The following is a 113,683-nucleotide window of genomic DNA, read 5'->3' as shown; positions in this document are numbered from 1 at the left end:
CCAGTTCCCGTCCAAGGGCACCGACGTCGACCCCGACGACATGCCGGTCATCGAGCTCAACGTCTCGACGGGCAACCCGCCGTCCTGACGCCCCGGACATGGGGAAGGGCCCGGCGGCTTCGGCCGCTGGGCCCTTTTCGTTCGGGCGGGTAGGTACCGGTCCTAGAGGTACGGCCCGCCCGAACGGGCGCCCGGCTGCTGCTCGTCGAGGCCGTCACCGACACCCGGCGGGAGGGCGCGGCGCATCTGCTCCAGCTGGGCGCGGGCGGCCATCTGCTGGGCGAACAGCGTCGTCTGGATCCCGTGGAAGAGCCCTTCGAGCCAGCCGACCAGCTGGGCCTGCGCGATGCGCAGTTCCGCGTCGCTGGGGGTCGCCTCGTCGGTGAAGGGCAGCGAGAGCCGCTCCAGCTCCTCGACCAGCTCGGGCGCCAGACCGTCCTCCAGCTCCTTCACCGAGCTGGCGTGGATGTCCTTGAGCCGGGCCCGGCTGGCCTCGTCCAGGGGCGCCACGCGCACTTCCTCCAGCAGCTGCTTGATCATGCTGCCGATCCGCATGACCTTGGCGGGCTGCTCCACCTGTTCCGTGACCGGGATCTCGCGGGAGTCCTCGTCTCCGCTGCCGCCACCGAGTGCCATACCGTCCTGGCCCACGACCAGGATCTGCGGGCTCTCCGGCGACCGTTCGTTTCTCGGCATCTCCATGTCGCCATTCTCTCGCACGCCTGCACCTCACCTCCGTGGTGCCCCCACAAGAAGCTGATCCACCCTGTTTCGACAGACGTATCGGGCAGTGCCCGGGTTGCTCACCCAAGGGCGGTTCCGCCTCACGGGTGAGACGCGGCAGACGGGTTTCGCAGTGGTCCGGCCTCCGGGCGCCAAGAGGCCGTGACGTATCGGCATATCCGGATGGTGCAGCGATTCCGTCCGTCGGCCGAACCCGGCATGCCGGATGTGTAGGGGAATGTGAGGCTGATTGCCTGTAAATGACCGAACTTGCCGGGATTGCCCTACCGGGCACGGCGGGAGGGGGTCACCAACGTGACTCCATGGCTACGCGCACTGCGGGCGACCGTACTGGTGGTCGCCCTGGGGGCGGGTGCGGTCGTCTCACCCTGCGGATCTGTTCAGGCCCACGGTTCTGTCCTCGCGTCTGTCCTGGCGTACGACGGTGAGGCCCGGGCCGTTCCGGCCCCCTCCGCTCCCTCGGCCCCGTCCCCGTCCGGCGAGACCTCGCGGGCCGGGACCCGGGCCGGTGAGGGGCGGGAGCGGCCGGGGCGGCCGGAGGAGGCCGAGGAGGAGCGGGAGGCTCGTGAAGCCGGTGAGGCTCGTGAGGCCACCGCCGTGCCCGAGGCGTCCCGGGAGCAGGCTGTCCCCGAGCCCCCCGCACCGACGGCCCCGCCCGTACGTGAGGCCCCAGCCCAGGCCGAACGACCTGTCGGGCCTGTCCTGCGGATCCTGCCCCTGGGCAGCGGGCTGGTGCTCATCGGACTCGGGCTGGGCCTGGCGTTCGTCGGCCTCAGGCTGCGGCGCGTCTAGGGGGCCTGGACCGGACCGTTCTCAGGCCCCCTGCGGGGCGATCAGCAGCACCTTGCCGATGTGGCCGCTGTCCTCCAGGACCTGGTGGGCGGCGGCGGCGTCGCGCATGGGGAGTTCGCGGTCGATGACGGGGCGCAGGTGGCCGCCGGAGAAGAGGGGCCAGACGTGTTCGCGTACGGCCGCGACGATGGCCGCCTTCTCCTCCAGCGGACGGGCCCGCAGGGACGTCGCACTGATCGCGGCGCGCTTGGCGAGCAGCGCGCCGATGTTCAGCTCGCCCTTGACGCCGCCCTGCATGCCGATGATCGCGAGCCGGCCGTTGACGGCGAGGGCCTTGACGTTGCGCTCCAGGTACTTGGCGCCCATGTTGTCGAGGATGACGTCCGCACCGGCGCCGTCCGTGGCCTTCCTGACCTCATCGACGAAGTCCTGCTCCCGGTAGTTGACCAGGATGTCGGCACCCAGTTCGGCGCACCGGTCCAGCTTCTCCTTGGTGCCCGCCGTGACGGCGACCCTGGCACCGACGGCCTTGGCCAGCTGGATCGCCATCGTGCCGATGCCGCTGGAGCCGCCGTGCACGAGGAGCGTCTCGCCGGGGCGCAGGTGGGCGATCATGAAGACGTTCGACCAGACCGTGCAGGTCACCTCGGGCAGTGCCGCGGCCTGCCGCAGCCCGACGCCTTCGGGCACGGGCAGCAGTTGTCCGGCCGGGACCACCACCTTCTCGGCGTAACCGCCGCCGGAGAGCAGCGCGCACACCTCGTCGCCCACGTTCCAGCCGGAGACACCGGTGCCGATCCCGGCGATCCGCCCGGAGCACTCCAGGCCGGGGTAGGGGGGCGTGCCGGGCGGCGGGTCGTAGAAGCCCTGCCGCTGCAGGATGTCGGCCCGGTTGACGGCACCGGCCGTCACCTCGACCAGGACCTCGCCCTCGCCGGGCACGGGATCCGGGACCTCGTCCCAGACCAGCGCCTCGGGCCCACCGGGTTCGGGAATCGTGATCGCATACATGACTGGGACGGTACTCCTCGGTCGCCGGACGGAGTCCTCTCCTCCTCTGGTCGGCTCCTTCTACGTCATTGATCCGGTTCTGGCGAAAATCCATATGCGGGACCGATGAGTTTGCGCGACCGTAAAGGTCTCCCCATGCGTAGCCCACGTACTCGGAAGGACCCGAAGCATGAGCACGCAGACGTCCGGCCTGGCGATCGAGACCGCGGGCCTGGTGAAGACGTTCGGCGAGACCAGGGCCGTCGACGGAGTCGACCTGTCCGTGCCCGCGGGCACGGTCTACGGCGTCCTCGGCCCCAACGGCGCCGGCAAGACCACCACCGTGAAGATGCTCGCCACACTCCTGCGACCGGACGGCGGCGAAGCGCATGTCTTCGGCCACGACATCGTCCGCGAGGCGGACGAGGTGCGCGCCCGGGTGAGCCTCACCGGCCAGTACGCCTCAGTGGACGAGGACCTCACCGGCACCGAGAACCTGGTCCTGCTGGGCCGGCTGCTCGGACACCACAAGAAGGCCGCCCGGGACCGCGCCGCCCAGCTCCTGGAGGCCTTCGGGCTCACGGAGGCCGCCGCGAAGCAGGTCAAGCACTATTCGGGCGGCATGCGGCGCCGGATCGACATCGCCGCGTCCATCCTCAGCACCCCCGACCTGCTGTTCCTCGACGAGCCGACGACGGGCCTCGATCCGCGCAGCCGCAACCAGGTGTGGGACATCGTGCGCGCCGTGGTCGCCCAGGGCACCACCGTGCTGCTGACCACGCAGTATCTGGACGAGGCCGACCAGCTGGCGTCCCGGATCGCCGTCATCGACCGCGGCCGGGTGATCGCCGAGGGCACCAAGGGCGAGCTGAAGTCGTCCGTCGGCGCCGGATCCGTCCATCTACGGCTGAGAGATCCGGATCGGCGGGTCCTCGCGGCCGAGCTGCTGCGCCGGACCCTCGACGCGAAGGTGCAGCTGGAACCCGACCCCGTGGCCCTGACCGCGCGCCTCGGTACGGCGGCGAGCGAGGACACCGCGGCCCAGCAGGCGTCCCGCGCGCTGAGCGAGCTGTCCACGGCCGGGATCACCGTCGACAACTTCTCACTGGGCCAGCCCAGCCTGGACGAGGTGTTCCTCGCCCTCACCGGCCACGACACGCACGCCCCGGACCGCCCGGCCGGCTCCGGTGCCTCCCACGACCCGAAGGACGAGGTGGCGGCATGAGCACCACGACGACCACCGAGGCCAAGGAACTCGCCCCGGTCAGCACCGAGTCCCTCGCGGCCCTGCTCATCGCCAAGGAGCGGCCCTCGCGGCCCAGCGCCTGGTCGGCATCGATGACCTTCGGCTGGCGGGCCATCCTCAAGATCAAGCACGTGCCGGAGCAGCTCTTCGACGTCACGGCCTTCCCGATCATGATGGTGCTGATGTACACGTACCTGTTCGGCGGGGCACTGGCCGGCTCGCCGAAGGAGTACATCCAGTTCCTGCTGCCGGGCATCCTCGTGATGTCGGTCGTGATGATCACGATGTACACGGGTGTCTCGGTCAACACGGACATCGAGAAGGGCGTCTTCGACCGGTTCCGCACCCTGCCGATCTGGCGGCCGTCGACCATGGTCGGCTATCTGCTCGGCGACGCCCTGCGGTACACGATCGCCTCGGTCGTGATGCTCACCGTCGGCATGATCCTGGGCTACCGGCCGGACGGCGGGATCGGCGGTGTGCTCGCCGGGATCGCCCTGCTGGTGCTCTTCTCGTTCGCCTTCTCGTGGATCTGGACGATGTTCGGACTGATGCTGCGCACCGAGAAGTCGGTGATGGGCGTCAGCATGATGGTGATCTTCCCGCTCACCTTCCTGTCCAACGTGTTCGTCGACCCGACGACCATGCCGGGCTGGCTCCAGGCGTTCGTGAACAACAGCCCCATCACCCATCTGGCGTCGGCGGTGCGCGGCCTGATGGGCGGCGACTGGCCGGCCGACGAGGTCGCCTGGTCGCTGGGCTGGGCCGCTCTGTTCGTCCTCGTCTTCGGGCCGATCACGATGCGGCTGTACAACCGGAAGTAACGCTCGTTCAGTTGCGGGGCATCGGCGGCATCGGACGGATGTCGGGGGCGACCTGGGTCGCCGGTGTCTTCCGCACGATCGTGATGAGCCGGTCGGTCAACTCCAGTCTCCCCACGGACGGATCGTCGTAGCCGAGTACCCGGTGGCCGCGTATGACGCTGACCACCAGGTCGGCGATCTCGCGCGGGGTCTTGCCCACCTCGGCCTTGACGACCGGCCGTTCGACGATGTCGAGCCCGCTGCCCTGCTGGATGAGGTCCTCCATCACCATGCCGGCGGAGGGGCTGAGCACGGAGAGGCCCAGCAGGCGTCCGGCGGCGCTGGCGCTGGTGATGACCGCGTCGGCGCCGGACTGCTTGAGCAGCGGCGCGTTCTCCTCCTCCCGCACCGTGGCCACGATCTTCGCCCCGCGGTTGAGCTGCCGGGCCGTCAGCGCCACCAGGACCGCGGTGTCGTCGCGCTGGGTCGCGATGATGATCTGGCGTGCCTTGTGCACCTCGGCCCGCTTCAGCACCTCGCTGCGGGTGGCGTCCCCGACGATGCCCGCGTAGCCCTCCGCAGTCGCGGCGTCGACGACCTTGGAACTGGGGTCGACCACGACGACCTGTTCCTTCTTCAGGCCCGTCGCGCAGACGGTCCGGATCGCCGACCTGCCCTTCGTGCCGAAGCCGATGACGACGGTGTGATCGCGCAACGTGGACCTCCAGCGGGTCAGGCGCCACTCGTCCCGGGTCCGTTCGGTGAGGGCTTCGAGGGTGGTGCCGACCAGGATGATCAGGAACAGCACGCGCAGGGGCGTGATGACGAGGATGTTCGTGAGCCGGGCGGCGTCACCGGCGGGGGTGATGTCACCGTAGCCCGTGGTGGAGAGGGTCACGGTCGCGTAGTAGAAGGCGTCGAGGAGGGTGATGCCGCCGCCCGCGTTGTCGTTGTAGCCGTCGCGGTCGGCGTAGACGATCAGCGCGGTCGCGACAAGGACCACCAGCGCCATGGAGAGGCGCTTGAGGACCTGGCGGATCGGGTGTTCCACCACTTTCTTCGGGAGTTTCACCCGATGGGTCACCAGATGCTCGTCCGCCTGGCGGGCGATCGCGTCCTGGCCCGGAAGTTTCACGTGAAACACACCCCGATTCCAGCGGACGCCCAGGGCAGATCCAGCAGTTCCGCCTCCTGCCCCGGACGGGCACCGCCCGGGGGCACGATGGCGAGCGCGTCGGCCGCAGCGATGCCGCGCAGCATGGCGGGGCCGTTGTAGTGCAGCGGCACGGCCTGGTCACCGCGCAGAACGACGGGCACGAGCCGGGTGTCGTGCGGGTGCCCGTGCACGGCGTCCCGGAGCGGCAGCGTGTACGGCTCCGGGGCCGGGCGGGCCGCGAGGGTCCGCAGCAGCGGCTCGGCGAGCGTCAGCAGTCCGGAGACTGCGGCGAGCGGGTTGCCCGGCAGTCCGACGAGGTGCTGGGTCTCCGTGATGCGGGCCAGCAGCATGGGGTGGCCGGGGCGCACCTTGACGCCGTCCACGAGGAGTTCGGCCCCGATACGGCGCAGGGTCGGGTGGACATGGTCGACGGGGCCCGCGGCGGTGCCGCCGGTGGTGACGATGATGTCGGCGTCGGACGCGGTCACCGCTTTGCGCAGGGCGTAGGCGTCGTCGCGGACGCGTCGTACGACAGTGACCTCGGCGCCGAGCGCGCGCAGCCAGGGCGGCAGCATCGGGCCGAGCGCGTCCCGGATCAGACCGTCGTGCGGCAGCCCTTCGGTGAGCAACTCGTCGCCGAGGACGAGGACTTCGGCACGGGCGCGGGGTACGGCGGAGACCGTGTCGTATCCGGCTGCCGCGGCGAGCCCGAGGACGGCCGGGGTGACGAGGGTGCCGACGGGCAGGAGCTGGTCGCCGGTGCGGCACTCCTGGCCCCGGGGCCGGATGTCCTGGCCGGGGGCGACGCTCCTGGTCGCGTGCAGACGGCCCTTGTCGTCGGCACGGCCGTGCTCGCTGCGCAGAACGGCCGTGGTGTCCGCGGGGATACGGGCGCCGGTGGCGATCCGGACGGCCTCGCCGTCCGTCAGGGGCGCCTGAGCGGTGTGCCCGGCCAGGACGCCCTCGTCCCGTACGTCCCAGGGGGCGGGCCCGCAGACCGCCCAGCCGTCCATCGCTGAGGTGTCGAAGGAGGGGAGATCGGTGAGGGCGTCGAGGGGCGTGGCCAGGGTGAGGCCGAGGGCGGCGTCGAGCGGAACGGAGACAGGCTCGCGGCGGGCGGCCCGGGTGGCGCTCCGGGCGGCGCGCTCGGCGATGTCCCGGGCCTGTGGCCAGGGGGTGGCCCGGTGTCGGGTGTCCGGCTTCCGGGGTGTGCCGGTGCCGTCGTTCTCACCTCGTGCGGCCGGGTCGGGCAGGTGGGTGCCGTTGCTGTTGTTCACGAGGGCGAGCACCTCCTCGACGTCGAGGTCTTCGGCGTCCTCACCGGTGCGGGTGGAGCGGGGGGTCATCCGGCGTCCGGGCGGGTGTCGGGCGTCGCGTCGGGGGCGACGTCGGGCCGGTCCCCCGGGGCTCCCGGGGCTTCAGAGGTGCTCTCCTCCGCCCAGCGGGCGGCGAGGGCCACAGCCTTGCGGGCGGCTTCGGAGACCGCCTCGGGGCCTCCGCCGGCCCGCGCGGCCGCATAGCCGACGAGGAAGGTGGTCAGTGGCGCGGCGGGCCTGGCCACACCGTGGGCGGCGTCGCGGGCGAGGTCGAGCAGCTCTTTCCTATCGACGTCGAGGTCGATACCCAGCTCGTCCTTGACCGCGGAAATCCATTCATCCAACACGTGCCCATGCTCCCTGATGCGTGCCCTGGCGGAGGCGATGTCGTCCCAGGTGTCGCAGTCGAAGGACGCGACGGGGTCGGAGACGCGGGTGAGGTCGAGCTCGGCGGTGAGGCGCCGCAGGGGAAGTCCGTGCGGACCGCCGTGCCGCTCGGCGAGAAGGGCGAGCGTCTCGCGCAGCCGCCGCGTGCGGTACGCGGCGACGAGCGGCTGGTCGCGGCCGTCGGGGTCGGTCAACAGCACGCCGTCGGCGGCGCTCTCCCATAGCGTGCCCAGCAGCCGGCCGACGGTCCGCTCCTGAAGGAACGGCAGGTCGGCGGAGAGCACCACGACATGCTCCGCCGTGGTGTGCCGGAGTCCGGCGTCGAGCGCGGCGAGCGGTCCGCCGCCGGGCGGGTCCTCGCGGGCCCAGGTCACGGGCCGTGCCGTCGGCCGGGGCGCGGCCACGACGACGGTGGTACGGGCGTCGCCGCACGCGGCGAGCACACGGTCGAGCAGGGCCCGCCCGCCGACGCGCACCCCGGGTTTGTCCGCGCCCCCGAGCCGCCGGGCGGCACCGCCGGCGAGCACGACGGCGTCGTAGGCGGCGGGAGGCTCGTACGCGGTCACCCTCCGAGTATGCGTGCCCCCGCGATCACATGGAACGCGGGGGAACGGAAGTGATCACAGGCAGCAGTTCACGTGCCGAACAGGAATCACAGCGTCCGCAGCAGCACCGCCGGCTGTTCCACGCAGTCCGCCACATAACGGAGGAAGCCGCCCGCCGTGCCGCCGTCGCACACCCGGTGGTCGAAGGTGAGCGAGAGCTGGACGACCTGCCGCACGGCCAGCTCGCCCTCGTGCACCCATGGCTTGGGGACGATGCGGCCGACGCCGAGCATGGCGGCCTCGGGGTGGTTGATGATCGGAGTGGATCCGTCGACGCCGAAGACTCCGTAGTTGTTCAACGTGAAGGTGCCGCCGGTGAGTTCGCCGGGCGTCAGCTTCCCGGCCCGGCCCGCCTCCGTCAGCCGGGCGAACTCCGCGGTCAGCGACTCGGCGTCCCGCGCGTGCGCGTCCCTGACCACCGGGACCACGAGCCCCCGGTCGGTCTGCGCCGCGAAGCCCAGGTGCACGTGGTCGAACTGGACGACCTCCCTGGCCTGCGCGTCCACGGTGGAGTTGAGCTCGGGGAAGCGGGCGAGGGCCGCGGTGCAGATCCGGGCCAGCAGGGCCAGGAGGGAGATCTTCGGCCCGCCTGCCGCGTTCATGGCCGTCCGGGCCCGCATGAGCTCCGTGGCGTCGGCGTCGACCCAGCAGGTCGCGTCCGGGATCTCGCGGCGGCTGCGGGACAGCTTGTCGGCGACGGCGCCGCGCATGCCCTTGAGGGGCGTACGGATCTCGCCCGGGGCGGCTGCCGTGGTGGAGCGGGGCGCGGGGGCCGCCGTCTCGGCGGGGCGGGGCGCGGCACGCAGGGCGTACTCCACGTCCGCCCGCAGGATCAGCCCGTCGGGCCCGGAGCCGGTCAGCTCCCGCAGGTCGAGGCCGTTCTGCCGGGCCAGCCTGCGCACCAGGGGCGAGATCACGGGGAGGGGTCCGTCCTCGGCCTCGGGGACACCTGCCCGCCCGTTCACCGCCGTGGTGAGGGCGGCACCGGCTCCCCGCTCCTGCCGCACCCTGCGCCGCCGCGCGGGTGCCTCGGAGGTGCCGTACCCGACGAGGACGTTGCCCGAGCCCTCGGCGGCGGAGCCCTCGGTGCCTGAGCCCTCGGTGCCTGAGCCCTCGGTGCCGGACAGCGGCCGTTCCCCCACCGCCACCGTGATCAGGGGCGCCCCGACGGGCAGTTCCGTGCCCTCCTCGCCGAAGCGGGCCGTGACCACACCGCCGTAGGGGCAGGGCACCTCGACCATCGCCTTGGCCGTCTCGACCTCGACGACCGGCTGGTCGATGGCGACCACGTCGCCGATCTCCACCAGCCAGCGCACGATCTCCGCCTCGGTGAGCCCCTCCCCGAGGTCGGGCAGCCTGAACTCCAACACCTGTGCCATCAGCTCTCGGCCTCCCACTGCAGACGCCCCACGGCGTCCAGGATCCGGTCCACACCGGGCAGGTGGTGGCGCTCCAGCATCGGCGGCGGATACGGGACGTCGAACCCGGCGACGCGCAGCACCGGCGCCTCCAGGTGGTGGAAGCAGCGCTCCGTGACCCGGGCCGCGATCTCCCCGCCCGGGCCCCCGAAGGAACCCGACTCGTGGACGACGACCGCACGTCCCGTCCGCCGCACCGAGGCGCACACCGTCTCGTCGTCGAACGGCACCAGAGAGCGCAGGTCGACGACTTCGAGGTCCCAGCCCTCGGCCCGGGCCGCCTCGGCCGCCTCCATGCAGACGGGTACGGACGGCCCGTACGTGATGAGTGTGGCGCTCCGGCCCGGGCGCCGCACCACCGCGCGGCCTATCGGTTCAACGGGCGCCGGCTCCTCGGGGTTCCAGGAGTCCTTCGACCAGTACAGCCGCTTCGGTTCCAGGACGACGACCGGGTCGTCGGAGGCGATGGCGGCGCGCAGCAGGCCGTAGGCGTCGGCGACGGTGGCGGGCGTGACCACATGGAGCCCCGGAGTCGCCATGTAGTACGCCTCGGAGGAGTCGCTGTGGTGCTCCACCCCGCCGATGCCGCCGCCGTAGGGGACGCGGATGGTGATCGGCAGGGGCATCTTGCCGCGGGTGCGGTTGCGCATGCGGGCCACGTGCGAGATGAGCTGCTCGAACGCCGGGTAGGCGAAGGCGTCGAACTGCATCTCGACGACCGGCCTGAGGCCGTACATCGCCATGCCGACGGCCGTGCCGAGGATGCCCGCCTCGGCGAGCGGGGTGTCCGTGCAGCGGTCCTCGCCGAACTCCTTCGCGAGTCCGTCGGTGACGCGGAAGACACCGCCGAGGGTGCCGACGTCCTCGCCCATGACGTGCACGGCGGGGTCGGCGGCCATGGCGTCGCGCAGCGCGCGCGTGAGGGCCTGCGCCATGGTGGCCGGCTTGACGGCGACGGTGGTCATCGGTGCGTGCCCCCGTCCGGCTCGGTCTCGGCCTCGGCCGCCAGTTCGGCCCGCAGCTGGTCCCGCTGCTCGCGCAGCTGGGGGGTGGGCTCGGCGTATACGTGGGTGAACAGGTCCATCGGGTCGAGCGCCGGGTCCTGGTTCATGTGGGCGCGCAGCTCGGCGGCCATCGCCTCGGCGGCGTCCCGTGCGGCCTGCTTGCCGGCCTCGTCGAGCAGGCCGCGGCCGGTCAGCTCCCGCTCCAGCAGCTGGATCGGGTCGTGCTCGCGCCAGGTCTCGACCTCGGCGTCACCGCGGTAGCGCGTCGCGTCGTCGGCGTTGGTGTGGGCGTCGACGCGGTAGGTGATCGCCTCGACCAGGGTGGGACCGCCGCCGGCGCGCGCGTGCCGTACGGCGTCGGAGAGCACCTCGTGCACGGCCGCGGCGTCGTTGCCGTCGACCAGGCGGCCGGGCATGCCGTAGCCGACGGCCTTGTGGGCCAGCGACGGGGCCGCGGTCTGCTTGGCGAGCGGGACGGAGATCGCGAAGCCGTTGTTCTGCACCAGGAAGACGACCGGGGCCTGCCAGACGGCGGCGAAGTTCAGCGCCTCGTGGAAGTCGCCCTCGCTCGTGCCGCCGTCGCCGACCATGGCCAGCGCGACCACGTCGTCGCCCTTGAGGCGGGCGGCGTGCGCGAGGCCCACGGCGTGCGGCAGTTGCGTGGCGAGCGGGGTGCACAGGGGGGCGACCCGGTGCTCGTACGGGTCGTAGCCCGTGTGCCAGTCGCCGCGCAGCAGCGTGAGGGCCTCGACGGGGTCCACGCCACGGGCCACCACGGCGAGCGTGTCGCGGTAGCTCGGGAAGAGCCAGTCCCGCTCCTCCAGCACGAGCGCGGCGGCGACCTCACAGGCCTCCTGGCCGGTGGTCGAGGGGTAGACGGCGAGGCGGCCCTGCTTGGTGAGAGCGGTGGCCTGCGCGTTGTAGCGGCGGCCTCGGACCAGCTGCGCGTACAGCGTCCGCAGCAGTTCGGGGTCGGCTTTCGCGGCGGCCTCGGTGCCGAGGACGCGGTACGGCTCGGCGTCGGGCAGCAGCGGCACGGGGTCCATGCGGGGCTGCCAGGCGGGCGGCGGGGTAGGCCGGTACGCGCCCCGCTGCTCCATGACCGTCATGACGGCACCTCCTCGTGGGAGTGGCTACGGGAGGCGTGTCGGCTGTGACCCGCCTCACCTACCGATTGTTCGGTCGACGGCGCAATTTGGCTATGGGTGGCCTCAGGCTGTGGACAAACGGTTCTCCACAGCCTGTGATGGACGCAGTACGTCCATGGTAGGGAGGTCGGCGCAGGTGGCATCTGAACAAATGGCCGAGAACATGAACGGGAGCCAGGACGACAGCGGTGCGCTGCCGCCCCCGCGCCCACTGGACGCCATAGATCAGGACATCCTGCGCATGCTCCAGGCGGACGGCCGCGCCTCGATACGGTCGGTCGCCGAACGCGTCCATGTCTCGCGCGCCAACGCCTACGCCCGCATCAACCGGCTCGTCGAGGACGGTGTCATCCGCGGCTTCGGCGCCCGCGTCAACCACCAGCGGGCCGGTCAGGGGACGTCCGCGTACATCACGCTGAAGATCGTGCAGAACTCCTGGCGCACGGTGCGCGAGGAGCTCAGACAGCTGCCCGGCGCTTCCCACATCGCCCTGATGGGCGGGGACTTCGACGTGCTGCTGCTGGTGCACGTCTCCGACAACCGGTCCCTGCGCGAACTGGTACTGACCCGCCTCCAGGCGATCCCGCAGGTGCTCAGCACCCGCACGCTGCTGGTGTTCGAGGAGGAGGACCTGGAGCCGCGGAGCTGAGGCTCAGGCGCCCTTCCGGAGCCCCCGAACGCCAGCCGCACCACCGCGTCGGCCACCTCGCGCTCGTTCATCCCCCGCCCGTCCGGCCGGTACCACTCCACGAGCGAGTTGATCATTCCGAAGACCAGCCTGGTCACCAGGCGGACCTCTATGTCGCCGCGCACGTCCCCGTCCGCCGCAGCCGCCTTGATCAGGTCGGCCACCCGGTGGTCGAAGTCGCGGCGCCGCTCCAGGGCCCACCGCTCGGTGTCCGTGTTGCCGCGCACGCGCAGCAGCAGGGTCACGTAGGGCAGCTCGGCTATGAGCACCTCGACCATGCGCCGCACGACGTACTCCAGGCGCTCGGCGGACCGCCCCACGCGCGCGTGCTCCTCGTCGAGGATCCCGAAGAGGCCGTCCAGGGCCCGGCTCACGGCGCGGCGCAGCAGCTCCTCCTTGCCGGCGACGTGGTGGTATATCGACGACTTGGAGATGCCCGCCGCCTTGGAGAGGTGCTCCATGGAGGTGCCGTCGTAGCCGCGCTCGTTGAACACCTGGACGGCGACGGACAGCAGGGTGTCCGGGGTGTACGTGTCGCGTTTGGCGGTGGTCATGAGGCTGTGCCCTCCCGCTTGTCGGAGGCGTGGGCGTGGCGGTACAGCGCGAGGGACGGCGTGTAGCGCCCCGAGGGGTCGCGCATGTGGAGGTCGTCCAGGAGCGCGTAGGCCCAGTAGCGGCCGAGTTTCCGGCTCCACTCGAAGGGCCCCAGGGGGTAGTTGACACCGAGGCGCATCGCGGTGTCGATGTCCTCCTCGGTGGCCACGCCCTTGGCGACCGCGTCGTGCGCCAGGTCGATGATCCGCGCGACGGTGCGGGCGACGATCATGCCGGGCATGTCGCCGATGAGGCTGACCCGCTTGCCCAGCGCCTGGAAGAGGCCGATGGCCTCGGCGAGGGTCTGGGGGGAGGTGTCCTGGGAGGCGGACAGGGCGATCCGGGTGGCCTTGCGGTAGTCGAGGGCGAGGTCGAAGTAGACGACGTCCCGGAACTCCACGGAGGTCTGCCCGTCGGCGAGGGCGAGCTGTCCGCCGCTCGGCAGCACCATGCGGGTGCCGTTGTCGTCGTCCTCCTCGCGGACCGGGATGCCCGCCTCGCGGATCAGCGCGAGCAGGTCGGACGCCGGGCCCAGGTCGCCCTCGGCGACGACGTACGCGGGCTGCTGCCGCCGCTCCGCCGTGTCCGGATCCGGGCGCTCGGCGCCGTCCTCGTGGTCGTACCAGCCCTGGCCGGTCTTGCGGCCCAGCCGGCCGGACTCGACCAGGCGCCGCTGGGCGAGGGACGGCGTGAAGCGCACGTCCTGGAAGAAGGACTCCCAGACCGACCGGGTGACCGACTCGTTGACGTCCTGGCCGATCAGGTCGGTCAGCTCGAACGCGCCCATCCGGAAGCCGCCCGACTCGCGCAGCACGGCGTCGATGGTGGCCGGGTCGGCGCCCTGCGCCTCGTACACCGCGAAGGCCTCGGCGTAGAAGGGCCGGGCGATGCGGTTGACGATGAAGCCGGGGGTGTCCGCGCAGGCGACCGGCGTCTTGCCCCAGGCGCGGGCGGTCTCGTACGCGCGCGTGGCAGACGAGACGTCGGTGGCGAACCCGGAGACGACCTCGACCAGCGGCAGCAGCGGCGCCGGGTTGAAGAAGTGCAGACCGACGAAGCGGCCGGGGGAGCGCAGGGCGCCGCCGATCGCCGTGACGGACAGGGACGAGGTGTTGGTGGCGAGCAGGCAGTCGTCGGCGACGACGCCCTCCAGCTCGCGGAACAGGTCCTGCTTGACGTCCAGCCGCTCCAGGACCGCCTCGACGACCAGGGCGCAGTCCGCGAGCTCGGCGAGGGCATCGGCGGGCAGCAGCCGGGCGCGGGCGGCGTCCCGGTCGGCGCCGGTGAGCCGCTCCTTCTCGACGAGCCGGTCCAGGCGCGCGCCGATCTCGTCGGCGGCCTCCCGGGCCCGCCCGGGAACGGTGTCGTACAGCCTTACGGGATGGCCCGCGACCAGCGCGACCTGGGCGATTCCCTGGCCCATGGTGCCGGTGCCGACGACGGCCACGGGGCTGCTGAGGTCGAGTGCTGTCATGTGCGCGATCCTCCCGCACGGGGTTTTCCACAGATGCGGCGGACCCCCTTGAGCCGACCGATCGTTCGGTTACTCTAGCTGTGTCCGAGTGTTCCTGCCCAGGTTTCTGCCCAGGTCATGAACTCGACGAAGAGTTCTTGAGACGAGGAGTTGGTCACCCATGACCGCCGCACTCTCGGCGCACGAGCTGATCGCCCGGCACCGGTCCACCCTCGACCAGGCGCTGGAAGCGATCCGCACGCGCGCGTACTGGTCCCCGCACCCCGAGCACCCCAAGGCCTACGGGGAGCACGGCAGCCTGGACGCGGCGGCGGGCAAGGCCGCCTTCGACGCCCTGCTCGGCTCCCGCCTCGACCTGGGCCAGCCCGGCACCGACGACTGGGTGGGCGGCGAGACGTCCCCCTACGGCGTCGACCTGGGCGTGACGTACCCGCACGCGGACCTCGACGTGCTGCTGCCCGCCATGAAGGCCGGTCAGCGGGCCTGGCGGGACGCGGGCGCCGAGCAGCGCGCCGTGGTCTGCCTGGAGATCCTCAAGCGCGTCAGCGACCGCACCCACGAGTTCGCGCACGCGGTCATGCACACCTCCGGCCAGGCCTTCATGATGGCGTTCCAGGCGGGCGGGCCGCACGCCCAGGACCGCGGCATGGAGGCCGTGGCGTACGCGTATGTGGAGCAGGTGCGCACCCCCGACAACGCCGAGTGGACCAAGCCGCAGGGCAAGCGCGACCCGCTGGCCATGACCAAGCAGTTCACGCCGGTCCCGCGCGGCATCGCCCTGATGATCGGCTGCAACACCTTCCCGACGTGGAACGGCTACCCGGGCCTGTTCGCCTCCCTCGCCACGGGCAACGCGGTCCTGGTCAAGCCCCACCCGCGCGCGGTGCTGCCGCTCGCGCTGACGGTTCAGGTCGCGCGCCAGGTGCTCGCCGAGGCGGGCTTCGACCCGAACCTGGTCGCGCTGGCCGCCGAGCGCCCCGGCGAGGGCATCGCCAAGACCCTGGCGACGCGCCCCGAGATCCGGATCATCGACTACACGGGCTCGACCGAGTTCGGCGACTGGCTGGAGGCCAACGCCCGCCAGGCCCAGGTCTACACGGAGAAGGCCGGCGTCAACACCGTCGTCGTCCACTCCACGGCCGACTACAAGGGCATGCTCTCCAACCTGGCGTTCTCGCTGTCCCTGTACAGCGGCCAGATGTGCACGACCCCGCAGAACCTCCTCGTCCCCCGCGAGGGCATCTCCACGGACCAGGGCCCCAAGTCCTACGACGAGGTGGTCGCCGACCTCGCCCAGTCGGTCGACGGCCTGCTCGGCGACGACGCCCGGGCGAACGCGCTGCTCGGGGCGATCGTCACCCCGGACGTGAAGGCCCGCCTGGAGGCCGCGACAGGTCTCGGCGAGGTCGCCCTGGCCTCCCGGGAGATCACCAACCCCGACTTCCCGGGGGCGGTCGTCCGCACGCCGGTGATCGTGAAGCTGGACGGGGCCAAGCCGGACGACGAGGCCGCGTACATGAGCGAGTGCTTCGGGCCGGTGTCCTTCGCCGTCGCCGTCGACTCGGCCTCGGACGCGGTGGAGTTGCTGCGGCGGACCGTCCGCGAGAAGGGCGCCATGACCGTCGGGGCGTACACGACCGACCCGGAGGTCGAGCAGGACGTGCGGGAGGCCTGTCTGGAGGAGGCGGCGCAGTTGTCGCTGAACCTGACGGGTGGGGTGTATGTGAACCAGACGGCCGCGTTCTCCGACTTCCACGGGTCCGGGGTAACCCTGCGGCCAGTGCGGCGCTGTGTGACGGGGCGTTTGTGGCCAACCGGTTCAGGGTGGTCGAGGTGCGGCGGGAGGCCTAAGAGCTCGGGGGCGCGGTGATTGTGCGAGTGCGGGTTGTTCGTGGTTGTTCGCGCAGTTCCCCGCGCCCCTAGAGGGACGCTCCCGTACCCGCGCTCCAGTGGTACAGCGTCATCGCCACACTCGTCGCCAAGTTGTAGCTGCTGACCTGCGGACGCATCGGCAGGGACAGCAAATGGTCGGCCCGCGCGCGCAGTTCCGTCGACAGGCCCGTGCGTTCCGAGCCGAACGCGAGGACGGCGTCGTCCGGGAGCTTGACGCCCCGGATGTCGTCGCCCTCGGGGTCGAGGGCGAACAGCGGGCCGGGTGGCAGGTCGGGGACCTCCAGCCGTTCCACCACCGTCGCGAAGTGCAGGCCCGCCCCGCCGCGCACGACGGTCGGATGCCAGGGGTCGACCGTCCCGGTCGTCACCACGCCGGTCGCGCCGAAGCCGGCGGCCAGACGGATCACCGCCCCCGCGTTGCCCAGGTTGCGCGGATTGTCGAGGACCACGACCGGTGTGGTGCGGGGCGTGTGCGCCAGCCGCTCGAGGTTGGACTCGCGGGAGGGGCGCACGGCGAGCGCGGCCACGGCTGTGGGGTGCGGGCGCGGCACGAACGACGCGTACGTCTCGTACGGCACCTCCGTGAGCAGCGCGCCCAGCGCGTCCCGTACGTCCGGGGCCAGCTCGTCGGCGAGGGCGAGTGCGGCCGCCCGGTCGGCGGTGACCGCCACCGGCACCTCGGCGCCGAACCGCACGGCGTGCTTGAGGGCGTGGAAGCCGTCGAGCAGGACGGTGCTCCCGGCGAGCCGGTGCCAGACGGTCAGGGGGTCGGTCATGCCCCGAAGCCTACGTTCGTGGCCCGGGAACTCTCGGGGGCGTGCTGCCCGGGCACCGGCACGCGCCCGCCGCGCCGGCGCGGCAGCCGGTCACGCGCGCGTGCCGACCAGTCTCCCAGGCGGCGCAGGAAGGACGTCGGCAGGAACACCGCGTCGGCCGCGATCATCGCCAGCGAGAAGAACGGCAGGCCCAGGACGACGGCGATCACGGCGTGCTCGGTGATCATGAGCGCCAGCAGGACGTTCTTAACCCGCCGGTTGAACAGCGTGAACGGGAAGGCGACCTGCACGAGGACCGTCCCGTAGGTCACGAGCATCACCATCGTGCCGCTGGAGGACAGCAGGTCGGCCAGGGAAGGCCAGGGCGAGAAGTACTCCAGGTGGAGCGGGTAGTAGACGGCGGTGCCGTCCTGCCAGCGGGAACCCTGGATCTTGTACCAGCCGGCCGTCGCGTAGATCAGGCACGCCTCCGCCATGATCACGAGCAGGGCGCCGTTGTGCACGATGTTGGCGACGACGTCGAGCAGGATCCTCGGTTCGCCGGTCTTCGCGCGGCGCCCGGCCAGCCACCACAAGGCCTGCGCCGCCCACACGGTCCACAGCAGCACGGGTATCAGCAGTTCGTCGCCGTCCATCCGCCCGGCCAGGGTCGCCGCGAGGAGCACGACCCCGAGTACACCCCACAGGGCCGGGCCGGTCCGGTCCCCGACCCGCTCGCCCCGCGTGCGGGCCTCCCGGGCGCGCGCGGCCCGCCGGGCGTCCAGCGACCACACCTGGGCACAGCGCGTGAAGACCAGGTAGATCGACATCAGGTGCAGCACGTTGTCGCCGCCGTCGCCCATGAAGACGCTGCGGTTCTGCAGCGACAGCACGCCGACCATGAACAGCACCGACATGGTGCGGGTGCGCCAGCCCAGCAGCAGCAGGGCGCTGGACAGGATCGCGAGCGCGTAGACGAACTCGAACCAGAGCCGGCCGTCCGACCACATCAGGGGGGTGAAGGCCTTGTTGGTCCCGATCAGCTGCTCTGCGAGACCCCAGCTCCAGGGCCCGTCGGGACCGTAGAGCTCATGGCGGTGGGGCAGCTCGCGCAGCAGGAACAGCAGCCAGGTCGCGCTGAAGCCGATACGGATCACGGCCGTCTGGTACGGGCCGAGGGCGGCCTCGGTGACCCGGGCGATGCCACGCGAGACGGCCAGCGAGAAGCGGTTCACCGCACGCCTCCCCTGGCCTCTTCCCGCGGCACCGGCCACCAGGGCAGCTCCCGGTAGGACGGCGTCGTGGCCACCTTCTCCCGGCTCCACTTCGGCGGGGGCACGTTGGTGGTGCGGGAGCGGACCTGGACGCGTTCGATCACACCGCCGTCCCCGGCCGTCGCGCCCGCCGCGTCGTCGCGGTCGAGGCGCAGCACCACGATCCGGCGCAGATACGACTCGGAGAGCGAGCCGCGCAGGCCCACCGGGCGGCTCTCGCTGTCGTGCGTCGCGGTGAAGAAGTCCCAGGCGCGGCGCAGCTCGTTCTGCTGGGTGTGGCTGGGCAGCAGATTGCCGTCGATGGCCCGGCCGTCCTCGGCGGACAGGTCGTACCAGCCGGTGCTCAGCTTCTCGCCGTCCTTGCCCCGGACCTCGGCGCGGGCCTGGATCGAGATGTCCTGCTGGAGCGGGTTCGGGGCGAAGAGCTTCCAGTTCTGCTCGAACTCCGGATAGATCCAGTCGTCCACGGCACTGCCGTGCTCCTTGGTGACCGTGTTCGCCGGCGCGACATGCAGGAACGTCATCGCGATGTGCACACAGACCCCGATCGCGACGACCGCGAGCGCCACCGCGACACCGATCTGGTACGGGAGGGAGAGCGCGGCGATGCCGGAGCGGGGCGGGTCGGGCGGACCCGGCTCGGCGAGCCCGGACGGGCCGTCCGGCCCGTGCCGGGCGTTCGAGCCCTCGTCGTACGCGTCCAATTCCGCCCCGTTCCAGATCCCGGTCCGTCGTACCGCCCGCACACCACCGCGCGGCGTCGGCACGGGCACGGTACTCAGGCCACCCGCCCCGGCACAGCCCCTGACCGCCGGTCCCGGCCGTGGCCGTCGCCACACCGCGAGACCGACCGTACGGCGCCACGACCGCCCGGGGGGACACCTCCGTACGGCGCCACGACCGCCCGGGGGGACACCTCCGTACGGCGCCAGCGACCGCCCGGAGGGACACCATACGGCGCCCGCCCGTACGCCCATTCCCTTCTGCTAGAACCTGTTCTATCTTGACGCCCCGTCAGCTCAACGGGATCGGCCCGGAAGGACAGGCACCGTGGACTTCACCTTCACCGAGGAGCAGCAGGCGGCGGCCGAGGCGGCGAAGGGCGTGTTCGCCGGGGTCGCCCCGGACGCCGTGCCCAGCCCCGCGCTCACCCCCGGCGCCGTCGCCGAGACCCACGACCACGCCCTGTGGGCCCGGCTCGCCGACGCGGACCTGCTGAGCCTGCTGCTCGACGAGCGGTACGGCGGGGCCGGCCTGGACGCCATCGCGCTCTGCCTGGTGCTGCGGGAGTCGGCGCGGGTGCTGGCCAGGGTGCCGCTGCTGGAGAGCGGCGCGGCGGCGGCGGCCGTCCAGGCCTTCGGCAGCGACGAGGCGAAGTCCGCCCTGCTCGCCCGGGCCGGCCGCGGCGAGATCGTGCTGACCGTCGCCGCGCACGGCCGCACCGGCCACGACCCGGCCGAGCTCGCCGTGACCGCACGGCAGGACGGCGGGGCCTGGGTGCTGGACGGGGTGCAGACGGCCGTGCCGTGGGCCTACGACGCGGACGTCACGGTCGTACCCGCCCACACCGCGACCGGCCGGACCGTCCTGGCCCTGGTGCCCCGTGATCACCCCGGAGCCGTCCTCGCCGAGCAGTTCTCCACCAGCGGTGAGCGCCTCGGCGAGCTGCGGCTGGAGTCGGCCCGGCTCACCGCGCGGGACGTCATCGACGCCGACGGGGCGTGGGAGTGGCTGCGGAACCTGCTGTCCACCGGGACGTGCGCGCTGGCGCTCGGGCTCGGAGAGCGCGTGCTGCGGATGACCGGGGAGTACACGAGCGAACGGGAGCAGTTCGGATTCCCGATCGCCACCTTCCAGGCCGTCGCCGTGCAGGCCGCCGACCGCTACATCGACCTGCGCGCGATGGAGGCCACGCTGTGGCAGGCCGCGTGGCGGATCGCCTCGGGGGCACCCGGCGCGCTGCCCGCCGCCGGTGACGTCGCCGTCGCCAAGATCTGGGCGGCGGAGGGCGTACGCCGGGTCGTGCAGACCGCACAGCATCTGCACGGCGGGTTCGGCGCCGACGTCGACTACCCCCTGCACCGGTACCACGCCTGGGCCAAGCACCTGGAGCTGTCGCTCGGCCCGGCCGCGGCACACGAGGAAACCCTGGGCGACCTGCTGGCGGCACACCCACTGGCCTGAAGGCCCTCGACGAGAGGCGCTAGAGGACGAACCCCTGCTGCCCGTCGTCCGTCACCACGGGACGCCCCGCCGCCTCCCACACCTGCATGCCGCCGTCGACGTTCACGGCGTCGACGCCCTGCTGGGCCAGGTACATCGTGACCTGGGCGGACCGGCCGCCGGAGCGGCAGATCACATGGACGCGGCCGTCCTGCGGGGCGGCCTCGGTCAGCTCGCCGTACCGGGCGACGAACTCGCTGATGGGGATGTGCAACGCCCCTTCGGCGTGACCGGCCTTCCACTCGTCGTCCTCCCGGACGTCCAGCAGGAAGTCGCCGTCCTTGAGGTCAACGACCCCGACCGTGGGCACACCAGCTCCAAAACTCATGCGTCCGACGCTACCCGACCCACCCTGTGGGCGACGCGGCTCAGCCCTCGCCGAGCAGCGTGGCCAGCTCCGTCTCCCGCTCGGTGACCTGGCTGCGCAGCTGCTGCCCGATCTCGTCCAGGAGCCGGTCCGGGTCGTCCGGGGCCAGCTGGAGCATGTGGCCGATGGCGCTCTCCTCCAGCTCCTTGGCGAGCAGGGCGAGCAGTTCCTTGCGCTGGGCGAGCCATTCGAGGCGGTTGTAGAGCTCCTCGGCGCGGCTCGGGCCGCGCTTCAGCTCCGGCCCCTTGGCCCACTCCTCGGCGAGTTCGCGCAGCTCCGCCGCGTCGCCACGGGCGTAGGCGGCGTTGACGCGGGTGATGAACTCCTCGCGCCGCTCGCGCTCCGTCTCCTCCTGGGCCAGGTCCGGGTGCGCCTTGCGGGCCAGGTCACGGTAGAGCTTGCGGGCCTCCTCGCTGGGGCGGACCCGCTGCGGGGGCCGGACCGCCTGGTCCGTGAGCATCGCCACGGCCTCCGGGAAGAGGCCGCTGTCGTCCATCCAGCCGTTCAGCAGCTCCTCGACACCGGGGATCGGCGCCAGCCGGGACCTGGCCTCCTCCGCGCGCCGCAGGTCGTCGGGGTCGCCGCTGCGGGCGGCCCTGGCCTCCAGGATCCGGGCGTCCAGGTCCTCGAGCCGGGCGTACAGCGGACCGAGCTTCTGTTCGTGCAGCCGGGAGAAGTTCTCGACCTCCACGCGGAAGGTCTCCACCGCGATCTCGTACTCGATCAACGCCTGCTCGGCGGCCCGCACGGCCCGCTCGAGCCGCTCCTCGGGCCGGGCCGCGTCACCTTCGGCGCGGGCCGCGTCGCCCTCGGGCGTCACCCGTTCCTCATCGGCGCCGCCACCGCCCTGCTCAGCTTCCGGGGTCGTCACCCGACCAGCCTAGGCCACGCCGCACCCTCCGCCGTGCCCCGGACGGCCACCCGCCGAAGCACCTCAGGGGTCACAGGAGTCACAGAAGTCACAAGGGTCACACCCCCATCTCCGCGGCGACCTTCCCCGCCCGCACTCCCTCCACCAGCTCCGCGTGATCCGCCTCCGTCCGGTCCGCGTAGGCCACGGCGAACCCCGCCATCGCCTCGTCCAGCTCCTCACTCTTGCCGCAGTACCCGGCGATCAGGCGGGGATCGGCGCTGTGGGCGTGCGCCCGGGCCAGGAGCGCGCCGGTCATCCGGCCGTAGTCGTCTATCTGGTCGGCGGCCAGGGCGGCCGGATCGACGCTGCCCTTGCGGTTGCGGAACTGGCGGACCTGGAAGGGGAACCCGTCGACCGTCGTCCAGCCCAGCAGGTTGTCGCTGACGACCTGCATCCGCTTCTGTCCCAGCACGACCCGCCTGCCCTCGTGCACGGCCTCCGGCGCCTCGAAACCGGCCGTCACCAGATGCGGCACCAGCGCCGAGGCCCGTGCCTCCTTGACCTGGAGCACCAACGGCTCGCCCCGGTGGTCCAGGAGCAGCACGACGTAGGAACGGGTGCCGACGCTGCCGGTGCCGACGACGCGGAACGCCACGTCGTGCACCGAGTGCCGGGCGAGGAGCGGCAGGCGGTCCTCAGGCAGGGTGCCGACGTACTCCTCCAGGGATGCGGCGACCGCCGCGGCCTCCGCGTCCGGGACGCGCCGCAGCACCGGCGGGGCGTCGACGAACCGGCGCCCCCCGCCCGGCGTGGCCTGGGTCGACTTGGCCGCGAAACGCCCGCTCGTGTTGTGGCGGGCCTTCTCGGAGACCCGCTCCAGGGTGCCGAGCAGGTCATGGGCGTCCGCGTGGGAGACGAGCTTCTCGTCCGCGATGGCGTTCCACGCGTCCAGCACCGGGAGTTTGGCCAGCAGTCGCATGGTGCGGCGGTAGGCGCCCACCGCGTCGTACGCCGACTTGCGGCACCGGTCCTCGTCCGCTCCGGCCTCCCGGCCCGCGAGCACCAGGGAGGCCGCGAGACGCTTGAGGTCCCATTCCCAGGGGCCGTGCACCGTTTCGTCGAAGTCGTTCAGATCCATCACGAGGCCGCCGCGCGCGTCGGCGTACAGGCCGAAATTCGCCGCGTGGGCGTCGCCGCAGATCTGGGCCCGGATCCGGGTCATGGGGGTGCGCGCCAGGTCGTAGGCCATCAGGCCGGCCGAGCCGCGCAGGAACGCGAACGGCGTGGCGGCCATGCGGCCGACCCGGATCGGGGTGAGCTCGAGGAGCCTGCCACGGCCCGACTCCTCGACCGCGCTCACCGCGTCGGGCCGGGACGCGTCCAGGTCGAGCAGGGAGTGCGCACTGCGCGGGATCCGCTTGCGCAGGGCCTTGCCCTCGTCCTTGGGCGACCCCTCGGCCGGCCGGTCGGCGAACCCGCGCACCCGCGGAAGCCGACGGTCCGCCCCGTTCGCTGCCATGCCCTCGGCCCCCACGCCAGCCCTGGTCATCCCAACCGCCTCCCCCGCACGCGCACGAACATCAACTCGTGCCGACCGTACATCCGGGCGGCTGAAACGCGTCAGACCCTGTGGACAACTCCCGGCTGTGGACAACTCACGCGGGAGCGGGCAGCACCTGCCCTTCCGCCACCTCGGCGAGCACCTGCTCCACCCGCCCCACCGAGACATCGATCCGGGCCAGGACCGCGGGCACGCAGATACTCGGCAGGAAGTGCTCGAACATCACGACGACCCGGCGTTCCAGATCCCGCCGCTGGCAGCGCAGCTGGGACAGCAGCTGCACCCCGGAGAAGCTGCCGACCAGCAGTTCGGCCGTCTCCGCCACGTCGACGTGCTGCAGCAGTTCGCCCTGTGCCTTGGCCTCGGCCAGCCGCTGCACGTTCTGGTCGAACCACATCCCGAAGGCCTGTGCGCGGTCGAGGTCCATGGCGCCCTGGTCGAGGGCGAGCCCCACACTGGCCCGCACCAGCGGCTCGGACCGCAGCCGGCGGGCCAGCACCAGACCGGAGTCGACGAGTTCCTGGAGCTTGCTGGACTGCGGGGGCAGGGTGATCGCGAGCTGTTCCTCGAACACCCCGGTCGCGAGCTCCTCCTTGGAGCCGAAATGGAAGTACAGCGCGCCTTTGGTGACGCCCGCCCGGTCCAGGATCTCTCCGATGGTCGCCGAGGTGTAGCCGCGTTCGTCGAAGACGGCCGCCGCCGCCTCCAGGATGGTCCGCCGGGTGCGGATCGCGCGCTCCTGTCGCGCCATCGGGTGCCTCCTGATCTCCGTCGATCCCTGTGAAGTCACTGTGCAGCGGGGGCTCGAGGGCCTGTCCCGGCGGCTTGGCTCACCCTTTGAAAAAAACCGGCTCGTCCGTATCTTAGTCAAACGTCCAAGTCGAACAGATCGCAGCCAGGCAGCCGATCCTGGGGGTTCTCATGCCGCAGACAGGGCCTTTAAGCGCACCCACGGACGATCAGACCGGACGCGAGGCCCGCCCGGCAAACGCAACCGTTGCGGCCGTCGAGAACGCGCCACAAACCGAGCGCGGGCCCCACACCGCCGTCACCACCGACCTCGCCCACCGCACCACCGACACCGACGTCTTCCCCACCCGGTGGCGCCGAATCTCCGACGGCCGCTTCCGCTTCACCGCGCACTGGCCGGCCGCCCACCCCTTCTTCGGCCCCGTCGACGACCGCCATCAGGACCCGATGATCGTGGGCGAGACGTTGCGGCAGGCCTCGATGGTGCTCGCCCACGCCGAGTACGGCGCCCCGGCCGACACCCACTTCGTCATGTGGGACCTGACGGTCTTCGCCGACCCGTCCGCGCTCCCGCTGTCGGAGGCGGCCGAACCGGTCGACATCGACGTCGTGTGCTCCGAGGTGCGCCGCCGCGGCCGCGGCCTGAGCAGCATGCGGACCACGATGGAGTTCCGCCGCGCCGGACGCTTCGTCGCCCGCGGCACCGGCAGCACCGGCTGCACCTCGCCGCTCGCCTACCGCCGCCTGCGCGAGCGGCAGTTGGCTGCCCTGGAGACTCCGGTGCCGCTGCTGGATGGCATAGCGCCCGCGCTCGCCGGCCGCTCCCGCGCCGAGGACGTCGTCCTCGCCCCCGCCGAACGCCCCGGGGTCTGGCTGCTGCGCGTGGACACCCGGCACCCGGTCCTCTTCCCCCGCCCCAACGACCATGTGCCGGGCATGGCCCTGTTCGAAGCGGCCCGCCAGGCCGCGACGGCCGTGACGGGTCAGCGCCCCTTCCTGCCCCGCTCGATGACGGCCACCTTCGCCCGGTACGCCGAGCTGCACAGCCCCTGCCGGCTGGAGACCGAGGTGCTCGGCACGGACCCGGAGGAGGTGACCGTACGGGTCTCGGGGCGGCAGGACGGCGAGTCCGTCTTCACCGCCACCCTGACCTCCGCACGGCCCGCCCGGGTACGGTCGCTGTCGTGACGGCCAACCTTCTGATCACGGGCGCGAGCGGCTTCGTCGGCAGCCATGTGGCCGCCGCCGCGCACCGACACCCCGGTGTACGTGTACGGCAGTTGTCCCGGCGGACACCGCCCGGCCCCGCGTCCGTCCACGGCGACCTCGACGACCCGGCCTCCCTGCGCGGCGTCTGCGCGGACACCGACGTCCTGGTGCACTGCGCCACCCGGATCAGCGGCGACGCCGAGACCCTCGAAGCGGTCAACGACGTGGGCACGAGGGCCCTGGTCGAGGAGGCCGTGCGTTCCGGAGTGGGCCGGATCGTGTACGTGAGCACGGCAGCCGTGTACGGCCGGGGCCCCTTCCGCGGCGTACGCCCCGGGGAGGTGCCGATCGCGCCCGCGTCGGCCACCAGCCGCACCCGGGCCGCCGCCGAACGGCACGTCCTGGACGCGGGCGGCCTGGTGCTGCGGCCGCACCTGGTCCACGGCGAGGGCGACCGCTGGGTCGTCCCCGGACTGGTGTGGCTGCTGGGCGAGTTGTCGGCGACCCTGACCGGCTGCCACGCGCTCCAGTCGATGATCGACGTCACCACCCTGGGCCGTGCGGTGGTGGCGGCGGCGCTGTCCCCGGCGCACGGCGGCGGTGTGCACCACGTCAACCACCCCGAGCCGGTCGGGGTTCCGGACCTGCTCGGGGCGGTGAGCGCGCAGTTGGAGGTGCCCGGCGGCGGTGCGGCGGTGGACGTCGCCACGGCCCTGGAACGGTCCGCCGGGACACCGCTCGCCCTCCATCACCTCGGCATGCTCACAGTCGACCACTGGTTCGTGGACGACGCCTTCTGGAAGGACCTCGACTGCTCGCCCGGCGAGGGCTTCGCGGCGGCCTTCACACGGGCGGCACCCTGGTACCGCTCGTTCCTCAGGGACCGGACGGTGTCCTGACCGTCTCCTCCTCCTCGAGTCGGGGGCCGTGCAGAAGCACGGGCAGCTCCTCGTGCCCCGTCGAGATGATGGAGCGCAGCCGCTTCGGCGGACGGGACGGGTCGGCCAGGGCCAGTCGCGGGAAGCGGTCGAACAGCGAGGTCAGGGCCGCCGTCGCCTCGGCCATGGCCAGCGGCCGGCCCAGGCAGTGGTGTACGCCGTGGCCGAAGGAGACATGGTCGCGGCTGGTGGCGCGGGTGAGGTCGAACCGTTCGGCGTCCGGGCCGTGCCGCTCGGGGTCGCGTCCGGCACCGGCGAAGGAGACCACGAGCGGGTCGCCCTTCGGGATCGTCAGACCCGGCTCGATCTCGATGTCCTCGACGGCGTAGCGCAGGCCTGACATGGCGCCCGGCGCTTCGAGGCGCAGCGACTCCTCCAGGGCGTCCTCCCAGGTCGCCCGCCCGGAGCGGACCAGTTCGAGCTGGTCGGGGTGGGCGAGCAGGCTGTGCACGGTGTTGTCGATGAGGTTGACGGTCGTCTCGAAGCCCGCGGTGAGCAGCAGGATCAGGTTGTCCATCAACTCCTGTTCGCTGAAGCTGCCTTCGTCGCGGGCGGCGATGAGGGCCGTCGTCAGGTCGTCGGCCGGGTGCTCGCGTTTGTCCTGGAGGAACGCGGTGAGCGTGCCGTACAGCTCGACCCCGTTGGCCTGGGCTTCCTCCAGGGAGATCGCCGTGTCGAAGAACCGGTTGATGATCCGGTACAGGGCATCGCGCGGACCGTCCTCGCCGGGCGGTACGCCGAAGAGTTCGCACACCACCTCGTGCGGCACCGACGCCGCGAACGACGCCCGCAGGTCGACGACTTCGCCCTCCGGGATCCGCTCCAGGTCGTCCAGCGCCCGGTCGACGATCTCCTGCACGCGCGGGAGCAGCGCGTCGACGCGCCGCTTGGTGAAGGCGGCGGCCATCGGCTTGCGCAGCCGGCTGTGGTCGGTGCCGTAGGCGGTGACCATGTTGCGTACCGAGACCCAGATCGCGAGGGGCCAGGTGCGGGAGATGTCCCCGTTGATCCAGGCCGGCCAGTGCTGGAAGGCGTCCTTGCTCGTCTCGGGCCCGGCCAGGAGCCGCTTGTTCAGCTCCAGGCCGTTGATCCACCACGCCCGTACGCCGCCGGGCAGTTCCACTTCCACGGCCGGGCCCTGGGTCCGGATCCGGGCTATCTCGCCATAGAGGTCCTGGCCTGACGGGTCGATCGTCAGGAAGGGACAGGCCTGCTGTGCCATGACACTTCGCTCCTCGGTCCAGAGGCTGGGGAACCATGGTGCGATCCGGCCACCGAAAAAACTTGTCATCCGGTTTGTTTTGGCCACTGCTTCACAGAGTGTTGGCCAGGGACAGAGCAGAGCTGTCCCGGCATCCCCACGCCCGCAGAAACGCCAGCACCCGGCGGTGGGTCTCGTCCGCGGGCGGCAGGTCGAGCTTCATGAGGATGCCGGAGATGTGTTTGCCCACGGCCGCTTCGGAGACGACCAGTTCACGGGCGATCCCGCCGTTGGACCTGCCCTGGGCGATCAGCGCCAGCACCTCACGCTCGCGCGGGGTGAGCCGCTCCAGCGGGTCGCGGCGGCGGCGCAGCAGCCGCCGTACGACCTCCGGGTCGACGACCGTGCCGCCGTCGGCCACCTCACCGAGCGCCTCGACGACGAACTCCTCGACCCGCCCCGGGCGCCACGCCCGACCGCGTCGACGTGGCCCTGGCCGACGGCACGGACCCGGGCGCCGTCGCCACCGCCCTGCACCAGACGCTCGGGCCAACACCACGGTCATGGCCACCTCCGACCGGATACGCGACCTGGCCGTACTGCGGCTGACCGGCGCCACCCGGTGGCAGGTCCTGCGCCTGACGGCCGCCGAGGCCCTGACGGTCGTCGCCGCCCGGCACGCTCCTCGGCCTCCTGGCCGTGGTCTCCGCGACGCTCCCCACGGCACTCGCCCTGCGCCGCCGCCCGGTGGAACTGGCCGGCGTACGGGAATGACCCCCCGAGGACGGCTGAATCTCATCATGAGACCAATAAAGTGGAGCCATGCGACGGACCTCGTTCGACACCTGGCCCTGCTCCATCGCCCGCACCGCCGACATCCTGGGCGACGCCTGGACCCTGCTGGTGCTGCGCGAGGTCTTCTACGGCGAGTCCCGCTTCGACGGCTTCATCGGCTCGCTCGGCATCGCCCGCAACACCCTCACCGACCGGCTGCGCCGCCTGGAGTCCGAGGGCCTCCTGGAGCGGCGCGTCTACCAGAGCGACCCGGTGCGCCACGAGTACCTGCTGACGGACAAGGGCCGCGACTTCTTCGGTGTCCTCGCCGCGATCAACGCCTGGGGCGACCGCTGGCTCTCCGGCGACGAGGGCGCCCCGGTGGTCCTGCGCCACACGTCCTGCGACCACGACACCCAGGCCCGGGTCGTCTGCTCCTCCTGCGGCGAGCCCCTGCACCACCGGGACCTGACCGCCCGCACCGGCCCCGGCTACCCGCCCCGTCTCCTGGACGACCCCGCCGTACGGGAGCGTTTCGCCCCGGGACGGACCCTGGGGGAGGCCGGGTCTAGGACTTCGCCCTGACCAGCCCGGCGTCGTAGGCGGTGATCACGGCCTGGATCCGGTCGCGTGCCCCGATCTTGGCGAGGACCCGTCCGACGTGCTTCTTCACGGTGGACCCGCTGAGCACGAGCCGTTCGGCGATCTCCGCGTTCGTCCAGCCCTGCCCGATGGCGACCAGTACCTCGCGTTCGCGGTCGCTGAGGGCCCCGAGCCGCGGGTCCGGCACGGGCGGGCCGGCCGGTGCCAGGACCTGATGGGCGTAGGCGTCCAGCAGGCGCCGGGTCAGTTGGGGAGCCACCACGGCGTCGCCGGTCGCGACCGCGTGGATGCCGGCGACGAGTTCCTCGGGCCGGGCGTCCTTGAGCAGGAAGCCGCTGGCACCGGCGCGCAGCCCCTCGTAGGCGTACTCGTCCAGGTCGAAGGTGGTCACGATGAGGACGCGGGTGCGCCCGCCGGACGCGACGATGCGGCGGGTGGCCTCGATGCCGTCCATGCCGGGCATCCGGACGTCCATGAGGACGACGTCGGGACGCAGTTCGGCGGCCATGCGGACGGCCGCGGCGCCGTGCTCGGCCTCACCCACGGGTTCCAGGCCCGGCGTGCCCTGCAGCAGCATGCGGACCCCCATGCGCTGCAGGGGCTGGTCGTCGGCGACGAGGACGGTGGTCATGGCAGTCGTTCTCCCGGTGGTACGTCGAGCACGACGTCCACGAGCCAGCCGTGGCCGCTGTCGCGCGGTCCGATGATGACGGTCCCGCCGTACATGGCGGCCCGCTGGCGGATGCCGACCAGTCCGTGGCCGGGACCGTCGTCCCCCGTCGCCGCCTTCGCCCGCGGGGGTGCCCCCGGTGGCGCGCCGGCGTCGGCGACCCGGACCCGTACCTCGCCCGCCTCGACGGCGAGGGTGACCTCGGCGGACGTGCCGGTCCCGGCGTGCTTGAGGGTGTTGGTCAGCGATTCCTGGACGACGCGGTACACGGTGAGCTGCACTCCGCCGCCCAGCCCGTCGAGATCGCCCACGGTCCGGTACGTCACCGGCACCCCGGCCGCGCGGACCCGGGCCAGCAGGGCGTCGAGATCCCGGATGCCGGGCTGCGGGCCGAGCGGCCGCTCGTCCTCCTGGTCCTCGCGCAGCACGCCCAGCACGCGGCGCAGCTCGCTCATGGCCTGGCGGCCGGTGTCACCGAGGATCCGCAGGGCCTGCGCGGACTGCTCGCCGCGATGGGAGGCGAGGGTGGCCGCGCCATCGGCCACACTGACCATGACCGAGAGATTGTGGCCGACGATGTCATGCATCTCGCGGGCGACCCGGGAGCGCTCGGCGGCGGCGGTGAGCCGCACCCGCTGGTCCCGCTCGACCTCCAGGCGCCGGGCCCGGTCCTCCAGCGCCGCCAGATACATCCGGCGGATCCGCAGCGTCAGGCCCACGGCCATGGCCGCCGTCGCCGTACCCAGCAGGAAGAACAGGCCGCGCAGCGGATTGCCGACATCCACCAGGACACAGACCGCCACCGTCGTCTCGACGACCGTCACCGCGGCGGCCCAGCCCAGCGCCCGCAGCGAACCGTGCAGAGCCAGGGAGTACAGGGCGACGAGCGTGCTGACGCCCGCCTGCTGCCACACCCCGAACGACCACTGCGCGAGGGACACGCCCGCGATCACGAAGAAAGTGACGGCCGGGGCCCTGCGCCGCCACCACAGCGGCACGACGAGGGCGGCGGCGAAGAGAGACAGAACCCCGGACGGCACCTGTCCTCGGCGCACCGCCTCCCCGAGGGGACCGTGGCTGTCGTCGGAGAGCAGGTCGGGCACGCTGATCAGCGCGACGAACAGCACCACCGCCGTGTCGAGCAGCCACGGATGACGGCGGTCCAGCCGCTGCCGGTCCCGCCGGCCGCGCCACATCCGCCCCAGGACCGGGTGGCCCCAGTCCGCGTCGAACCCGGAGGGCGGGAGCGCCGCCCCCGGGCGGTGTCCGCGGCGGCCGCCGCGCGTTCCCCGCTCATGGACACCATTGTCCCCGTGCCCTGGTCAGGCGTCGGTCCCGCGGAGCCGGAACGCGGCCCCGGCGAGGCTGAGCGCCACCCAGCCGGCGAAGACCGCGACCCCCGCGCCGGGGGAGAGCGCGCCGGAGGACTCGTGCAGGGCGTACATGGCCGATCCCGCGTTGCTGGGCAAGTAGGGGTTGATCGTGTCGTACAGCGAGTCGGGCAGCAGCGAGGCCAGGCCGGGCAGGATGAGCAGGACGCCGACCAGGACCGCGATCGCGCCGGCGGAGGAGCGCAGCAGCACCCCCAGCGCCACACCGGCCACGGCGACCAGGCCGAGGTAGAGACCGGCTCCGGCGAGGCTGCGCAGCACACCGTCGTCGCTCAGGGACAGGGCGATCTTCTCGCCGTCGAGACCGAGGGTGCCCAGCTGGAAGGCGGCCAGCGCGCCGATCGTGGTGAGCACGAGGGCGATGGGGCCGATCACGGCGGCCTTGGACCACAGGACCGGCAGCCGGCGCGGCACGGCGGTGAGGGTGGAGCGGATCATGCCGGTGGTGTACTCACCGGCGGACAGCAACACCCCGAGGACGCCCACGGCCAGGGAGGCGAACGTGACGCCGAGCAGCGCCAGGCTCACCGCGTCCTGAGTGCCGGAGCCCTGGCCGCCCGGAGGGCCGCCACCGGCGGCGACGCCGGGGCTGTAGGTGGCGGAGGCGATCGCGCCCAGCGCGATCAGCAGCACGACGGCGACGCCCAGCGTGATCCAACTGGAGCGCAGTGACCAGAACTTGGCCCATTCCGAGCGCAGTACCCGCAGGCCGGTCACCCGGTACTTCGCCGTACGGGCCGGGGCGGGTGCGAGGCTGGTGACAGTCATCAGGCGGCCTTCCGATCCGATGCGGCGGAGTCGGCCGGAGCGCTCTGGTACTCCACGACATCCCGGGTGAGTTCCATGAACGCCGCCTCCAGCGAGACGGCCTGCGGGGTGAGTTCGTACAGCGTCACCCCGTGCCGCGCCGCGATCACGCCGATCTCCCGGGCGTCCCGTCCGGCGACCATCAGCTCCTCGGCGGAGGAGGAACTGATCGTGACGTCCGGTCCGGCCAGCAGCGAGCGCAGCCGCACGGCCTCGGCGGTGCAGACCTTCACGCCTCCCCCGCCGGCCTCCCGGGTGAAGCCGTCGACGGTCGTGTCCGCGAGCAGCCGTCCCCGTCCGATGATCACCAGGTGGTCGGCGATCAGCGCGGTCTCGCTCATCAGGTGCGAGGACAGCATCACCGCCCGACCCTCGTCGGCCAGGGAACGCAGCAGATTGCGCACCCACAGCACGCCCTCGGGGTCGAGGCCGTTGACCGGTTCGTCGAGCATGACGATCGCCGGGTCGCCCAGCAGGGCGGAGGCGATGCCGAGCCGCTGGCCCATGCCGAGCGAGAAGGCACCGACGCGCTTCCCGGCCACACTGGTCAGCCCGGCCAGCTCGATGACCTCGTCCACCCGGCGGCGCGGAATGCCGTGAGTGTGAGCGAGCGCCATCAGATGGCTGCGCGCACTGCGCCCGGGGTGTACGGACCTGGCCTCCAGCAGCGTGCCGACCTCCTGCAGGGGCGCGGCATGCCTGGCGTACGCCCTGCCGCCCACGGTCACCGAGCCCCCGGTCGGGGCGTCGAGGCCGACGATCATGCGCATCGTCGTCGACTTGCCCGCACCGTTGGGGCCGAGGAACCCGGTCACCTCACCGGGCTTGACGGTGAAACTCAGCCGGTCGACGACCGTCTTGTCGCCGTAACGCTTCGTCAGCTCACGCGCTTCGATCATGGGAGTGGGCCTCTCCTGCCTCGTCCTCGGACCGGCCCGCGGAAGCGCCGCGGTGTCCGACTTCGAAGCTAGGAGCGCGACCCGCCCGGCCCCTGGGACCGGAGGCGACTCTTCGCCGCCCGGGTGGTACCGCGGTACCAATCGGCCCACCGGACGCGGTGGCTCACAGCGACCCCTCAGCAGCCGTGAGATAGCTCACGCGCGAGAGCGGGTCGTAGGGCGCCTGACCAGGCTGTGTGATGCCTCACAGGGATCACAGAAACGAGAAACGGGCCCCTGCCGTGACTTCCGTCACCGGCAGAGACCCGTTTCATCGGTTCTCACTGTGCGCGAGGGGGGAGTTGAACCCCCACGCCCTTGCGGGCACTGGAACCTGAATCCAGCGCGTCTGCCTATTCCGCCACCCGCGCATTTGGGTGTGTCCTGGGCTCCTGCTCCTTGCGGGCCGGCGCCTTCCGACACCCAGAACATTAGCACGCAGGAGGGGGTGGGTTCACATCCCTTGTCCCCGCAGGCAGACCCGCCCCCGAACCTTCGATGCCCTGGCCACGTATCAACACGCACTGCTTCACGTATCAACCTCGTACCGGTACCCCTTGTCTCCCCAGGAGGCGGTCCGGGTCCACAGCCCGGTGCGGGACACTGGTGTACGGCCGCCTCTACGATCCTCGGCAGAGGTACGCGAGGCGGTGACGCGCAGCAGTACCACCGGAGGAGTTCGAAGACGAGCTCCACAGGGAACTTCGTCATGCGTCGACACCCGTCGGCCTGCCGACAGGGGGAACCAGCCGATCGAGCGGCGCGTGGATACGATCAGTAAGCAGTACCAGCAGTACCCGGCAAACGGCCCGCAGGGCAGTGCACAGGACGGCAGCCACGGAGGAGGTGCCCCATGGGAGTCCTGAAGAAGTTCGAGCAGCGTCTCGAAGGTCTGGTCAACGGCACCTTTGCCAAGGTGTTCAAGTCCGAGGTCCAGCCCGTGGAGATCGCGGGAGCGCTCCAGCGCGAGTGCGACAACAACGCCACCATCTGGAACCGCGACCGGACGGTCGTGCCCAACGACTTCATCGTCGAGCTGAGCACGCCGGACTTCGAGCGGCTCAGCCCCTACTCCGGCCAGCTCGGCGACGAGCTCGCCGGCATGGTGCGCGACTACGCCAAGCAGCAGCGCTACACCTTCATGGGCCCGATCAAGGTCCATCTGGAGAAGGCGGACGACCTCGACACCGGCCTGTACCGGGTGCGCAGCCGTACGCTCGCCTCCTCCAGCAGCCAGCAGGACGCCCCGGGAGGCGGCGGCGCGCCCGCCGCCCCGCAGGGCGGACGCGGCGGCGGTGGCTACGGCTACCCGCCGGCCGCCGGCGCGCCCTCGGGCGCCCCGCCCATGCCGTCCGCGCCGCCGCCAGGCGGCCGCCCCGGCGGCTACGGCCAGCCCGCGAGCGGTCAGCGGCCCCCGGCCGCCCCGGCCGCCGGCGGACGCACCCGCCACTGGATCGAGATCAACGGCACACGCCATCAGATCTCCCGCGCGACGCTGGTACTCGGCCGCAGCACCGAGGCCGACGTGCGGATCGACGACCCCGGCGTCTCCCGCCGGCACTGCGAGATCCGGACCGGCACGCCCTCGACGATCCAGGATCTCGGATCCACCAACGGCATCGTGGTGGACGGGCAGCACACCACCCGCGCTACGCTCCGCGACGGCTCGCGGATCGTCGTGGGCAGCAGCACCATCATTTACCGGCAAGCCGAAGGGTGAAGCGGGGGCAATGTCAGAGCTGACCCTCACGGTCATGCGGCTGGGTTTCCTGGCCGTACTGTGGCTGTTCGTGATCGTGGCCGTGCAGGTCATCCGCAGCGACCTGTTCGGTACGCGTGTCACGCAGCGCGGATCGCGCCGCGAGGCCGGCCGACAGCAGCAGGCCGCCGCACGCCAGGCGCCGCCGCAGCAGCGCCAGCAGTCCGCCGGCGGACGGCGCGGCCGTAACGCCCCCACCAAGCTCGTCGTGACCGAGGGCACCCTCACCGGCACGACGGTCGCGCTCCAGGGCCAGACCATCACCCTGGGCCGGGCGCACGACTCGACGATCGTGCTGGACGACGACTACGCGTCCAGCCGTCATGCCAGGATCTACCCGGACCGCGACGGCCAGTGGATCGTCGAGGACCTCGGCTCCACCAACGGCACGTACCTGGACCGGAACCGGCTGACGACTCCCACACCGATTGCGCTGGGCGCGCCGATCCGCATCGGCAAGACCGTCATCGAGCTGCGGAAGTAGTGCTACACCAATGAATGAGCGCGAGCGGAGCGAGCACGCGGTGGCGGGCCTCCCGGGCCCCCGCGCGCTCCCGACCGGAGGGTGGGCAGTGTGGCTCGACACGACCGGCTGTACCCGGAGCCGACGGGCGAGGTGCGCATGAGTCTGTCACTGCGCTTCGCCGCCGGATCGCACAAGGGCATGATCCGGGAGGGCAACGAGGACTCCGGTTACGCCGGCCCGCGCCTGCTCGCCATCGCCGACGGCATGGGCGGCGCCGCGGCCGGTGAGGTCGCCTCCTCCGAGGCGATCTCCACCATCGTCGCGCTCGACGACGACGTCCCCGGCTCCGACGTCCTCACCTCGCTCGGCACAGCCGTACAGCGCGCCAACGACCAACTGCGCTCCATGGTCGAGGAGGACCCCCAGCTGGAGGGCATGGGGACCACCCTGACCGCCCTGCTCTGGACGGGCCAGCGCCTCGGCCTCGTCCACGTCGGCGACTCCCGCGCCTACCTCCTGCGCGACGGCGTCCTGACGCAGATCACACAGGACCACACCTGGGTGCAGCGCCTGGTCGACGAGGGCCGCATCACCGAGGAAGAGGCGACGACCCACCCGCAGCGCTCGCTGCTGATGCGGGCGCTCGGCTCCGGCGACCACGTCGAGCCGGACCTCTCCATCCGCGAGGTCCGCGCCGGCGACCGCTACCTGATCTGCTCCGACGGCCTGTCCGGCGTGGTGTCCCACCAGACCCTGGAGGACACCCTCGCCAGCTACCAGGGCCCCAGGAGACCGTCCAGAACCTGATCGAGCTGGCGCTGCGCGGCGGCGGCCCGGACAACATCACCGTGATCGTCGCCGACGTCCTCGACCTGGACACCGGCGACACCCTCGCGGGCCAGCTCTCCGACACCCCGGTCGTGGTCGGCGCCGTCGCCGAGAACCAGCACCAGCTGCACGACAACGGCATCATGCAGACCCCCGCCGGCCGCGCCTCCGGCCTCGGCCGCCAGGGGCACGGGCACGGCGGCGGAGGCGAGTTCGGCCCGCCCGGCTCCGGCGACACCACCGGCTACATCCCGGCGACCGGCCTGGACTACGGCGACGACGACTTCGTCAAGCCGCGCCGCAAGGGCCGCTGGCTGAAGAGATCCTTCTACGGCGCCCTCGCGCTGGCCGTCATCGGCGGCGGCCTCTACGGCGGCTGGCGCTGGACGCAGACGCAGTACTACGTCGGCGCCGAGGACGAGCACGTCGCGCTGTACCGGGGCATCAGCCAGGATCTGGCCTGGGTGTCGCTGTCGGAGGTCGAGAAGGACCACCCCGAGATCGAACTCAAGTACCTGCCGCCCTACCAGCAGAAGCTGGTCAAGGCGACCATCGCCGAGGGCGGGCTGAAGAACGCCCAGGCGAAGATCCAGGAACTGTCGGTGCAGGCCTCCGCGTGCGAGAAGGAAGCGCAGCGGCGCGACACCGAGAGCCGGAACAACTCCAAGACCGGCGAGGGCGAGGCCGGGGGCACCACGGGAACCACTCCCGCCTCCTTCACGTCCAAGGCCACACCGACGCCGAACCCGTCGAACCCGTCGGGCTCGCCGTCGGCGCCTGAGAAGTCCACGCCCCCGTCCACGACCGCACCTACTCCCAGCCCCGGCCCCAGCCTCTCGGAGGAAGAGCAGAAGGTCGTCTCGCTGTGCGGTAAGCAGTAGGCAAGCCGTGAGAGGCCCTGTCACACGATGAGCAGTACGAATACGTCGAACTCGCCGACGCACCACACGTCCACGATCGGCGCGATCGGTGCGCCCAGCCGGCGCAACACCGAACTCGCGCTGCTGGTGTTCGCCGTCGTCATCCCGGTCTTCGCCTACCTCAACGTCGGGCTGGCCATCAACGACGAGGTACCCGCCGGCCTGCTGAGCTACGGGCTGGGGCTCGGCCTGCTGGCCGGTGTCGGGCATCTCGTCGTACGGAAGTTCGCGCCGTACGCGGACCCGCTGATGCTGCCGCTGGCCACGCTGCTGAACGGCATCGGGCTGGTCGTCATCTGGCGGCTGGACCAGTCGAAGAAACTGCAGGCGAGCCCCAGTTACGTCGAGGCGGCACCGCGCCAGCTGCTGTACTCCGCGATGGGCGTCGCCCTGCTGGTGGCCGTGCTGATCTTCCTCAAGGACCACCGCGTCCTGCAGCGCTACACCTACATCTCCATGGCCGGAGCGCTGTTCCTGCTGGTCCTGCCGCTCGTGCCCGGCCTCGGCGCGGACGTCTACGGCGCCAAGATCTGGATCAAGATCCCCGGCCTCGGCACGCTCCAGCCCGGTGAGTTCGCGAAGATCGCCCTCGCGGTCTTCTTCGCCGGCTACCTCATGGTCAAGCGGGACGCCCTGGCCCTGGCCAGCCGCCGCTTCATGGGCCTGTACCTGCCGCGTGGCCGCGACCTGGGTCCGATCCTGGTCGTCTGGGTGATGTCGATCCTCATCCTGGTCTTCGAGACCGACCTCGGTACATCCCTGCTGTTCTTCGGGATGTTCGTCATCATGCTGTACGTCGCCACCGAGCGGACCAGCTGGATCGTCTTCGGTCTGCTGATGTCCGCGGTCGGCGCCGTCGGCGTGGCGAGCTTCGAACCGCACATCCAGACGCGAGTGCAGGCCTGGCTCGACCCGATGCGCGAGTTCGAGCTCAGCCGGGCCGGCGTCCAGGACGGCATCGTCCACTCCGAGCAGGCCATGCAGGCCCTGTGGGCCTTCGGCTCGGGCGGCACCCTCGGCACCGGCCTCGGGCAGGGCAACTCCGACCTCATCGGCTTCGCCGCCAACTCCGACTTCATCCTCGCCACCTTCGGCGAGGAGCTGGGGCTGGCGGGCGTCATGGCGATCCTGCTGATCTACGGCCTGATCATCGAGCGGGGCGTGCGCACCTCACTCGCGGCCCGCGACCCGTTCGGAAAGCTGCTGGCCATCGGCCTGTCCGGCGCCTTCGGCCTCCAGGTCTTCGTCGTGGCCGGCGGTGTGATGGGCCTCATCCCGCTCACCGGTATGACGCTGCCGTTCGTCGCCTACGGCGGATCCTCCGTGATCGCCAACTGGGCCCTGATCGGCATTCTGCTGCGCATCAGCGACACCGCACGCCGCCCGGCCCCCGCCCCGGCAAGCAACCCCGACGCCGAGATGACCCAGGTGGTCCGCCCGTCATGAACAAGCCCCTGCGCCGGATCGCGATCTTCTGCGGCCTGCTCGTCCTGGCCCTGCTCATCCGTGACAACTGGATCCAGTACGTCCAGGCCGACGAGCTGCGGACCAACAAGAACAACCGCCGCGTCACCATCGAGCGCTACGCCTCCCCCCGCGGCGACATCATCGTCGACGGCCAGCCGATCACCGGCTCCAAGGAAACATCGGGCAGCGACTTCAAGTTCAAGCGCACCTACAAGGACGGCGCGATGTGGGCGCCGGTCACCGGCTACGCCTCGCAGGCCTTCGGTGCCACGCAGCTGGAGAACCTCGAGGACGGCATCCTCACCGGCAACGACGACCGGCTCTTCTTCCGCAACACCCTCGACATGCTCACGGGCAAGAAGCAAGAGGGCGGCAACGTCGTCACCACGCTGAACGGCGCCGCGCAGAAGGCCGCGTACAACGGTCTGAAGAAGCAGGGCGCCAAGGGAGCGGTCGTGGCGCTGGAGCCGTCCACCGGCAAGATCCTGGCGCTGTCCTCCTACCCGTCGTACGACCCGTCGACCTTCGCCGGGAACTCCACGACCACGGACACCAAGGCCTGGCAGAAGCTGGAGAAGAAGAACAACCCCGACGACCCGACGCTCAACCGGGCGCTGCGCGAGACCTACCCGCCGGGTTCCACCTTCAAGGTGCTCACCGCGGCCGCCGCGCTGGAGGACGGACTGTACTCGGAGGCGGACCAGAAGACGGAGACGCCGCTGCCGTGGACCATGCCGGGGACCACGACCCCGCTGAAGAACGAGGGGAACATCCCCTGCAAGAACGCGACCCTGCGGGTGGCGCTCCAGTACTCCTGCAACACCGTGTTCGGCAAGATCGGCTCCGACCTCGGCAACGAGAAGATGCTGGCGATGGCCAAGAAGTTCGGCTTCACCGAGGAGCAGTTCACCCCGGTCCGCGCCAACGCCTCGGTCTTCTCCGACGGAATGAACCCGTCGGAGACCGCGCTGTCGTCGATCGGCCAGTTCAACACGGCCTCGACCCCGCTGCAGATGGCCATGGTGGCCTCGGCCGTCGCCAACGACGGCAAGCTGATGAAGCCGTACATGGTCGACGAGCTGCAGGCCCGCAGCGTCGACACCATCGAGAAGACCGAGCCGGAAGAGCTCAGCCAGCCGATGTCCTCGGAGAACGCCCAGATCCTCCAGTCGATGATGGAGACGGTCGTCGACAAGGGCACCGGCGCCAACGCCAAGATCGACGGCGTCAAGGTGGGCGGCAAGACCGGTACCGCACAGCACGGTGTCGACAACAGCGAGAACCCCTACGCGTGGTTCATCTCCTACGCCAAGGACAGCGACGGCGGCGCACCGGTGGCCGTGGCGGTCGTGATCGAGGACGACAACGCCGTCCGTGACGACATCTCCGGCGGCGGCCTCGCGGCGCCGATCGCGAGGAACGTGATGGAGGCGGTCATCAACAGCAAGAAGTGACCCCACTCACGTCTGCTTCACATCGGTGCACGTTGCGATACCGGTCCTGTATCGGCTGACGAGCTTGGCCAGGTCACACAAAGCGAGCCGGGTACGGTAGGCCCGGACGGCAGCCTCCGACCGTACAAGATTTCCGGTCGGGACCGACGGAGAGGGCTGGTAGGTAGCTATGGAAGAGCCGCGTCGCCTCGGCGGCCGGTACGAACTGGGCCAGGTGCTCGGGCGTGGTGGCATGGCGGAGGTCTACCTCGCGCATGACACCCGCCTCGGCCGCACCGTGGCGGTGAAGACGCTGCGCGCTGATCTCGCGCGCGACCCTTCCTTCCAGGCCCGGTTCCGCCGGGAGGCCCAGTCGGCCGCCTCGCTCAACCATCCCGCGATCGTCGCGGTCTACGACACGGGCGAGGACTACATCGACAACGTGTCGATCCCGTACATCGTCATGGAGTACGTGGACGGCTCGACGCTCCGTGAGCTTCTGCACTCCGGCCGCAAGCTGCTGCCGGAGCGGACGCTGGAGATGACCATCGGCATCCTCCAGGCCCTGGAGTACTCGCACAGAGCCGGCATCGTCCACCGCGACATCAAGCCGGCCAACGTCATGCTGACGCGCAACGGCCAGGTCAAGGTCATGGACTTCGGCATCGCCCGCGCCATGGGCGACTCCGGCATGACGATGACCCAGACCTCGGCCGTCATCGGCACCGCCCAGTACCTCTCCCCGGAGCAGGCGAAGGGCGAGCAGGTCGACGCGAGGTCGGACCTCTACTCGACCGGCTGTCTGCTCTACGAGCTGCTGACGGTCCGTCCGCCGTTCGTGGGCGACTCCCCGGTCGCCGTCGCGTACCAGCACGTACGGGAAGAGCCCCAGTCCCCGTCGGTCTTCGATCCCGAGATCACGCCCGAGATGGACGCGATCGTGCTGAAGGCCCTCGTCAAGGACCCCGACTACCGGTACCAGTCGGCCGACGAGATGCGCGCCGACATCGAGGCCTGCCTCGACGGCCAGCCGGTCGCGGCCACGGCCGCGATGGGCTCGGTGGGCTACGGCGGCTACCCCGACGACCAGCCGACGACGGCCCTGCGCGCGGACTCCGGCGCGGGCGCCACGTCGATGCTGCCCCCCATGAACCCGGACGACGGCGGCTACGGCTACGACGACCGCCCCGACCGGCGCCGCGGGCAGCAGCGCAAGTCCAGCACCTCCACGATCCTGCTGGTGGCGGCGGGCATCCTGGTGCTGGTGGGCGCGATCCTGATCGGGCGCTGGGCGTTCAGCGGCAACGGGGTCGGCAACGACGCGGTTCCCACTCCGAACTTCGTCGGCGAAACGGTCAACGACGCCAAGAGACTGGCGAACAACAGCGATCTCAAGCTGACCACCACCAAGAAGCCCTGCGAGAACCAGAGCAAGGGCAAGGTCTGCGACCAGGACCCGAAGGCCGGGGTGGACGTCAAGAAGGGCGACACCATCAACCTCGTGGTGTCGACCGGGGCGCCGAAGGTGGCCGTGCCGAGCGTCGTCGGCAAGATCATCGACGACGCCAGGGCGACGCTGGAGGGCGACAAGTACAAGTTCGAGGTCGAGACGAAGCCGCAGGAGTCCCCGGAGGACCCCGGCACCGTCCTCGAGCAGAACCCGCGCCTGGGCGAGGAGGTGGAGAAGGGATCCAAGATCACCCTCACCATCGCCAAGGCGGAGGCGAAGTCCACCGTCCCGGACGTCCTCGGCCAGAGCTGTGACCAGGCCAAGGCGCAGATGACCGCCAACAACCTGGTGGGCAACTGCACCGAGGTGGACACCCAGGACGACAACCAGGTCGGCAAGGTCATCCAGACCACGCCGCAGTCCGGCTCCTCCGTCGACAAGAACTCGTCGGTCAACATCCAGATCGGCAAGAAGGAACAGCAGAAGGCGCGCGTGCCCCAGGTCGTCAACCAGACGGTCGGCCAGGCCAAGCAGGCGCTCGCGGCGGCCGGCTTCACGAACATCCAGTTCGCGAACGGCAGCGACCAGAGCGACACCGCCCTCGTCGTCGGCCAGGACCCGCAGCCCAACCAGGAGGTCGACGACCCGGCGGCCACGACGGTCACCCTCCAGACCGTCGGCGTCGGAGGCGGCAACAACAACGGCGGCAACGGCAACGGCGGCATCTTCGGAGGCCTCGACGGCCGCAACGAGGACGACTGACCGCCGGAACGCACTCACGCACGGCAGGGCCCCGGCCCCCTCTCTCGAGGGGCACCGGGGCCCTGCCGCATGTCAGCCGGCCGGCAAGAGCGACGGCTTACACGGCCTCCGTCATGACCTGACTCGCACGCCCGCTCACCCTTCGATCGTGTCTTCACATTTCATGCCTCGTTCACCGGGTGGGGTGAGGAATCGGAACAGCGCCCCGGCCATACGAGTCGAAGGGCAAGACGTGATCAACGAAATGGCTCTGCTGGAATCGCGGACTCTGCGCGGCAGTGTGCTCGACCGCACGGACGTGCTCGACAGGGTCAAGACACTGTCGCTGCTGCCGGACGGGATGCATGTGACGACGGCGATGGTGGCGGCGTACTTCGAGGTCGGCCTCGAAGCCGTCAAGTCACTCGTCAAGGACCACCGTACCGAGCTCGAGGCCAGCGGCTACCGTCTGCTGACCGGCGAAGAACTGAGGTCCTTCAAGAACCTCAGTGGAATCCAGTCCCGCACCCGCTCCCTCGCCCTCTTCTCCCGACGCGCCGTCCTCAACACCGCCATGCTGCTCCGAGACAGCGAAGTCGCACGTCAAGTGCGTGTCTACCTACTCGACATGGAGTACCTGGCACGCACACAGCCTGTGGAAAACCCTGCCCCGGCCGACGCCACATCTCTCGACGCCCGCATCGACCAGCGCATCACCCACATCCTGGGCAAAACCGTCGTCCCCATGTTCAACGCCCTGATCGAAACATCGGGCGAGCACCGGCGGGAGCTCATCTCCCTGCGGGCAGGCGTCCAGCGCATCGAGAAGCGCCTGCACCAGCACCACACGAGGCTGCAGCGACTGGAAGGCCCACGAGAAGACCGACCCCTCGCCGGAGTCATGGCCTCCATGGACGCCATGAACGGGCGCGAGTTCGAAGAACGCGTCGCCGAACTGCTGCGCCGCGACGGCTGCACCGACGTCGTCGTCCGCGGCGGCGGAAGGGACCGGGGCATCGACATCACCGCACTCACGCCCGACGGGCGGTGCCTCGTCGTCCAGTGCAAGAGGTTCGCGCCCCACCTCTCCATCACCAGCCCCGACATCCAGAAGTTCGCCGGCGCCGCCAAGGTCCTGCACGACTCCGAAGCCGCCCTGTACGTCGCGACCTGCCCCTTCACCCGCGACGCGCTGAACATCGCGGCCGAGAGCGGCATCACCGCCGTACACCGCGGACTGCTGGAGGAATGGAGCGCCGGGGCGCCCCTCAGCGTCCTCGAGGTGTAGCAACCGGACCGCGGCACGAAGGCCCGAATCCGCAAGAGGAAGTTGCGGATTCGGGCCTTCATGGTGCCGGCGGCTGATCTCCCACGAGAAACGCGGTCAGCCCAGTTCCTTCGGCGGCGTCCGGTCCGCGTCGACCTTCTCGACCCGTTCCAGCTCACCCCACACGATGTACCGGTACGTGCTCGTGTAGACCGGCGTGCAGGTCGTCAGGGTGATGTAGTGGCCCGGCTTGGCCTTCCCCGATTCCTTCGGGACCTTGGACAGGACCTTGACGTTGTACTTCGAGGTCTCGGGAAGGATGTCGTAGACCTTGTAGACGTACCACTTGTCCTTCGTCTCGAAGACGACCGGGTCGCCCTTCTTGATCTTGTCGATGTTGTGGAAGCGCGCGCCGTGGCCGTCGCGATGGGCGGCGAGGGAGAAGTTGCCGTTCTTGCCCGACATCGGCAGGGCCGACTTGACGGGATCGGTGTAGTAGCCGGCGACACCATCGTTGAGGATCTTGTTAGACGTGCCCTTCTCGACCAGGACCTCGCCGTTCTTCATCGCGGGCACATGCAGGAAGCCGATGCCGTTCTTGGTGTCCAGCACGCCGGGGCCGCCCCGGCCGTGGGCCCAGTCGTCACGGACCTGGTCGGCCTGCTTGCCGGCCGCGCGGTCGGCGACGACGTTCGTCCACCACAGGGAGTAGACGACGAACAGACCGAGCACCAGGCCCGCGGTGATGAGGAGTTCGCCGAAGACACCGACCGCTATGGCGATCGGCCCGGGCCGGCGGCGTGCCGGGGCCGGCCGTGACGCGGGCGCGCCGATGTGCTCTTCGTGGTCCGTGTCGGTGGTCGCTGCCACTGGTCATCTGCCCTTAACTGACGAGCGCATCCGGCTTGCCCTTGCTGCGCGGCCGTTCCTCGACCATCTTGCCCCAGACGATCATCCGGTACTTGCTGGTGAACTCCGGCGTGCACGTGGTCAGCGTGATGTAACGGCCGGGCCCGGTGAAGCCCGACCCGGTGGGGACGGGCTTCAGGACACTCGTGTTGCTCGGCGGGGTCACCGGCAGGATCGACGCCATCTTGTAGACGAAGTACTCGTCCTGCGTCTCCACGACAATCGGATCACCCGGCGTGAGCCTGTTGATGTACCGGAACGGTTCTCCATGGGTGTTGCGGTGACCCGCGAGCCCGAAGTTGCCGCTCTTGTCGCCCGGCATCGCGGTCTTCAGCGCGCCGTCCGCGTAGTGCCCGACCATGCCCCGGTCCAGGACGCCCTTGTTGCTGGTGCCCTCGGCGATCGGCACGACCACGTCCAGCTTCGGGATGTGCAGGATGGCGAAGCCCTGCCCCGGCTCGAACGTCCCCGGATTGCGTTTGCCGCTCGCCCAGTCGTCCTGGAGGCTGCTCGCCTCGCTGCCCGCCTGCGCGTGCGCCCGCACATTCGTCCACCACAGCTGGTACGTGACGAACAGCAGCATCAGCACGCCGGTCGTGATGAACACCTCACCGATCGCCCGGCTGGCGACGACCGCCGCGCCCGGCTTGCGCGCCTTCGCCTGCCGCCGCGCCTCGACCCGTGACAGCGGCGCCCGCCGCCCATCCCGAGCCGGGCCCTCCTGGGCCGGACGAGTGTCCGCAGCGCCGCCATGGCGACCGTGACGGCCTTTGGCGGCCTTTCTGCGGGCCGCACGGCCACCGTGGGCCGGTCCGTCCTGCCGCGGGGCGGAGGAGCCCGGAGAGGCCGCCAGGGAGTCACCGGCCGCGGGCGGCGGATCCGGTATCCGCAGCGCCACCGTCTCGTCGTCGACGGGAGGCAGATACGGCTCCTCGGGGAGAGGCTCGTACGACGCCGAGTACGGATCGGGCTCCGGCTCTGACATATAAGGCTCTGACATGTACGGCTCTGACATGTACGGCTCTGACTGCGGATTCTGCTGCGGTTCCGGTCGCGGCTGAGGGGAAGCGCCGTACGCCCCTGAACCCGACCAGTCCTCGAACGCACCCCGCGCCCCGTACGACTGCTGCCCGTACGAGGTGTCGGACTCGCGCTCGGGGCGCAGCGCGGTCACGCCGTGGCCCTGCCCACCACCGGGGCGAGCCCGGCCGACCTCGCCACCGCACCTTGGTCGCCGCACTCCACCAGCCAGTTGGCCAGCATCCGGTGCCCGTGCTCGGTCAGCACCGACTCGGGGTGGAACTGCACACCCTCGACCGGCAGTTCCCGGTGCCTCAGGCCCATGACTATGCCGTCCTGGGTCCGGGCCGTGACCTCCAGCTCGGCCGGGACCGTGGCGGGCTCGGCGGCCAGCGAGTGGTAGCGCGTCGCCGTGAAGGGCGACGGCAGACCCTCGAAGACACCCCTGCCCGCATGCTCCACCGGCGAGGTCTTGCCGTGCAGCAACTCGGGCGCGCGATCCACCACACCGCCGTACGCCACCTGCATCGACTGCATGCCCAGGCAGACGCCGAAGACCGGGACACCCGTGGCGGCGCAATGCCGGACCATGTCCACACAGACGCCCGCCTGCTCCGGAGTGCCGGGGCCCGGGGAGAGCAGGACACCGTCGAAGCCGTCCTGGGCGTGCGCCGTCGAGACCTCGTCGTTGCGCAGAACCTCGCACTCGGCGCCCAGCTGGTACAGGTACTGGACCAGGTTGAAGACGAAGCTGTCGTAGTTGTCGACGACGAGAATGCGCGCGCTCACTGGTTGTCCACCGTCACATCGTTGAAGGGCAGCAGCGGTTCCGCCCACGGGAAGACGTACTGGAAGAGGACATAGACCACGGCCACGACCAGGGCGAGTGAGATCAGCGCCTTCACCCACGTGTTCCCCGGCAGATGCCGCCAGACCCAGCCGTACATGCCGTCCCTTCCGTCGTACCACGGCACCAGACCCACGCCGTACAGCCACCAGACTAACGGCGCAACGCCTCGGGTTTCCCGGCCTCCACAGGCTGGGTGGAGTCCAGGTGCGCCCAGACGATCAGACGATGACTGTGCCCCCATTCCGGTTCGCACGTGGTCAGCGTCAGATACCGGCCCGGACGCGTGTACCCGGAAGTACGTGGAACAGGGTCGATCACCTCGATGTCCGAGGGCACTGTTTTGTACGGGCCTTTGTCGATCCGATACGTGAACCATGTCGTGCCGTCCGTCAGCACCACCGCATCGCCGCGCCGCAGCCTGGGAAAGTCCTTGAAGGGATCACCGTAGGTGCGGCGATGGCCGGCGACCGCGAAGTTCCCCCTCTGCCCCAGCTGAGCGGTGTCCGCATAGTGCCCGAGGCCCTTCTTCAGGGTGCCCGTCACGGTGCCCTCGAGCACCGGCTTGTTCCACGTGAAACCAAGACGCGGGATGTACATGATCGCGAAGGGCTTGCCCTTGGCGTAGGGCGCGGGCCGCCCCGTGCCCTCAGGGGAGCCGCCGACCGGCGGACCGGGCTTCGACCACTCCTTCTCGAGCAACTCGATCTGGTCGTCCATGACATGGTCGGCCTTCACGCCGGTCCAGAACAACACATAAACGACAAACAGCACGATCACGCTGCCGACGGTGACGCACAGTTCGCTGACGGTCCTGACGATCACGCGCACCGGCAGCTCCCCCGGCCTGGCTACTCCTCCACGGGCTTCGCGTAGTGCAGATCCACTGTGCCCGAGTAGCCGGGAAGAGTCACCGGCCCGTTCTCCTCGACTTTCCAGCCGAGCCCGTAGACATTGACGTAGACCATGTAGTTCTGGATCGCCGGGGACGCCGCGAGCACCCTCTGCAGCTTGCCCGGGTCACCCACCGCCGTGATCTTGTACGGCGGTGAGTAGACGCGCCCCTGAAGAATCAGGGTGTTGCCCACGCAGCGCACCGCGCTGGTCGAGATCAGCCGCTGATCCATGACCTTGATGCCCTTGGCCCCGCCCTGCCACATCGCGTTCACCACGGCCTGGAGGTCCTGCTGGTGGATGACCAGGAAGTCGGGCTGCGGCTCGGGATAGCCGGGCAGCTTGGCGGTGGCGTCCGGCGGGGCGTCATTGAGCGTGACCGTCAGCGAGTCGCCCTTGAGCTTCTGGGTGCCCGCGCGCTGCTCCAAGGCGGAGAGCTTGAGGTCCTCCGCCCTGGTACTGCCGTCGTCCCGCTCGGCGAGCCCCTCTATGTCCTGGCGCAGGGTCCCATTGGTCTCGTCCAGCTCGCCGTTCTCACGGCTGCGCTCATGGATGAGGTCGGACAGCTTCAGCAGGGAGCTGTCCGTGCGGATGTTGGTGCCCTTGGCGGTGTTGAAGCTGGTGAAGAAGATCAGACCCGCGAGAGCGAAGACGGCCGCCGTGAGGATTCGCACGGGCCGGAAGCGGCGCGCGCGCTCAGGGGTGGATCCCGTCCCGGGGGAGTCGGCAGAATTGCTCAACGTACCCTTATCTCCTTCGGCGCCACGGAAGCACTACGCTAGCGGACGACCGGGGGAGCACTCAGAGTCCCCTTACGCTGCCCCGAGCCAGACCCAGATCCCTGCGCGGCCACGCAGCGCATCGACAGGAGAGACCCTCGTGCCGAAGTCACGTATCCGCAAGAAGGCCGACTACACGCCGCCGCCGGCGAAGCAGGCAACGGCCATCAAGCTGACCAACCGTTCCTGGGTCGCGCCCGTCATGCTGGCCATGTTCCTTATCGGCCTGGCCTGGATCGTCGTCTTCTACGTCACCGACGGCTCGCTGCCCATCGACTCCCTGGGCAACTGGAACATCGTGGTCGGCTTCGGCTTCATCGCCGCCGGATTCGGTGTCTCCACCCAGTGGAAGTAACGGTCGCCGGACGCTGACCGCAGCTCTGCCCAGGGCTGTTCGCTGAGTTATCCACAGCAGTTATCCACAGGTGGAAAAGAAAGACGATCTGTGGATAACTCGTTGAGTGTTGACGCCGGTACGACGGAAGTACCGCAGCTCGAAAACCTGTTCGCCCCCTGCCTGACCTGCGGAAACGCAGGTCGGTGACAGGGGGCACATGTGTTCCCGCACCGTGTGCACAAGATTAGCCACCCGCTGTGGACAACATCCGCTCAGCTGAGCTGGGCTGTCCTCAGGAGGGTCAGCAGGACTACCACACCGAGGACCAGCGCACAGGTGCCGTACTGGACCAGAGCGCGGTGCGCGCGGGGGGCGTGGACCATGGCGTAGCCGACGACGACGCCGGCGACGAGACCGCCGATGTGGGCCTGCCAGGAGATGTTGAAGCCCGGGCTGAAGGTGAAGATCAGGTTGATCACCAGCAGCGCGATGATCGGCCGCATGTCGTAGTTGAGCCGGCGCATCAGCACCGCCGTCGCGCCGAAGAGGCCGAAGATCGCGCCGGAGGCACCCAGCGTGGCCGTGTTCGGGGAGGCCAGCAGATAGGCCAGGGTACTGCCCGCGAGACCCGAGACCAGGTAGAGCGCGAGGTAGCGGACACGGCCGAGGGCCGCTTCGAGCGGGCCGCCGAGCCACCACAGGCTGAGCATGTTGAACGCGATGTGCCAGATCTCCTGGTGCGTGAACATCGAGGTCACCATGCGGTACCACTCGCCTCCCGCCACGCCCTGGGTGGGTGTGAAGGGCGCCGGCGGCCAGGCGCCGAGCAGGACGATGTCGGTGAGGATCGACTCGCGGACCTGGACGGCGATGAACACCGCCAGGTTGATACCGATGAGGATCTTGGTCAGCAGGCGGGGGTCGGAGGTGATCGTGCCGCCTGCGAGCGTCCGGGGCATGGCGGCGGTGGGCGAGTGACCTGTGCCGGAGCCGGTGCGGACGCACTCGGGGCAATGGAATCCGACGGAGGCGTTGACCATGCACTCGGGGCAGATCGGGCGCTCGCAGCGGGTGCAGCGGATGCCGGTCTCGCGGTCCGGGTGGCGGTAGCACATGGGGACGCTGTGGGCGTTCTGCGGGCTGCCCGCAGCCTGGTCGTCCATGAGATCCCCTATGTCGTGGAAGCCGTGGGTCTGTGGTGGAGGCCGTGGGTTGTGAAAGCCGTGGCCGTGGGTCGTGAAAGCCGTGGTGGGAAAAGCCCCGCCCCGCTCATCCTTACGGATGAGCGGGGCGTTTGGTTCCCCTGTGGGGGCCTTCGTGCTCAGCGCGTCTCGATGACGACCGACTCGATGACCACGTCGTTGACCGGGCGGTCGGTGCGTGGGTTCGTCTGGATCGCGGCGATGGTGTCCACGACCTTCTGGCTGGCCGCGTCGGTGACCTCGCCGAAGATGGTGTGCTTGCGGTTCAGCCATGCCGTCGGGGAGACGGTGACGAAGAACTGCGAGCCGTTGGTGCCCGGGCCGGCGTTGGCCATCGCCAGCAGGTAGGGCTTGTCGAAGCGCAGGTCCGGGTGGAACTCGTCCTCGAACTCGTAGCCGGGACCGCCGGTGCCGTTGCCCAGCGGGTCACCGCCCTGGATCATGAAGCCACTGATCACCCGGTGGAAGACCGTACCGTCGTAGAGCCTGTCCGTGGACTTCTTCCCGGTCCCGGGGTGAGTCCACTCCCGCTCGCCCTGGGCGAGCTCGACGAAGTTCTTGACCGTCTTGGGGGCGTGGTTCGGCAGAAGCCGGACTTCGATGTCGCCGTGATTGGTCTTCAGGGTGGCGTAGAGCTGCTCAGCCACGATCCTGCCTTCCGTTGTCTTTCTGTGACTCCCTGATCCTCGCATGGACGGCGCTCCACGTCGCCTGGCCTCCGTTCGCCGGGGGAAACCGGGCCGATCGGTTGCGGAAAACCAGTCGAGTAGCCCCGGGGCGGGGGCGCTCGGCGGCGATCCGTGGCATTGTCGACGACAAGCTCCTGTTGCCCCCGATTCATCCGCTATTGCACGTGATCGGCTTTCGGCCCGAGAGGGTCCGGAGCCGTTTCCCGTGACCCGGATGCCCGTCCGCGCATGCCTGGCGGCGCTCCCGGAGGCATGATCCGTAAAAGGGTGGAAAGTCGAAATACCGTACGCCACCGAGGAGGAGGAACCCGTGACCCGCATCGACAGCGTGCGCGCCGCGACCGGTTCGGCGAAGGACAGCGTGCTGCACGCCGCGGAAGCGGTGGCGCCCTACGCCGACACGGCCAAGGACAGGGCAACGCACTACGCACACGAGGCACGCGTACGGCTGGCGCCCAAGGTGACCCAGGCCGCCGGACAGGCACGCGTTCAGTACGGCGCCCATGTGCAGCCGTATCTGGAGCAGGCCCGTACGCATGTGCCGCCGAAGGTCGACCAGGCCGCCCACGAAGCCGCCGTCCGTACGCGCAAGGCCGCGAGGCAGGCGGCGGACTACTCCCGCCCGAGGCTTGAGCAGGCGATGGCCGCGGCCGGGCCCGTGACGACCGAGGCTGCCGCGCGGAGTGTGGCCGCGATGGCCGCGCTGCGCGGTCAGGTCTCGTCGAAGGAGATCCAGAAGCTGGTCCGCAAGCAGGAACGGCGGGCGAGGGCCGGCCGTGCCGTGAAGACGCTGGCGATCCTGGGCGCTCTCGCCGGTGGTGCCTTCGCCGCCTGGAAGTGGTGGGACAAGCAGGCCAACCCTGACTGGCTGGTGGAGCCGCCCGCGGCGACCGAGGTTCCCGAGTCGGGCCGGTTGTCCTCAGTGGACGGCAGCGGCCAGTCGGTCCTGGACCCGGAGGTCGAGGCCAAGCAGGCAGAGGAAGAGGCCGCTCAGCGCGACGACCGTTCCTGACGGCCGCTGGGCAACAGCACGGCGGGCGGGAGACTCGGGGTCCGGCTTTGAGAGCGGGCCGTGAGGGTCTCCCGCCCTGCCGTGCTGTTTCACGTGAAACAGGCTCGAGTTCAGACCTTGCGCACCTTCCACACCACTTCCGCCGGCCACTTCTCCGCCCAGTTCCGGTCGGGGGCTTCCTTGAAGTAGGTGGCGCCTCCGGCCGGGGCGAGGGGTTCCACGAGTCGTTCGATGGAGAATCCGCAGTCCCGGAACAGGTCGATCCACTGGGCGTAGGTGGAGTGGAAGACGACGACATCGCCGCCGTACTTCATGCGGGCATCGCCGTAGGGGTTCGTGAGGCGCTCGCCGACCGTGCCGCTCTGGTTGTCGAAGCACATCTGCAGGAGCGGGGAGTAGGTGCACAGGCCGAGTACTCCGCCGGGCCGGAGTACTCGGTGGGCTTCCTGGAGCAGGCGCTGGGGTGGGGAGAAGTCGAAAGCGCCGTGGTCGCAGAAGGCCGCGTCGAAGACCCCTGAACGGAACGGCAGGCGCTCTGCCGCGGCTTGGACGAAGCCCGCGGCCCCTTCGTCGAGGGTGCGCGAGAGCTGTCCGGAGGAGAGTTCGACTCCGTAGGCCTTGTATCCGGCGCGGGCGAATCCTGCGGTGTCGTGCCCGATGCCGCAGCCGAGGTCGATGATCCGGGAGCCGGCCGGGAGGTCATCGCTGAAGATCTTGAGGTCGCTCTCGGGGAGGTGCCAGATGCCCCAGGACGGGTGCCGGCCGGCGTCGAGGTGTTCGGGGTGGGCATCGTGGTAGAGCTCGCTGTTGGAGTCCCAGTACCGCTCGTTGACCTTGAGGTAATTGATCTTTGTCATCGTCTGTCCTCAGTCTTGCGGGGGTTCGCACCCCGACAGGTCGGCCCAGCCGGACGGTGGGCTGATGTAGTTCCTCACGCGCAGCCGGGCGGCCGACCTGAGCCGTCCGAACAGGCAGATTTCGCCGGTCGTGCTCAGGAGTTGTTCGGCCTGGGCGCAGTGGTCGAGCCGGTCCTGGAGGTCGTCCGCGGCGAGGGCGCGGTGCACGGTGTCCTTGAACGCGGACGTGGGTCCGCCGGGGAGCAGGTCCGCTGGGCGGCGGGTGAAGGGGAGGAGGAGGGCGACCGGGTCGGGCCAGGGCGAGGCCATCAGCACGAGGCGGAAGTCTTCGTGGTGTGTGGTGTGGAGCTCGGTGAGGTAGGCCCGGTAGTCGATGGCCTCGGGCCGGAGGGTGAGTCCGGTGTTGTCGCCGATCTGGTCGGCGAGTACGTGTGCCGTCTCCCGGTTCGGTGAGAAGTCCGGGAAGACCAGGCGGGCGGGGCCGCGTCGCCCTCCTGCGGATCAACCCCGGATACCACCACAGCGTGTGCGGGATCCGCTCGCACTCCTGGGTGCGCTACTCCATCGCCGTACACTTCGGCACGGCCAGGTAGCGGCCGCTCACGGACGACGGCCCGCCCCAACGAGCCTCCGGCGGCCGGTTGTTGATCCCCGCACGGCTCTGGCCGCCACCGGCAGGGCCGTGCGGTGACGTCCGCCACCGTTCTCATCAGACCTACCGGCGTGCCGCCTGGAGTCCGACGTGCTCAAAGACCGCAGTTTCAGAAACCTGTGGACCGCCCAGACCGTGTCCCTGTTCGGTACCCAGGCCAGCGTGGTCATCATCCCGCTGCTCGCCCTGGAAACCCTCGACGCCTCCGCGTTCGAGATGGGCCTGCTCGGCAGCGCCGAATCGCTGGCCGTACTGCTCCTCGGGCTGTGGGTGGGCATGACCGCCGACCGCTACCCGCGCAGGTCGGTCATGGTGACGGCGAACATCCTGCGCCTGCTGCTGATCGGGATGGTCCCGGTGGCCTACGCGCTCGACCTGCTGAGCATCCCCCTGCTCTTCATGACCGTCTTCCTGGTCGGCGCCCTCACCCTCCTGTACGACTCCGCGCTGTCCTCGCACATGGTGCTCACGTTCGACCGCCGTCAACTCCCCAAGATCAACTCGTATATGGAGGGCAGCACCGCGGTCAGCGAGGTCGCGGGCCCCGGCCTGGGAGGCCTCCTGGTCCAGGCGCTCGGCGCACCCATGGCTCTGGTCGCCGACGTCTGCAGCTACGTCGCGAGCACGGTACTGCTGCTCGGGTCCGCAGGCGGCACGAAGAACGGCGAGGAGACCACAGGGCTCGAGGACGCCGAGCAGGAGAACGCGGAGGAGCAGGAGACGGAACAGGAGACGGTCAAGGGCGCCCTGACCGGCTTCACCTGGGCCTTCTCCCACCCTGTGCTGCGACCGGTGATCGTCTCCGCGGCCCACTTCAACTTCTTCACGGCGATGTTCTTCGCCGTCTACACCTTCTACGTGGTCAAGGAGTTGGGCTTCAGCCCCCTCCTCGTGGGCCTCGCGAGCGCGGCCGGAGGGCTCGGCGGCGTGCTGTCCGCGACAGCAGCCTCCTCGTTCATGAGCAAGGTGCGGACCCGGCTGCTCTACGTCCTGTCCCTGGTCGTGCCCACCGTGGGCGCCTTCCTCGTCCCCGGCTCCGGACTGCTGGACTCCTCCCTCCTGCGGTTCCTCGCCGTGGCCGCGGGGATGTTCCTGTGGAGCTTCGCCATCGTCGTGAACCTCATCATGAGCGAGACGATCAAGCAGATGGTGACGCCGACGCACATGATCGGCCAGGTCACCTCCGCGATGCGCTTCACGACGCTGGGCTTCGAGCCCGTCGGCGCGATCGTGGGCGGCACCGTCTCCCAGTTCCTCAGCCCCACCACGGCCCTGGTCATCGCGTCCTGCGGCCTCGCGACCTCCATCGCCTGGGTCGTCCTCAACCGCCACCTCGGCGCGTACGACGTGAACGAGGCCGACCCCGTGAGCACCGCCTGACCCGATGCGCCGACCGGAACGAAAAGACCCCCCTGACTGCGTTTCCGCAGATCAGAGGGGTCCGATCAAGTGGAGCCTAGGGGAGTCGAACCCCTGACATCTGCCATGCAAAGACAGCGCTCTACCAACTGAGCTAAGGCCCCGGAAGGGGACATCCGCCCGGACGAAGCATGTCCCGGCGGGCGTCGGAGACCAGAGTACCGGGTCACCCCCGTGATTCCGCAAAAGGATTGGGGCTCCCCGTCGCCGACCACTCTCCGTAAGATGCTCGGCGTGGTTCGCTACCGCGAACCGCCGTACATGGGGAAGCGATGGGGAGACGCAATGGACGCCGCACAGCAGGAAGCCACCGCAAGAGCGCGGGAACTGCAGCGGAACTGGTACGGGGAGCCGTTGGGGGCGCTCTTCCGTAGGCTCATCGACGATCTTGGTCTCAACCAGGCTCGTCTCGCGGGGGTTCTGGGACTGTCCGCACCGATGCTGTCGCAGCTGATGAGCGGACAGCGGGCGAAGATCGGCAACCCGGCCGTCGTGCAGCGCGTGCAGCTGCTGCAGGACCTGGCCGGGCAGGTCGCGGACGGCAGCGTGAGCGCGGCCGAGGCCACTGAACGCATGGAGGAGATCAAGAAGTCACAGGGGGGCTCGGTGCTGAGCAACACCACACAGACGACGACCAGTTCGGGAGCGCCCACCGTCAAGCGCGTGGTCCGCGAGATCCAGTCCCTGCTGCGCTCGGTCGCGGCGGCGGGCGACATCATCGATGCCGCTCAGACCCTCGCCCCGACCCACCCGGAACTGGCAGAGTTCCTCCGGGTGTACGGCGCCGGCCGTACCTCGGACGCGGTGGCGCACTACCAGTCCCACCAGAGCTGATCGCACCGCCCGGCAGCCGAAGGGGGTTCGGCAGCCGGACGGAGTGATCTGACGGGGGACGCCGACCGGCGTGACGGGGGACAGCGCACAGCACGGGCGGACACGCGGGGGCGTGTCACGCACGGGGGACCGGCCGGCGCGAGCGGGTTCTCCCGCGCAACGGGGGAGTCGTAGCGCAATGGGGGAGTCGCATCACTCATCGAGGAGTCGTAGCGCTCGTCGAGGGGGAAGCAAGGGGGGTAGCCGCAGGGGGAGGAGCGACGTACAGCCATGGGTGAGGTCTTCGCCGGCCGGTACGAACTGGTCGACCCGATCGGGCGCGGAGGAGTCGGTGCCGTCTGGCGCGCCTGGGACCACCGCCGCCGTCGCTACGTGGCCGCCAAGGTCCTGCTCCAGAGCGACGCGCACTCGCTGCTGCGCTTCGTGCGCGAACAGGCCCTGCGGATCGACCACCCCCATGTCCTCGCCCCCTCCAGCTGGGCCGCGGACGACGACAAGGTCCTGTTCACCATGGACCTGGTGGCCGGCGGTTCCCTGGCCCACCTCGTCGGGGACTACGGCCCACTGCCACCGGCCTTCGTCTGCACCCTGCTCGACCAGCTGCTCGCGGGGCTGGCCGCGGTGCACGCGGAGGACGTCGTGCACCGTGACGTCAAACCCGCCAACGTGCTGCTGGAGGCCACCGGCACGGGCCGGCCTCGGCTGCGGCTGTCCGACTTCGGCATCGCGATGCGGCTGGGCGAGCCCCGTCTGACGGAGACCAACCTCGTCGTGGGAACGCCCGGCTATCTCGCGCCAGAGCAGCTGATGGGCGCCGAACCCGACTTCCCCGCCGACCTGTTCGCCGCAGGACTGGTCGCGCTGTATCTGCTGGAGGGGGCCAAGCCGGACAGCAAGGCGCTCATCCAGTACTTCGCCGAGCACGGGACGCCCGGTGCGCCGAAGGGCATTCCGGAACCGCTGTGGCAGGTGGTGGCCACGCTGCTCCAGCCGGACCCGCAGGCGCGGTTCCGTACGGCCACGGGGGCGCGCAAGGCGCTGGCCGCCGCCGCGGAGCTCCTCCCGGAGCCCGGCCCGGACGACGAGCTGATCGAGATCTTCGACCAACTCGGCCCGCTTCCCCGGGGTTCGCCCCCGAGGGACCGCTGGAGAGAGCGCGGGGGCTGGGCCCGAGGGCAGAGCCGTCCGGTTCGAGAACGGACGAGGCACCGTCAGGCGACAGCAGCAATGCCTGGTCGCCCCCCGAGGCCGTACAGCCCGACCCACGCCAGGAAACCGACCCGTCAGCCGCCCCGCCCACTCCTGCCAAGCCGCCCTCCATGTCGGACACCGGCAGCTTCCATCTGCCGCCTCCGCAGGCCACCGGCGCCTCCTCCCCCGCGCCCGAAGGCCGGCCCCAGGACGCACCGGCGCAAGCCCCGCACCAGCCGGAGCCCCCCGTCTCCCCCTACGACACCACCCACCGGCTACACACCTCCCAGCCGCTGCCACCGGCGTACTCGGGACACGCGGGCCATCCCGGCCGGCCCCTGCCCCCGCGGCGCACTACTCCACCGGCACCTCCACGGCCTCGTACACCGCCCAGACCCCACAAGCACCGCCTGGCCCGCCTGCCCCACAGGCCCCACAGGGGTCACAGGCCCCTCCGCCCGCCAGGGCCGCTTCCCGGCATCGCGCGGAACGGCCGCGCCGCCGCCCCGGCCCACCGGCCAAGGTGGCGGTCCCGCTCCTGCTTCTCGCCCTGGCCTGCTACGCCGTCGGATTCTGGGCCCTGACCCGCATCTGAGCCCTCACCGAGCCCGCGCGGGCATCAGCCCGGCGCGACACGAGCGCTACTGGGCAGCGCTCCGCCGACGGGCCATCACGGTCCACACCCCGAGCCCCACCAGCAGCGCGCTCCCTGTGCCGATCCCGCCCACGGCGACCGCCCGCATCGCGGTGTCGCCACCCCCGGCCACACCCACAGCCGCGGCCTCACGCTCCTGTTCCGAGACCTCGAAGACACCGGCGGGCTCGGACTCCCCCACGTACCCGGGCCCGCGCTTCGCCGCTCCGCTCACCCGGACGCGCAGCGTCATCGCGAACGGCCCGTCCCCGAAGCTGTCGGCGACACTCTTGGCGAGATGCGCGACGAGGTAGTAGGAACCCGCGAAGCGCATGGCGCCGACCTGGCCGACGGCGGCATTGCGGTTGGCGTGGTCGACCGGCGGCAGAGGAGGCAGGCTGCCGGACTTCTGGCCGCCGTCGTAGCCGACACTCACATCGGCGACGTGCCCGCGGGCGGGGTTGTAGAGGGCCAGGTCCAGGGCGCCGGACGTGTAGCCGGTGCCGCCGGAGTCCGTGCTGCCCAGTTCGGCGGTGGCGTGGAGTTGCCGGCCCCAGTCGACCGGCACCTCGTAGAAGACCGTCTGGCCGGGCCGGAGGTAGTCCCGCCAGACGCCCTGGCCGAGGGGGGTCGCCCCGGCGAACCCCGCACCGCCCCGGCGGCGCTCGGCCTTCCCCTGGAGCGGCTGTGGCGAGGCGGAGTTCCACGCCCCGGGCGCGCCGGTCGGCCCGGCCTTCGCCGTCCGCGGCTCCGTCATGGCGAGAAGTTCCAGGTCCCAGGCGTCCGGCGAGGAGCCCTCGCCCTTGGGGTCGACCCGCTCGACGGACACGTAATAGGTGCCGGCCTTCCGGCACAGGGCCTTGGTGGGCGAGATCTCGCGCATGCCCCAGGCCGCGATCGGGTGCGGGCTACGGGCGGCGCCGAAGCTCGCGGTGTCGACGGAGCAGGAATTGCCCTCGGCGTCCTGCACGGACACCCTCAGCCCGTCGATGACGGAGACGGTGCTGTCGGGGGAGGGGGCGGCGGTGACGGACACGTACGCGTCCGACGCGGCGTCGAGTTCGACGCTGTAGCTGACCTCGCCGCTGCTCGGGAGCGAGCTCTTGTAGGCGGTGCCGGGCTTCAAAATCCCGGCGTCCGCGGTACTCCTCGCTCCCTCGATGCTCCGGGCACCGTCGGCGAAGGCGTACGGGCTCGGCGTCACGGCAGCCCCGGAGCCAGCCCGGGAGGTCCCGGCAGCGGCCAGGGCGGCCGGGACCGGCGTCACAGCAGCCATCGCGCCCAGCACCACCCCCGCGACGCCCAGGCGCACGGCCACCGCCGGACGCCGGCGCCACGCGCCCGCACGCCCCCACGCCGTACGACACCGTCCCCTCACGCGCCACCCCTCACGTCACCGGAACTCACATCACGGACTTGGAACCATGAACCCGCGAGCCGTGGCCCATCCTGCCCGTACGGCCGGCCCCAGGACACACAAAACCCCGACCGCGAGGCGGCCGGGGTGTGCTCGGTCTGGGATGTCGTGACTCACGAACCCGTGGGCACGGAGTCGGTCGCCTCCGTCCACAGGTCCTGCTCTGCGCGATCCGCCTGGATCTGGCGGTACACAAGGAGCCCGCCGATGGCGGCCAGTGCGACCAGGAGAAGCTTCTTCACCGCGCGACCTCGTCTTTCGTTGACGTAGGGGACCTCTGGCGCCCGACTATACACACCGACCGATACCGATCGGTGACCTGAGTCGGACCTCAACTCCCTTCCCGGGAACCGGGATAGAAGCGGAGTTCACCGCTCCGATCGGAGGGTGATCACACCCCGACGGACGGTTACTTTGGGACCTTTTCTCCTCTCTCCTTACATTTTCACCCCTCTTGCGTCCATCCGAGTGGTGTTCATCGGAACATCGCCGCGCCACGGGCGTCGGTCCCCCACTTCTCGACCCCCATACACATCATGAGGAAAGTACGCAAATCGCCCGACCCGAAAGTGAGGGGCCATGGCCCGGAACAAGGTCATGAAGCTGTGGACCGCCATCGTCACCGCCTTCCTGGCGCTGTGCACGAAGCTCGGATTCGCCACCACGACCGCCACCCCGGCGGTAGCGCAGACCGAGCCGGAGCGCAACAGCGAGCGCATCCCGCGCCAGCGAACGGCATCAGCGACGTCTCCCACGTCCTCAGCGAAAGCCCTGCCCCCCACGATGAAACAGCGCATCCGGGCCGAGGCCCACGGCAAAACCCCCCGCTGCCGCCACCGCCCGCTCGCGGACGCCGACGCGGAATCGGAACCCGCGGCGGACTATCTGGCCCCCCTGCAGCGCTGATCCCCCGCCCCATCCGAACGGCGACCCTGCGTACAGGCCCGGCAGCTCGACAGAGCAGCCGGGCTTCTTCTTGCCCCGCCCACACCCCCCGGGATGCAGAAAACCCCCAACCGCTACCGGTTGGGGGTTCATCATGCTGGTGGGGCTAACAGGATTTGAACCTGTGGCCTCATCCTTATCAGGGATGCGCTCTAACCAACTGAGCTATAGCCCCGCCGCGCTGTGCGGGGTGTGTCCCGCGCGCTGACTCCTGAAGATTAGCGCACGACATGGGCAGTCCCAAAATCGGTTGTCGGGACTGTGTCAATCACGGTCAAAAGGGTCGTGTCACTCGTCCTCGGCGAGCGTCAGCTCCACACCGCCGACGAAGCCCGCGGACAGGTTGTAGATGAACGCGCCGAGGGTGGCGAGGGCCGTCGCCAGGACGACGTCGATGACCGCGATGACCGACGTGAACATCAGGACGTTGGGCAGCGACAGGAAGGCCTGCAGGTCGAAGCCGTTGGACTCGTTCGAGCCGGTCGCCTCGGAGATCGTGCCGCCGACCGTCGAGAAGACGCCCATCGCGTCCATGACCATCCACAGCACGGCGGCCGCGACGATCGTGCAGATGCCCAGCGCGATGGAGAGCAGGAAGCTGACCTTCATCACCGACCAGGGGTCGGCCTTGGACACCCGCAGCCGCGCCTTGCGGACGCGCGGCACCGTGCGCGTTCCCGTACGGGGGCGCCGGGCTGCTCCGGCGGAAGCACCCGTACCACCCGCGCCGCCACCGGCACCGGCCGCCGCCTGCTGCGCCGGATAGGCCTGCGGCGGGTGGTACGGCCCGGCCTGCTGCTGTGCCTGTCGTTCCCCCGGCAGAGGAGAAGCCGTCTCGGCCCCCTTGGGCTGCGGCTGCGGTTGCGGCTGGGCGCCGGATGCGGCCGGGCCCGCTCCAGCATGGTGCTGCTGGGTCTGCGGACCTCGGGTGTCCGTCACCGTTCCCCCTGGGATCCATGTGTGTCAGGCGAGGGCGAGTCGTCCTTGTCGGACGGCTTGACCGCCTTCAGGTTGGTCGTGTGCGGGTCCGCCGCACGCGCGGCGGAGCCACGGCCGCCGTCGTCCGTGTCCGTACCCGTCGAGGTACCGCTCGGTCCGGCGCCCGTGGCTCCGCTCACGCTGACTCACTCCTCGTGCTACTCAGACGAGGGCGCCTCACCCTCGTCCGTGCCGGTGGTCGCGGCGCCTTCGGCGGTCTCGTCGACGACGATGTCGCCGTCGACCTCTTCCGCCTCGCGTCCCGCCTCGGCGTTGCGAGCGATGCCGACCACGGCATCGCGCTTGCCCAGATTGATCAGTTGGACGCCCATGGTGTCACGGCCGGTTTCCCTGATCTCGTTGACTCGCGTACGAATCACACCGCCCGACAGCGTGATGGCGAGGATCTCGTCGGTCTCCTCGACCACCAGCGCGCCGACGAGTGAGCCACGGTCCTCGACGATCTTGGCGGCCTTGATGCCGAGGCCGCCGCGACCCTGGACGCGGTACTCGTCGACGTTGGTCCGCTTCGCGTACCCGCCGTCTGTGGCAGTGAACACGAACGTACCGGGTCGAACAACATTCATCGAGAGCAGCTCGTCGCTCTCGCGGAAGCTCATGCCCTTGACACCCGAGGTGGCACGGCCCATGGGGCGCAGAGTTTCGTCCGACGCGGTGAACCTGATCGATTGGGCCTTCTTGCTGATCAGAAGCAGATCGTCGTCCGACGAGACCAGCTCGGCTCCGATCAGTTCATCATCCGAACCGTCCTCCTGCTCACGGAGGTTGATGGCGATCACACCGCCGGAACGGGGCGAATCGTAATCCTTCAGAGGCGTCTTCTTCACCAGTCCGGCCTTGGTGGCGAGGACGAGGTAGGGAACCGCCTCATAGTTGCGGATCGCCAGGATCTCGGCGATCGCCTCGTCCGGCTGGAAGGCGAGCAGGTTCGCGACATGCTGACCCCGCGCGTCCCGGCCGGCGTCGGGCAGCTCGTAGCCCTTGACGCGGTAGACGCGGCCCTTGTTGGTGAAGAACAGCAGCCAGTGGTGCGTGGTGGACACGAAGAAGTGGTCGACGATGTCGTCTTCCTTGAGCTTCGTGCCGCGCACGCCCTTGCCGCCGCGCTTCTGGGCGCGGTAGTCGTCGGTCTTGGTGCGCTTGATGTAGCCGCCCCGGGTGACCGTGACGACGATGTCCTCCTCGGCGATCAGGTCCTCGATGGACATGTCGCCTTCGTAGGGGATCAGCTTCGTCTGGCGGTCGTCGCCGAACTTCTCGACGATCGCGGCCAGCTCCTCGCTGACGATCCCGCGCTGGCGGACCGGGCTGGCGAGGATCTGGTTGTACTCGTTGATCTTCGCCTGGAGCTCGTCGTGCTCCTGGACGATCTTCTGGCGCTCCAGGGCGGCGAGCCGGCGCAGCTGCATCTCGAGGATGGCGTTGGCCTGGATCTCGTCGATCTCCAGGAGGTCCATCAGGCCGTGGCGCGCGATCTCGACGGTGTCACTGCGCCGGATCAGCGCGATGACCTCGTCGATGGCGTCCAGGGCCTTCAGCAGACCGCGCAGGATGTGCGCCCGCTCCTCGGCCTTGCGCAGCCGGAAGCGCGTACGGCGGACGATGACCTCGATCTGGTGCGTCACCCAGTGGCGGATGAACGCGTCGAGCGAGAGCGTGCGCGGCACGCCGTCGACCAGCGCCAGCATGTTGGCGCCGAAGTTCGTCTGCAGGTCGGTGTGCTTGTACAGGTTGTTCAGGACGACCTTGGCGACCGCGTCCCGCTTCAGCACGATGACCAGGCGCTGGCCCGTGCGCGACGACGTCTCGTCACGGACGTCGGCGATGCCGCCGATCTTGCCGTCCTTCACCAGGTCGGCGATCTTCTGCGCGAGGTTGTCCGGGTTGACCTGGTACGGAAGCTCCGTCACCACCAGGCACTGGCGGTTCTGGATCTCCTCGACCTCGATGACCGCGCGCATGGTGATGGAGCCGCGGCCGGTGCGGTACGCCTCCTCGATGCCCTTGCGGCCGACGACCAGCGCGCCGGTCGGGAAGTCGGGGCCCTTGATGCGCTCCAGGAGCGCGTCCAGGAGCTCCTCGTGCGAGGCCTCGGGGTTCTCCAGGTACCACTGGGCGCCGGCCGCGACCTCGCGGAGGTTGTGCGGCGGGATGTTGGTCGCCATGCCGACCGCGATACCGGCCGAGCCGTTGATCAGCAGGTTCGGGAAGCGGGCCGGCAGGACGGTCGGCTCCTGGGAGCGGCCGTCGTAGTTGTCCGTGAAGTCGACGGTCTCCTCGTCGATGTCACGGACCATCTCCATCGACAGCGGCGCCATCTTGCACTCGGTGTAGCGCATGGCCGCCGCCGGGTCGTTGCCCGGAGAGCCGAAGTTGCCGTTGGAGTCGACGAGCGGCATGCGCATCGACCAGGACTGGGCGAGGCGCACGAGCGCGTCGTAGATCGAGGAGTCGCCGTGCGGGTGGTAGTTGCCCATGACGTCGCCGACGACGCGGGCGCACTTGTAGAAGCCGCGCTCAGGGCGGTAGCCGCCGTCGTACATGGCGTACAGCACACGGCGGTGGACGGGCTTGAGGCCGTCGCGGACGTCCGGCAGCGCTCGCGAGACGATGACGGACATCGCGTAGTCGAGGTACGAGCGCTGCATCTCCGTCTCGAGCCCGACGGGCTCGACGCGCATGGCCAGGGCGTCACCCTCGGGCGTCGTCACGGGAGTGTTCTCGTCGGTCATTGCTGGTGAAGGTCCTTCCTGGTGCGGTCAGCTGAGACCGACTCAGATGTCGAGGAAGCGGACGTCCTTGGCGTTGCGCTGGATGAACGCGCGGCGGGCCTCGACGTCCTCGCCCATGAGGACCGAGAACAGGTCATCGGCCTGGGCGGCGTCGTCGAGGGTGACCTGGCCGAGGACGCGGTGCTCCTGGTCCATGGTCGTGATGCGCAGCTCCTCGGCGTTCATCTCACCGAGACCCTTGAAGCGCTGCACCGAGTCGTCCTTGATGCGCTTGCCCGCGTTGCGGCCCATCTCGATGAGGGCATCGCGCTCGCGGTCGGAGTACGCGTACTCGAAGTCGTCCTTGCCCCACTTGATCTTGTAGAGCGGCGGACGGGAGAGGTACACGTGCCCGGCCTCGACCAGCGGCCGCATGAAGCGGAACAGGAAGGTCAGCAGCAGGGTGTTGATGTGCTGGCCGTCGACGTCGGCGTCCGCCATCAGGATGATCTTGTGATAGCGGAGCTTCTCGATGTCGAAGTCCTCGTGGACCCCGGTGCCGAAGGCGGAGATCAGCGCCTGGATCTCCTGGTTCTGCAGGATCTTGTCGATCCGCGCCTTCTCGACGTTGAGGATCTTGCCTCGGATCGGGAGGATCGCCTGGTACTCGGGGTTCCGGCCGGACTTGGCCGAGCCGCCGGCGGAGTCACCCTCGACGATGAAGATCTCGCACTTGGTGGGGTCGTTCGACTGGCAGTCGCTCAGCTTGCCCGGGAGGGAGGCCGTCTCCAGCAGGCCCTTGCGGCGCGTCAGGTCCCGGGCCTTGCGGGCCGCCACGCGCGCGTAGGCCGCCTGGATGCCCTTGCGGATGATGTCCGCAGCCTCGTTCGGGTTGCGGTCCAGCCAGTCGGCCAGGTGCTCGTAGACGACCTTCTGGACGAAGGTCTTCACCTCGGTGTTGCCCAGCTTCGTCTTCGTCTGACCCTCGAACTGGGGCTCGCTCAGCTTGACCGAGATGATCGCGGTCAGGCCCTCGCGGATGTCGTCACCGGTGAGGTTGTCGTCTTTCTCCCGCAGCAGCCGCTTGTCGCGCGCGTACTTGTTGATCAACGAGGTCAGCGCGGACCGGAAGCCCTCTTCGTGCGTACCACCCTCGTGCGTGTGGATGATGTTGGCGAAGGAGTACACACCCTCGGTGTAGCCGCCGTTCCACTGCATGGCGACCTCGAGGGACAGGTGCTTGTCCTTGTCCTCGGCCTCCAGGTCGATCACGGTGGGGTGCACCACGTCTCCCTTGCGGGAGTTGAGGTACGTCACGAAGTCGACGATGCCGCCCTCGTAGTGGTACGAGACGGCCTTGACCTCGTGCTTCTCGTCCTCACCGGCCTCGTCCGCACCGGCCGTGGCCTTCGCCGACTCGCGCTCGTCGGCGAGGTTGATCCGCAGACCCTTGTTGAGGAACGCCATCTCCTGGAAGCGCCGCGACAGCGTCTCGAAGGAGTAGTTCGTGGTCTCGAAGATGTCCGGGTCGGCCCAGAAGGTGACCGTGGTGCCGTGCTCGTCCGTGGCCTCGTGCTGGGCGAGCGGGGCCGTCGGGACGCCCAGCTTGTAGTCCTGCGTCCAGCGGTAGCCGTCGGTCTTGACCTCGACGGCGACCTTGGTCGACAAGGCGTTCACCACGGAGACGCCGACGCCGTGCAGACCACCGGAGACCGCGTAACCGCCGCCGCCGAACTTGCCGCCCGCGTGCAGCACGGTCAGCACGACCTCGACGGCCGGCTTGCCCTCGGTCGGCACGATGCCCACCGGGATGCCACGGCCGTTGTCCACGACCCGTACGCCGCCGTCGGCGAGGATCGTCACGTCGATCGTGTCCGCGTGCCCGGCCAGCGCCTCGTCGACGGAGTTGTCGACGACCTCCTGCACCAGGTGGTGCAGACCACGCTCACCGGTCGAGCCGATGTACATACCGGGCCGCTTGCGGACCGCGTCCAGACCCTCGAGGACGGTGATGGCACTGGCGTCGTACGAGGCGGTGACCTCGCCGTTGGAGGTGATCGCCTCGCTGCTCACGCCTTCGTCGGTGGACGGGATGTTCTCGTTGGGGTTGCCGGAATCGGCCACGAAGCGCCCTTTCTGGCACAGCACGAGCCAGGCTCTGGGGGTCCCCCCTCCGGGGGAGGGTTGCCGGAGCGGCTGCGGCATGTTGCGTTGGTAAGCCTTGATCAGCGTTGCTCAGCTTTTCCCGGACGGTCCCCAGCGAGTGGGGCGGGATTGGCTCCAGTCTACCGGTAGCACTGACACTGATGGGGGTTTGCCGGTACCTGAGTCCGCATGTGCCGCCCTCGACGGGTCTTCCCCGACTCCCGATATGCGGATGGGGGCTCCAAGAGGCTCACGGAGGCACTCAGCGCTTCCGGCCGTCAACCCTTGGCTACTTCGGAGTCAGGTCGCTGTTCGCAACCGTGTGCGGTGACGGAAATAGGTGCTCGGAACGGCTGTGACAGGGCCGCGCCGCCCCGCCGAGACGTGACGTAAGTCACCTGTATGTATCGCCAGGTCCACTGCTGCCCGGGGCGCGCAGGGGGCCGTAGCGGCGGGTGGGGACGCTGGGGCCCAGGACCTTGATCTGCCGCACGGTGCCGTGGCCCAGGTCCTCGTTGAGACGGGCGACCAGGGTCGGGGCGAGCAGCCGCAGGTTCGTCGCCCAGGCCGTCGAGTCGCAGCGCACGACCAGGACGCGCTCGTCCTCGTCGTACCTCTCCGGCACACAGTGGTTGGCCACGTCCTCGCCGACGATCTGCGGCCAGCGGCCCATCACACCGCCCACCGCGGCCGGGGCCTCCCAGCCGCGCTCGCTGATCAGCCGGTTGATCGCCGAGCCGAGCGCCATCGGATCGCGGCCGTCGGCACGCGCGCCGGAGCGCAGCCCGCCGCGGCGCGCCTGCTTCTTCTGCTGAGCCGCGTCCCCACGCGCGCGTGCGGCTTCCTTCGCCGCGCGGAGCGCCACACGCGCGAGGTCGACACCGGAGGGCTCGGGGGTGTTCTTCGGCTCCTGTGCGCTCATACGCGCTCCACCGCCCCGTCGGACACGGCGAACCGCGTCCCGGACAGCACATGCGGTACGTCGTCGTCGACCGCGGCCGTCACCAGGACCTGCTCGCCGGGCGCGACCAGCTCGGCGAGCCGCTCACGGCGGCGGGTGTCCAGCTCGGCGAAGACGTCGTCGAGCACCAGCACCGGCTCATTGCCCTCGGCACGCAGCAGGTCGTACGAGGCCAGGCGCAGGGCCAGCGCGTAGGACCAGGACTCGCCGTGCGAGGCGTAGCCCTTGGCGGGCAGCTGGCCGAGCTTGAGCTGGAGGTCGTCCCGGTGCGGGCCGACCAGGGTGACGCCCCGCTCGATCTCCTGCTTGCGGGCCTCGGCGAGCGCGGCCATCAGCTGTTCGAAGAGGTCCTCGCGGGTGTGCGCCTCGCCCGGCGCGGACGGCTTGTACTCCAGGGCTATCGGACCACCGCCGGGGGCGAGCTGCTCGTACGCCTTGTCTGCCAGCGGCTGGACGGCGGCGATCAGATCCAGCCGCTGGGCGAGCAGCTCGGCGCCCGCGCGCGCGAGGTGCTGGTCCCAGATGTCCAGTGTGGACATGTCCACACTGCGGCCGCCGTGCCGACGGGCCAGCGCGGCCGACTTCAGCAGGGTGTTGCGCTGCTTGAGGACCCGGTCGTAGTCCGAGCGGACCCCGGCCATGCGCGGGGAACGGGCGGTGATCAGCTCGTCGAGGAAGCGGCGCCGCTCACCGGGATCGCCCTTGACCAGGGCGAGATCCTCGGGTGCGAAGAGGACGGTCCGAACGATCCCCAGCACGTCACGCGGCTTGACCTGCGAGGACCTGTTGATACGGGCACGGTTGGCGCGCCCCGGATTCAGCTCCAGCTCGACCAGCTGCTGCCGGTCGCCCTGCCGGACCTGGGCCCGGATGACGGCACGCTCGGCGCCCATGCGGACCAGGGGAGCGTCGGAGGAGACCCGATGGCTGCCGAGAGTGGCGAGATAGCCCACGGCCTCGACGAGGTTGGTCTTGCCCTGCCCGTTCGGCCCGACGAAGGCCGTCACCCCCGGATCGAGCGGGACCTCGACCCGGGGGTAGGAGCGAAAGTCAGCCAGCGACAGATGCGTGACGTGCATGGTCGTTTCGCCGACCTCCCAGGCGCTCGGGTGTTTCCTACGTGCTCTCGGTCGCGTGCTACTTCTTCTCGACCGCGTGGCCGCCGAACTGGTTCCGCAGCGCCGCGATCATCTTCATCTGGGGCGAGTCCTCCTGGCGGGAGGCGAACCGCGCGAACAGCGACGCGGTGATCGCCGGCAGCGGCACCGCGTGGTCGATCGCGGCCTCCACAGTCCAGCGTCCCTCGCCGGAGTCCTGTGCATAACCCCGGAGCCCGTCCAGGTGCTCGTCCTCGTCGAGCGCGTTGACCGCGAGGTCCAGCAGCCAGGAGCGGATGACCGTGCCCTCCTGCCAGGAGCGGAAGACGTCCCGGACGTCGGTCACGGAGTCGACCTTCTCCAGGAGCTCCCAGCCCTCGGCGTAGGCCTGCATCATCGCGTACTCGATGCCGTTGTGGACCATCTTCGCGAAGTGGCCGGCGCCGACCTTGCCCGCGTGCACCGCGCCGAAGTCGCCCTCCGGCTTGAGGGCGTCGAAGACCGGCTGCACCTTGGCGACGTTCTCCTTGTCGCCGCCGTACATCAGCGCGTAGCCGTTCTCCAGGCCCCAGACGCCGCCGGAGACTCCGCAGTCGACGAAGCCGATGCCCTTGGCCGCCAGCTCCCCGGCATGCTTCTCGTCGTCGGTCCAGCGGGAGTTGCCGCCGTCCACGACGACATCGCCCGGCTCCAGCAGCTCGGCAAGCTGGTCGATCGTGGACTGCGTGGCCTCGCCTGCCGGGACCATCACCCAGACCACGCGCGGGCCGCTGAGCTTGCCCACTAGCTCCTGCAGGCTGTGGACATCGGCGAGATCCGGGTTGCGGTCGTATCCGAGGACGGTGTGGCCCGCGCGGCGGATCCGCTCGCGCATGTTGCCGCCCATCTTGCCGAGGCCGACTAGACCGAGATCCATCAGTTGTTTTCCTTAGGTGTACAGGTGTCCGACGTGGCGTTGCGGCACTCGCGTGCCGCGTCCGAGCCTAAACCCGGACGCTCGCGCACATCTGTGGGCATACGCGCTCAGTCGTAGGCCCCCACCTGCGGCTTTGCCCCCAGCCTGTGGACAACCGCCGACGGCTTCCGGGAGGCCGAGCCGCTCAGCCGCTCAGCCTCACCGGCATGATCAGGTACTTGTAGGCGTCGTCCGCCTCGGCGTCCAGTGCCGGCTTGCCGCTGAGCAGCGCGGGCTTCGTGGACGTCGTGAAGGACAGCTGGGCGACCGGGGAGTCGATCGCGCTCAGGCCGTCCAGCAGGAACGTCGGGTTGAAGGCGATCGACACGTCGTCGCCCTCCAGCTGCGCGTCGACCCGCTCCACAGCCTGTGCGTCGTCGCTGGAACCGGCCTCCAGGATGAGCACGCCCTGCTCGAAGCTGAGCCGCACCGGGGTGTTGCGCTCGGCGACCAGGGCCACGCGCTTGACGGCCTCCACGAAGGGGGCGGTCTCGATGACCGCGACGCTGTTGAACTCCGTCGGGAACAGCGAGCGGTACTTCGGGAGGTCGCCCTCCAGCAGACGGGTCGTCGTACGACGACCCGCGCCCTCGAAGCCGATCAAGCCCTCGCCCGAGCCCGAGCCGGACAGCGCCAGGATCACCTGGTCGCCGCTGGTCAGGGCCTTGGCGGTGTCCAGGAGCGTCTTGGCGGGCACCAGGGCGACCGCGGAGGCCTCCGGGTTCTCCGGCTTCCACAGGAACTCGCGGACCGCGAAGCGGTAGCGGTCGGTGGACGCCAGCGTGACGGTGTCGCCCTCGATCTCGATGCGTACACCCGTGAGGACGGGCAGCGTGTCGTCACGGCCCGCCGCGATGGCCACCTGGGCGGCAGCGGAGGCGAAGACCTCGCCGGGGACGGTGCCCGTCGCGTTCGGCATCTGCGGCAGGGCCGGGTACTCCTCCACAGGCAGGGTGTGGAGTGTGAACCGGGAGGAGCCGCAGACCACGGTCGCCCGTACACCGTCTGTGGAGATCTCCACCGGCCGGTTGGGGAGCGCGCGGCAGATGTCCGCGAGCAGGCGGCCCGAGACCAGGACCGTGCCCTCCTCGTCGACCTCCGTCTCCACCGACACCCGCGCCGAGACCTCGTAGTCGAAGCTGGACAGGCTCAGCTGGCCTTCCTCGGCCTTCAGCAGCAGGCCGGCGAGGACAGGCGCCGGCGGCCGGGCCGGGAGGCTGCGCGCTGCCCAGGCCACTGCCTCCGCGAGTACGTCGCGTTCCACCCGGATCTTCACTGTTGCCGCCTCCTGCTGTTGCCGGCGCTTCTCGCTCTGCCTGGCCTTCGTCGTCTGTCGCGGTGTCGACGGTCCCCAGGACGGGGAGGACACCGGGGACCAGTCTGACGCACCGCACTGACAGTAGGTGCCTCTCGGGGTCAAGTCGTGACGAGGGGCGGTCGGGCTCCGAAGAGCGAGTTGTGCACAGGACCCACTTCGAAACGAATTCCCAGCTCTCTCTAGTTGGGAGTAGTAGTAGGGGCTGTGGATACAGTGGATAACCCCGTTTGCCCAGCTCAGAGCGGGAATTTTGTCCACGGGTCCTGTGGGTGACGGCAGTGGACAACCTGGTGTTTCTGTGGAGAACAGAAAGTTCTGCACACACCGTGCACAGGGAGAGGCGAGTTCTCCCCAGCGCCGTCCCCAGCTTTACCCGTGTTTCCCACAGCCCAACCCGGCAGCTTTGTGTGACGCCTTTCACTCGACCCGGTGAGGAGGCGCGTCGTGTTGCCGAACAGTGGACAGCGATGTGGAGAAGCCGGTGATCGCTGGGGACAACTGACCCCAGCCTGTGGGTTGTCGGTGGAAAACTTGATGCACAGCCTGTGGATCTCTCCGCTGTCCACAGTCTGTGGAGATCGTTCGTCCACGAATCCACATGCAGGTGACCTGGCCTGATGGCCCTTCAGCCGCAGCGCCTGTGGACACAGTCTGGACAACTTCCCAGTCCCCAGGATGTGGACGGGAAAAAATCACCAAATCTGTGGAGGGTGGCCGTAACCCGGCAGGTAATCGAACAGCCAGGGACCGCGACATGACGAAGGGCGCCCCCGGAAACCTTCTCCGGGAGCGCCCTCGGCGGTCTGTCGCTCGGTACGTCAGCCGTTCTTGATGCGGTTGGTCAGCTCGGTGACCTGGTTGTAGATGGAGCGGCGCTCGGCCATCAGATTGCGGATCTTGCGGTCCGCGTGCATGACCGTCGTGTGGTCGCGGCCGCCGAACAGCGCGCCGATCTTCGGCAGCGACAGGTCCGTCAGCTCACGGCACAGGTACATGGCGATCTGCCGGGCAGTGACGAGGGCGCGGCCCCGGGACGTGCCGCACAGGTCCTCGACGGTCAGCCCGAAGTAGTCCGCCGTCGCGCCCATGATGGCCGTCGACGTGATCTCGGGGGCCGAGTCCTCGCCGCCGGGGATGAGGTCCTTGAGGACGATCTCCGTCAGGCCCAGGTCCACCGGCTGCCGGTTGAGCGAGGCGAACGCCGTGACCCGGATCAGCGCGCCCTCCAGCTCGCGGATGTTGCGCGAGATCCGGGACGCGATGAACTCCAGCACCTCCGGCGGCGCGTTCAGCTGCTCCTGCACCGCCTTCTTGCGGAGGATCGCGATACGCGTCTCCAGCTCGGGCGGCTGGACGTCGGTGATCAGACCCCACTCGAAACGGTTCCGCAGCCGGTCCTCCAGCGTGACCAGCTGCTTCGGCGGCCGGTCGCTGGACAGCACGATCTGCTTGTTCGCGTTGTGGAGCGTGTTGAAGGTGTGGAAGAACTCCTCCTGCGTCGACTCCTTGTCCGCCAGGAACTGGATGTCGTCGACGAGCAGGATGTCCATCTCGCGGTACCGCTTGCGGAAGCTGTCGCCCTTGCCGTCGCGGATGGAGTTGATGAACTCGTTGGTGAACTCCTCCGAGCTCACGTACCGCACCCGCGTGCCCGGGTAGAGGCTGCGGGCGTAGTGCCCGATCGCGTGCAGCAGGTGTGTCTTGCCGAGCCCGGACTCCCCGTAGATGAACAACGGGTTGTAGGCCTTCGCCGGCGCCTCGGCGACAGCGACCGCGGCGGCGTGCGCGAAGCGGTTGGAGGCGCCGATGACGAACGTGTCGAAGAGGTACTTGGGGTTCAGACGCGCGGTGGGCTCACCGGGGCCTGTCGCCGGCGCGGGCTGCGCGGCCAGCGGGCCGGGCGCACCGGTCGTCGGCAGGTTGGGGCCGACGGGGCCGCCGCGGTGCACATGCCCCGAGCCGGCCGGCGGCTCGGGCAGCTCCCGGCGGACCGCGTCGCGCTGGTCGTATTCGGGGCGTGGGTTGTCGTAGTCGGAGCGCGGCTGCTCGTAGGAGGGGCGCTCCATGGACTGCGGGCGGTAGTCCTGGGCGGACGAGCCGTACGAGTCCTGTGATCCGTGGGAGCCACGGGGTCCGTGAGAGCCGTAGGAGTCCTGTGAGCCGTGGGATCCATGGGACCCGTGGGATCCGTGGGATCCGTGGGACCCGTACGAGTCCTGGGGCCCGTGGGATTTATAGGAGTCCTGCGCGCTGTACGAGTCCTGAGCGCCGCCGCCGTACTGATCCTGGCCGCCGCCGTACTGGTCCTGGTTGCCGTACTGGTCCTGCGAGCCGTAGGAGTCCTGCGCCGGTGACGCGTACGGGTCACGCTCGGGGAAGCCGAGGCGCTGCTGCTGCCAGCCGTAGTCGTCCTGTGTGGGCCGCGGCCAGGCGCCGGGCTCGGGGCGCTGGTACTCGGACGGGTACGCGGGGCGCGGGGAGGGCAGTTGATCTCCGCGCGTAGGCGGAAGCTGTTCGCCGGCCGATCCCGGCATCTGGTCGGCGCGGTGGCGGCCGTACCCCTCGTATCCGTCGCGTTCCTGGCGCGCGGCGGGGAGCTCGGGCTCTTCGTAGCGCGACTGCTGGGGGCGGGCCGGGGGCGCCGGCGGGGCGGGGGCCTCGCCCGCGGAGTCGTCGACGGTGATCGCGATCCGGATCGGGCGGCCGCACTCGCGGCTCAGCGTCTCGCTGACGATCGGTGCCAGCCGGCCCTCGAGTACGCCCTTCGCGAATTCGTTCGGTACGGCGAGCAGGGCGGTGTCCGCGACCAGCGCGAGCGGCTGGCAGCGCCGGATCCAGTGCTCGTCCTTCGTCTCGACCCCCTGACCGCGACCCTCCCCGAGGAGCTGCTCCAATACGCGTGGCCACACTGCGGCAAGATCGGCAGGTACGTCAGCCACAGGGCACGCTCTCTCACAGGTCCCACGAACGTGTGGTTCTGGGACGGCTCGGGATGTAAATCGAGTGGGGCAGGGATAAGGGAACGAATCGGAGTTCCGTCACGGTAGTCAGGGCGGCCGGTAGGGTTCAAGTTGTTGTCCCCAGCCTGTGGACAAGTGTCTCCCGGCGACTCCTGGTTTGACCGGATGGCGTAGCCGCGCGTACCGTAACCAGGTCGAGTTGTCGATGGCTGCTGCCGCCTGCCTCCGATGGGCACAGGTCATTTGGGTGATCGGTCAGCGGTGCACTCGGGCGTAACTGCGAGCTACTCGTGGGCGCACGGTGACAGCCAGGACGGCACCCCGCATCTACCGATTTCTTCTGGAGCCCCCGAGTGAGCAAGCGCACCTTCCAGCCGAACAACCGTCGTCGCGCGAAGACCCACGGCTTCCGCCTGCGGATGCGTACCCGTGCCGGCCGCGCGATTCTCGCGAACCGCCGCAGCAAGGGTCGCGCCAACCTGTCCGCCTGATCCCGATCAGGTCATGACGTCGTGCTGCCTACCGAGCATCGGCTGAGGCGGCGCGAGGACTTCGCGACCGCGGTACGGCGAGGACGCCGGGCAGGACGCCCGTTCCTCGTCGTCCACCTACGAAGCGGTGCCACGGACCCGCATGCGCCTGGGGAGAGCGCTCCCCCGACGCGTGCGGGTTTCGTCGTGAGCAAAGCTGTGGGTGGCGCGGTCGTGCGCAACAAGGTGAAGCGCAGGCTTCGCCATCTGATGCGCGAGCGAGTCGCCCAGCTGCCCCCCGGTAGCCTGGTAGTCGTACGAGCGCTGCCCGGATCGGGTGACGCCGACCATGCACAGCTGGCCCGAGACCTGGATGCCGCTCTCCAGCGGTTGCTGGGAGGGGGCGCGCGATGAAGTACCCGCTGCTGGCTCTGATCAAGCTCTACCAGTGGACGATCAGTCCGCTGCTCGGGCCGGTCTGCAAGTACTACCCGTCGTGCTCCCACTACGGCTACACGGCCATCGACCGGCACGGTGCCATCAAGGGAACGGCACTCACGGCCTGGCGCATCCTGCGGTGCAATCCGTGGTCGCTGGGTGGTGTGGACCATGTCCCGCCGCGCAAGCGTCCGCGGTGGCACGAAATGCTGCGTACCGCGTGGCGTGCACGCAAGGGCGGGCCCTCCGCCGCCGACCCGGCCATCGAGGGACAGACTTCTCCCACAAGTCGGTCCAGTCCTTCGAGCCCGGCCGCAGAGACACCGTCCCATGCCCAAGGAGCATGATTAGTGGACACGATTGCCAGCCTCTTCAGCTTCATCACCACACCCGTCTCCTGGGTCATCGTCCAGTTCCATTCGGTGTACGGCGCCCTCTTCGGCCCTGACACCGGATGGGCCTGGGGCCTGTCGATCGTGTCCCTGGTGATCCTGATCCGTATCTGCCTCATCCCGCTCTTCGTGAAGCAGATCAAGTCGACCCGGGCCATGCAGACGCTGCAGCCCGAGATGAAGAAGATCCAGGAGCGCTACAAGAACGACAAGCAGCGTCAGTCCGAAGAGATGATGAAGCTGTACAAGGAGACGGGCACCAACCCGCTCTCCTCGTGCCTTCCCATCCTGGCGCAGTCCCCGTTCTTCTTCGCCCTGTACCACGTGCTCAACAGCATCGCGACGGGCGACACCATCGGTGTCATCAACCAGAGCCTGCTGCAGAGCGCGCAGAAGGCCCACATCGTCGGTGCGCCGCTGGCGGCGAAGTTCACCGACAGCGCGTCGAAGGTGGAAGCACTCGGTGCCTCCCTCACCGACGTCCGCGTGGTCACCGCCATCATGATCGTCCTGATGTCGGCGTCGCAGTTCTTCACCCAGCGCCAGCTGATGACGAAGAACGTCGACACCACGGTGAAGACGCCGTTCATGCAGCAGCAGAAGATGCTGATGTACGTCTTCCCCGTCATGTTCGCCGTCTTCGGCATCAACTTCCCCGTCGGTGTCCTCGTCTACTGGCTGACCACCAACGTGTGGACCATGGGCCAGCAGATGTACGTCATCCACAACAACCCGACCCCCGGTTCGAAGGCCCAGGCCTCGTACCTGGAGCGCCTGGACAAGCACGTCACGCAGCACAGCAAGGTCGGCCGGCGCCGCGACCGGGCCATCGTCAAGGCGATCGTCGCCAAGGGACGCGACCGCAACGAGTTCGAGCGCAAGTTCATCAACGGCCTCAGCAAGGCCGGACTCGTCGCCCAGGCCGACGGCACCGTGATCAAGGGCGACACCTCTGCCGCTGTCGAGACCGAGGACGGCACGTCGAGCACGGCCACCGCGAAGCGTCAGCAGCCCAAGCGCCAGAGCAAGTCTCAGCGCCAGTCCGGTGTCGCGAAGGCGGCCGGCGAGGCCGAGCCGAAGACGTCGCTGAGCAAGTCCGACGAGCCCGACGACGCCAAGCCCGCCGCCGCTGCCCAGAAGGGCGGCGCGAAGTCCGGCGGTGGTACCCGCAGCAAGGCCCAGTCCGGACAGCGCAAGGGCCCGCAGCGGCCCAAGTCCCCGTCCAAGAAGTAAGAAGGAGTCCATCCCGTGACGGAAGGCACCACCTCCGCCGCTGCCGAGGGTGCAGACACCCTGTCTCGCCTGGAGCAGGAAGGCGAGATCGCTGCGGACTACCTGGAGGGTCTGCTCGACATCGCCGATCTCGACGGCGACATCGACATGGACGTCGAGGCCGACCGTGCCTCCGTCTCGATCATCAGCGACTCGGGCCGCGACCTGCAGAAGCTGGTCGGCCGCGACGGTGAGGTGCTGGAGGCGCTTCAGGAGCTCACCCGTCTGGCGGTGCACCGGGAGACCGGCGACCGCAGCCGTCTGATGCTCGACATCGCGGGATACCGCGCCCAGAAGCGCTCCGAGCTGTCCGAGCTGGGTGCCAAGGCCGCTGCCGAGGCCAAGAGCAGCGGTGAGGCCGTGAAGATGCAGCCGATGACGCCGTTCGAGCGCAAGGTCGTGCACGACGCGGTCAAGGCCGCGGGTCTGCGCAGCGAGTCCGAGGGCGAGGAGCCGCAGCGCTTCGTCGTCGTGCTGCCTGCCTGATCGGTCCCTACGTTTCCCGGCCCCGTCTGTTGCGCAGGCGGGGCCGAACTTTGTCAGCCTGATAGTTCTGGTGGTTCTGGCGTCGGCGCTGGGCGCGCTGACGCGGTACGGAAGGACGGTCCCCCGTGACGGAGGCAGCGGAGCTTCCCCCCGCGCCCGAGCAGGCGCGCGAGGTGTTCGGTGATCGCTTCGCGGATGCGGTGCGGTACGCCGAGCTGCTCGCTCATGCGGGCGTGCAGCGCGGTCTCATCGGCCCGCGAGAAGTGCCCCGCTTGTGGGAGCGGCACCTGCTGAACTGCGCGGTGCTCTCGGAGGTCGTGCCCGAGGGCGTGACCGTGTGCGATGTCGGCTCGGGCGCCGGCCTGCCCGGCATTCCCCTGGCACTCGTCCGGGAGGATCTGAAGATCACGCTGCTGGAGCCGCTGTTGCGGCGCACCAACTTCCTCACCGAGGTCGTGGAGCTGCTCGGCCTCGATCACGTGACGGTCGAACGGGGCCGGGCCGAAGAGGTCATGGGGAAGATCCAGCCCGTCCACGTCGTGACCGCCCGAGCCGTCGCGCCGCTCGACCGTCTCGCCACGTGGGGCGTCCCGCTGCTGCGGCCCTACGGCGAGATGCTCGCGCTCAAGGGCGATGCCGCGGAGGAGGAGCTGAAGAGCGCGTCGGCGGCACTGAGCAAGCTGGGTGCCGTGGAGACGTCCATCCTGCATGTAGGTGAGGGTGTGGTGGACCCGTTGTCCACTGTCGTACGGGTCGAGGTCGGGGAGAGCCCTGGTGGTGTGCGCTTCGCCGCGAAGCGCGCCAAGGCGGCTCGCACGGGTCGGGCGCGTCGCCGACGCTGAGCTGATCCCGTCCCGCCGACGCTGATCCGTCCTGAGGACGAGACGTACTCCACACAAGCTGCCAAACCGATGCATGCCGGAGTGTCGCGGCGATTCGGCCACGGCTGCTGTGCATCGTGTTTCACGTGAAACGTCGCTCACTGCTGCACGGCATCATCAGTCGTGGCCGCGCTGCGGCCGAACCCCGCGACCGCAAGCCTCTCGGTTCACTCGATGAGGGAACCGAGTTGTCCACGGAGGTGGATTTCTCCACAGAACGCCAGGCCTCACTGGTTCACGACCCCGAAGGCATGGGAGGCTCTGTTCATAGCGAGCCTGAAGTCGAGGAGAGTGAATCCTTGCGGTCCGACGCCAACATCGCGGGACCGATGACCGATCCGGTCCCCGGTCCCCGTACCGAGTCGATGGGGGCGGATGTTTCACGTGAAACACCGCCTCCGATGGACGACACTCCCATCGGTCGTGCTGCCCAACTGGCGGTGGAGGCACTGGGCCGCGCCGGCGAGGGCCTGCCACGGCCCGAGCAGACCCGAATCATGGTGGTCGCCAACCAGAAGGGCGGTGTGGGCAAGACGACGACGACCGTCAACCTTGCCGCGTCGCTGGCCCTGCATGGCGGCCGCGTCCTGGTCGTCGACCTCGACCCACAGGGCAATGCGTCCACGGCGCTGGGCATCGACCATCACGCCGAAGTCCCCTCCATCTATGACGTGTTGGTGGAGAGTAAGCCGCTCTCCGAGGTCGTCCAGCCCGTCCCCGACGTCGAGGGTCTGTTCTGCGCTCCCGCCACGATCGATCTCGCCGGTGCTGAGATCGAGCTGGTGTCCCTGGTGGCCCGGGAAAGCAGGCTGCAGCGTGCCATCCAGGCGTACGAGCAGCCGCTGGACTACATCCTCATCGACTGCCCGCCCTCACTCGGCCTCCTGACGGTCAATGCGTTGGTGGCGGGCCAGGAGGTTCTGATCCCTATCCAGTGCGAGTACTACGCGCTGGAGGGCCTGGGTCAGCTGTTGCGCAACGTCGACCTCGTGCGCGGGCACCTCAACCCCACCCTGCATGTGTCGACCATCCTGCTCACCATGTATGACGGCCGGACGCGCCTCGCTTCCCAGGTCGCGGACGAGGTGCGCACCCACTTCGGCGACGAGGTACTGCGGACGAGCATCCCCCGGTCCGTACGTATCTCCGAGGCGCCGAGTTATGGGCAGACGGTACTGACATACGATCCAGGATCGAGTGGTGCCCTCTCTTACCTTGAGGCGGCACGAGAGATCGCGCTGAAGGGCGTCGGCATCAGCTATGAAGCCACGCACGCCCACATCGGCGTACAGCAGAACGACCCGAGCATGGTGGAGGGCATCCAGTGAGCGATCGACGGAGGGGACTGGGCCGTGGACTCGGCGCGCTGATCCCTGCTGCCCCCACGGAGAAATCGGTGGCCCAAGCGGCGGCAGGGGGACCCGCTTCCACATCTCCCACGGCAGTGCCCGCATTGCCGAACGACCGTGGGGTGGCGGCAGCGAAGGTAGCGACTCTGCCGGCTGTTTCACGTGAAACAGAGGAGCCGGTGCAGCCCAGCGCTCCCGCACTGCCTGCGGCGCCCATCGGTGCGCACTTCGCCGAGATCCCCCTCGACGACATCACGCCGAACCCGCGGCAGCCGCGTGAGGTCTTCGACGATGACGCGTTGGCCGAGCTCATCACCTCCATCAAGGAGGTCGGGCTCCTCCAGCCGGTCGTCGTACGGCAGGTGGGTCCCGCCCGCTATGAGCTCATCATGGGCGAGCGCCGCTGGCGGGCCTGCCGCGAGGCGGGACTGGAGGCGATCCCGGCGATTGTGCGGGCCACGGAGGACGAGAAGCTCCTCCTGGACGCTCTGCTGGAGAACCTGCACCGCGCCCAGCTGAACCCGCTGGAGGAGGCAGCCGCCTACGACCAGTTGCTGAGGGACTTCAACTGCACGCACGACCAGTTGGCGGACCGCATCGGCCGATCCCGCCCGCAGGTCTCCAACACTCTGCGCCTGCTGAAGCTCTCAACGGCTGTCCAGCGCCGCGTTGCCGCCGGGGTGCTCTCCGCCGGCCACGCACGGGCACTGCTGTCCGTCGAGGACTCGGAGGAGCAGGACAGGCTGGCCCACCGCATCGTGGCCGAGGGACTCTCGGTGCGGGCCGTCGAGGAGATCGTGACCCTGATGGGCTCACGGCCTCAGAAGGCGCAGCGGCCCAAGGGCCCGCGCGCCGGTGCCCTGGTCTCTCCCGCGCTGTCCGACCTCGCCACGCGGCTGTCGGACCGCTTCGAGACGCGGGTGAAGGTCGACCTGGGTCAGAAGAAGGGGAAGATCACCGTCGAGTTCGCCTCCATGGAGGACCTCGAGAGGATCCTTGGTTCCTTCGCTCCCGGAGAGGGGCCGGTCCTGCAGAAGAGCCTTATGGAGAGTGACTCCGAGGAGAGCGATTCCTGAGCCTCCGGCAGGAGCCTTGGCTGTGCTTCAGACAGAGCGGGCCGTGTCCGGTGTGTGCCGGAACATGGCCCGCTCTTTCCTTTCTGGCGGTATCGATGGAATCGCATCGTGGATACGATGCGCTGGGGTATGGCGCGACCATCCGGCAGCACCTCTGAAAGGAAGGCAGGGGCCATGGGAACGATGAGCCGCACCGGACTGGTGAGCGCCGGTTTGGGGCTGGGGGCGGTCGGTGGGTTCATCGGCAGTCTCCTCAAGGAACGGAGCGCTCTGACAGCCGCCCGCGACGCGGCGGGCGAAGAAAGCGAGGAACAGCCTTCATGGGGCGTCGGCTCGTACCGCTCACGCTGGACAACCTTCAGGACCTCCCCAAGCGCTGCCGCTCGTGTGTCTTCTGGGAGCTCGACCCAGTCAGGGGCGAGGCCGCGGTAAAGGCGGGCACACCCGCTCTGGAGAAGGAATCCTGGATCTCGGCTGTTCTGCTGGACTGGGGATCCTGCGGCCGCGTCGTGTACGTCGACGATGTGCCGGTGGGCTTCGTGCTCTATGCCCCTCCCGCCTACGTCCCCCGCTCCACGGCGTTTCCCACGAGTCCCATCTCCCCTGACGCGGTGCAGCTGATGACCGCGTTCATCCTGCCGGGCTACCAGGGGCAAGGACTGGGCCGGGTCATGGTCCAGACGGTCGCCAAGGATCTGCTGCGGCGCGACTTCAAGGCGATCGAGGCGTTCGGCGATGTGCGCTGGAAGGAGCCGGCCTGTCTGCTGCCAGCCGACCATCTCCTGGCGGTGGGCTTCAAGACGGTGAGGCAGCACCCCACCAGCCCCCGGCTGAGGCTGGAGCTGAGGTCGACGCTCTCCTGGAAGGAAGACGTCGAGCTGGCGCTGGACCGGCTCTTGGGCGCCGTCCAGAAGGAGCCGGCGCTGCGACCGCTGTAGAGGCACGCAGTCAAACGAATGGGCCAACCCTTCCGGGTTGGCCCATTCGTGTTTCACGTGAAACATGCACCGCCGCTGCGACGGCTCAGCCGATTCACTCGGCGATGAACTCCTCGAGGTCGCGAACGATCGCGGCCTTCGGCTTCGCGCCCACGATGGTCTTGGCGACCTCGCCACCCTGGTAGACGTTCAGGGTCGGGATGGACATGACGCCGTACTTGGCGGCCGTACCCGGGTTCTCGTCGATGTTCAGCTTGACGACCTCGATCTTCTCGCCGTACTCAGAGGCGATCGCCTCGAGGGACGGCGCGATCTGGCGGCAGGGACCGCACCAGGCGGCCCAGAAGTCCACGAGGACGGGCTTGTCGCTCTTGAGGACGTCCTGCTCGAAGGAGTCGTCGGTCACATTCTTCAGGGTGCCGGCCACGGCGGGCTCCTTAACTGGTTGGTGCGTGGGGCGGGTAGGGAGAGGTTCAGACGGAGGTCTTCTCCGGCTCGGGCTGCTCCTCGTCCGAGAGGGCGGAGAGGAAGCGCTCGGCGTCGAGTGCAGCGGAGCAGCCGGTCCCGGCCGCGGTGATCGCCTGACGGTAGGTGTGGTCGACCACGTCGCCGGCACCGAAGACACCAGTCAGGTTCGTGCGCGTCGACGGCGCCTCCACCTTCAGGTAGCCCTCCTCGTCCAGGTCGAGCTGCCCCTTGAAGAGCTCGGTGCGGGGGTCGTGGCCGATGGCGATGAACAGGCCGGTCACCGGCAGGTCGGAGAGCTCGCCGGTCTTGAGGTTGCGCAGTTTCAGACCCGAGAGCTTCGGGTCGCCCTGGATCTCGGCGACCTCGCTGTCCCACACGAACTTGATCTTCGGGTCGGCGAAGGCGCGTTCCTGCATGGCCTTGGAAGCGCGCAGGGTGTCGCGGCGGTGGACCACGGTCACGGACTTGGCGAACCGCGAGAGGAAGGTGGCCTCCTCCATGGCGGTGTCGCCACCACCGATCACGGCGATGTCTTGGTCCTTGAAGAAGAACCCGTCACAGGTGGCGCACCAGGACACCCCACGGCCGGAGAGGGCGTCCTCGTTCGGCAGACCGAGCTTGCGGTGCTGCGAGCCAGTGGAGACGATGACGGCCTTCGCCCGGTGGACGGTGCCGGCGGTGTCCGTGACGGTCTTGATCTCGCCGGACAGGTCGACGGTCACGACATCGTCCGGGACGAGCTCGGCACCGAAGCGTTCCGCCTGGGCGCGCATGTTGTCCATGAGCTCGGGGCCCATGATGCCGTCCTGGAAGCCTGGGAAGTTCTCGACGTCGGTGGTGTTCATGAGCGCACCGCCGGCGGTGACGGCGCCCTCGAACACCAGTGGCTTCAGCGACGCGCGCGCGGTGTAGAGCGCCGCCGTGTAGCCGGCGGGCCCGGAGCCGATGATGATCACGTTACGGACGTCGCTCACGGCTTGTTTCCTCGTCTCTGGACTGCGTCGTTCGACCGGTGGAGCTTCACTCAGGACTCTCACACCACCCAACGGATCCTAAGGGGCGCGCATTCCCGCTGTGTCCGGGCACACGGAGATGCGGCACTGTGCTGGATACCACGCAGGGCAAAGACGATGCACTCGCTCAGGAGGACGGGTAGGAGCGCTCCAGGAGAACCTTGCCCTTGGCAGTGGACGCCTGGTGATCCACACAGGTCGCGTCGACGACATAGGCGGTGACCCGGGTGGCGTCGGAGGCGTTGGGAAGCAGCACGAGCATGGCCTTCTTCCCCTGGTACCTGCCGTTCTCGACAGCCAGGGCCGCGTCCTTGCGCCCGATTCCATCACGGACGCAGCCGGGCACGGTGGGCTCCCTGAGGACCCTGGGGTGATTGCTGCCAGGGGCGGTCGCCGCGCCGAGGGGGGTGCGGGAACTGCCGCCTTCCTCGCTCTGGTTCTCGGCCAGGAGATCGGTGACCTGCTGCTGCAGCTTCCCCTCGGAGAAGGTGTCCCCAGCGGTGGCCTGCCGCCCGCCCGCTGTGTCGTGGGGCGGCTTGTTGTCGCCGAGTGACGACAACAGGACGGAGCCCAGTCCTAGGGCCGCCACCGTGAAGACGGTCCCCAGAACGGCGGTCCTGCGCCGCCCGTTCCGCGTGCGCTCCTTGCGGCCCGGTCCGGTGCTGGAAGAGCGGGGGCGCCCGGCGGGCCGGTCGGCGGGCGTCGATGTTTCACGTGAAACATGCGTATCGCTGTCGTGCTCGGAGCTGTCGTGCTTGGAAGCCGAGCGGGGAGCGCTCACCGGCGCTGTCCCCTCTGCGGCCTCGGGCTCCGTGGCGTGCAGCAGAGCCTCGGCGGCGAGTGCGGCGTCGATGCGGCCTGCGACATCGGCGGGCATGCGCGGCGGGCCCGGCAGCGTGCCCAGCAGACCGCGGATCTCCTCCAGGGACGCATAGACGTCCGCGCAAAGCTCACAGCCGTCCAGATGCCCGCGTACGTCGGTGCTCCGGGGCGGCGGGAGAATGCCTTCGGAGAGGTCGGAGATCTCCGCGACGTCCGGGTGCCCGGTCATGTCTGTCGTCGACGTCACGCTCGTCCACCTCCGCCCTTCACTGCGGCTGAATCGCTCGGTCCTGTGTCCGGCGGTCCCGTTCGGTGTGGTCCCGCTGCGGGTGGGACGGTTGGCTCTTGCGTCCGGTTCCGTTCCTCGCCCGGGTTCTTGTCCTTGCCGCCGCTGTCTGGCCGTAGATGGGTGAGCAGCGGCAGGAGCCTGGCTCTGCCGCGTGCGCATCGGCTCTTCACCGTGCCGGTCGGCACATCGAGGACGCGGGCCGCCTCCGCGACCGGGTAGCCCTGCATGTCCACCAGGACTAGCGCCGCGCGCTGGTCGGCCGGCAGGGTGCCCAGGGCTTCGATGAGCTGCCGGTGGAGATCGTTGCGCTCGGCGGGTGCGGAGGCCGACTCGTGCGGCTCCAGCAGCTGCTCGAGGCGCTCGGTGTCGTCGACGGGGGAGGTCTTCCGGGAAGCGACCTTGCGGGCGCGGTCCAGGCAGGCGTTCACCGTGATCCTGTGCAGCCAGGTTGTGACGGCCGACTGGCCCCGGAAGGTGTGGGCGGCCCGGTAGGCGGATACGAGGGCGTCCTGCACCGCGTCAGCGGCCTCCTCGCGGTCACCGAGCGTCCGCAGGGCGACGGCCCAGAGACGATCGCGATGCCGCCGCACGATCTCACCGAAGGCGTCGGGGTCGCCTTCGACATGGCGGGCGAGCAGATCCTGATCGCTTACTCCGTCGTACCCGGTGCCGTCTGCCATCGGCCTCCTTCCTCGAGGCAGATGCCGTCAGCTGGTCACCTTGACGTCCGCCACCCTGCCGCGCCACTTGCCGTCGTCCGCCTGCGTGGGCAGCTCGGTCAGCCACACCAGGAGGTAGCGGCTCTTGAGGGCCCTGGGCTTGAGTTCCACTGTCGTCCCGGTGCCCTCGGCGACCTTGGTGTAGGCGTCGAAGGATGTCGGCTCCGACCCCGCGTCCGCGCTCGCGCTGCGGAGCTCGACCGAGGTGTCCCCGACGAAGGTGACCTTCACCTTCCCGACCTGCTGGACCTTGCCGAGGTCGAGGATTATGCCGACGCCTGACTTCAGGCGCCCGAAGTCCGAGCTCAGGTAGTAGTCCGTCTGCCAGTACGAGGCGGTGCTGCCGTCGTAGACCTTCCCTATGTCGGACGGCTTCTCGGTCTGATCGCCGAAGGGGTCGAAGTCCCGTGCCCCGCTGATGGCGATGGGCTTGCCGCCCGTCGGCTTCTTCGGGCTCTTGTCGTTCCCGTCGTTGGTCTGCGTCTGGCCCGGGTCCTCGTTCTTGCCGCCCTGGTCCATGAGCGCGTCCGCCAGCTGCCAGCTGCCGAGACCCAGTGCGGCGATCAGGAGCGCGGAGACGGCCCACTTCAGGGCCTTGCCCGTGCGGCTCTGCAGCGGGGGTGGCGGGGTCGGGACCGGCTGGGTGGCGCCGAGGCGCGGGGCCTGGCGGCCGTAGGAGCCCTGCTGGTACGTCGTGCGCTGGTACTCCGGCGGGGCCGTGAACGCCGGCTCCGGCGGGCGGATGCGGGGCATCTCGCCGATCGCCTTCACCAGCTCCTCGGGCGTCGTGCACGGCGACTCGTGCCGGGAGGCGGTGGCACCGTCGTTGACGAGCGCGCGCATGGACAGCTCGGAGAGCCCGCGGTGCACACCGGCACGCACCTGGTCGGGTGCGATCAGGCCGATGTCCTTCGGCAGGCCCGACAGGCCGTACGCGTCGCTCTCGTACGGCCAGCGCTGGGTGAGCGCCGCATACAGCAGGGCGCCGATGGCCTCGGTGTCGGTGCGCTGCGGGGTCTCGGTCGTGACACCGCGCAGGGCGGCGTTCACGGCGAGCCCGCGGATACGCCACTGACCGGTCGAGGTGCGCAGCACGGCGTTGGGGTCCAGCCGCAGATGGGCGAGCCCCTCGCGGTGCGCGGCGGCCATGGCGGAGGAGATCTGACTGACCATCTGGTAGGCGTCGTACGGCTCCAGCGGCCCGGAGGCGAGGAGCGGGGTCAGCTCCGTCGCGTCGGGCAGCCACTCGTGGACGACGTAGACGAGGTCGTTCTCCTCCACCGCGTCCAGCACCTGGACGAAGCGGGGGTCGCCGAGGAGCGCGGAAGAGCGTGCGGCGGCCAGGACCGAGCGGGCCCGTGAGTGGTCGGCGGGCAGGATGTGCACGCCGACGGCACGGCGGAGCTTCTCGTCCACGGCACGCCAACTGCTGAAACCGTCCAGACGGGTGACGCACTCCTCGAGACGGTACCGTCTGGCGAGTTTGTGCCCGCTGTGCAGTTCAGGCGGCGAGGTCGTTCCGGGCCTGTCGGTCCCGGTGCTCTCCTGTACCTCGTCGCTGTCCGTGTCCCGCTCCCGGTTCTTGGCCACCCCGTCGGCCGTGGACTGGTCCGCCTGCGCGGTCAGCGACGTGTCGTCGCTGTTGTCTGCCACGTCGACGGCAGCCGTACTACGTTCCGCCACCGTCGTTCCTGCCTCCCCATCCATGTGCGCGCCGGCCGGCATCCGTTGCGCGCCGTCCGACGCCGAAACCAATTGTGCCCACAGTCCGCCGCTATGCACGACACGCGGCGGCTGACGATGGTTGTGCGCCTACCCCCCGACTCAGCGTCCCAGGCGTCCGCGGACCATGCCGACCAGCGAGTTGAGTTCCTCGATGCGCATGCGGCGGGCGGCGACGAAGAAGATCCCGAGGAGCACGGCACCGCCGGCAAGTACCCCGGCGATCGAGCCCATGACGCCCTGGCCGAGGGCCTGGCCGATGCCGTAGCAGGCCGCGCCGCTGAGCAGTGCGGCCGGGATCGAGGCGATGCACAGCCGGGCGTAAGTCCGCAGGACACGGGCGCCGTCGAGGTCCCCGCCCAGCCGCTTGCGCAGCCGGCTCCAGGCGACGCCGACACCGATCGCGTACGCCAGACCGTATGAGGCGGCCATGCCGACCACGGCCCAGCGGGACGGGATGACGAAGTAGCAGACCGCCGACGCGCCCGCGTTGACCGCGGCCACGATGACCGTGTTGTAGAAGGGGGTTCGGGTGTCCTCGTAGGCGTAGAAGGCGCGCAGGACGACGTACTGCACGGAGTACGGGATCAGGCCGAGGCCGAACGCCATCAGCATGAAGCCCATGTTGGTGGCCTCGCTGGTGCCCGAGGAGCCGAACATCAGCGTGCACATGGGGATGCCGAGCGAGAGGAATCCGAACGCGATCGGCACGATGGCGACCGCCGTGGTGCGCAGGCCCTGGGAGATGTCGTCGCGGACGGCGCCACCGTCGCCCTCGGCTGCCGAGCGCGACAGACGCGGCAGCAGAGCGGCCATGAGGGAGACCGTGATGATGGCCTGCGGCAGGCCCCAGATCAGCTGTGCGTTGGCGTAGGCGGAGAAGCCGGTGCCGTCGACTGGCGAGGCCTTGCCGGCCGCGGTGGACAGCCAGACGACGACCATGGCGCCCGCCTGGTTGGCGAGGACGAACAGGACCGTCCACTTGGCGAGGGTGATGGCCTTGCCGAGGCCCTGGCCCCTCCAGTCGAAGCGCAGCCGCAGCCGGAAGCCGGTCTCGCGCAGGTAGGGGATCATCGCCAGCGCCTGGACCACGAGACCGAGCAGGACGCCGATGCCGAGGAGGCGCTGGCCCTCCGGCGGGATGGTCGTCACCTTCATCCCGGAGTCGGCCGCGGTGCCGTAGACGTAGATGAACATGCCCAGCGTCACGATGATGACGATGTTGTTCAGGACCGGGGTCCACATCATCGCGCCGAACTTCCCGCGGGCGTTGAGGATCTGGCCCATCACCACGTGGACGCCCATGAAGAAGATCGAGGGCAGGAAGTACTGGACGAAGGTGATGGCGACCTGATTCGCCGCGGGGTCGCTGGCGACTGAGGGGGACATCAGGCGGATCAAGAGGGGCGCGCCGAAGATCGCGAGCGCGGTGAGTGCGCCGAGGGCCACCATGACGAGGGTCAGCAGGCGGTTGGCGTACGCCTCGCCGCCGTCGTCGTCCTCCTTCATGGCACGCACGAGCTGCGGCACGAAGACGGAGTTGAGACCGCCGCCGACGGTGAGGATGTAGAGCATCGTCGGCAGCTGGTAGGCGATCTGGAAGGTGTCGCCGAGGAAGCCGACGCCGATGGCCGACACGATCAGCGCGGAGCGGATGAAGCCGGTGAGGCGGGAGACCATCGTGCCCGCCGCCATCACGGCGCTGGACTTCATGAGGCCCGCGGCCCGGCCGCCCTTCTTGGGGGCCGGCGAGCCGGCGGGCTCCGGGGCGGGGGGCTCGTCGACGAGGGGCGGTGTCGGAGCGGTCTGGCCGGGCGCGCCGTACTGACCCTGTGCCCCGTACTGACCCTGTGCCCCGTACTGGCCCTGCGCCGCGTACTGGCCCTGCGCCGCGTACTGGCCCTGCGCCGCGTACTGGCCCTGTCCCATCTGCCCGGGGGCCTGGGACGGGCCGGGGACCGACGGCTGCTCGTACGACGGGTGACCGCTGTTCTGCTGCTGGTCCCTGTAGAGGTGCGCGAAGGCGTCCGGCTCCTGGCGAGGCTCCCCCGTCTGGGAGACCAGATCGTCCACCCCCACGAACTGGGTCGTCCTGGGATCGTCGCCGTACGGCAGGTGCCGCGTCGGGCCCTCCGGCTCCGGAGCGGGCGTCTGGGCCCACACCTGCGGGTCGGGCGCGTACGGCGACTGCGGCGGCTGGGCGTACATCTGCTGCGGCTGGTACGTACCCGGAGGGGGCGGTGGGTGCGCGGCGCGGTCGTAGAGCGCCTCGGCGACCGGGTCCTGGGCGGAGAGGTCCTGTGCCCGGTAGGGGTCCTGGTCGTAGGCGTCCTGGAGGTACATGTCCGCGGGGGACTGCGGCGGTACCTGGCCGTGCTCGGCCGGCGAGCCCTCGGGCCCACCCGACTCGGGGTAGCCCGAGCTGCCCGCGGCACGGCCGCGGTCACCGTCGTACGGCGCGTTCATGGTTACCCCACCTCATCGTCCCCGGCCCACCGGCCACGACATCTAACGGTCCACTCTCTCACCCGTGCCGGACGGGTCGGCGCTTTCCGCTGCGGTGTCCGGGGCCGGGTCACTCGGCTGCTCCGGGCCTTCTGCCCGTGGTCCGGCCTCGGTCTCCTGCTCGAGACGGTCGCCGGGGGCCTCGGGGTTCTGCGGAGCGCCGACCGGGCTCTGCGGGCTGTCGGAGTCGGCGTCCGCCTCGGCGGTGCCGTCCTCGTCCGCCTCGCGGGCGGCGGCGCGCTTGCGCTGGGTGTACATACGGAAGCCGGCGAGGACCAGGAGCAGGACACCGCCGCCGATGACCAGCATCACGGTAGCTGTGACCTCGGTGACCCTCACGTCGAAGGTGACGGGGGCGCCGTACTTCTGGCCGTCCTCGGTGTACAGCTGGGCGACCACCTCCGCCCGGCCGTTGGCGTTGGCGGATGTGGTGAACTTCACCGACTGGCTGTGGCCGCCGTTCACCGTGACGCGCTGTTCCTCGTAGGCGGCGTCGCTGATCTTCAAACGGGTCGGGTTCTTCGACGTCAGCCGCAGCTTCAGGTGCTCGACGCCCTGGACCAGGTTGTTCTGGACGGTCACGGGGATCGTGGCACTGCGGCCGGAGAGCTTGGTCTCCGACTTCTCGATCAGCTTGACCCCGTCGGTGAGCCCGTTGAGGTACGACTCGACGCCGTCGCGATACCCCACCGCCGCGACGCCCCGGCCACGCCAGGACGTGGACATCTCGCGGTTCATGGCCCGCCCGAAGGGCGTCACCACCCGGGACTGGTCGGTGAGGATCACCTTGAAGCTGTCGAGCTTGCCCTGTGTCGTCGCGATCTGCTCGAAGCCGGACCGCAGCAGTTCCTGGTTGCGCAGCGAGGACGGGTACGCGGAGGCCGGCGGCACCTTGGTGTTGGCCGACGGGTCCGGCTTGGCCTTGGCGGCGTCCGCGAGGTCCTGCGACTCGGCCCAGTTCCCGCTCTGGAGGGTCGCCAGCGCCTCGGCCATGGCCTGCGCCTGGCTCACGGAGGGCATGCGCTGCGGGGCGACCACGACACTGCGCTGCTTGCCGGTCTGCAGGCCGAGCGCCAGGCTCTGGGCCAGGAAGCGCTGCACGGCGCGGGTGGACGCGGAGGCCTTCGTCAGGTTGCCCTGGAACGCCGTGGACATCTTGGAATCCGCGACGACCGCCGTGGTGCCGCCGCCGACGGGCCGGGCCGCGGAGGGCGTGTACGACAGGTTGTCCTGGAGGCTGTCGCTGCGGGCGATCACCTTGTCGGCGCCCGCGGAGGTCGCGACCTTCACGATCGACGGATCGACGGCACCGTCGACGGGCCACGCGAAGTCCGTGGACGGTTTCATGTGGAGGATCGTCGGCACCGTGTTGTCGACGGCGTCGGTGGCTTCCTTGAGGTGGCTCAGTGAGCCCGTGACGTTCGTGCCGTTGTGGGCAAGGGAGGCCAGGTCCGGGTCGCCGAAGGGCAGGGCGACGACCTCCTTGCCCGTGACGGCCTGCTGGAGCTCGGCGAGCCACTGCTTGGCGACCGCCTGGTTCCGGCCCGCGGTGGTGGTGCCGTCCTCGCCTCTGACCTCGTAGTTCCGCGTCATCGCGTCGACGGATGCCAGCAGGTCCGGGTCGATCACCCAGGTGATGTCGAGGCCCTTGCCCAGCGACACCATCTGGTCGAGACGGCCGCCCGGGGCGATCTCGTCGGCGAGGTCGTCGTTGCGGAAGACCGGCGTCTGCTGCTCGTTCGACCCCGTCTCGGCCGTCATATGGACGGTGGAGGTGAGCGGCCACATGAACGTGGTCTTCGTCTTGGTGCCGGCATCCTCGGGCTGCCACGGCAGGAAGGTGCGCTGGACTCCCAGGACCTGGTCCCAGGGCTGCGCGGAGGTCTCCCCGGAGAGTGCGACGGCCAGCTGGTAGACGCCGTCCGGGCCGAGGTCCAGCTCGTCGGCCGGTACGGAGATGCTGAAGGGCTCGGCCACGCCGGGGGTGAGCTTGGGGAACTTCTCGCTGTACTTGCCGCCGACCGCCTTGCCGGCGGGTCCCTGAACGTCGTCGCTCTTCTTGGCGAGGGCGTCGATGGAGGAGCGGGTGTCGAGCGAGGGACCCACCCGCAGATCGACGTGGGCGTCGGTGACCGCCTGCTTGCCGTTGTTGGTGACCGTGCCCTGCACGTTCACCGTGTCTTCCTCGGTGGGGGCGGTGGGGGTGAGCGAGTCGACAGCGACGGCCACCGAGCCGGCGCCGGCGGCCGCCTGCGGGGCCTCCTGTCCGGCCGCGTCCGCCGGGGCCGCGGCCGGCAGCTGGAGCATCCCGGCCAGCAGGGGCGCACCGGCGAGCAGTGCCCCGGTGCGCCGCAGCCACCGGCGGGCAGGTGAGGCACTGGTCCCCTGGAAGTCTGCCGCGTCGGCCACGCGCTTCGCCCGTCCCTCGTCGTCGTCAGTGGTCGTCGGAATGTGCGTCCACGCATGGTAACGATGCGCGCCGAGGGGAAGTGCCGCGGTCCGTTCCACAAGATCGCGGACCGGCACCGTCCTGCCCGGTATGTGACCGTATAGAAGGGAGCGGCTCTTTACATCTCAACGACGGGTCTTGTGCGTCTATTCACGGACGAGTCCGTACGCGTAGTGACGAGTCCGCACGCGTCATATGGGGAGCTCGTGGCCGCCCGGGCCACGTACCCTCTTCTGTTGTGCCGAACGCCAACGAAGAAACGTCCAGTGCCCTCAGCCAGGTGCAGCACCGTGCGGTGAGTGAACTGCTGCGGGTCGCTCCTGTCGCCGATGACCTCGCTCGCCGATTCCGGGAGGCCGGGTTCTCACTCGCCCTGGTCGGCGGCTCGGTCCGGGACGCGCTGCTGGGCCGGCTCGGCAACGACCTCGACTTCACGACCGACGCCCGTCCCCAGGACGTACTCAAGATCGTGCGCCCGTGGGCCGACGCGGTCTGGGAGGTCGGGATCGCCTTCGGTACCGTCGGCGCCCAGAAGGACGGCTACCAGATCGAGGTGACCACCTATCGTTCGGAGGCCTACGACCGGACCTCGCGCAAGCCCGAGGTCTCGTACGGCGACTCCATCGAGGAGGACCTCGTCCGCCGTGACTTCACCGTGAACGCGATGGCCGTCGCGCTGCCGGAGAAGGAGTTCGTCGACCCGCACGGCGGGCTCGAGGACCTCGAGGCGCGTGTGCTGCGCACTCCTGGCACCCCGGAGGAGTCCTTCTCGGACGACCCGCTGCGGATGATGAGGGCCGCGCGCTTCGCGGCTCAGCTCGACTTCGAGGTCGCCCCTGAGGTCGTCACGGCGATGACGGAGATGGCCGCACGTATCGAGATCGTCTCGGCCGAGCGGGTGCGGGACGAGCTGAACAAGCTGGTCCTGTCGCCGTTCCCGCGCAAGGGCCTGACGCTGCTCGTCGAGACCGGCCTCGCCGACCGTGTGCTGCCCGAGCTGCCCGCCCTGCGCCTGGAGCGTGATGAGCACCACCGGCACAAGGACGTCTACGACCACACGCTGATCGTCCTGGAGCAGGCGATGGCGCTGGAGGACGACGGTCCCGACCTGACGCTCCGCCTGGCCGCCCTGCTCCATGACATCGGCAAGCCGCGCACCCGTCGCTTCGAGAAGGACGGCCGGGTCTCCTTCCACCACCACGAGGTGGTCGGGGCGAAGATGACCAAGAAGCGCATGACGGCCCTCAAGTACTCCAACGAGCTGGTCAAGGATGTCTCACGTCTGGTCGAACTCCACCTGCGTTTCCACGGCTACGGCACCGGCGAGTGGACGGACTCGGCGGTCCGCCGCTATGTCCGTGACGCCGGCCCGCTCCTCGACCGACTCCACAAGCTGACCCGCTCGGACTGCACCACCCGTAACAAGCGCAAGGCGACAGCCCTGTCGCGTGCGTACGACGGCCTGGAAGGTCGGATCGCCAGCCTTCAGGAGCAGGAGGAGCTGGACTCCATCCGCCCGGACCTCGACGGCAACCAGATCATGGAGATCCTCGGCGTCGGTCCCGGCCCGGTCATCGGCCGCGCTTACAAGCACATGCTGGAGCTGCGCCTGGAGAACGGGCCGATGGAGCATGATGCCGCGACGGCCGCGCTCAAGGAGTGGTGGGCCGGCCAGGAGGGCTGACGCTGTGAAACAGGGTCATGTTTCACGTGAAACATGACCCCGCAGGAGACGGCCGAGGGGCGGTGTTTCACGTGAAACACCGCCCCTCTCCGTGTCTGCCCTACTTCTTGTAGTCCTTCAGGCAGAGCAGGAAGTCCTTGCCGTCACCACTCTCGGTGTACGAGTACTGGAAGTCCTTGGCCTCGGCCTCGCACTTGCTCGACGCCAGCGTGTCCGTGAGGAACGAGCCCTCGATCTTGGCCAGCACCACGTACTGAGCCTTCGCGTCGCTGCACTTGACGACTTCGAGGTCCGGGTTGTCGTCGCTGGTGCTGCCGCGGTGCATGCAGTCGCCGACGGCCGCCGTCTTGGCGTCGTCCCGGCTGGTTATCCAGCCACCGATGGCAATGCCCGCCACCGCGATGACGATCACGATGTTCTTGATGGTCTTGAAGCTGAGCTTGCGGCCGGACGGCTGCGGCGGGACAGGGGCATACGGAGCTCCCTGGGGCGGGAAGCCGGGCTGTCCGGGCTGCTGGGGGTAGCCACCCTGCGGCGGATACGGAGCCTGGGGCTGACCCGCGGGCTGGTTCTGTGCGAACGGGTTGCCCTGGGGCGGCGGAGTGGTCATTCGGGGTCCCCCTAGTACATGGTGAATGACGCGAACATGTCGCGAGATAAGACGCACGTAAGTTATCGGGACCCACTGACAACTCAGTGGTCAGAAGTGGCTCTGTGTCATTGATGTGACACTTACCGGTGGTCAAACCGGGCCATAGTCGCCGCTACTGCCGCGTAGATAACGGCGATCGTGATCACCAGCGTTACGGATCGGCCGTCCGGAGGCAGCATCAGCGCCGCCACGGCGGCCGCACCGACGAAGAAGACATTGAAGAGGACGTCGTAGACGGAGAAGATCCGGCCACGGAAGCCGTCCTCCACGGAGGACTGGACGATGGTGTCCGTGGCGATCTTCGCGCCCTGGGTGGTCAGCCCCAGGACGAAGGCCGCGACCATCAGCGGGGTGGTCGCGAACGGCAGCCCCAGAGCGGGCTCCAGCAACGCGGCGGCCCCCGCGCACACGACGATCCAGCGGCCCGGCCCCAGCCGTCCCGCGGCCCAGGGCGTCACCACGGCCGCCGCGAAGAATCCCGCGCCGGAGACGCCCAACGCCAGTCCCAGCAAGGCGAGTCCGTCGTCCGTGGTCGAGGTGAGCGCGTACCGGCAGAGCATCAGCAGCATGACCAGCAGGGCGCCGTAGCAGAACCGCATCAGGGACATCGCCGCCAGTGCCCAGGCGGCCTCCCTGCGCTGTGGCGCGGCCAGGTGACGCACGCCGTCCGCCAGGTCGCGGGCGGTGCCCGTGAGAGCCGGCCCGAGCCGCTCGCTCACCAAGGTCCGGTCGGGGCCGAGAAGTTCCCGCGCCATGCTCAGCGATGCCACGGCCGCACACAGATACAGCCCGGCTCCCACGAGCACCACGGTGGCGTCGGAGTCCGCCACCACCAGGCGGACGGCGAAGGCGAGGCCGCCGCCCGCGGTCGCCGCCAGCGTTCCGGCGGTCGGGGAGAGGGAGTTGGCGATGACCAGACGCTCGGCGTCGACCACCCGCGGCAGGGCGGCGGAGAGACCCGAGAGAACGAAACGGTTGACCGCGGTGACGCACAGGGCGGAGACGTAGAAGAGCCAGTCGGGAGCCGGGCTGAGTATCAGCAGGGCCGTCGCCGAGGCCAGCAGGGCGCGCAGCAGGCTGCCGTACAGCAGGACCTGGCGGCGGCGCCAACGGTCCAGCAGGACACCGGCGAAGGGGCCGACGAGGGAGTACGGGAGCAGCAGCACGGCCATCGCGGAGGCGACACCGGCCGCCGAGGTCTCCTTCTCCGGCGAGAAGACCACGTACGCGGCGAGCGCGACCTGGTACACGCCGTCTGCGCCCTGGGAGAGCAGGCGCACGGCGAGCAGACGCCGGAAGCCCTGGAAGCGCATCAGGACGCGCAGGTCACGGACGACGGCCATGGGCACAGCCTCACATACGGGGAGGGTCCCCGGGTCGTACGACCCGGGGACCCTCACAGCCCTGGCAGGAGCGACTCGTTGCGGAGCGTCAGCGCTCGACCTCACCCTTGATGAACTTCTCGACGTTCTCGCGGGCCTCGTCGTCGAAGTACTGGACCGGCGGGGACTTCATGAAGTAGCTGGAGGCCGACAGGATCGGGCCGCCGATGCCGCGGTCCTTGGCGATCTTCGCGGCGCGCAGGGCGTCGATGATGACGCCGGCGGAGTTCGGGGAGTCCCAGACCTCGAGCTTGTACTCCAGGTTCAGCGGGACGTCACCGAAGGCACGGCCTTCGAGGCGGACGTAGGCCCACTTGCGGTCGTCCAGCCAGGCGACGTAGTCGGACGGGCCGATGTGGACGTTGCCCTCGCCCAGTTCGCGGTCGCGGATCTGAGAGGTGACGGCCTGCGTCTTGGAGATCTTCTTCGACTCGAGGCGGTCGCGCTCGAGCATGTTCTTGAAGTCCATGTTGCCGCCGACGTTCAGCTGCATCGTGCGGTCCAGGACGACGCCCCGGTCCTCGAACAGCTTTGCCATGACGCGGTGCGTGATGGTGGCGCCGACCTGCGACTTGATGTCGTCGCCGACGATCGGGACGCCCGCCTCGGTGAACTTGTCCGCCCACTCCTTGGTGCCGGCGATGAAGACCGGAAGGGCGTTGACGAAGGCGACCTTGGCGTCGATGGCGCACTGGGCGTAGAACTTCGCCGCGTCCTCGGAGCCGACGGGCAGGTAGCAGACGAGGACGTCGATCTGCTTGTCCTTGAGGACCTGGACGACGTCGACCGGCTCCTCGGCGGACTCCTCGATGGTCTCGCGGTAGTACTTGCCGAGGCCGTCGAGAGTGTGGCCGCGCTGGACCGTCACGCCGGTGCTGGGTACGTCGCAGATCTTGATTGTGTTGTTCTCGGAGGCGCCGATGGCGTCCGCGAGGTCGAGACCGACCTTCTTGGCGTCCACGTCGAACGCGGCGACGAACTCGACGTCGCGGACGTGGTACTCGCCGAACTGGACGTGCATCAGGCCCGGCACCTTGGACGCCGGGTCGGCGTCCTTGTAGTACTCGACTCCCTGTACCAGCGAGGCGGCGCAGTTGCCCACGCCGACGATGGCTACGCGAACCGAACCCATTCCGGTTGCTCCCTGTGTGTATGAGTGAGGCCCTTCAAGGGGCTCTCACGTGGCGGTGTCGTCGGGCGTATCCGGACGGGGGTCGTCCCCCGGCCGGGGCAGGCCGCCCGACGCTCCAGATGTGGTGTCACGCGAAGCGGGCTCCCCGGAGGAGGAACCGTTGAGGTCCCGCCCCGCCCGCTCGCTCTCGATGAGCTCGTTCAGCCAGCGCACCTCGCGCTCCACGGACTCCATCCCGTGGCGCTGGAGCTCAAGCGTGTAATCGTCGAGGCGCTCCCGGGTCCGGGCGAGGGAGACGCGCATCTTCTCGAGGCGCTCCTCCAGCCGGCTGCGGCGGCCTTCCAGCACGCGCATGCGCACATCGCGTGAGGTTTGCCCGAAGAAAGCGAAACGGGCGGCGAAGTGCTCGTCCTCGTACGCGTCGGGCCCGGTCTGCGAGAGCAACTGTTCGAAGTGCTCCTTGCCCTCCGCCGTCAACCGGTAGACGATCTTGGCGCGCCGCCCCGTGAGGGGGGCTGCGAGGGCGTCCTCGGTGGTGTTCCCCGGCTCCTCGATCAACCAGCCGTTGGCGACCAGCGTCTTGAGGCAGGGGTACAGCGTCCCGTAGCTGAACGCACGGAACACACCCAGTGATGTGTTGAGTCGTTTGCGCAGCTCATAGCCGTGCATCGGAGATTCGCGGAGCAGGCCGAGTACGGCGAACTCGAGGATCCCGGAACGCCGGCTCATAGTCGCCTCCTCTCTCCCGCGGTCCGATGTCTCGGTCCGATGTGTCGAGCTGATGTATCGACTCGATACATCACGACGATAGAACGGCCTTGCGGATGCGACAAGAGGGGGTGTGGTGAACGGGGTCACATCACCGATTCGTCAGACGTGAGTTGCCTGATTTGAGGTGAACTTCGGTCCTCGGCAGGTTTTGGCGGTGCGTAGTCTGTGCGCCATGCACATCACCGGGAACCGTGGGACGCCTGAGGGCGTCCTCGTCTTCGGTGTAGTACGGGTGCATGCGGGACCGATGAATGCGGAGCCGACCGCATCCGTACTTCGGGGGGACCGGAAACTAGCAACCGTTTCCAGGCGCAGGGGTGCGCCTGCCCGAGGAGTAGTCGTTCGATGAGCGAGCACCGTCGCAAACCGCCGCAGCCGCAGGGAGGCGGACGTGCCGCGGCCCGACGCGGCCAGTCCGGCTCGTCCTCCGGCCGCCGCGCGGCACCGCGAGGCGCCACCGGGTCTCCGTCCGACTCCTATGGGTCGGACTCCTACGACTCGGGGGGTGAGGAGCGCCAGTACGGCGGCCGAGCGGAGGCCCGGCGTGCGGCGCAGAGAAGTGGGGGCGGCCGCCGCAGAGCGGCCGAACCGACAAGTGGCGGTCGGCGCGCCTCTCCCGGCGGGCCGAACGGGCCCGGGCGGGGCAAGGGGCGCCCGGCCATGTACGACAAGAAGCGGCCGATCGACTATCCGCGGGCCGGCAAATACGGCTGGCAACGCTGGGTGCCGTCCTGGAGGCTCGTCTCCGGCCTGTGCATCGGCTTCATCGGGAGCCTGGTGGCCGTGGCGGGCATCGGTTACGCGATGGTGGGCGTCCCCAACGAGGAGAACGCGGCCGCCTCGTCGCAGAACAACGTCTACTACTGGTCCAACGGCAAGCAGATGATCGCGACCGGCAGTGGCCAGAACCGGCAGAACGTCACGATCGACAAGATCCCCAAGGCTATGCAGCAGGCCGTGATCTCGGCCGAGAACAAGAGCTTCTACCAGGACTCGGGCGTCGACCCCATGGGCATCGCCCGGGCTCTGGCGAACATGGCCCGGGGCGGCGACACGCAGGGTGGTTCGACGATCACCCAGCAGTTCGTCAAGAACACCTACCTGAGCCAGGACCAAACGGTCACCCGTAAGTTCAAGGAGATGTTCATCTCGATCAAGGTGGGCACCAAGCTCACCAAGGACGAGATCCTCCAGGGGTACCTCAACACCTCGTACTACGGCCGCGGCGCCTACGGCATCCAGGCCGCCGCCCAGACGTACTACGGCAAGGACGCGGTCAAGCTCGAGCCGAGCGAGTGCGCCTTCCTCGCCGCCCTGCTCAAGGGCCCGACGTACTACGACCCCGCGGGCAACGAGAGCCTCGACACCTCGGCGAGTGCCGAGGCCAACGAGAAGCGGTCCAAGGAGCGCTGGGGCTGGATCCTCCAGCAGATGCACAACGACAACAAGCTCTCGGACGCCGAGTACCAGAAGGCGATCAAGACGTACCCCATGCCCGATGACCGCAAGGCGGCCAAGGGCATGAGCGGCCAGATCGGCTACCTGGCGGACACGGCCAAGAAGTACGTCCTGAACCACTCCAACATCACGGAGAAGCAGTTCGATCAGGGCGGGTACCAGATAAAGACGACCTTCGACAAGGCCAAGGTCGAGGCGTTGACCAAGGCCGTCAAGAAGGTTGAGAAGGAAAAGCTCGACCCGGACAAGCGTGAGCTTGACAAGCACGTCCAGTTCGGCGCGGCGTCGGTGAAGCCCAAGGACGGCGCGATCGTCGCGCTCTATGGTGGCGCGGGGTACGAGAACGGCCACTTCAACAACAATGCGGACACCTCGGGTGTCCCCGTCGGTTCGACGTGGAAGCCGTTCGTGCTCGCCGCCGCCATGGAGCACGGCACCTACCGGAGCGAGGGCGTCGGACTCTCACCGCTCAGCAAGTACAACGGCAACGACCACCTCAAGATCAGGAACAACGACGGCACCTACGTCATGAAGAAGGACAACACGCCCTTCTTTCAGGAGAACGAGAGCGATCGCCCGTGGGGTTACATCTCCCTGCGCAAGGCGATGGAGCAGTCCGTCAACACCCCGTTCGTGCAGCTCGGCATGGATGTGGGGATGAAGAACGTGGCTGACCTGGCCGAGAAGGCCGGCATCCTGGACAGCAGCTTCGCGGGCCTCAACGCGTCGTTCGCGCTCGGCACGTCGACTCCCAGTGCGATCCGCATGGCCGACTCGTACGCGACGTTCGCCGCCTCCGGCAAGCAGGCCGCTCCGTACTCGGTGACGAGCGTCAAGTCCAATGGGGAGGAGGTTCCCGGCTTCGAGAAGCCGAGGATCACGCAGGCGATGCCCGAGAACGTGGCGAACAACGTCACGAACGTTCTGGAGAACGTCATCCAGAACGGTACGGGTAAGAACGCGCTCTCCCTGGGCCGTACGGCAGCCGGCAAGACCGGTACGACGGACGAGAACAAGTCGGCCTGGTTCGTCGGCTACACCCAGCAGCTGTCGACCTCGGTCGCGATGTTCCGTGAGGACCCCAAGAGCGCCAAGCTGCTCTCCATGAACGGCACGGCGGGCGAGGTGTCCATCCACGGTGGTGACGTCCCCACGCTGGTGTGGACCGAGTACATGAAGGCCGCGCTGAAGGGCGAGACCGACCTCGGCTTCCCGGAGCCCGTGAAGATCGGCGACATCCAGGACGCGGTGGGCGCTCCGACGCCGACGCCGACTCCCACTGCGGAGCCCAGCGAGACCGCGACCGAGTCCCCGAGCGCCACGCCCAGCGGGTCGTCGTCGCCCTCGCCCTCGCCCACCGACACCTGCGGCTTTTTCGGCTGCGATGAGGAAGATGGTGGAACGGAGAACGGCGGCACGGGCGGAGAGCCGAGCACCTCGCCCTCGCCAACGGATACGAGCGAAGACGGCGGCAACAGCAGAGGAAACGGAAACGGAGGCATCTTCGGAGGCCCCGAGGGATAGCCGACCGATCGCCCGGCTTGGGTGTTTCACGTGAAACGCCGAGCTGTTTCACGTGAAACATGGGCCGCCGTACCCACTCGGGTACGGCGGCCCTCGGCGTATTGATAGACACGTACGGCAGGATGTGCGGCATGCCCAGTGCAGAATCGACGCAAGCGAGCGTCCACGAGCCGGACCCGGTGCGGCCGACCACGGAGGACGAGGTCGCCGCGGCCGGCAGCGAGCTGATCGGCGGCCCGCTGGGGCGGCGTGCCCTGCTCGGGGCGTCCCGGTGGACACCCGCGCGGGTGATCGCGCTGGTGGCGATCGGCATGTTCGCTCTCGGCCTGGTCCAGAAGGCACCCTGCTTCAACGGCGCCTGGTTCTTCGGTGCCAGCTCCCAGTACACGCACGCGTGCTACTCGGACATCCCGCACCTCTATCAGGGGCGCGGCTTCGCCGACGGGCTCGTTCCGTACTTCGACCGGCTTCCCGGCGACATGCAGTACCTGGAGTACCCGGTACTGACCGGTGTCTTCATGGAGGTCGCCTCCTGGTTGACGCCGGGGAGCGGCACCATCCAGTACCAGGAGCAGTGGTACTGGATGGTCAACGCCGGGATGCTCATGGTGTGCGCGTCGGTCATCGCCGTCTGCGTGACCCGTACGCATGCCCGGCGCCCCTGGGACGGTCTGCTGGTGGCCCTGGCGCCCGCCTTCGCGCTGACGGCGACCATCAACTGGGATCTGCTGGCGGTCGCTCTGACGGCCGCGGCGATGCTGATGTGGTCACGCGGCCGCTCCCTCGCCTTCGGCGTCCTGCTGGGGCTGGCCACGGCCGCCAAGCTCTATCCCTTCCTGATCCTCGGGCCGCTGCTGGTGCTGTGCTGGCGCGCGGGCAAGTGGCGTGCCTTCGGGAAGGCTCTGGGCGGTGCGATCGTCGCCTGGGCCGTCGTGAACGGCCCGGTGATGCTCTTCGCTTTCGAGGGCTGGTCGAAGTTCTACACGTTCAGCCAGGAGCGGGGCGTCGACTTCGGCTCCTTCTGGCTCATCATGGCCCAGAACTCGGACGACCCGCTCAGCATCGACACCGTCAACACGCTCGCCACGCTGCTGATGCTGGTGTGCTGCGTGGCTGTGGCGGCGCTCGCCCTGACTGCTCCGCGCCGCCCGCGGTTCGCCCAGCTTGCCTTTTTGATCGTCGCGGCGTTCATCCTCACCAACAAGGTCTACTCGCCGCAGTACGTCCTGTGGCTGGTGCCCCTGGCCGCCCTCGCCCGGCCGAAATGGCGGGACGTCCTGATCTGGCAGGCCTGCGAGGTGGCGTACTTCCTGGGGATCTGGCTGTACCTCGCGTACACGACCAGCGGAGAGGCCCACAAGGGTCTGCCTACCGACGGCTACCACTGGGCCATCGGCCTGCATCTGCTGGGGACGCTGTACCTGTGCGCCATGATCGTGCGCGACATCCTCATGCCGGAGCGGGATCCGGTGCGTCGGTCCGGCGACGACGATCCCTCGGGCGGAGTGCTCGACGGCGCCGAGGACGTCTTCGTCCTCGGTCCTGCGGCCCGTCCCTCGCGGCACACGACCGCTCGGTTCGAAGGGGCGCAGGTCCAGTGGGGCAAAGGGGACGCGACCAGCGGTTCGCTCTGAGCGAACAATGCGAAAGGCCGTACAGCGGTAGGCCGTACAGAAAGGCCGTACACGGGAAGCCGTGTACGGCCTTCTTGCTGAGCTGTGCGACCTCAGTGCACCACGCCGGTCAGCGGTCCATGATTCGGTCGAACTGCGTGGTGGTGTGCCGCAGATGGGCCACCAGCTCCTCGCCGACCTTCGGCTCCGGCGCGTCCGAGGGCACGAAAAGGATCGAGACCTGCATGTGCGGAGGCTCGGCGAACCAGCGCTGCTTGCCACCCCAGACGAACGGCGAAAGGTTCCGGTTCACCGTCGCGAGGCCGGCGCGGGCGACGCCCTTGGCGCGCGGCATGACGCCGTGCAGCGCCTTGGGGGCCTCCAGACCCACCCCGTGCGACGTACCGCCCGCCACGACCACCAGGAAGCCGTCGGAGGCCGCCTTCTGCTGCCGATAGCCGAAGCGCTCGCCCTTGGCGACACGCGTGACGTCCAGGACCGCGCCGCGGTACTCGGTGGCCTCGTGGTCCCCCAGCCACAGCCGCGTGCCGATGCGAGCACGGAACCGGGTCTGCGGGAACTGCTGCTGGAGACGGGCGAGTTCATCGGCCTTGAGGTGGCTGACGAACATGGTGTGCAGGGGCAGCCGGGCCGCACGCAGCCGGTCCATCCAGCCGATGACCTCCTCGACCGCGTCCGAGCCGTCGGTGCGGTCCAGCGGCAGGTGGATGGCGAAGCCCTCCAGGCGGACGTTCTCGATGGCGGCGTGCAGCTGGGCGAGGTCCTGCTCGCTGATGCCGTGCCGCTTCATCGAGGACATCACCTCGATCACCACGCGGGCCCCGACCAGGCCGTAGACGCCGTCTATCGACGAGACCGAGCGGATGACCCGGTCCGGCAGCGGCACCGGCTCCTCGCCGCGCCGGTACGGCGTCAGCACCAGCAGGTCGCCGCCGAAGAAGTCCTTGATGCGGGCGGCCTCATACGTCGTGCCGACGGCGAGGATGTCCGACCCCAGCCGGGTGGCCTCCTCCGCCAGCCGCTCGTGCCCGAAGCCGTAACCATTGCCCTTGCAGACCGGGACGAGCCCAGGGAACTGATCCTGCACGTGCTTGTGGTGCGCACGCCAGCGCGCGGTGTCGACGTAGAGCGTGAGCGCCATGGCCGGACCTGGAACCTTTCTCGTGGCTGTCAGAGGTGCGGGATGAGGGGTGGGTGCGGGGTCAGCGGCGCGACATGTAGATGTCGAGCGCCTTGTGGAGCAGCTTGTTCAGCGGGAAGTCCCACTCGCCGAGATACTCCGCCGCCTGGCCGCCCGTACCCACCTTGAACTGGATCAGACCGAAGAGGTGGTCCGTCTCGTCCAGCGAGTCGGAGATGCCGCGCAGGTCGTAGACGGTGGCGCCGAGCGCGTAGGCGTCGCGCAGCATCCGCCACTGCATCGCGTTCGAGGGGCGGACCTCACGGCCGATGTTGTCGGAGGCTCCGTAGGAGTACCAGACGTGCCCGCCGACGATCAGCATCGTGGCGGCCGACAGGTTCACGCCGTTGTGCCGGGCGAAGTACAGCCGCATGCGGTTGGGGTCCTCAGTGTTGAGGGCCGTCCACATGCGCTGGAAGTACGACAGCGGGCGCGGCCGGAAGTGGTCGCGCACGGCAGTGATCTCGTACAGCCGCTGCCATTCCTCGAGGTCCTGGTAGCCGCCCTGGACGACCTCGACGCCGGCCTTCTCGGCCTTCTTGATGTTGCGGCGCCACAGCTGGTTGAAGTTCTTGTGGACCTCTTCCAGGGAGCGGTTGGCCAGCGGCACCTGGTAGACGTACCGGGGCTGGACGTCGCCGAACCCGGCGCCGCCGTCCTCGCCCTGCTGCCAGCCCATGCGGCGCAGCTTGTCCGCGACCTCGAAGGCACGCGGCTCGATGTGGTCGGCCTCGATGTCGCGCAGCCGCTTCACGTCCGGGTTCTGGATGCCCTGCTTGATGGAGGCGGCCTCCCAGCGCCGGATGATCACCGGCGGGCCCATCTTCACGGAGAAGGCGCCCTGCTGCTTCAGGTGAGCCAGCATCGGCTCGATCCATTCCTGCAGATTCGGCGAGAACCAGTTGATGACCGGGCCCTCGGGCAGGTACGCGAGATAGCGCTTGATCTTGGGGAGCTGCCGGTAGAGGACCAGGCCGGCACCGACGAGCTCGCCGGTCCGGTCGTCGAACCACCCGAGGTGCTCGGAGCGCCACTCCGCCTTGACGTCAGCCCAGGCCGGGACCTGCATGTGGCTCGCCGACGGCAGGCTCTGGATGTAGGCCAGATGCTGCTCGCGGCTGATGGTCCTCAGGGTCAGGCTCATTTCGGGGCGCTCCTCGGGCTGGTGTGTCCCCATGGGTTCAGGGGCTCCGGCTCTCGCGCGAAGCCTACTGCGCCTTGGGAGCGCGCCGGTTGGGCGTACGGAACCTTCGCCCCGGCCCGTGGGCGGCCGGGGCGTCACGCGATATTCAGGTGGGGTGTGCCTGGCGTCAGTCGATGAGCCCGCCGAACAACCCGCCGTGCGCCATGCCCAGGAAGAACCCGACAGCCGAGGCTCCCAGGCCCAGGATCAGGCCGAAGCGCTCACGGGTCGTCTCCGAGATCCACTGGCCGTACGCACCGGTGAGAATGCCCACCAGGCCGGTCCAGGAACTGAGCAGGTGCAGGTCATCGTCGACGAGTGCCACGACGAACGACGTGATGCCCAGCACCAGGGTCACCGCGAGCAGGGTGTCCTGGAGGGGGTGGGGCTTGCCGTCCGTGGCGAAGAGGCCGCCGGCGGTGTTGGGTCGCAATGCCTGTGCCATAGGGCACCTCCTGCGAAAGTCGGCGCATCGTAGCGCCATACACACCCGATGTGTACAGATTGGCTGCCCTCACGGCCGGATTTCAACCGCAAGCCACTGTGCGGGTACTCTGTACCGTCCGCACCGGTGTCTGCCCATGTCACGGTAGAGGGTTCTCGACAGAACCCCGACTGTCAGTGGTGGCCGATACCGTCGGATACGCATCACAACCCTCCTGCCACGGATCGACCGTGGCCGCTGAGTCCAAAGGAGGTGGGTTCCACATGCGTCACTACGAGGTGATGGTCATCCTCGACCCCGAGGTCGAGGAGCGCGCTGTCTCTCCGTTGATCGAGAACTTCCTCTCTGTCGTCCGTGACGGCGGCGGAAAGGTCGAGAAGGTCGACACCTGGGGCCGTCGTCGTCTCGCGTACGAGATCAAGAAGAAGCCCGAGGGCATCTACTCGGTCATCGACCTGCAGGCCGAGCCTGCGGTCGTCAAGGAGCTCGACCGCCAGATGAACCTGAACGAGTCGGTCCTCCGGACCAAGGTCCTCCGCCCCGAGACCCACTGAGCTCTCCCGCTCAGCTGATCCCGGGATTCGAGTAGCAGCACAAGCAGCCAGCAGCAAACCCGCCGAGAGGTTCCCCATGGCAGGCGAGACCGTCATCACGGTGGTCGGCAATCTTGTCGACGACCCCGAGCTGCGCTTCACCCCCTCCGGTGCGGCCGTCGCGAAGTTCCGTGTCGCGTCCACTCCCCGCACCTTCGACCGCCAGACGAACGAGTGGAAGGACGGCGAGAGCCTCTTCCTGACCTGCTCGGTCTGGCGTCAGGCGGCTGAGAACGTCGCCGAGTCGCTCCAGCGAGGCATGCGCGTCATCGTGCAGGGCCGGCTGAAGCAGCGGTCCTACGAGGACCGCGAGGGCGTCAAGCGCACGGTCTACGAGCTGGACGTCGAGGAAGTCGGCGCCAGCCTGCGCAACGCCACGGCCAAGGTCACCAAGACCACCGGCCGCGGTGGCCAGGGCGGTTACGGCGGCGGCAGCGGCGGCGGTGGCGGCCAGGGTGGCGGCGGCTGGGGCGGCGGCCCCGGTGGCGGCCAGCAGGGCGGCGGCGCTCCCGCTGACGACCCGTGGGCGACCGGCGCTCCCGCCGGTGGCAACCAGGGCGGTGGCGGCGGCTGGGGTGGAAACTCCGGCGGCGGCAGTGGCGGCGGCTACTCGGACGAGCCCCCCTTCTAGGGCGGGTTCGCACCCACACTTCTTGATCACACAGGAGAATCACCATGGCGAAGCCGCCTGTGCGCAAGCCGAAGAAGAAGGTCTGCGCATTCTGCAAGGACAAGGTCACGTACGTGGACTACAAGGACACGAACATGCTGCGGAAGTTCATTTCCGACCGCGGCAAGATCCGTGCCCGCCGCGTGACCGGCAACTGCACGCAGCACCAGCGTGACGTCGCCACGGCCGTGAAGAACAGCCGTGAGATGGCGCTGCTGCCCTACACCTCCACCGCGCGATAAGGGAAGGGTGACCGACACATGAAGATCATCCTCACCCACGAGGTCTCTGGCCTCGGTGCCGCGGGCGACGTCGTCGACGTCAAGGACGGATACGCTCGCAACTACCTGATCCCGCGGAAGTTCGCTATCCGCTGGACCAAGGGCGGCGAGAAGGACGTCGAGCAGATCCGTCGTGCTCGCAAGATCCACGAGATCCAGACCATCGAGCAGGCCAACCAGGTGAAGGCCCAGCTCGAGGGCGTCAAGGTTCGCCTGGCCGTCCGTGCCGGCGACGCCGGTCGCCTCTTCGGTTCCGTCACCCCGGCCGACATCGCCTCGGCGATCAAGGCTGCCGGTGGCCCCGAGGTCGACAAGCGCCGCATCGAGATCGGTTCGCCGATCAAGTCGCTGGGCGCTCACCAGTCGTCCGTGCGTCTGCACCCCGAGGTTGACGCCAAGGTCAGCATCGAGGTCGTCGCGGCCTGAGTGCCGTGCTCGCTGATGCAGTGAGCGATGGGGCCGCACCCTTCGGGGTGCGGCCCCATCATCGTCTCCGGTCGCGCCTCGCCGTATCCGGAGACGACGCGTGGCCCCTGGATACGCAGTATCTGGTTTCACGTGAAACACCGTGTTTCACGTGAAACAGTCCATCGGCCGAGCCCGGCAGTCAGCGGGTCGCGCCCGTCACCAGCCAGCGGCCTGAATGGCTCCGGAGCCACAGGGTCAGCATTCGCATGGTCATCATCAGCGTCATGGTGGCCCACAGGGCGGTGAGTCCACCGCCCAGTACCGGAACCAGCAAGGCGACCGGGGTGAAGACCGCCAGGGTGAGCACCATCGCCCAGGCGAGGTAGGGACCGTCGCCTGCGCCCATCAGGACTCCGTCCAGGACGAAGACGATGCCGGAGATGGGCTGCGAGAGGGCGACGATGACCAGGGCGGGCAGGGCCGCGTCCTTGACCGCCGGGTCACTGGTGAACAGAGGCAGGAACGCCGGTCGGGTGAGGACGACCAGGACACCGAGGACGACCCCGACGGCGATACCCCACTCCACCATGCGACGACATACGGCGCGAGCGCCTTGTGTGTCACCGGCTCCGAGGTAGCGCCCGATGATGGCCTGCCCCGCGATGGCGATGGCGTCGAGGGCGAAGGCGAGCAGATTCCACAGGGACAGGATGATCTGGTGGGCGGCGATGTCGGCATCCCCGAGTCGGGCGGCGACCGCCGTCGCGATCATCAGGATGGCCCGCAGGGAGAGGGTGCGGACCAGCAGGGGCACACCGGCCTGAGCGGAGGCCCTGATCCCGGCGGCGTCCGGGCGAAGGGGGGCGCCATGCTTCCGCGCTCCACGCAGAACCACCGCGAGGTAGACCGCGGCCATGCCGCACTGGGCGATGACGGTGCCCCAGGCAGAGCCGGCGATGCCCAGCCCCGCCCCGTACACGAGCCCTGCGTTGAGGGCGCCGTTGGCCACGAAGCCGATGACGGCGACATAGAGCGGGGTCTTGGTGTCCTGCAGGCCACGCAGGAGACCGGTCGCGGCGAGGACGACGAGCATCGCCGGTATGCCGAGCACGGAGATGCGCAGATACGTGATCGCATAGGGGGCTGCCGCGTCCGAGGTGCCGAAGAGGTCCACGAGGTGGGGCGCTGTCGGCAGGGCGACGGCGATGACACCGGCGCCGAGGAGCAGAGCCAGCCAGATGCCGTCCATGCCTTGGCGGATGGCGGCCGGGAGATCACCCGCGCCGACGCGGCGGGCGACCGCCGCTGTCGTGGCATAGGCGAGGAAGACGAAGACGCTGACGGAGGTCATCAGCAGGGCCGAGGCGACGCCGAGACCGGCGAGTTGGGCTGTGCCCAGATGGCCGACGATGGCGGTGTCGGTCATGAGGAAGAGGGGCTCGGCGACGAGCGCGCCGAAGGCCGGCACAGCGAGTGCGACGATCTCTCGGTCGTGCTGTCTCCGGCCGGATCGAGGGCGCGCGGGGGCCTGTGTCATGTGCACCAATCTAATCGTCCACAGGTAAGAGATGCAAAGCTTTTGTGACCCTTACCATTCGTCCAGAGGTGCGCACTGCCGTGCACCATTCGAAGCGATCTTGGGCCGGTTGGGGAAGTTTTTCTTCTGCACAGCCCGTGGATGGCAAAGCTGCAGGTCAGAGCGAACTGCCTGGGACGGGTCGGTGCTTGTTCACAGGCCTGTCCACCGGGTCGTGCACAGGTTTCGCCGAGTTCTCCACAGCATCTGGGCCGTCGTCCACATGGCCTGTGGATAACCAGATTGGCTGACGGTGCCGACGGGCCTACGGTAGTCCGGCGCCCGCTCCGTCCGTCGGTTTTGAAAACGTCACAAAACCGGCGCCCAGTAACCGGAGTTGGGCCTCTCATTTGTCAGTGCCGTGCCGTAGAAAAGAGAGGCACGGCTAGGTCTGCTGCGGCGGACGGGAGGAGGTGGCTCGGTGAGCATTTCCGAGCCCTTGGACGACCCGTGGGCCGACAGCGGGCCCAGTGATCGTCTGCCCTCCTCCCGCCGACGTGGTGACAGCGCCCGGGGCCGCGACGAGCAGCACGAGCGCGGCAGGGACAACAGCGAGTGGGACGGCGGCGGAGGCACGTCATTCGAACGGGTACCGCCGCAGGACATCGAGGCCGAGCAGTCCGTCCTCGGCGGCATGCTCCTGTCCAAGGACGCCATCGCCGACGTCGTCGAGATCCTCAAGGGCCACGACTTCTACAAGCCCGCCCACGAGACGATCTACCAGGCCGTCCTCGACGTCTATGCCAAGGGCGAGCCGGCTGACCCCATCACCATCGCCGCCGAGCTCACCAAGCGCGGTGAGATCAACAAGGTCGGCGGGGCGTCGTATCTGCACACCCTCGTCCAGACGGTGCCCACGGCGGCGAACGCCGCCTACTACGCGGAGATCGTCCACGAGCGTGCCGTCCTGCGGCGCCTGGTCGAGGCGGGTACGCGCATCACACAGATGGGATACGCGGCCGACGACGACGTCGACGAGATCGTCAACCGCGCCCAGGCAGAGGTCTACGCGGTCACCGAGCAGCGCACCAGCGAGGACTACCTGCCGCTCGGCGACATCATGGAGGGCGCGCTCGACGAGATCGAGGCGATCGGCTCACGCAGCGGTGAGATGACCGGCGTGCCCACGGGGTTCACGGACTTCGACTCGCTCACCAACGGTCTGCACCCGGGCCAGATGATCGTCATCGCCGCGCGTCCCGCCATGGGTAAGTCCACGCTCGCGCTGGACTTCGCGCGAGCCTGCTCGATCAAGAACAACTTGCCGAGCGTGATCTTCTCGCTCGAAATGGGACGCAACGAGATCGCGATGCGTCTGCTGTCCGCCGAAGCCCGGGTCGCCCTGCACCACATGCGGTCGGGCACGATGACGGACGAGGACTGGACGCGTCTGGCCCGCCGGATGCCGGACGTCTCCGCGGCGCCGCTCTACATCGACGACTCCCCGAACCTGTCGATGATGGAGATCCGAGCCAAGTGCCGCCGCCTCAAGCAGCGCAACGACCTCCGACTGGTCGTCATCGACTACCTCCAGCTGATGCAGTCCGGTGGGTCCAAGCGGGCCGAGAGCCGTCAGCAGGAGGTCTCGGACATGTCCCGTAACCTCAAGCTGCTGGCCAAGGAGCTGGAGCTCCCGGTCATCGCGCTCTCCCAGCTGAACCGTGGTCCCGAGCAGCGCACGGACAAGAAGCCGATGGTCTCCGACCTGCGTGAGTCCGGCTCCATCGAGCAGGACGCCGACATGGTCATCCTGCTGCATCGTGAGGACGCCTACGAGAAGGAGTCGCCGCGCGCGGGCGAGGCCGACCTGATCGTGGCCAAGCACCGAAACGGCCCGACGGCGACGATCACGGTCGCCTTCCAGGGCCACTACTCACGGTTCGTCGACATGGCGCAGACCTGACCTGACCGTGGTCCAGCGGCGCGGGCCCGGAATGTGCTCGACTCGGCGAGGCCGGGACGGGTGGACTGGGACCCATGACGACATCTCAGGAAGAGTTGCTTCCCGGCACACGTCGCGCACTGCTGCACCGGATCGCCGTCGCCCAGGCCGAAGGCCGGGCGCCGTCGCTCGTCGCGGCCGTCGTGCGGGACGGGAAGCCGGTGTGGACGGGTGCGCGGACCTCGGTGGAGGGGCATGCGCCGGACGAGAGCGTGCAGTACCGGATCGGCTCGATCACCAAGACCTTCACGGCGGTTCTCGTCCTGCGGCTGCGTGACGAGGGCGTGCTGGACCTCGGGGATCCGGTGGAGAAGCATCTGCCGGGCACCGGCGTGGGGAGGTGACCGTCGCCGAACTGCTCGCGCACGCCGGGGGACTGGCGGCCGAGACGCCGGGGCCCTGGTGGGAGCGGAGTCCAGGATCGCTGCGGCCCGAACTCGCCGATGTGCTGGGCGAGCGGCCCCTGCTGTCTCCGCCCGGCCGCCGGTTCCACTACTCGAACCCGGGCTACGCGCTGCTCGGCGCGCTCATCGAGAAATTGCGGGGCGCCTCCTGGGAGGAAGTCCTTCGGCGCGAAGTGCTCGAACCCCTGGAGCTGCACCGCACGAGCGTGCGACCTCAGGCGCCGCATGCGGGTGGCTGGGCGGTGCACCCGTGGGCCGACGTGATGCTCCCGGAGCCCACCGAGGATCTGGGACGCATGGCCCCGGCAGGGCAACTGTGGTCGACCACGGGTGACTTGGCGCGTTTCGCGGCCTTCCTGGTCAACGGCCACGAGCGGGTACTGAGCGCTGAGTCGCTGCGGGAGATGAGGACACCGGCAGCGCCCCACGACGCGGCGGACGTGGCGAGCGGCTACGCCTACTGCCTGGGGATGGAGATCCGGCGGCGGAACGGGCGGTCCCTCGTCGGGCACACCGGTTCGCTGCCCGGCTTCCTCGCATGCCTCATGATCGGTGTGGAGGAGGATGTGGCGGCGGTCGTCCTGGCCAACTGCACCTCGGGCCCGCTGCTGTTCTCCGTTGCCGCCGACCTGGTCCGCATCGTCGCCGAGGCGGAACCGCGCATCCCCTCCCCGTGGAAGCCGCTGAGCGATGTCGATCCGTCGATGCTGGAGCTGACGGGTCAGTGGTACTGGGGGACGCACACCCATGCGCTGCGGCTGACGGCCGACGGATTGGTTTCGCTGGGACCGCTGTCGGGCGCAGGCCGGCGCTCGCGGTTCCGCCCGAACGGCGACGGCACATGGACGGGCCTGGAGGGCTACTACGCCGGCGAGCTCCTGAAGGCCGTACGGCGGCCGGACGGGTCCGTGAGTCATCTGGACCTCGGCTCGTTCGTGTTCACGCGTCAGCCGTACGACGAGGGGGCTCCTGTGCCGGGTGGGGTCGACCCGGAGGGGTGGCGCGGGATCGGGTAGGCAGTTCGGGTAGGCGGTGACGACGAGGGCCGCTCTGTTTCACGTGAAACAGAGCGGCCCTCGCATGCCGGTCACAGCGGGAGCTTGAAGCCCATGTGGGAGGCCGTGAAGCCGAGCCGCTCGTAGAAGCGGTGGGCGTCGGTGCGCGATGCGTCGGAGGTCAGCTGGACCAGCTGGCAGCCCGAGTCCCGGGATTCGCTGATCGCCCATTCCATGAGCTGTGTTCCCAGGCCGCTGCCGCGTTCATCGGCGTGGATGCGCACGGCTTCGATGATCGACCTGGTCGTACCGCGTCGGGACAGCCCGGGAATGATCGTGAGCTGGAGTGTGCCGACGACCCGGCTCTCCCGGACCGCCACGACCAGACGCTGGTTGGGGTCGGCGCTGAGCCGCTCCAGTGCGGTCAGGTATGGGGCGAGGTCGTCCGGTGACTCGCGCTGTGCGCCCAGGGGGTCGTCCGCGAGCATTCCGACGATCGCCGGGACGTCGTCGGCGACGGCGGCACGTATCTCAAGATCTCCCATGGACGCAGCCTACGCAGATGGCCGGCGCGGAAGCGCCCTATGCGGGCACCGGGGTCTTCAGGGTCTCGACCACCCGGACCAGCGGTGCCAGCTCGGGGTTCTTCGCCGCCTGGTCCAGAGCCTCGCGCAGGGCGGCGTCATTGGTCGGCCGCGCCGCTTCCAGCAACTCGAGGCCCGTCTCGGTGACGTTCGTGTAGATGCCCCGCCGGTCGGTGGGGCACAGATAGCGCTCCAGGAGCCCGCGGTCCTCAAGGCGTGTGACCAGACGGGTGGTGGCGCTCTGGCTGAGCACGACTGCGTCGGCGACCTGCTTCATCTGCAGATGGCCTCCGTCCCCGTCGTGCTGCCGGCTGAGCACGTCCAGCAGGGAGTACTCCCGCGCGCTCAGGTCGTGCTTGGCCTGCAGGGCGCGCTCGATGTGGCCCTCGATCCTCCCGTGCAGCAGGGAAAGGGCGCACCAGCCCTGGGCGAGCGCGGTGAGCGCGGGGTCCGTCGCTGTCATTGGCGTTTCCTCCGTCCCGGAGCGGCTGACACCCAGGATAGAGCAGCCTCGCAATTGACGTCGTTTGCCTGTAGCCCGCGTGTGCAACTATTGTGGGCGCACGTTAAGCGCTCCTGCAATCTTCTGGGAAGGTGCCTCCTCCATGCCTCTCGCGCTTCTTGCCCTCGCGATCGGGGCCTTCGGGATCGGAACGACAGAATTCGTGATCATGGGCTTGCTGCCCCAGGTCGCGGGCGACTACGGGGTGTCCATCCCCACCGCGGGATATCTGGTGACCGGCTACGCGCTCGGTGTGATGTTCGGCGCCCCGCTGATGACCGTTCTCGGCACCAAGGTCTCCCGCAAGCGGATGCTGATGATGCTGATGGGCCTGTTCATCGTCGGCAACCTGCTCTCGGCGCTCGCCCCCGCCTTCGCCGTCATGCTGATCGGCCGGATCGTCGCGTCGCTGGCCCATGGCGCCTTCTTCGGTATCGGCTCGGTCGTCGCGGCCGAACTGGTGGCCCCGGACAAGAAGGCCGGAGCCATTTCGATGATGTTCACCGGGCTGACCGTCGCCAATGTCGTCGGCGTCCCGCTGGGCACGCTCGTCGGACAGTCCGTCGGCTGGCGTGTGACCTTCGGCATCGTGGCCGCCCTCGGCGTCATCGGCCTGGCCGGCATCGCCCGGCTCGTCCCCGACATGCCCAAGCCGGATGGCGTGCACCTGCGGCACGAGCTGGCCGCATTCAAGAACGTGCAGGTGCTGCTCGCGATGGCGATGACCGTCCTCGGCTTCGGCGGGGTCTTCGCGGCCATCACCTACATCGCGCCGATGATGACCCGCGTCGCCGGCTTCGCCGACGGCTCCGTCACCTGGCTCCTGGTCCTTTTCGGCCTCGGCATGGTCGGCGGCAACCTCGTCGGCGGCAAGTTCGCCGACCGCGCGCTGATGCCCATCCTGTACATCTCGCTGGGCGCCCTGGCCGTCGTCCTGGCGCTGTTCACCCTCACCGCGCACGACAAGCTGCTGTCGGCCGTCACCATCGCGCTGATCGGCGCTCTGGGCTTCGCCACCGTCCCGCCGCTCCAGAAGCGGGTCCTCGACCAGGCTCACGGCGCCCCGACCCTGGCGTCCGCCGTGAACATCGGCGCCTTCAACCTCGGCAACGCCCTCTCCGCGTGGCTCGGCGGCCTCGTGATCGGTGCGGGCTTCGGCTACACCGCCCCAACTGGGTCGGTGCCGCTCTGGCGGCAGGCGCCCTGCTCCTGGCCTTCCTCTCGGCCGCTCTGGAGCGCCGTGCCGGCGCCCCCGGCACCGTCGTCACGGGAGCCGCGCCGGCCGAGCAGCGGGCCGCCGTCCACCACTGAGCGACCGGGCCGGCCTCGGCCCGGACCCAGACCAGAACCAACCAGCAAGTCCCAAGGAGAAATCCCTCATGAGCACCACCACAGCCGTCGCCCCGCTGACCACCCAGGACGCCGACGCCCTTGTCACCGCCGCCCGTCGTGCCGCCGAGGCCGCAGGTGTGACCGCCAGCGTCACCGTCCTGGACGCGGGCGGCCATCTGCTCGCCTTCCGGCGCGACGACCGTGCCGTGCTGATCTCCGGCGAGACCAGCACCCGCAAGGCCTACACGGCTCTTCAGCTGAACGCGGCCACCGCCGGCCTCGTTGACGCCGTGCAGCCCGGAGGCCCCTTCCACACACTGCCGACCGCGCTCGACCGGCCGCTGCTGTTCATCGCCGGCGGCGTACCGGTGCACCGCGACGGCCGCCTGTTCGGCGCGATCGGTGTCGGAGGTGGCGCCCCGGAGCAGGACCACGGCTTCGCCACGGCTGCCGTGGAGGCCCTCGCCTGACCCGGCCCGGCAAACGCGACTACGCCGGTTCCCCGACCCCCGGGGAGTCGGCGTAGTCGTATCCGGGGTATTTCTGCCGCGTATCCGGGCTCCTCAGCCCGCCGCGACCGTGACCGGCGCGAACCGGCGGGTCCAGTCACCGGGCAGCTCGGCGATCCCGTACGACATCACCGAGTTGAAGGCGATGGGCGCCAGACCCCGCTCCTTCACCCACGCCAGTAGCTCTTCGTGCCGCACGTCGATATCGGTGCGCAGCGGGCGGTCGGTGTGGGCCGCGAGGGAGGCGATGAGCGCCTGGGCGACCGCCGTGTCGCGTGCGATGAGCGGGCCGACGACATGGGTGTCCATGTTGGGCCAGGCGGCCGTGTACCCGATGATCCGCCCGCCCTCCTCGGCCACGCGCAACTGGTCGGCGAAGGCGGGCAGTCGCGTGACGATGTGCGTGCGGTCGGTCCCGAACGCCTGCTCGTCGAGCCGGAGGATGGCGGAGAGGTCCTCGGCGGTCGCGGCACGGGTGGCCACCTTGGGATCCGGTCCGCCCGGAGTGAAGTGCCCGCACACCATCTCCGCTCGCCCAGTGACCTTGAAGCCGAGTTCCTCGTAGAGGGGGCGGCCGTTCGGTGTCGCGTGCAGGGTGAGGGGGGTGGGGCCCATCGCCGAGACGACATGGCGCATCAACCGGCGTCCCACGCCCTGTCGCGCATGCCGGTCGGCGACCAGGACCATGCCGATCGCCGCGAGGGCGGGGTGCTCGTGGGGTCCGTACTCGGTGACGACGCAGGCGCTCACGAGGCCGCCGTCGGGGGCATCGATGCCGTAGCCCTTCCCGGCTGTGAGGAGGAAGCCCCACTTGTGCTCCTCCCGTGGCCACCCCCGGTCCTGAGACAAGTCGGCGCAGGCGGCGAGATCGCGGAGCGTCAGACGGCGGATGGGCAAAGAGGCAAGGGAAGGAGTCGGCACGCAGGTCAGGCTGTCCGACCGGGGCCCCTGACGTCCACCTCTTTCCCCGGACTCATACGAGCTTTTGGCCAGTTGTAGCCGTCCGCACAGAGAACGGTCAGACGCCGGACGTTTCACGTGAAACACGGGCGGGATGTGCAGCAGTTGGCGGTACCGATGATTCGCGTGGCGCCCTCATTCGTGACGAGGGAAGGGGGGACTTGTGTGCACGGCGGTGGCCGGTAGGGTCGACTCCGGTTCGCATTCGGGGCGGGTGACCCGTTCCGTGCGGGCCGAGCGCAGGGCAATGCAGCCTAATGGGACGGAGAGATCGAAGACCCGCTTTTTCGGTTAAACGACTGAGCCGTCCAGACGAGTGGGAGGCTCGGGTGAGAGCACTGCGGGCAATGTCACACTCTTGCCTACTTGTCCGTACGGAGCCGAAATACGGGTTGAATGTGGCCGCATTGGCCACGACATGGATGGGAACGCGGACCGTCCACGGGGGAAAGCAGGCACCTTCCGATTAGGGAAGTGCGCAGACCGACCGAAAGATGCTCGAGGCGAGGCACACCATGGACGCTCCGACCACCACGTCGGCCGACAACGGCACTTCCGGCGGCGGAGGCGGCTGGTTCACGCCCCGCAATAAGCCGACGACGACACCGGACAGCGAGACCGGTACGCCGGAGGGACGCCGCCCGTCCGCGATACGCCCCGTGGGCCGGCCGACCGCCGCTCCGGAGACGCCGGCCGACGGCACGGCGGTGCCGCCCGCTCCGACGACCGGCGGCGCGAGCACCGGTGGGCCGGAGCAGGGGCATGAGTCCCCGGAAGCGATACCCACGCCCGCCCCTCTGGCCGCACAGCAGGCCTCGGCGCCCGCGGACGCGAGGGCCGCCGCGGCCTCGTCAGCGGGTCCCGCGCCTACGACGCTCACACCGGCGCCCTTCGCCTCCACCGCTC

99 protein-coding genes, 3 tRNA genes and 8 pseudogenes (1 of these 110 running past the window's edge) are annotated in these 113,683 nt (G+C 69.5%); 44 read left to right on the top strand and 66 right to left on the bottom strand.

Annotation, left to right across the window (positions count from 1 at the left end; genetic code table 11):
* Nucleotides 1-88, top strand: partial view of a protein kinase domain-containing protein gene (locus ACQEV8_RS22100; protein ID WP_432962735.1) — the end only. 1,559 nt of this gene lie to the left of the window's left edge; the window shows 88 of its 1,647 coding nt (coding positions 1,560-1,647); the start codon falls outside the window, past its left edge; its stop codon occupies nt 86-88.
* A 74-nt stretch (nt 89-162) separates the two neighbouring features.
* On the opposite strand, the gene ACQEV8_RS22095 is transcribed toward ACQEV8_RS22100, so the two are convergent.
* Nucleotides 163-702 (bottom strand): bacterial proteasome activator family protein, encoded by a 540-nt coding sequence (locus ACQEV8_RS22095; protein WP_432962733.1) that lies wholly within the window; start codon nt 700-702, stop codon nt 163-165.
* A 336-nt stretch (nt 703-1,038) separates the two neighbouring features.
* Here ACQEV8_RS22095 and ACQEV8_RS22090 point away from each other — a divergent pair, with 336 nt between their 5' ends.
* On the top strand, nt 1,039-1,536 hold the full coding sequence (locus tag ACQEV8_RS22090; protein WP_432962732.1) for a hypothetical protein: 498 nt from the start codon (nt 1,039-1,041) through the stop codon (nt 1,534-1,536).
* 21 nt (nt 1,537-1,557) lie between these two features.
* On the opposite strand, the gene ACQEV8_RS22085 is transcribed toward ACQEV8_RS22090, so the two are convergent.
* Nucleotides 1,558-2,547, bottom strand: coding sequence for an NAD(P)H-quinone oxidoreductase (locus ACQEV8_RS22085; protein WP_432962730.1), 990 nt, complete (start codon nt 2,545-2,547; stop codon nt 1,558-1,560).
* Between the two features lie 169 nt (nt 2,548-2,716).
* On the opposite strand from ACQEV8_RS22085, the gene ACQEV8_RS22080 reads away from it, so the two are divergent.
* Together ACQEV8_RS22080 and ACQEV8_RS22075 are read left to right on the top strand one after the other, a co-directional pair.
* On the top strand, nt 2,717-3,751 hold the full coding sequence (locus ACQEV8_RS22080; RefSeq protein ID WP_432962728.1) for an ATP-binding cassette domain-containing protein: 1,035 nt from the start codon (nt 2,717-2,719) through the stop codon (nt 3,749-3,751).
* Nucleotides 3,748-4,596, top strand: coding sequence for an ABC transporter permease (locus ACQEV8_RS22075; RefSeq protein WP_432962726.1), 849 nt, complete (start codon nt 3,748-3,750; stop codon nt 4,594-4,596). The genes ACQEV8_RS22080 and ACQEV8_RS22075 overlap by 4 nt, the downstream gene beginning before the upstream one ends.
* Nucleotides 4,597-4,603: 7 nt before the next feature.
* Here ACQEV8_RS22075 and ACQEV8_RS22070 read toward each other — a convergent pair whose 3' ends face one another.
* The 6 genes from ACQEV8_RS22070 to pdhA all read right to left on the bottom strand — a co-directional run bounded on the left by ACQEV8_RS22070 (nt 4,604) and on the right by pdhA (nt 11,570).
* Nucleotides 4,604-5,710 carry a potassium channel family protein gene (locus tag ACQEV8_RS22070; protein WP_432962724.1) on the bottom strand — a complete coding sequence of 369 codons (1,107 nt, stop codon included), beginning with the start codon at nt 5,708-5,710 and terminating at the stop codon, nt 4,604-4,606.
* Nucleotides 5,707-7,077: a molybdopterin molybdotransferase MoeA gene (locus tag ACQEV8_RS22065; protein ID WP_432962722.1), complete on the bottom strand. Its 1,371-nt coding sequence runs from the start codon at nt 7,075-7,077 to the stop codon at nt 5,707-5,709. Before ACQEV8_RS22065 ends, ACQEV8_RS22070 begins: the two co-directional genes overlap by 4 nt.
* Nucleotides 7,074-8,000, bottom strand: coding sequence for an NTP transferase domain-containing protein (locus tag ACQEV8_RS22060; protein ID WP_432962720.1), 927 nt, complete (start codon nt 7,998-8,000; stop codon nt 7,074-7,076). The genes ACQEV8_RS22065 and ACQEV8_RS22060 overlap by 4 nt, the downstream gene beginning before the upstream one ends.
* Nucleotides 8,001-8,086: 86 nt before the next feature.
* A complete protein-coding gene (locus ACQEV8_RS22055; RefSeq protein WP_432962718.1) occupies nt 8,087-9,418 on the bottom strand; it encodes a dihydrolipoamide acetyltransferase family protein in 1,332 nt (443 codons plus the stop codon).
* Nucleotides 9,418-10,422: an alpha-ketoacid dehydrogenase subunit beta gene (locus tag ACQEV8_RS22050; protein WP_175433613.1), complete on the bottom strand. Its 1,005-nt coding sequence runs from the start codon at nt 10,420-10,422 to the stop codon at nt 9,418-9,420. The genes ACQEV8_RS22055 and ACQEV8_RS22050 overlap by 1 nt, the downstream gene beginning before the upstream one ends.
* A complete protein-coding gene (gene pdhA, locus ACQEV8_RS22045; RefSeq protein WP_432962715.1) occupies nt 10,419-11,570 on the bottom strand; it encodes a pyruvate dehydrogenase (acetyl-transferring) E1 component subunit alpha in 1,152 nt (383 codons plus the stop codon). Before pdhA ends, ACQEV8_RS22050 begins: the two co-directional genes overlap by 4 nt.
* A gap of 202 nt (nt 11,571-11,772) precedes the next feature.
* Between pdhA and ACQEV8_RS22040 the strand changes: the two genes are divergently transcribed.
* Nucleotides 11,773-12,258, top strand: a complete 486-nt coding sequence (locus ACQEV8_RS22040) for an Lrp/AsnC family transcriptional regulator (RefSeq protein ID WP_432972896.1) — start codon at nt 11,773-11,775, stop codon at nt 12,256-12,258.
* An 8-nt stretch (nt 12,259-12,266) separates the two neighbouring features.
* Here ACQEV8_RS22040 and ACQEV8_RS22035 read toward each other — a convergent pair.
* Together ACQEV8_RS22035 and ACQEV8_RS22030 are read right to left on the bottom strand one after the other, a co-directional pair.
* A pseudogene (locus ACQEV8_RS22035) lies at nt 12,267-12,851 on the bottom strand (TetR/AcrR family transcriptional regulator); the annotation flags it as partial.
* On the bottom strand, nt 12,848-14,365 hold the full coding sequence (locus ACQEV8_RS22030; protein ID WP_432962713.1) for a 3-hydroxyacyl-CoA dehydrogenase: 1,518 nt from the start codon (nt 14,363-14,365) through the stop codon (nt 12,848-12,850). The pseudogene ACQEV8_RS22035 and the gene ACQEV8_RS22030, both read right to left, overlap by 4 nt.
* A gap of 160 nt (nt 14,366-14,525) precedes the next feature.
* Here ACQEV8_RS22030 and paaN point away from each other — a divergent pair.
* A pseudogene (gene paaN, locus ACQEV8_RS22025) lies at nt 14,526-16,216 on the top strand (phenylacetic acid degradation protein PaaN).
* Between the two features lie 68 nt (nt 16,217-16,284).
* On the opposite strand, the gene ACQEV8_RS22020 reads toward paaN, so the two are convergent.
* From ACQEV8_RS22020 to ACQEV8_RS22010, 3 genes are read right to left on the bottom strand one after another with little or no spacing between them, the layout of a single operon-like run.
* Nucleotides 16,285-17,034, bottom strand: a complete 750-nt coding sequence (locus ACQEV8_RS22020) for a TrmH family RNA methyltransferase (RefSeq protein WP_432962711.1) — start codon at nt 17,032-17,034, stop codon at nt 16,285-16,287.
* On the bottom strand, nt 17,031-18,248 hold the full coding sequence (locus ACQEV8_RS22015; RefSeq protein WP_432962709.1) for an HTTM domain-containing protein: 1,218 nt from the start codon (nt 18,246-18,248) through the stop codon (nt 17,031-17,033). Before ACQEV8_RS22015 ends, ACQEV8_RS22020 begins: the two co-directional genes overlap by 4 nt.
* Nucleotides 18,245-18,991, bottom strand: coding sequence for a DUF5819 family protein (locus ACQEV8_RS22010; RefSeq protein ID WP_432972893.1), 747 nt, complete (start codon nt 18,989-18,991; stop codon nt 18,245-18,247). The genes ACQEV8_RS22015 and ACQEV8_RS22010 overlap by 4 nt, the downstream gene beginning before the upstream one ends.
* 346 nt (nt 18,992-19,337) lie before the next feature.
* On the opposite strand from ACQEV8_RS22010, the gene ACQEV8_RS22005 reads away from it, so the two are divergent.
* Nucleotides 19,338-20,471 (top strand): acyl-CoA dehydrogenase family protein, encoded by a 1,134-nt coding sequence (locus ACQEV8_RS22005; RefSeq protein WP_432962705.1) that lies wholly within the window; start codon nt 19,338-19,340, stop codon nt 20,469-20,471.
* A 19-nt stretch (nt 20,472-20,490) separates the two neighbouring features.
* On the opposite strand, the gene ACQEV8_RS22000 is transcribed toward ACQEV8_RS22005, so the two are convergent.
* The 4 genes from ACQEV8_RS22000 to ACQEV8_RS21985 all read right to left on the bottom strand — a co-directional run bounded on the left by ACQEV8_RS22000 (nt 20,491) and on the right by ACQEV8_RS21985 (nt 24,042).
* Nucleotides 20,491-20,820: a rhodanese-like domain-containing protein gene (locus tag ACQEV8_RS22000; protein ID WP_432972890.1), complete on the bottom strand. Its 330-nt coding sequence runs from the start codon at nt 20,818-20,820 to the stop codon at nt 20,491-20,493.
* A gap of 58 nt (nt 20,821-20,878) precedes the next feature.
* Nucleotides 20,879-21,748 (bottom strand): hypothetical protein, encoded by an 870-nt coding sequence (locus tag ACQEV8_RS21995; RefSeq protein ID WP_432962704.1) that lies wholly within the window; start codon nt 21,746-21,748, stop codon nt 20,879-20,881.
* 97 nt (nt 21,749-21,845) lie between these two features.
* Nucleotides 21,846-23,279 carry a DUF2252 domain-containing protein gene (locus ACQEV8_RS21990; protein WP_432962702.1) on the bottom strand — a complete coding sequence of 478 codons (1,434 nt, stop codon included), beginning with the start codon at nt 23,277-23,279 and terminating at the stop codon, nt 21,846-21,848.
* A 106-nt stretch (nt 23,280-23,385) separates the two neighbouring features.
* The gene (locus tag ACQEV8_RS21985) at nt 23,386-24,042 is read right to left on the bottom strand and encodes a ScbR family autoregulator-binding transcription factor (protein ID WP_432962700.1); all 657 of its coding nucleotides are present in this window, start codon (nt 24,040-24,042) and stop codon (nt 23,386-23,388) included.
* 170 nt (nt 24,043-24,212) lie between these two features.
* Between ACQEV8_RS21985 and ACQEV8_RS21980 the strand changes: the two genes are divergently transcribed.
* Nucleotides 24,213-25,229 (top strand): ScbA/BarX family gamma-butyrolactone biosynthesis protein, encoded by a 1,017-nt coding sequence (locus tag ACQEV8_RS21980; protein WP_432962698.1) that lies wholly within the window; start codon nt 24,213-24,215, stop codon nt 25,227-25,229.
* Nucleotides 25,226-26,149 (top strand): NAD-dependent epimerase/dehydratase family protein, encoded by a 924-nt coding sequence (locus ACQEV8_RS21975; protein ID WP_432962696.1) that lies wholly within the window; start codon nt 25,226-25,228, stop codon nt 26,147-26,149. Before ACQEV8_RS21980 ends, ACQEV8_RS21975 begins: the two co-directional genes overlap by 4 nt.
* Here ACQEV8_RS21975 and ACQEV8_RS21970 read toward each other — a convergent pair.
* Together ACQEV8_RS21970 and ACQEV8_RS21965 are read right to left on the bottom strand one after the other, a co-directional pair.
* Entirely contained in the window at nt 26,127-27,410 is a 1,284-nt protein-coding gene (locus ACQEV8_RS21970) for a cytochrome P450 family protein (protein WP_432962694.1), read from the bottom strand. The two genes, ACQEV8_RS21975 and ACQEV8_RS21970, sit on opposite strands and share 23 nt — an antisense overlap.
* 91 nt (nt 27,411-27,501) lie before the next feature.
* Nucleotides 27,502-27,855: pseudogene (locus ACQEV8_RS21965) on the bottom strand (response regulator transcription factor); the annotation flags it as partial.
* Here ACQEV8_RS21965 and ACQEV8_RS21960 point away from each other — a divergent pair.
* Together ACQEV8_RS21960 and ACQEV8_RS21955 are read left to right on the top strand one after the other, a co-directional pair.
* Nucleotides 27,834-28,163, top strand: a pseudogene (locus ACQEV8_RS21960) (FtsX-like permease family protein); the annotation flags it as partial. The pseudogenes ACQEV8_RS21965 and ACQEV8_RS21960 overlap by 22 nt on opposite strands.
* A 48-nt stretch (nt 28,164-28,211) precedes the next feature.
* A complete protein-coding gene (locus tag ACQEV8_RS21955) occupies nt 28,212-28,748 on the top strand; it encodes a winged helix-turn-helix transcriptional regulator (RefSeq protein ID WP_432962692.1) in 537 nt (178 codons plus the stop codon).
* On the opposite strand, the gene ACQEV8_RS21950 is transcribed toward ACQEV8_RS21955, so the two are convergent.
* The 5 genes from ACQEV8_RS21950 to ACQEV8_RS21930 form a co-directional block, all read right to left on the bottom strand.
* On the bottom strand, nt 28,732-29,397 hold the full coding sequence (locus tag ACQEV8_RS21950; protein ID WP_432962690.1) for a response regulator: 666 nt from the start codon (nt 29,395-29,397) through the stop codon (nt 28,732-28,734). The genes ACQEV8_RS21955 and ACQEV8_RS21950 overlap by 17 nt on opposite strands.
* Complete coding sequence (locus ACQEV8_RS21945; protein ID WP_432962688.1) at nt 29,394-30,632, bottom strand: sensor histidine kinase; 1,239 nt, start codon at nt 30,630-30,632, stop codon at nt 29,394-29,396. The genes ACQEV8_RS21950 and ACQEV8_RS21945 overlap by 4 nt, the downstream gene beginning before the upstream one ends.
* Nucleotides 30,633-30,758: 126 nt before the next feature.
* Nucleotides 30,759-31,595 (bottom strand): ABC transporter permease, encoded by an 837-nt coding sequence (locus ACQEV8_RS21940; RefSeq protein WP_432962686.1) that lies wholly within the window; start codon nt 31,593-31,595, stop codon nt 30,759-30,761.
* On the bottom strand, nt 31,595-32,533 hold the full coding sequence (locus ACQEV8_RS21935) for an ABC transporter ATP-binding protein (RefSeq protein WP_432962684.1): 939 nt from the start codon (nt 32,531-32,533) through the stop codon (nt 31,595-31,597). The genes ACQEV8_RS21940 and ACQEV8_RS21935 overlap by 1 nt, the downstream gene beginning before the upstream one ends.
* A gap of 326 nt (nt 32,534-32,859) precedes the next feature.
* A tRNA-Leu gene (locus ACQEV8_RS21930) sits at nt 32,860-32,943 on the bottom strand.
* Between the two features lie 482 nt (nt 32,944-33,425).
* On the opposite strand from ACQEV8_RS21930, the gene ACQEV8_RS21925 reads away from it, so the two are divergent.
* From ACQEV8_RS21925 to ACQEV8_RS21895, 7 genes and pseudogenes are all read left to right on the top strand, one after another.
* Complete coding sequence (locus tag ACQEV8_RS21925; RefSeq protein ID WP_432962682.1) at nt 33,426-34,292, top strand: FhaA domain-containing protein; 867 nt, start codon at nt 33,426-33,428, stop codon at nt 34,290-34,292.
* A 10-nt stretch (nt 34,293-34,302) separates the two neighbouring features.
* Nucleotides 34,303-34,815, top strand: a complete 513-nt coding sequence (locus ACQEV8_RS21920) for an FHA domain-containing protein FhaB/FipA (protein WP_382492105.1) — start codon at nt 34,303-34,305, stop codon at nt 34,813-34,815.
* Between the two features lie 138 nt (nt 34,816-34,953).
* A pseudogene (locus ACQEV8_RS21915) lies at nt 34,954-36,506 on the top strand (Stp1/IreP family PP2C-type Ser/Thr phosphatase).
* Nucleotides 36,507-36,533: 27 nt separating this feature from the next.
* Nucleotides 36,534-37,991 (top strand): FtsW/RodA/SpoVE family cell cycle protein, encoded by a 1,458-nt coding sequence (locus ACQEV8_RS21910; RefSeq protein WP_432962680.1) that lies wholly within the window; start codon nt 36,534-36,536, stop codon nt 37,989-37,991.
* Entirely contained in the window at nt 37,988-39,466 is a 1,479-nt protein-coding gene (locus tag ACQEV8_RS21905) for a peptidoglycan D,D-transpeptidase FtsI family protein (protein ID WP_432962678.1), read from the top strand. The genes ACQEV8_RS21910 and ACQEV8_RS21905 overlap by 4 nt, the downstream gene beginning before the upstream one ends.
* Before the next feature lie 169 nt (nt 39,467-39,635).
* Nucleotides 39,636-41,657: a Stk1 family PASTA domain-containing Ser/Thr kinase gene (gene pknB / locus ACQEV8_RS21900; protein WP_432962676.1), complete on the top strand. Its 2,022-nt coding sequence runs from the start codon at nt 39,636-39,638 to the stop codon at nt 41,655-41,657.
* Between the two features lie 232 nt (nt 41,658-41,889).
* Nucleotides 41,890-42,924, top strand: a complete 1,035-nt coding sequence (locus ACQEV8_RS21895) for a restriction endonuclease (protein WP_432962674.1) — start codon at nt 41,890-41,892, stop codon at nt 42,922-42,924.
* A gap of 96 nt (nt 42,925-43,020) precedes the next feature.
* Here ACQEV8_RS21895 and ACQEV8_RS21890 read toward each other — a convergent pair whose 3' ends face one another.
* Genes ACQEV8_RS21890 through ACQEV8_RS21865 form a run of 6 tightly spaced genes read right to left on the bottom strand, consistent with a single transcriptional unit; the run spans nt 43,021 to nt 47,313 of the window.
* Nucleotides 43,021-43,773 (bottom strand): class E sortase, encoded by a 753-nt coding sequence (locus ACQEV8_RS21890; RefSeq protein WP_432962672.1) that lies wholly within the window; start codon nt 43,771-43,773, stop codon nt 43,021-43,023.
* A 13-nt stretch (nt 43,774-43,786) separates the two neighbouring features.
* Nucleotides 43,787-44,986: a class E sortase gene (locus tag ACQEV8_RS21885; RefSeq protein ID WP_432962670.1), complete on the bottom strand. Its 1,200-nt coding sequence runs from the start codon at nt 44,984-44,986 to the stop codon at nt 43,787-43,789.
* Entirely contained in the window at nt 44,983-45,621 is a 639-nt protein-coding gene (locus ACQEV8_RS21880) for an aminodeoxychorismate/anthranilate synthase component II (RefSeq protein ID WP_432962668.1), read from the bottom strand. The genes ACQEV8_RS21885 and ACQEV8_RS21880 overlap by 4 nt, the downstream gene beginning before the upstream one ends.
* The gene (locus ACQEV8_RS21875; RefSeq protein ID WP_193479593.1) at nt 45,618-45,815 is read right to left on the bottom strand and encodes a hypothetical protein; all 198 of its coding nucleotides are present in this window, start codon (nt 45,813-45,815) and stop codon (nt 45,618-45,620) included. Before ACQEV8_RS21875 ends, ACQEV8_RS21880 begins: the two co-directional genes overlap by 4 nt.
* Before the next feature lie 17 nt (nt 45,816-45,832).
* Nucleotides 45,833-46,510 carry a class E sortase gene (locus ACQEV8_RS21870; RefSeq protein WP_432962666.1) on the bottom strand — a complete coding sequence of 226 codons (678 nt, stop codon included), beginning with the start codon at nt 46,508-46,510 and terminating at the stop codon, nt 45,833-45,835.
* A gap of 20 nt (nt 46,511-46,530) precedes the next feature.
* On the bottom strand, nt 46,531-47,313 hold the full coding sequence (locus tag ACQEV8_RS21865) for a DUF881 domain-containing protein (protein ID WP_432962664.1): 783 nt from the start codon (nt 47,311-47,313) through the stop codon (nt 46,531-46,533).
* 139 nt (nt 47,314-47,452) lie between these two features.
* Between ACQEV8_RS21865 and crgA the strand changes: the two genes are divergently transcribed.
* Nucleotides 47,453-47,707 (top strand): cell division protein CrgA, encoded by a 255-nt coding sequence (gene crgA / locus ACQEV8_RS21860; protein ID WP_215120283.1) that lies wholly within the window; start codon nt 47,453-47,455, stop codon nt 47,705-47,707.
* A 254-nt stretch (nt 47,708-47,961) separates the two neighbouring features.
* On the opposite strand, the gene ACQEV8_RS21855 is transcribed toward crgA, so the two are convergent.
* The gene (locus ACQEV8_RS21855) at nt 47,962-48,852 is read right to left on the bottom strand and encodes a rhomboid family intramembrane serine protease (protein ID WP_432962662.1); all 891 of its coding nucleotides are present in this window, start codon (nt 48,850-48,852) and stop codon (nt 47,962-47,964) included.
* Nucleotides 48,853-49,010: 158 nt separating this feature from the next.
* Entirely contained in the window at nt 49,011-49,538 is a 528-nt protein-coding gene (locus ACQEV8_RS21850; RefSeq protein ID WP_432962660.1) for a peptidylprolyl isomerase, read from the bottom strand.
* A 352-nt stretch (nt 49,539-49,890) separates the two neighbouring features.
* Here ACQEV8_RS21850 and ACQEV8_RS21845 point away from each other — a divergent pair, with 352 nt between their 5' ends.
* Nucleotides 49,891-50,592 (top strand): DUF5324 family protein, encoded by a 702-nt coding sequence (locus tag ACQEV8_RS21845; protein WP_432962658.1) that lies wholly within the window; start codon nt 49,891-49,893, stop codon nt 50,590-50,592.
* 110 nt (nt 50,593-50,702) lie between these two features.
* On the opposite strand, the gene ACQEV8_RS21840 is transcribed toward ACQEV8_RS21845, so the two are convergent.
* Nucleotides 50,703-51,449 carry a class I SAM-dependent methyltransferase gene (locus ACQEV8_RS21840; RefSeq protein WP_432962656.1) on the bottom strand — a complete coding sequence of 249 codons (747 nt, stop codon included), beginning with the start codon at nt 51,447-51,449 and terminating at the stop codon, nt 50,703-50,705.
* Nucleotides 51,450-51,458: 9 nt separating this feature from the next.
* The gene (locus tag ACQEV8_RS21835; RefSeq protein WP_432962654.1) at nt 51,459-51,758 is read right to left on the bottom strand and encodes a hypothetical protein; all 300 of its coding nucleotides are present in this window, start codon (nt 51,756-51,758) and stop codon (nt 51,459-51,461) included.
* Nucleotides 51,759-52,191: 433 nt separating this feature from the next.
* Between ACQEV8_RS21835 and ACQEV8_RS21830 the strand changes: the two genes are divergently transcribed.
* A complete protein-coding gene (locus ACQEV8_RS21830) occupies nt 52,192-53,481 on the top strand; it encodes an MFS transporter (RefSeq protein ID WP_432962652.1) in 1,290 nt (429 codons plus the stop codon).
* A 70-nt stretch (nt 53,482-53,551) separates the two neighbouring features.
* Here ACQEV8_RS21830 and ACQEV8_RS21825 read toward each other — a convergent pair.
* A tRNA-Ala gene (locus ACQEV8_RS21825) sits at nt 53,552-53,624 on the bottom strand.
* Between the two features lie 181 nt (nt 53,625-53,805).
* Here ACQEV8_RS21825 and ACQEV8_RS21820 point away from each other — a divergent pair.
* On the top strand, nt 53,806-54,354 hold the full coding sequence (locus tag ACQEV8_RS21820; protein ID WP_215120293.1) for a helix-turn-helix domain-containing protein: 549 nt from the start codon (nt 53,806-53,808) through the stop codon (nt 54,352-54,354).
* 270 nt (nt 54,355-54,624) lie between these two features.
* Nucleotides 54,625-56,140 (top strand): annotated as a pseudogene (locus ACQEV8_RS21815) (protein kinase domain-containing protein).
* Nucleotides 56,141-56,186: 46 nt separating this feature from the next.
* On the opposite strand, the gene ACQEV8_RS21810 reads toward ACQEV8_RS21815, so the two are convergent.
* The gene (locus ACQEV8_RS21810) at nt 56,187-57,497 is read right to left on the bottom strand and encodes a hypothetical protein (protein ID WP_432962650.1); all 1,311 of its coding nucleotides are present in this window, start codon (nt 57,495-57,497) and stop codon (nt 56,187-56,189) included.
* Nucleotides 57,498-57,709: 212 nt separating this feature from the next.
* The gene (locus tag ACQEV8_RS21805; RefSeq protein WP_003999697.1) at nt 57,710-57,838 is read right to left on the bottom strand and encodes a DLW-39 family protein; all 129 of its coding nucleotides are present in this window, start codon (nt 57,836-57,838) and stop codon (nt 57,710-57,712) included.
* 337 nt (nt 57,839-58,175) lie between these two features.
* Between ACQEV8_RS21805 and ACQEV8_RS21800 the strand changes: the two genes are divergently transcribed.
* A complete protein-coding gene (locus ACQEV8_RS21800; RefSeq protein ID WP_432962648.1) occupies nt 58,176-58,502 on the top strand; it encodes a DUF6344 domain-containing protein in 327 nt (108 codons plus the stop codon).
* 137 nt (nt 58,503-58,639) lie between these two features.
* On the opposite strand, the gene ACQEV8_RS21795 is transcribed toward ACQEV8_RS21800, so the two are convergent.
* The 10 genes from ACQEV8_RS21795 to dnaA form a co-directional block, all read right to left on the bottom strand.
* A tRNA-Ile gene (locus ACQEV8_RS21795) sits at nt 58,640-58,716 on the bottom strand.
* Nucleotides 58,717-58,829: 113 nt separating this feature from the next.
* Nucleotides 58,830-59,480: a DUF3566 domain-containing protein gene (locus tag ACQEV8_RS21790; protein WP_432962646.1), complete on the bottom strand. Its 651-nt coding sequence runs from the start codon at nt 59,478-59,480 to the stop codon at nt 58,830-58,832.
* Nucleotides 59,477-59,659: a hypothetical protein gene (locus ACQEV8_RS21785; protein WP_432962644.1), complete on the bottom strand. Its 183-nt coding sequence runs from the start codon at nt 59,657-59,659 to the stop codon at nt 59,477-59,479. The genes ACQEV8_RS21790 and ACQEV8_RS21785 overlap by 4 nt, the downstream gene beginning before the upstream one ends.
* A gap of 18 nt (nt 59,660-59,677) precedes the next feature.
* Nucleotides 59,678-62,272, bottom strand: a complete 2,595-nt coding sequence (gyrA, locus tag ACQEV8_RS21780; RefSeq protein ID WP_432962642.1) for a DNA gyrase subunit A — start codon at nt 62,270-62,272, stop codon at nt 59,678-59,680.
* Nucleotides 62,273-62,314: 42 nt separating this feature from the next.
* Nucleotides 62,315-64,375 (bottom strand): DNA topoisomerase (ATP-hydrolyzing) subunit B, encoded by a 2,061-nt coding sequence (gene gyrB, locus ACQEV8_RS21775; RefSeq protein ID WP_432962640.1) that lies wholly within the window; start codon nt 64,373-64,375, stop codon nt 62,315-62,317.
* Nucleotides 64,376-64,790: 415 nt separating this feature from the next.
* Entirely contained in the window at nt 64,791-65,318 is a 528-nt protein-coding gene (locus ACQEV8_RS21770; protein WP_432962638.1) for a DUF721 domain-containing protein, read from the bottom strand.
* The gene (gene recF / locus ACQEV8_RS21765; protein WP_432962636.1) at nt 65,315-66,436 is read right to left on the bottom strand and encodes a DNA replication/repair protein RecF; all 1,122 of its coding nucleotides are present in this window, start codon (nt 66,434-66,436) and stop codon (nt 65,315-65,317) included. The genes ACQEV8_RS21770 and recF overlap by 4 nt, the downstream gene beginning before the upstream one ends.
* Before the next feature lie 58 nt (nt 66,437-66,494).
* On the bottom strand, nt 66,495-67,370 hold the full coding sequence (gene gnd, locus ACQEV8_RS21760) for a phosphogluconate dehydrogenase (NAD(+)-dependent, decarboxylating) (protein WP_432962634.1): 876 nt from the start codon (nt 67,368-67,370) through the stop codon (nt 66,495-66,497).
* A gap of 184 nt (nt 67,371-67,554) precedes the next feature.
* Entirely contained in the window at nt 67,555-68,685 is a 1,131-nt protein-coding gene (dnaN, locus tag ACQEV8_RS21755; RefSeq protein WP_382492188.1) for a DNA polymerase III subunit beta, read from the bottom strand.
* Between the two features lie 860 nt (nt 68,686-69,545).
* Entirely contained in the window at nt 69,546-71,636 is a 2,091-nt protein-coding gene (dnaA, locus tag ACQEV8_RS21750; RefSeq protein ID WP_432972887.1) for a chromosomal replication initiator protein DnaA, read from the bottom strand.
* A gap of 404 nt (nt 71,637-72,040) precedes the next feature.
* Between dnaA and rpmH the strand changes: the two genes are divergently transcribed.
* From rpmH to ACQEV8_RS21705, 9 genes are all read left to right on the top strand, one after another.
* On the top strand, nt 72,041-72,178 hold the full coding sequence (gene rpmH / locus ACQEV8_RS21745) for a 50S ribosomal protein L34 (protein ID WP_018846094.1): 138 nt from the start codon (nt 72,041-72,043) through the stop codon (nt 72,176-72,178).
* A 21-nt stretch (nt 72,179-72,199) separates the two neighbouring features.
* On the top strand, nt 72,200-72,571 hold the full coding sequence (gene rnpA / locus ACQEV8_RS21740; protein WP_432962631.1) for a ribonuclease P protein component: 372 nt from the start codon (nt 72,200-72,202) through the stop codon (nt 72,569-72,571).
* Nucleotides 72,568-72,942, top strand: a complete 375-nt coding sequence (gene yidD, locus ACQEV8_RS21735; RefSeq protein ID WP_432962629.1) for a membrane protein insertion efficiency factor YidD — start codon at nt 72,568-72,570, stop codon at nt 72,940-72,942. Before rnpA ends, yidD begins: the two co-directional genes overlap by 4 nt.
* A gap of 3 nt (nt 72,943-72,945) precedes the next feature.
* The gene (gene yidC, locus ACQEV8_RS21730; RefSeq protein ID WP_432962627.1) at nt 72,946-74,220 is read left to right on the top strand and encodes a membrane protein insertase YidC; all 1,275 of its coding nucleotides are present in this window, start codon (nt 72,946-72,948) and stop codon (nt 74,218-74,220) included.
* Nucleotides 74,221-74,235: 15 nt separating this feature from the next.
* Nucleotides 74,236-74,745 carry a protein jag gene (locus ACQEV8_RS21725; RefSeq protein WP_432962625.1) on the top strand — a complete coding sequence of 170 codons (510 nt, stop codon included), beginning with the start codon at nt 74,236-74,238 and terminating at the stop codon, nt 74,743-74,745.
* A gap of 125 nt (nt 74,746-74,870) precedes the next feature.
* On the top strand, nt 74,871-75,587 hold the full coding sequence (rsmG, locus tag ACQEV8_RS21720; protein WP_432962623.1) for a 16S rRNA (guanine(527)-N(7))-methyltransferase RsmG: 717 nt from the start codon (nt 74,871-74,873) through the stop codon (nt 75,585-75,587).
* 290 nt (nt 75,588-75,877) lie between these two features.
* A complete protein-coding gene (locus ACQEV8_RS21715; RefSeq protein ID WP_432972884.1) occupies nt 75,878-76,954 on the top strand; it encodes a ParA family protein in 1,077 nt (358 codons plus the stop codon).
* On the top strand, nt 76,951-78,051 hold the full coding sequence (locus ACQEV8_RS21710; protein WP_432962621.1) for a ParB/RepB/Spo0J family partition protein: 1,101 nt from the start codon (nt 76,951-76,953) through the stop codon (nt 78,049-78,051). The genes ACQEV8_RS21715 and ACQEV8_RS21710 overlap by 4 nt, the downstream gene beginning before the upstream one ends.
* A gap of 320 nt (nt 78,052-78,371) precedes the next feature.
* Nucleotides 78,372-78,989 (top strand): GNAT family N-acetyltransferase, encoded by a 618-nt coding sequence (locus ACQEV8_RS21705; protein WP_432962619.1) that lies wholly within the window; start codon nt 78,372-78,374, stop codon nt 78,987-78,989.
* Nucleotides 78,990-79,083: 94 nt separating this feature from the next.
* On the opposite strand, the gene trxA is transcribed toward ACQEV8_RS21705, so the two are convergent.
* The 7 genes from trxA to ACQEV8_RS21670 form a co-directional block, all read right to left on the bottom strand.
* Nucleotides 79,084-79,416 (bottom strand): thioredoxin, encoded by a 333-nt coding sequence (trxA, locus tag ACQEV8_RS21700; RefSeq protein WP_184593875.1) that lies wholly within the window; start codon nt 79,414-79,416, stop codon nt 79,084-79,086.
* Nucleotides 79,417-79,462: 46 nt separating this feature from the next.
* Nucleotides 79,463-80,431 carry a thioredoxin-disulfide reductase gene (gene trxB / locus ACQEV8_RS21695; protein ID WP_432962616.1) on the bottom strand — a complete coding sequence of 323 codons (969 nt, stop codon included), beginning with the start codon at nt 80,429-80,431 and terminating at the stop codon, nt 79,463-79,465.
* A 166-nt stretch (nt 80,432-80,597) separates the two neighbouring features.
* Nucleotides 80,598-81,539, bottom strand: coding sequence for an anti-sigma factor family protein (locus ACQEV8_RS21690; RefSeq protein WP_432962614.1), 942 nt, complete (start codon nt 81,537-81,539; stop codon nt 80,598-80,600).
* Entirely contained in the window at nt 81,536-82,261 is a 726-nt protein-coding gene (sigM, locus tag ACQEV8_RS21685; protein ID WP_432962612.1) for an RNA polymerase sigma factor SigM, read from the bottom strand. The genes ACQEV8_RS21690 and sigM overlap by 4 nt, the downstream gene beginning before the upstream one ends.
* A 27-nt stretch (nt 82,262-82,288) precedes the next feature.
* A complete protein-coding gene (locus tag ACQEV8_RS21680; protein WP_432962610.1) occupies nt 82,289-83,983 on the bottom strand; it encodes a protein kinase family protein in 1,695 nt (564 codons plus the stop codon).
* A 141-nt stretch (nt 83,984-84,124) separates the two neighbouring features.
* Nucleotides 84,125-86,488, bottom strand: a complete 2,364-nt coding sequence (gene murJ, locus ACQEV8_RS21675) for a murein biosynthesis integral membrane protein MurJ (protein ID WP_432962608.1) — start codon at nt 86,486-86,488, stop codon at nt 84,125-84,127.
* Nucleotides 86,489-86,530: 42 nt separating this feature from the next.
* Nucleotides 86,531-88,936 (bottom strand): DUF6049 family protein, encoded by a 2,406-nt coding sequence (locus tag ACQEV8_RS21670; protein ID WP_432962606.1) that lies wholly within the window; start codon nt 88,934-88,936, stop codon nt 86,531-86,533.
* Between the two features lie 278 nt (nt 88,937-89,214).
* Here ACQEV8_RS21670 and ACQEV8_RS21665 point away from each other — a divergent pair, with 278 nt between their 5' ends.
* Nucleotides 89,215-90,660 carry a CCA tRNA nucleotidyltransferase gene (locus tag ACQEV8_RS21665; protein ID WP_432962604.1) on the top strand — a complete coding sequence of 482 codons (1,446 nt, stop codon included), beginning with the start codon at nt 89,215-89,217 and terminating at the stop codon, nt 90,658-90,660.
* Nucleotides 90,661-90,760: 100 nt separating this feature from the next.
* On the opposite strand, the gene ACQEV8_RS21660 is transcribed toward ACQEV8_RS21665, so the two are convergent.
* The 4 genes from ACQEV8_RS21660 to ACQEV8_RS21645 all read right to left on the bottom strand — a co-directional run bounded on the left by ACQEV8_RS21660 (nt 90,761) and on the right by ACQEV8_RS21645 (nt 94,555).
* Nucleotides 90,761-91,270, bottom strand: coding sequence for an LppU/SCO3897 family protein (locus ACQEV8_RS21660; RefSeq protein ID WP_432962602.1), 510 nt, complete (start codon nt 91,268-91,270; stop codon nt 90,761-90,763).
* Between the two features lie 122 nt (nt 91,271-91,392).
* The gene (locus tag ACQEV8_RS21655) at nt 91,393-92,655 is read right to left on the bottom strand and encodes an MFS transporter (RefSeq protein ID WP_432962600.1); all 1,263 of its coding nucleotides are present in this window, start codon (nt 92,653-92,655) and stop codon (nt 91,393-91,395) included.
* Nucleotides 92,656-92,743: 88 nt separating this feature from the next.
* Nucleotides 92,744-93,826 carry an inositol-3-phosphate synthase gene (locus ACQEV8_RS21650; protein ID WP_261680235.1) on the bottom strand — a complete coding sequence of 361 codons (1,083 nt, stop codon included), beginning with the start codon at nt 93,824-93,826 and terminating at the stop codon, nt 92,744-92,746.
* Nucleotides 93,827-93,871: 45 nt separating this feature from the next.
* Nucleotides 93,872-94,555, bottom strand: coding sequence for a PadR family transcriptional regulator (locus ACQEV8_RS21645; RefSeq protein ID WP_184593854.1), 684 nt, complete (start codon nt 94,553-94,555; stop codon nt 93,872-93,874).
* 387 nt (nt 94,556-94,942) lie between these two features.
* On the opposite strand from ACQEV8_RS21645, the gene ACQEV8_RS21640 reads away from it, so the two are divergent.
* Both ACQEV8_RS21640 and ACQEV8_RS21635 read left to right on the top strand, forming a co-directional pair.
* Complete coding sequence (locus ACQEV8_RS21640; RefSeq protein WP_432962597.1) at nt 94,943-97,579, top strand: transglycosylase domain-containing protein; 2,637 nt, start codon at nt 94,943-94,945, stop codon at nt 97,577-97,579.
* A gap of 122 nt (nt 97,580-97,701) precedes the next feature.
* A complete protein-coding gene (locus ACQEV8_RS21635; RefSeq protein WP_432972881.1) occupies nt 97,702-99,213 on the top strand; it encodes a glycosyltransferase family 87 protein in 1,512 nt (503 codons plus the stop codon).
* A gap of 109 nt (nt 99,214-99,322) precedes the next feature.
* On the opposite strand, the gene ACQEV8_RS21630 is transcribed toward ACQEV8_RS21635, so the two are convergent.
* From ACQEV8_RS21630 to ACQEV8_RS21620, 3 genes are all read right to left on the bottom strand, one after another.
* Nucleotides 99,323-100,354, bottom strand: a complete 1,032-nt coding sequence (locus tag ACQEV8_RS21630) for an alanine racemase (protein ID WP_215120322.1) — start codon at nt 100,352-100,354, stop codon at nt 99,323-99,325.
* A 61-nt stretch (nt 100,355-100,415) separates the two neighbouring features.
* Nucleotides 100,416-101,537 (bottom strand): peptidoglycan bridge formation glycyltransferase FemX, encoded by a 1,122-nt coding sequence (gene femX, locus ACQEV8_RS21625; RefSeq protein ID WP_215120323.1) that lies wholly within the window; start codon nt 101,535-101,537, stop codon nt 100,416-100,418.
* 166 nt (nt 101,538-101,703) lie between these two features.
* Entirely contained in the window at nt 101,704-102,021 is a 318-nt protein-coding gene (locus ACQEV8_RS21620; RefSeq protein WP_432962594.1) for a hypothetical protein, read from the bottom strand.
* A 263-nt stretch (nt 102,022-102,284) separates the two neighbouring features.
* Here ACQEV8_RS21620 and rpsF point away from each other — a divergent pair, with 263 nt between their 5' ends.
* The 4 genes from rpsF to rplI all read left to right on the top strand — a co-directional run bounded on the left by rpsF (nt 102,285) and on the right by rplI (nt 103,991).
* The gene (gene rpsF / locus ACQEV8_RS21615; RefSeq protein ID WP_030847098.1) at nt 102,285-102,575 is read left to right on the top strand and encodes a 30S ribosomal protein S6; all 291 of its coding nucleotides are present in this window, start codon (nt 102,285-102,287) and stop codon (nt 102,573-102,575) included.
* 76 nt (nt 102,576-102,651) lie between these two features.
* On the top strand, nt 102,652-103,245 hold the full coding sequence (locus ACQEV8_RS21610; protein WP_432962592.1) for a single-stranded DNA-binding protein: 594 nt from the start codon (nt 102,652-102,654) through the stop codon (nt 103,243-103,245).
* Nucleotides 103,246-103,289: 44 nt separating this feature from the next.
* Nucleotides 103,290-103,526 (top strand): 30S ribosomal protein S18, encoded by a 237-nt coding sequence (rpsR, locus tag ACQEV8_RS21605; protein ID WP_003949403.1) that lies wholly within the window; start codon nt 103,290-103,292, stop codon nt 103,524-103,526.
* A gap of 18 nt (nt 103,527-103,544) precedes the next feature.
* Nucleotides 103,545-103,991 carry a 50S ribosomal protein L9 gene (rplI, locus tag ACQEV8_RS21600; RefSeq protein ID WP_215120326.1) on the top strand — a complete coding sequence of 149 codons (447 nt, stop codon included), beginning with the start codon at nt 103,545-103,547 and terminating at the stop codon, nt 103,989-103,991.
* Nucleotides 103,992-104,172: 181 nt separating this feature from the next.
* On the opposite strand, the gene ACQEV8_RS21595 is transcribed toward rplI, so the two are convergent.
* The gene (locus tag ACQEV8_RS21595; protein ID WP_432962590.1) at nt 104,173-105,510 is read right to left on the bottom strand and encodes an MATE family efflux transporter; all 1,338 of its coding nucleotides are present in this window, start codon (nt 105,508-105,510) and stop codon (nt 104,173-104,175) included.
* A gap of 460 nt (nt 105,511-105,970) precedes the next feature.
* Here ACQEV8_RS21595 and dnaB point away from each other — a divergent pair, with 460 nt between their 5' ends.
* Nucleotides 105,971-107,452, top strand: a complete 1,482-nt coding sequence (gene dnaB / locus ACQEV8_RS21590; RefSeq protein ID WP_432962588.1) for a replicative DNA helicase — start codon at nt 105,971-105,973, stop codon at nt 107,450-107,452.
* Between the two features lie 74 nt (nt 107,453-107,526).
* Nucleotides 107,527-108,911: pseudogene (locus ACQEV8_RS21585) on the top strand (serine hydrolase domain-containing protein).
* Nucleotides 108,912-108,982: 71 nt separating this feature from the next.
* Here ACQEV8_RS21585 and ACQEV8_RS21580 read toward each other — a convergent pair.
* Nucleotides 108,983-109,435 carry an N-acetyltransferase family protein gene (locus ACQEV8_RS21580; RefSeq protein ID WP_432962586.1) on the bottom strand — a complete coding sequence of 151 codons (453 nt, stop codon included), beginning with the start codon at nt 109,433-109,435 and terminating at the stop codon, nt 108,983-108,985.
* Between the two features lie 37 nt (nt 109,436-109,472).
* Nucleotides 109,473-109,937 (bottom strand): MarR family winged helix-turn-helix transcriptional regulator, encoded by a 465-nt coding sequence (locus ACQEV8_RS21575; protein ID WP_432962584.1) that lies wholly within the window; start codon nt 109,935-109,937, stop codon nt 109,473-109,475.
* A gap of 142 nt (nt 109,938-110,079) precedes the next feature.
* On the opposite strand from ACQEV8_RS21575, the pseudogene ACQEV8_RS21570 reads away from it, so the two are divergent.
* Together ACQEV8_RS21570 and ACQEV8_RS21565 are read left to right on the top strand one after the other, a co-directional pair.
* Nucleotides 110,080-111,287 (top strand): annotated as a pseudogene (locus ACQEV8_RS21570) (MFS transporter).
* Between the two features lie 68 nt (nt 111,288-111,355).
* Complete coding sequence (locus ACQEV8_RS21565; RefSeq protein ID WP_432962582.1) at nt 111,356-111,778, top strand: GlcG/HbpS family heme-binding protein; 423 nt, start codon at nt 111,356-111,358, stop codon at nt 111,776-111,778.
* A gap of 93 nt (nt 111,779-111,871) precedes the next feature.
* Here ACQEV8_RS21565 and ACQEV8_RS21560 read toward each other — a convergent pair whose 3' ends face one another.
* On the bottom strand, nt 111,872-112,738 hold the full coding sequence (locus ACQEV8_RS21560; protein WP_432962580.1) for a GNAT family N-acetyltransferase: 867 nt from the start codon (nt 112,736-112,738) through the stop codon (nt 111,872-111,874).
* Between the two features lie 505 nt (nt 112,739-113,243).
* Nucleotides 113,244-113,564, bottom strand: a complete 321-nt coding sequence (locus ACQEV8_RS21555) for a hypothetical protein (RefSeq protein ID WP_432962578.1) — start codon at nt 113,562-113,564, stop codon at nt 113,244-113,246.
* Between the last annotated feature and the right edge of the window lie 119 nt (nt 113,565-113,683).

Source organism: Streptomyces sp. CA-179760 (assembly GCF_050937045.1).
Taxonomy (GTDB): Bacteria; Actinomycetota; Actinomycetes; order Streptomycetales; family Streptomycetaceae; genus Streptomyces.
This window is presented reverse-complemented; position numbering and strand designations above follow the sequence as displayed.

Coding starts and splice junctions, on each gene's coding strand:
- ACQEV8_RS22095 (WP_432962733.1), bottom strand. CDS start 702: ATGGAGATGCCGAGAAACGAACGGTCGCCGGAGAGCCCGCAGATCCTG.
- ACQEV8_RS22085 (WP_432962730.1), bottom strand. CDS start 2,547: ATGTATGCGATCACGATTCCCGAACCCGGTGGGCCCGAGGCGCTGGTC.
- ACQEV8_RS22080 (WP_432962728.1), top strand. CDS start 2,717: ATGAGCACGCAGACGTCCGGCCTGGCGATCGAGACCGCGGGCCTGGTG.
- ACQEV8_RS22075 (WP_432962726.1), top strand. CDS start 3,748: ATGAGCACCACGACGACCACCGAGGCCAAGGAACTCGCCCCGGTCAGC.
- ACQEV8_RS22065 (WP_432962722.1), bottom strand. CDS start 7,077: ATGACCCCCCGCTCCACCCGCACCGGTGAGGACGCCGAAGACCTCGAC.
- ACQEV8_RS22055 (WP_432962718.1), bottom strand. CDS start 9,418: ATGGCACAGGTGTTGGAGTTCAGGCTGCCCGACCTCGGGGAGGGGCTC.
- ACQEV8_RS22050 (WP_175433613.1), bottom strand. CDS start 10,422: ATGACCACCGTCGCCGTCAAGCCGGCCACCATGGCGCAGGCCCTCACG.
- pdhA (WP_432962715.1), bottom strand. CDS start 11,570: ATGACGGTCATGGAGCAGCGGGGCGCGTACCGGCCTACCCCGCCGCCC.
- ACQEV8_RS22040 (WP_432972896.1), top strand. CDS start 11,773: ATGAACGGGAGCCAGGACGACAGCGGTGCGCTGCCGCCCCCGCGCCCA.
- ACQEV8_RS22030 (WP_432962713.1), bottom strand. CDS start 14,365: ATGACAGCACTCGACCTCAGCAGCCCCGTGGCCGTCGTCGGCACCGGC.
- ACQEV8_RS22020 (WP_432962711.1), bottom strand. CDS start 17,034: ATGACCGACCCCCTGACCGTCTGGCACCGGCTCGCCGGGAGCACCGTC.
- ACQEV8_RS21990 (WP_432962702.1), bottom strand. CDS start 23,279: ATGACCAGGGCTGGCGTGGGGGCCGAGGGCATGGCAGCGAACGGGGCG.
- ACQEV8_RS21985 (WP_432962700.1), bottom strand. CDS start 24,042: ATGGCGCGACAGGAGCGCGCGATCCGCACCCGGCGGACCATCCTGGAG.
- ACQEV8_RS21980 (WP_432962698.1), top strand. CDS start 24,213: ATGCCGCAGACAGGGCCTTTAAGCGCACCCACGGACGATCAGACCGGA.
- ACQEV8_RS21970 (WP_432962694.1), bottom strand. CDS start 27,410: ATGGCACAGCAGGCCTGTCCCTTCCTGACGATCGACCCGTCAGGCCAG.
- ACQEV8_RS21955 (WP_432962692.1), top strand. CDS start 28,212: ATGCGACGGACCTCGTTCGACACCTGGCCCTGCTCCATCGCCCGCACC.
- ACQEV8_RS21950 (WP_432962690.1), bottom strand. CDS start 29,397: ATGACCACCGTCCTCGTCGCCGACGACCAGCCCCTGCAGCGCATGGGG.
- ACQEV8_RS21945 (WP_432962688.1), bottom strand. CDS start 30,632: ATGTGGCGCGGCCGGCGGGACCGGCAGCGGCTGGACCGCCGTCATCCG.
- ACQEV8_RS21940 (WP_432962686.1), bottom strand. CDS start 31,595: ATGACTGTCACCAGCCTCGCACCCGCCCCGGCCCGTACGGCGAAGTAC.
- ACQEV8_RS21935 (WP_432962684.1), bottom strand. CDS start 32,533: ATGATCGAAGCGCGTGAGCTGACGAAGCGTTACGGCGACAAGACGGTC.
- ACQEV8_RS21925 (WP_432962682.1), top strand. CDS start 33,426: ATGGGAGTCCTGAAGAAGTTCGAGCAGCGTCTCGAAGGTCTGGTCAAC.
- ACQEV8_RS21920 (WP_382492105.1), top strand. CDS start 34,303: ATGTCAGAGCTGACCCTCACGGTCATGCGGCTGGGTTTCCTGGCCGTA.
- ACQEV8_RS21910 (WP_432962680.1), top strand. CDS start 36,534: ATGAGCAGTACGAATACGTCGAACTCGCCGACGCACCACACGTCCACG.
- ACQEV8_RS21905 (WP_432962678.1), top strand. CDS start 37,988: ATGAACAAGCCCCTGCGCCGGATCGCGATCTTCTGCGGCCTGCTCGTC.
- pknB (WP_432962676.1), top strand. CDS start 39,636: ATGGAAGAGCCGCGTCGCCTCGGCGGCCGGTACGAACTGGGCCAGGTG.
- ACQEV8_RS21855 (WP_432962662.1), bottom strand. CDS start 48,852: ATGGACGACCAGGCTGCGGGCAGCCCGCAGAACGCCCACAGCGTCCCC.
- ACQEV8_RS21840 (WP_432962656.1), bottom strand. CDS start 51,449: ATGACAAAGATCAATTACCTCAAGGTCAACGAGCGGTACTGGGACTCC.
- ACQEV8_RS21835 (WP_432962654.1), bottom strand. CDS start 51,758: ATGGCCTCGCCCTGGCCCGACCCGGTCGCCCTCCTCCTCCCCTTCACC.
- ACQEV8_RS21820 (WP_215120293.1), top strand. CDS start 53,806: ATGGACGCCGCACAGCAGGAAGCCACCGCAAGAGCGCGGGAACTGCAG.
- ACQEV8_RS21800 (WP_432962648.1), top strand. CDS start 58,176: ATGGCCCGGAACAAGGTCATGAAGCTGTGGACCGCCATCGTCACCGCC.
- gyrA (WP_432962642.1), bottom strand. CDS start 62,272: ATGACCGACGAGAACACTCCCGTGACGACGCCCGAGGGTGACGCCCTG.
- ACQEV8_RS21770 (WP_432962638.1), bottom strand. CDS start 65,318: ATGAGCGCACAGGAGCCGAAGAACACCCCCGAGCCCTCCGGTGTCGAC.
- recF (WP_432962636.1), bottom strand. CDS start 66,436: ATGCACGTCACGCATCTGTCGCTGGCTGACTTTCGCTCCTACCCCCGG.
- gnd (WP_432962634.1), bottom strand. CDS start 67,370: ATGGATCTCGGTCTAGTCGGCCTCGGCAAGATGGGCGGCAACATGCGC.
- yidD (WP_432962629.1), top strand. CDS start 72,568: ATGAAGTACCCGCTGCTGGCTCTGATCAAGCTCTACCAGTGGACGATC.
- ACQEV8_RS21715 (WP_432972884.1), top strand. CDS start 75,878: ATGGGAGGCTCTGTTCATAGCGAGCCTGAAGTCGAGGAGAGTGAATCC.
- ACQEV8_RS21705 (WP_432962619.1), top strand. CDS start 78,372: ATGGGGCGTCGGCTCGTACCGCTCACGCTGGACAACCTTCAGGACCTC.
- sigM (WP_432962612.1), bottom strand. CDS start 82,261: ATGGCAGACGGCACCGGGTACGACGGAGTAAGCGATCAGGATCTGCTC.
- murJ (WP_432962608.1), bottom strand. CDS start 86,488: ATGAACGCGCCGTACGACGGTGACCGCGGCCGTGCCGCGGGCAGCTCG.
- ACQEV8_RS21660 (WP_432962602.1), bottom strand. CDS start 91,270: ATGACCACTCCGCCGCCCCAGGGCAACCCGTTCGCACAGAACCAGCCC.
- ACQEV8_RS21655 (WP_432962600.1), bottom strand. CDS start 92,655: ATGGCCGTCGTCCGTGACCTGCGCGTCCTGATGCGCTTCCAGGGCTTC.
- ACQEV8_RS21650 (WP_261680235.1), bottom strand. CDS start 93,826: ATGGGTTCGGTTCGCGTAGCCATCGTCGGCGTGGGCAACTGCGCCGCC.
- ACQEV8_RS21645 (WP_184593854.1), bottom strand. CDS start 94,555: ATGAGCCGGCGTTCCGGGATCCTCGAGTTCGCCGTACTCGGCCTGCTC.
- ACQEV8_RS21640 (WP_432962597.1), top strand. CDS start 94,943: ATGAGCGAGCACCGTCGCAAACCGCCGCAGCCGCAGGGAGGCGGACGT.
- ACQEV8_RS21635 (WP_432972881.1), top strand. CDS start 97,702: ATGTGCGGCATGCCCAGTGCAGAATCGACGCAAGCGAGCGTCCACGAG.
- ACQEV8_RS21630 (WP_215120322.1), bottom strand. CDS start 100,354: ATGGCGCTCACGCTCTACGTCGACACCGCGCGCTGGCGTGCGCACCAC.
- femX (WP_215120323.1), bottom strand. CDS start 101,537: ATGAGCCTGACCCTGAGGACCATCAGCCGCGAGCAGCATCTGGCCTAC.
- ACQEV8_RS21620 (WP_432962594.1), bottom strand. CDS start 102,021: ATGGCACAGGCATTGCGACCCAACACCGCCGGCGGCCTCTTCGCCACG.
- rpsF (WP_030847098.1), top strand. CDS start 102,285: ATGCGTCACTACGAGGTGATGGTCATCCTCGACCCCGAGGTCGAGGAG.
- ACQEV8_RS21610 (WP_432962592.1), top strand. CDS start 102,652: ATGGCAGGCGAGACCGTCATCACGGTGGTCGGCAATCTTGTCGACGAC.
- rpsR (WP_003949403.1), top strand. CDS start 103,290: ATGGCGAAGCCGCCTGTGCGCAAGCCGAAGAAGAAGGTCTGCGCATTC.
- rplI (WP_215120326.1), top strand. CDS start 103,545: ATGAAGATCATCCTCACCCACGAGGTCTCTGGCCTCGGTGCCGCGGGC.
- ACQEV8_RS21595 (WP_432962590.1), bottom strand. CDS start 105,510: ATGACACAGGCCCCCGCGCGCCCTCGATCCGGCCGGAGACAGCACGAC.
- ACQEV8_RS21580 (WP_432962586.1), bottom strand. CDS start 109,435: ATGGGAGATCTTGAGATACGTGCCGCCGTCGCCGACGACGTCCCGGCG.
- ACQEV8_RS21575 (WP_432962584.1), bottom strand. CDS start 109,937: ATGACAGCGACGGACCCCGCGCTCACCGCGCTCGCCCAGGGCTGGTGC.
- ACQEV8_RS21565 (WP_432962582.1), top strand. CDS start 111,356: ATGAGCACCACCACAGCCGTCGCCCCGCTGACCACCCAGGACGCCGAC.